The organism is Rhodococcus sp. RS1C4 (genome assembly GCF_002258225.1).
Lineage (GTDB): Bacteria > Actinomycetota > Actinomycetes > Mycobacteriales > Mycobacteriaceae > Rhodococcoides > Rhodococcoides fascians_E.
The window spans coordinates 1-115,343 of sequence record NZ_NOXZ01000011.1 but is presented as its reverse complement, the minus strand read 5'-3'; the positions used below and the strand labels follow the sequence as shown (position 1 = coordinate 115,343).

The window sequence follows — 115,343 nt, the reverse complement described above, 5'->3', positions numbered from 1 at the left end:
CCCGGCCACGGCTTCTCGCCAGGAAGACCCCCACTTGATCGAGGATGTGAAATCTTTTCCATGAAATTTTGGTTCAACCAGTCCCACCTGACTTCTCGATCCGCCAGACGACGCAACATCAGGCAGATCGCGGGCGCAGGCGTCGCGACCATCGGACTGCTGGCCACCGCGGCATGCGGCGGTGCCGAGCAACAGGAGTCTGCGTCGTCCACTGCGTCGCCGACAATCGCGTCGGGAACCACCCCCGACGGGACCGGCGACCTCTCCCGTGGTGCCGACAACTTCTACACCAGTGACCGCGTCGAGGTTCAGCAGGTCACGTTCCGCAACCAGTTCCAGATGGAGGTCGCGGGAACGCTGTTCATACCCAACGACATCGACCGCAACGTCGGCAATCCCGCCATGGTGGTCGGCCACCCGATGGGCGCCGTACGCGAACAGAGCGCTAACCTCTACGCGACCCGTATGGCCGAAGAAGGCTTCGTCGCCCTCACGCTCGACCTGTCCTACTGGGGTGAAAGCGAAGGCGAACCACGCGAGATCGTCGCACCGGAGGTCTTCTCGGAAGATTTCAGCGCCGGTGTCGACTTCCTCCGCTCGCAGTCCTTCGTCGACGATCAGCGCATCGGCGCGATCGGCGTCTGCGGCAGCGGCAGCTTCGTCATCAGTGCCGCCAAGCTCGATCCTCGAATCAGGGCTGTCGCGACCGTCAGCATGTACGACATGGGCGCAGCGGCCCGTAACGGCCTGCGGAACGCCGTGACCCCCGAGCAGCGTCAGCAGATGATCGCCATGGCGGCCGAGCAGCGCGACGCCGAATTCGCCGGCGGTGAGGTTGTCCACGGCGGTGGAACACCCGAACAGTTGACCGAGGACTCGACCGATATCGACCGGGAGTTCTACGACTTCTACCGGACCGAGCGCGGCTACAGCCCCGACACCAACACCCAGCCGTCGCTGAGCAGTATGACGAAGTTCATGAACTTCTACCCGTTCAACGACATTGAGACGATCTCGCCGCGACCGATGCTGTTCATCACCGGTGATCAGGCTCATTCGCGTGAATTCAGCGAGGACGCCTACCAGCGTGCATCGGAGCCCAAGACGCTGACAGTCATTCCCGGAGCCGGACATGTGGACCTCTACGATCGCACCGACCTGATCCCCTTCGACCAGCTCGCGACGTTCTTCGAGACGAACTTGCGATAGATCCCGTGACGTCCGCGGGCAGGCACCGTCCTACCCGCGGACTTCGCGTTTGCGGCGGCCAGCCGCGTCGAAAGTCTCGAGAGTGGCGGAGACCGAGTCATTCGTACAGTGCGCGGCAGTTGTGAGTAATTGGAAGCGGTACGCTGCAAGGCCAATTGAGGCCGGGTTATCAGAGAATCTTCGCGGCTGTAGATTGTTCACACCCTAGTCGTTGGCCACAGCCTGGTAGTTGGATGGGGAAGTGGGCATCAAATTCACTGCTTCACAACGAGGTTCGTTGGGATTGCTCCGCAAGACGCGCTCCACGTGGTGTGGCTTGCACGTTATCTGCTCGCAGCTCAGCTGCTGGGGCCCGGCAAGCTCACGCGTAGTCGACTGCGTGAGCTTGCCGGTGGTAACGGTGCGAGAATCACTGCCCATGCGGATTGGTACTGCCCGCATGCATACTGCTTCATCCGTCCGATATCGCGGCAGACCACCGCTCGCAGTCCACGCTGCGACACGAGACGATCGGAGCCGAGCAATGGGAGTCAGGAGTCAGCGGTACGCCGTCGGCCTGTCCCCGTCCGTGCCCGGCTGCGTAATTCCCAGGTTCTCGCCGACGTGGGAATCGGGTTCGGCGACGATGCCCGCGATGAACTTTCCGAGGCTCGCGCGCGAGGTCTCCGTGCCATTGTAGATTTCGCCTTTTCGGGTGAGTTCAACATCCGTCACCGTCTCGTCCGTCAGCCAGACCGGGCGGAGGATGGTGTGGGCCAGCGATGACTGCTCGACGACATCCGCGGACTTCCGGTTCCTGGGGCGGGTCGCCCCGGCACGCTGGTAGTCCCAGGTGTTGAAGGGCTCCGGCAGCTCGTCGTAGATGCCTCCCGCGTTGATAGTGACGATTCTTCGAACGCCGGCCTCCTCCGCAGCGTCGACCACTGCGGCCGTGGTGGTATCAAGGTCTTCGCCGCCGAGGGCGACGATCACGATGTCCTGGTCGATCATCGCCGCACGGAGCGCGTCCCGGTCGTGTGCGTCACCTTCCACCAGCGTCATGGTGTCCGTCGCGATGCCGTCGAGGCGATGCGGCCGGCGCAGGAACAGCGTGAGGGCAACGTCTTTCTGCTGGGCCAGGCGAGAGATGATCTCTCGTGCAGACCGGCCGTTCGCTCCGATGATGACGACGTTCTTCATGGGTTACTCCTTCTGAACGGGCGAGGTCGATGCGTGACTGGCAAGCCACACCTTGTAGCAGTTCACAGTCGGACCGACCGGCGGATTCTGGTGCTAGCTGATGCCGATGGTCTGGCCACCGTCCACGACCAGGGAATGGCCGATCGTGAATCCCCCGAGATCTGAGCAGAGCCACAGGACGGCTGAGGCGATCTCTTCGGGGGAGCCCATGCGCCCGATCGGCTCCTGGGCGATGACCCGCGCTCGCCCCTCCGGTGTGTCACCGGAGAACCGGCCCATCATCGGCGTCTCGATGATTCCGGGGCAGATCGCGTTGATCTGGATGCCTTGCGTGGCGTAATCGAGGGCCGCTGATTTTGTCATACCGAGGATGCCGTGCTTCGCAGCTGCGTAGGCGGACTGGCCTTTGATGCCGATGACCCCGGCACCTGAGGAGATGTTGACGATCGAGCCGCCTCGTTCTGTCATGGCGAGGATTTCGTGCTTCATCGAGACGAACACCCCGCGCAGGTCGACCGCAATGAGACGGTCCCATTCCTCATCGCTGATCTCGGCAAGGGGCTTGGGCGGCTGTTCGATGCCGGCATTGTTCACCCCGATGTCGATCGGACCTAGAGCTTCGACCGCGGACTTCACCGCGTCCTCGACATTCTTGCCGTCGGTGACATCGCAGATGGCGATGTGCACGCGCCGGCCGTACGCTTCGACGAGCTCAGCGGTCTCCTGTAGAGGCTTTTCTGTGGTGTCGGTGACGGCGACGTCGGCACCCGCGGCCGCGAAGGCTTCCGCCGTGGCTCGACCGATGCCGCTGCCGGCCCCGGTGATGAATACGCTTTTGTTGGTGAAGTCGAAAGTGACTGACATGGTCGACCTTTCGTGTTTCGGGGGTGGACCTGCGCACCGGCTTTATCCGAGTGAGATGACCACAGGTGCCCGTGGCTGCTCGGACTGGGGGTTCACGCTGGGTGTTCAGGGCACGTTGTGGCCGGCAGCCTGAATCAGTCCGTACCACTCTCCGCGGGTCAGCGCGATGTCCGACCCCGCCGCGGCGTCGGACACCCGTTTCGGCGTGGTCGTTCCAAGGACGACCTGGATCCCGGCGGGATGGCGGGTGATCCAGGCGGTCGCGATCGCAATCGGGGTGACACCGTACTTCTCTGCGAGCCGGACGAGTTCGATGTTCAGCTCGGGGTAGTCCTCGGAGCCGAGGAACACACCATCTTGAAAGCCCTTTTGGAACGGTGACCACGCCTGAAGGGTGATTTTTTTGATCCGGCAGTAGTCGACGATGCCGCCGCCGTCACGGGTCACAGAGTCCGCTTGCCCGGCCATATTCGCAGACAGGCCCTGAGCAATGATTGTGGAGTGCGTCAAAGACAGCTGCACCTGGTTTGCGACGAGTCGCTGCGTTACCGCAGTCTCGAGCAGGTCGATTTGCCGTGGTGTGTGGTTGGAGACTCCGAACGCGCGAACCTTCCCGGTGGATTCCAAGTGATCGAACGCACGGGCAACCTCCTCCGGCTCCACGAGTGCGTCGGGACGGTGCAACAGCAACACGTCGAGGTAGTCGGTGCCTAAAGCCTTCAGGGATTTTTCAGCCGAGGTCACGATGTGCTCGAACGACTGGTCGTAACCCCACGGATCGGCGACGATGCTGGTCTTGGTTTGCAAAATGATGTGCTCCCGCTCCGACGGGCTCAGCTGTAAAGCCTCGGCGAACCGGCGCTCGCACAGGTGCGGACCACCGCCGGGGTGGTTGAACCCATAAAGATCAGCGTGGTCGAAGAAGTCGATCCCTGCTTCGCGAGCTGTCTTGTAGAGCTGCCGGATCTCCTCATCGGTGCTACCAGCAATCCGCATCATGCCAGCCACGATGTTGGACACCTTGGTATCCGTCGATCCGAACCGGACGGTACGCATAAATCCTCCGAAGGTCTCGTCAAGGGTGATCCGCCGCGTCGCCTCGCACGGGCACGATCTGCACGGGTGAGCCTGCCGACATGCCATCTCGTGCACGCGAACGCGCCCGCGACGAGAAGCACGTCCGCTTATGCCAGCTTCGCTTTCCACCGTATGACGACCGGCCGGAGAATTGGAATACCCTGACAGGGCACCCTGGGCTGTCGGTGCGGTCAGCTGCCGGCGGAGAGCCATAGATTTGGGAATCCAGTTACAGTTCGACGTCCCGCGCCCACATATGTCTCGCTGGATTGGGGCTGAGCGCGGTACCACGGCCTCACCCACCTAACTCACCGTCGCACGAGTTCACGGATCGGTCGATGGTCAGTTCTGATACTCGATAGTCCGGTGCTGCTCATTGCGCCCAGGTGAATCGACGGAGTCCGTCGAGTGTGGCCAGGCGGCCGAATGCGAGTCCAGGAAAATGTGCGGGAGCGAATGGATCTCCGGTGGAGGCGAGCTCGTCGGCGATGCGGTTGCGCATGATTCCCGCTGCGATGGGGTCGACATCCCACATTCCGATCCATTCGGGCTCGGTGAGTTCGCCGACAGTGTGGAGGGTGTCGCCGAGGAGAAGAGCACGTTCTTTGCCGTCGTGAATGATGTAAACGGTGCTGCCCGGTGTATGCCCCGGTGCCGGCCTGGCGATCAGGCCGGGAATGATCTCGTGTTCGACGGAGAAAGGTTCGACGTGATCCTCGATGGGTGCGATGATTTCGCGTATACGGGGGTCCGAAGTCGCACCGGTCATGAAGTACGTCCAATCGTCCTGGTGCAGGCGAAAGGTCGCATTTGGGAATGTGATTCTACCGTCGACGGTAGACCAGCCGATGTGATCCCAGTGCATGTGCGTGAAACAGACGTCCGTCACGTCGGACGGTTCGACTCCAGCGTCTCGAAGATTGTCGAGCATGCCCCCAGTTGTAGTGTCCGCGCCGGAGTGAACGCCACCGCCTGCGTCGATCAGGACGACACGGTCTCTAATTCGAATCAGGAACGAGCCGATGTCCAGACGGATGCGACCGTTCTCGTCGGTGGGATGCTCGACGCAATCCCAGATTTTGCCGTCGGGATGGGTGACCGCGTTACCGATCGGTTCGTGTGCGGTGCCATCGATGATTGGCACGATGTCGAGGGTGCCGACTTTCATAACGGTCTCTTTCGCTCGGGCCTGACGCTGGACTACACCTGCGCGACGGGTCTCCCGGACGCGAACACGGCCGGCGGCCGCGCCCATGGGAGACCCGCTACGCGTCGGTCTGAACCTATGAAGGCTGTTTGGATCGAGACTTGCGTCCGGACTTCGAAATGGACTGTGACAGAACAACACCAACTACCAGTGCTGCACCTTGGAAAACCGGTTGGAACCAGAACGGCGCCCCGAGCAGGCTCAGTCCGGAGAATCCGACGGCCAGAAGAACGACGGCCAACATAGTTCCAGCGACATTGAAGAATCCGGGACGAACGGTGGTGGCACCCAGGAATGTTGCCGCGAAGGCAGGTAGGAGCAGGTTCGCGCCGAAACTGGGGTTCGCTGCGCCCGCCAATCCTAGCTGCATGATTCCGGCGAGGGCTGCCAATGCACCTGCTGCACTGAACATCACGCACTTGATCACTCGAACGCGGATACCGACCATGCGAGCGACTTGCTCGGAACCGCCAACCGCGTAAACCTTGCTGCCAAAGGGTGTCTTCGTCAAAATTATGTACATTACCAGTGCGATAAGCGCGACAATCCACACTGCAGAACCAACTCCGAGTATTTCTGTCTGAACAAAGGTCCGGAAAACGGAGGGAATGTTCTGTGAGAGTGTCATTCCCCCACTGACTCCCACCGTGACTCCGCTGACAGCCAACCCGACGCCCAGCGTCGCAATGAGCGAGACGACGCGCAAGCGAGCCACCAGCAGTCCAGAAGCCAATCCGACGAATGCACCTGCGAGCAATGCGATCGTCACGGTCAACGGCACCGGAAGCCCTGACTCACCGGCGAGCTTCGCCGTGAGTACCGCTGACAGGCCCAAAGTGTATCCGACGGACAGATCGAATTCACCGACGACGAGAACCAGCAGAACCGACAGCGCCAGAAGTGCACTCACGGCCTGGCCCAACGCGAGCCCCTGCAGATTGGCAGTGGTGGGAAAGGTCCTGGGAAGCAGAATCGAGAACAACGCTGTGAGTCCGATGATCAGGGCCAAGATGCTGTGGTTCTGAAACAGCGTTGCGACTTTCGAGGTTCGCGGCGACCCCGAGCCGGGGGTGTGAACGGCCGCGTCCTCGGATTTCTCCGCCACGGCGTTGTCACTATGCGTAGGTTGCACGACTGATGTCCTCCAGATTGAGATCAGTGAGTTCTTCGACGATGCGCCCGCCGTTGACGACAATGACGCGGTCGCACAGACGAACGAGATGTTCCGGCTCACTCGAGCGGATGATGACGGTGGTCCCGCGGCCGGCCAGTTCGCGCAAGGTGTCGAAAATGATCTCGCGAGTATTTGGGTCGACGCCCACCGCGGGATCGTCGAGAAGCAATATCCGCGGCTCCAAAAGGAGCCACCTGGCAAGGAGTACCTTCTGCTGGTTGCCACCGCTCAGGCTTGCGTACGGAACGGTTGGGTCGGCCGGACGGATGTCGAGTTCGCGAATCATCCGGTCGACATCGGACGCGGCTCGGCGCCGATTGGCACCGTATCTTTCCACCCGGGGGAGTACGACGTTGTCGTGCACCGGCATCAGCGCGATCCCGCCCTCGTTGAGTCGATCGAGAGAAAGGTAGAAAATCCCGGCTCTGATGGCGTCCCGTGCACCGGAAATCGGCGCGTCATTGCCGTCGATCTTTGCTGTTCCCGCCTGTGTGGACTCGATCCCGCCTATGAGACGCAACAGCTCGGAGGCTCCTTCGCCCGATCGCCCCGTCACACCCAAGATTTCTCCGGTGCCCACTGTCACGGACAGCTCGCGGCTGACGTTTCCGGACAGATTCTCCACGACTAGCGCGGGACGATCGGTACGACCGCGATTGCGGTCGCGGTTGTGCGAAGAGGCGCTGTGGCCCGCGCCGCCGACCATCGCGTGGATTACGTCGGCCTCGCAGAATTCGTCGGCACCGATGTTGCCGACAACCCGGCCGTCTCGGAGCACGATTGTCCTGTCGCTGTATTCCCGTACCTCGGGCAGGCGATGGGTGACCATCAAGACTGACAATCCCCGGTCTGCGACGCCTCTGACTCGGTCGAGCAACCGCGCGGCCTCGCGAGTGGACAACGGAGCAGTCGTTTCGTCCAGTACCAATAGTGCGCGTTCGGGAGAGATCCCGGCCATCGAAATCACGAGAGAAACCAGTGCCCGTTCGCCAGCCGTCAAGTCCGCGCAGAGCGTGTTCGGATGGACCGCGACGTCGAACTCGCGGAGTATGTCTTCGGTCTTCCGCGCCAATGCCCTCCTCTGTACAAACGTTGCGCCGACGAGGGGAAACCCCGTGTGCAGCGCGGTCATCTCGGCGACCGTCATGTTTGCGATGAGTGGAGACTCTTGATGAACAACCCTGATGCCGATTTTCCGTGCGGCGACCGGTGTGAGGTCTTTCGCGCGAATCGGGCTGTCGTTGAACGTGATCTGCGACTTCGAATGCAGCGGATTGACGCCGGTCAGTGCCTTGACCGTAGTGGATTTACCCGATCCGTTCGCGCCGAGCAGAGACACGATCGAACCGCGCTCCACATCGAAGTCGATGCCGTGTACTACCTCGTGTTGACCATAGGAGACAGTGAGGTTTCGTACGGCCAATCGCACGGGGGTCGTCACGGCGCGACACCCCACAGTTCGAGGTAGCGGTCGACATAGCCGTTCTCGGCGACCCAGTACTGGTCGGTGATTTCGCCGACATTGTCGATCGTCAGTAGGCGCGAGGGCGCGCCCTGGCTGTATCGCAAACGATCGTCGGTGACACCGGGTGACTCCCAGAGGGGCTGACCCGACAGGACCCGAATCATCTGATCCACAGCACCGTAACCGAGGAAGACGTCGTCCTGAACGACATCGGCGGCCTGGATGTTGCCGTCGCGAATGAACCCGAGGTTCTGCGGTGCGCCGACGCAAGACACGAGTGTCACCCGATCGGAGAGACCCGAGTTACCCATTGCGGGCACCATGTCGGCTGCGGCCGAGTCGAACGCTCCGCTGACGTAGTCGACGCTCGGCTCTGCCTGCAGTGCGCTGGCAATTCGCTGGCCGAGACCATTCCCGATGTCGGTCACGACGAACTGTTGCGTGTCTTGGACTACGCACTCGTCACAGCGGTCTACTGCTGTGACCATCGCATCGGCGATCGCCGGTGAACTCGGAAACTCTCGGTCGACGGTCGGCAAGAAGTTCGCCGTACCACCGGAGTCCGTGACAATCCACGATCCGAGCTGGTCACCCCACAGCGTGTAGTCCGGAGCGACGTCGAACAACACGCCATCGGTCGCGGCAATGCCGAGACCTGCGGCTCCGACCGGAATTCCCCGAGAAGCAGCGAGTTCGATTGCGCCACTGAGCGGAACGGGATCTGTCGCGGCGAGGATGATGGCGTCGACGCCACTATTGATAGCTTGGGTCATCGCTTGGTTCTGTCCGACCGGATCGCCCTTGCCGTCGAACCGAGTAACTGTCCACCCCAGGGCTTCACCGGCTTGTGTGACCCCGTCTGCCTGCCGCACACACCCCGATACGGACCCGGAACAGACCACTACTGCTATCGAGATGTCGGTCGGTGGTGTCGGTGTTTCGGTCGGGCCTGCCCAGTCGGTCACCGGTGCCATCGCGTCGTCGACGACCGTTTGAAAGGACGTCAAGTCCTGCGTCGAGGTCCGGTCCTCGGACGCTGCCTGGGAGTCGCACGCGGTGGGCAACAAAAGTAGGCCGACGATAGGCGCGATCCATTTGATTTTCACAGAGGCTTCTTTCGTAAAATGGGTCCGGAGAGAAACACCGGAGACGAAAAAATGGTGGAGACGGCAGGTGCCGTGAAGAGCAAGGAATGCCCCCGCATGTGAAACAGTCCAGAAGCGCGTGCCGTGACGGCTGCCTGGGTGACGCATCGAATGCTGCCTGATTGCCGACTCAGCAACATCGATAGTGTTGCATGTGTCACATCGATGCACAACTGGTAATTCGCTCTGAGGTCCTTGCATCCATTACCGATCTTGAATCACGCTTATAGATACCGGCTATCGGCCAAGCGGGCGAAAGTGTGTGGACAAAGGGCGAGGTATTGCCGCCCGGCAACGCTACTGTTGACAGTCGGATGTGGAGGTGCGACGATGACTGTCGATGCCGTGGAGGCATTTTCGCGTTGCCTGGCGAGCGAGAGCCGGCGTGTGATCAGTTGACAGGTACGGGGTGTGGTTGCCATCGGCAATGTCGGACAGCTGTCACATTGGCTTTATGAGGTGATCTGTAATAGAGGAGAGCAATGAAATTCCAGACGCTCGATTGGTCCGTCGACGAAGTCGGTATTCTTGTTCTTACCCTGTCGCGGCCTGAGTATCTCAATGCATTCTCGGTGACGATGGCCGGGGAATTGGAACGCGCATTCCAGCAGGTGCGCATCGACCCAGCGGTGCGCGCGGTCGTGGTGACCGGTGCCGGTCGCGCGTTCTGTGCGGGCATGGACCTAGCTGTAGAAGGAAATGTCTTCGGGTTGGACGAGACGCTGAGTCCGACGGTGTCCGACATGCGCGAGCGGTTGGCCGAAGAGCCGTTTCAGTCCGGTGTTCGGGACACCGGCGGAAAAGTCACACTGGCCATCCATTCCTGCGACAAGCCCGTCATTGCTGCGATCAACGGTGCGGCGGTCGGTATCGGCGCGACGATGACTCTTGCGATGGACATTCGCATGGCGTCGACCGATGCAAAGATTGGCTTCGTGTTCGGCCGTCTCGGCATCGTTCCCGAAGCCACGTCTTCGTATTTCCTGCCGAGAATTGTCGGCCTGCAAACAGCGCTCGAATGGGTTTACTCGGCAGATATTCTCGATGCCGAACAGGCACTGGCGGGTCGGCTCCTCAGGTCGGTGCATGCTCCCGAGGAATTGCTCTCTGCGGCAATCGAGCTGGCCCGAAAATTCGTCGTCGGGCGTTCGTCTTCAGCCATTGCACTGTCTCGTCGACTGATCTATTCCGGTGTCGGATCAGCACATCCCCTGGAGGCGCATCGACGGGACAGTCTGGCGATGTGGCACGCCTCGGTGGGTGACGGAAAGGAAGGGGTTGCCGCATTCCTGGAAAAACGAGAGCCGAGGTTCTCGGGTACGGCCGCGGACATACCCGATCTCGGGTGAACGGACTATCGCGCACTCGCTGCTTCATCAGTCCTCGGCTGCACCTTCTGCCATGATTCCGTCGAAGAATATAGCCGAGAACACGCGTGAAAGATCCTCTGCCGAGTAACGACTCTGGCCGGGCACGAACCACCTATGCGTCCACTGCGTCATGCCGAAAATACTGTTTGCTATCAATGTGTTCGACAGATCGGGTCTGAACGTACCATCTGCAACCCCTAGGGCGATGGCGTCCAAGAAATACTTCTCGATCTTGTGGGTGTTGTCCACCATCTCCTGGGCCCACTTGGAGTCGAGCGATGACACGCGACCCCAGTCCTCCTGCATGTAGACGTACATGTAGGGGTAGTGCTCCACCTGAGATGCAAGCAGCATTGTAATCAAAGCTTCTAGCGTTTCCCGCGGTCGTAGCTTCTTGGCCACGATCTCGTCAGCTCGTGACAAGTTGGTCACCACGGTGCTTGTGATGCACTCCTGGAACAGTTCTTCTTTGCTGCCGACATAGTAGTAGAGCGATGCCCGGTCGGTGCCGAATGCCGCCGCAACGTCGTTCAATGTCGCGGCGGCATAGCCCTTTTCGCGAAAGACTTCTGCAGCGACCCGGAGAAGCCCAGCTCGCTTTGCGGAATAGTCGGCCGAATTTTCGGTCAGCGCGCTCTTTCGTCGTTTTGCAATTCCGCTGACTGGTGACTTCGCCACAGCCCTGCCTCGCCTTCGTGACCGTCGCTTCTCGGATAGTTCAGTCAGTATAGGTTCGGCAAATTCCTCTGCGAGAGGCCACCGCTGACCGGCCTCGCTCGCGCTGTGGCTGCGAGCGGCTCACGGCGTCACTTACCCGCCCACTGCGGCTTACGCCTCTCCTCGAACGCTTTCCGGCCTTCGAGGACGTCGGACGATGCGGCGTAGGCCTCGATCAGTTCGAACTTGGTCGACAGTGCCACTTCCAACGGGTACGAGGCTCGGGAGAGGACGGCGTGTTTGGCTGCCTGTTGAGCCAACGGCGACGCGGTGGTGAGCTTCTTCGCCCATCTCACACCGGCCGCGTCAAGGTCCTCGAACGGGACCACTTCGTTGACCAAACCGTACGTCAGGGCGTCTTGCGCCCCCATCCGATCGCCGGTGAGGATCAACGCCATGGCGATACGATGCGGGAGATGGCGAATTGCCCGATGCACGACGCCGGATTCGCCGATTATTCCGGCTTTGACCTCCGGAAGGCCGAATTGTGTGTTGTCTGCAGCGACGATGATGTCGGCGCACATGGCAAGCTCGAACCCGCCGCCGAGGACGTAGCCCTGGACAGTCGCAATCAGGGGCTTGTTCAGTACTCGAAGCGGTCCACCGATACCGGTCAGACCGCCTCCCAGCGCACGCCGGGATGGGCTCGCCGCGGTACCGCCGCTGATGTCGGCACCTGCGCAGAATGCTCGTTCGCCGGTTGCTCCGAGCACGGCAGCCCAAATATCGGGGTCGTTGTCGATTTCGTCCCACCTACCGGCCAACTGCTCGTCGACGTCGGCAGAAATGGCGTTGAGGACTTTCGGGCGGTTCAAGGTCAGATACGCAACATGCTCTCGGACCTCGTAGAGGAGTTCGTCGGACACGATCAGCCCTTCTTCTGCAGGCGTGGCGTCGGAACGAGCGCGTCGGCCTTCGCGTGGTAGTTCTCGGTGCCAGCGGTCTTCTGTTCGCGACGTGAAATCTTCCAGCCATCGTCGGTTCGGGTGAACTCGTCGTGATACTGGGCGTAGACGATTCCGTCCGGACGATCTCGGTAGTACTTGTGCCATGCGTACAGAACCGAGCGCACGTTCGCGGTGTCCTTGTCCACGAAGTCGATCACGATGTTGCTGACGTGGTGACTGGTGCCCGCGAAGAATGCTGCGATTCCGGTCTTGTCGTTCGAGAGAACGTGCAGATACTTGTCCGCGCCGGTCGCGCCGTGGGAGGGACCGTACGCAACGTACAGGTCCTCGACGAAGAGGGGGAGCATCGACTGCGGGTCGGCTGCATCGAGATGAAACGCGTACTGGAAGAGGACTCGTTCGATATCCCTTTCGTCGGTAAGACGCTGTACGACTTCCATAATGTTGTCTTCGTTGACCGAAGTCATGACGCTCCATTCATTTCAGGTGTCGATCCGGATCCATGGTTCACGCCAGTCTACGGTCATGTTGACGGAACCGTCAACGGTTTCGTTGCCTGCCGAAGGAATGGTCGGAGTCGGTGCCGAGAGATCGGAAGTCGGTGCGACGCGGAAAGATTCGATTACCGACTTCAGGCCTTCTTCGGCGATTCGGGCACGCAAGGCTGCCACCTCTGGGGTCATGTGGGCCAGTGCGTCCGCATCGGCTACGGCTCCCAGCGCATTACGGGTTCCCATTGCCTCCATCGCGCGATTGATCGAAACCTTCTTGATGGTCAACAGGTTGGGCGGCACCTGAGCGATTCTTCGTGCGAGCGAGGCCACGCGCGCTACCAGTTCGCTTTCCGGGACGGCGTGATTCGCCCAACCCCACTCGACTGCGGTTCGTCCATCGATGCTGTTGCCCGGAACGAATGCAAATTCCTTGGCCCGTTTCGGTCCGACGAGAGTCGCCCAGACGGGCGAGACATAACCGGCCCCGATCGGAATGGTGACTTCGGCGATTTTCGCGTTCTCGGTCACGATAGTGATATCGGTGAAGGTGGCAAGCTGCGTTGCTCCGGCGACGCAGTATCCGTGAATTGCCGCGATGACCGGCTTGGGGTGGTCCCAGATGGCGAGATACCGATCGATGTTCCTCTGCAATCGGGTGCGATCGGCCACGGGGTCCGCTGCCCTGGTCGGCGCGACCTGTCCGAGGTCGTATCCGGCGCTGAAACCCTTGCCCTCTCCCCGGATGGCGATCACCGGTTCGCCTGTATGTTTCAGCCGCGCAAGTGCGTCGGAGAACTCGTCGAGCAGTTCGTTGGACAGCGCATTGGCCTTGTCCGGTCGATTCAGCACGATCCAGGACACGGGTGTGTCGTGCTCGACCCGGATGTTGACGTAGTCGGGCATAGCTGGGTGTTCGGGCATGTGGCTCCTTGATTCGATACGCGTCCAGTCGAGGCGAAGCTTCCGTACTCGTCACAGTAGGCAGCCTGAATCATTCCCGTCAACACTAGTGTTGCCAACTTGGCGACGCGGTCGATAAGCTTGGCTGTACCAGCATTCTTTGATCCACGAGGAGAGTCGTGACAGTCAGTCAGCAACAGATCGACACGCAAGCCGCACGCCTGTTGGAAAACGTGTCCGTCGGTGACGATCTCACCGAACTCCAGGTCGCGCTGATCCAATTCGCACTCCGCACCACCTCCTCGTCCCTCGACACCGCCGGAAGCCGGCGGTGGGCGGAACGTGCCGTTGCGGCCGGAGCGACATTCGACCAGTTGCACGAGATCGTCACGCTGCAATCCAGTGTCGGAGTCCACGCATTCTTCGAAAGTTCGCGTGCCCTGGCATCGGCGGCGTGCCCGGAAGGTGGGTGGCCGCCCCTGGACGAGCAGCGACAAGATTTGTGGGACAGACATATCGGTGGCACGAAGTACTGGACGACCATGCAGGAGGAGATTCCAGGGTTCTTGGAGTCCCTGCTCCGAATGTCACCGGAAGCATTCGAAGGATTCATTACCTATTGCGGACTACCGTTCCGGGCACAGCTGGTTCCGAACATTACGAAAGAACTCATCAGCATGGCGTCGGATGCAGCGACAGCGCACAGATACCTACCGGGTATGCGGATGCATCTACGAAATGCCGTCAGAATGGGCGCAGGACGTGCAGCTATTGATCATGCGCTGAGGCTCGGTGCCGAATCTCCGAGCTTCATCGGCGTCGAATAGGGCGGTGCATCGGCCTCACCGCTTGGATGAGACGAGCCCCACCAAGCGGCCGGCGATCAATCTCTCGGCGTCGTCGATGATCTTCTTCACGACATCCGCACACGATGGAACGTCGGTGACCAACGCCTGACTCTGCCCGACCCACCACAGTCCATCATCCATCCGGCCTTCCTCGAGCACGTTCTGCCGCCCCCGAGCACCCGACGCCAGCGCTGCGATGTCCTCGAATGTGGTTCCTTCTCGCTTTTCGACGTCGAGGATCTCATCAGACACTGCGTTCTTGGCAACTCGCGCGGTATTGCGGAACTTACGAAATATCAGATTGGTATCGCGTTCGGTATTGGCCACGATGCGATCTTTGACGTTGGCGTGTACAGGAGCTTCCGCCGTCGCGACGAAGCGGGTTCCCATATTGATTGCATCCGCACCGAGCGCGAGAGCTGCGACGAGGCCTGCTCCGGTAGCGAATCCACCCGAAGCGATGATGGGTAGATCTGTTCGCGCCGCGACGGCCGGAATCAGGACGAGACTGGATATGTCGTCCTCGCCGGGGTGACCTGCACACTCGAACCCGTCCACGGACAACGCGTCGACGCCGAGCTTCTGCGCGGAGACCGAGTGCCGGACGGCCACGGTCTTGTGAATTACTTTGATGCCGGCGGACTTCAGTGACGGTAGATGGTCTTTCGGGCTCGAGCCGGCTGTCTCGACGATCTTTACGTCGTTGTCGATGATGACCTGGCGATACTCATCGTAAGGAACGGGCGCGATCGTGGGGAGAATCGTCAGATTTACGCCGAACGGCCGATCCGTCAGGGCCTTCGTACGTCGAATTTCCTCGTCCAGGGCTGTGGGCGTCGGTTGCGTCAGAGCCGAAAGAAAACCCAACGCACCGGCATTGGCGACGCCGGCGATCAAAACAGCCCGCCCCACTCCGGTCATGCCGCCGCACACTATCGGGTGTTCGATGTCGAACTCTTGCGTGAATCGGGTGGAGATCATCCGGGTTCTTCCTTGCTGAGGTGGGGGGTGAGCTTCCGAGGCGTAAGGTCCGACGCGCCATCTCGGAGGTCCTGCAAGCGCGCCTCGATCTCGGCGTCGGGGTAGCCGTGAGTGAGTACCGCGTTCTGCCTCTTCAGTACGGCTTCGACGGCGAGCTCGCCCAGGGTCGCCGCCCGTATCGGGAGATTGTACGTAAGGGTCGAAGCTCGTTCGGGCTCATAGGCAACAATATTGCGAACCGCTGATCTGTCGGAGTCGGGACGCAGGCGCTCACTGGTCGCGATCGAGGTTGGGATGAGGCCTGGGTACAACACGGTGACGCCAAAGTCGTCGCCGTGGTCCTCGAGTTCGTAACGCAACGCGTCGGACAGCGCGGTGACTGCGGCTTTGGAGGCCGCGTAGGGTGCGTGTCCAGGAGCGATGTCGAGCGCAGTCACCGATGATGTGTTGACCAAGTGTTTGTGGCCGGGCTGCTCGCGCATTCGGGGTACGAAGCTGACTATCCCGTGCACAACGCCGAAATAGTTCACCTCCATGGCCCACGCAAAGTCTCTGATCGACGCGTTCCAGGATGCGCGGTGGGGCCGCATCGACACGCCGGCGTTGTTGCACAGAACATCGACTCGGCCGTGCCGTGAGAAGACTGAATCGGCGAGAAGTTCGACCGACTCTGCATTGCTGACGTCGACTCGCGCAGCGAAGGCGGTGCCGCCGAGCTCGGACACTTCGGTGACGAGTCCGGTCGCAGCCGCTTCGTCGATGTCTGCAACGACAACTCGAGCTCCACGAGCGACGAACGACAACGTCATCGCTCGCCCGATTCCGGTCGCGGCACCGGTGATGACGACGACGGATTCGCTGTTCAACGATGCCCCGGTCATGTTCATGCGTTCCTTACCTTCTACCATGCGGTGTAGCCTCCGTCGACCAAAAGTGTATGGCCGGTGATCAGACTGGCTGCGTCCCCGGCCAGAAAGGCGACGGCACCGACGATATCCTCAGGTTCCCCGAAGCGGCCCAACGGGATTCGAGCGAGTAGTTTATCGCCCCACCCGGGTCGCGACAGGGTGTCGGCGGTGAATTCGGTTCGGACGAAAGTTGGGGCGACGGTGTTGACACGGATGCCGTGTGCGGCCCACTCGATTGCGAGAACTTTGGTGAGTTGATCGAGTCCTCCCTTGGTCGCGCAGTATGCTGCGCGTTCTTCGATGCCTACGGTGCCTGCTTGAGACCCGATGTTGACGATGGCACCCGGGGTACCGGCTGATACCCATTTCTGCGCAACGGCTCGAGTGAGGAAGAACGTGCCTCGCAGATTGGTGTCGACGACGGAATTCCACTGCTCGATCGTCACGTCGAGTGCCCGTGCGGGGTGATTGACTCCCGCGTTGTTGACCAGAATGTCGAGGGAGGCGCCGCGCAGGCGTGCAACGAAACGCTCGACGAAGGGCGCGATCGAGTCCACGTCCTCCAGATCGAGAACGAAACCTTTGGTGCCGAGGTCAAATTCGATCTGCCGAGCACCGGCCTCGGTTCTCGATGTCCCGTAGACCGTCGCGCCGAGGTCGGCGAGCGCTCCTGCGATTGCCTTTCCCAGACCCCTGTTCGCTCCGGTGACCAGAGCGGTCTTTCCTGAAAGTGAGAACGTGAGCACAGTGCCTACCGCGGTCGGACCGAGAGCGTGGCCGGAGCCCATGGCAACGGTGCGCCGCCGTACTTCGCTGCACGCACATCACCTGAACGGGCGTGGCCCTCGAAGTACTCCACCCGTGCAGCTCTGCCGCAGAGGGTTCCGAGTTCGGCGCTCGCGGACTCCGAGGTGATCTCCTGATAGGTGACGGTCTTCAGGTACTTTCCTACCCACAGCCCTCCCGTGTAACGCGCCGCACCGCGTGTGGGCAAGGTGTGATTTGTCCCGATCACTTTGTCCCCGTACGAGACACATGTCTTCTCGCCGAGGAAGAGTGCACCGTAGTTACTCATCGATTCCAATGCGCGACGCGGCGTGTCGGTCAAGATCTGCACATGCTCGGAGGCGAACGTGTCCGCGAGGGCGTAAGCGGCGTCGATGTCGCCGGTGACGATTACCTGTCCGTGGTCTCGCCATGCGACACCTGCGAAGTCGCGCGTGGGCATGTCCGGCAGGATCGCGTCGATATGCTCGATGACGCTGCGAGCGAGGGCCTCGGATTCCGTGATCAGAACGGCAGGCGAATCCGGACCGTGCTCGGCCTGGCTGAGAAGGTCCACTGCGACGATGAACGGGTCCGCATTGGAGTCGGCGACGATCAACACCTCGGTCGGCCCGGCGAACAAGTCGATTCCCACCTGGCCGAACAGTTGCCGCTTGGCCTCGGCGACGAAGGCGTTGCCGGGACCGGCGAGCATGTCGACTTTCCGGATGCTTTCGGTGCCGAGTGCCATGGCCGCGACAGCTTGCACACCACCGAGTAGATAGATGTCATCTGCACCTGCGAGATGGAACGCGGCAACGGTTGCTGCAGGGACTTCGCCTCGGATCGGTGGGGTGCAGGCCGTGACGTGTGGAACGCCTGCCACCTTCGCCGTCACGGTGGTCATGTGCGCGGATGCAACCAACGGGTATCTGCCGCCTGGTGCATAGGCTCCGGCTGCGGACACCGGCAGATTGCGTTGTCCCAGATGGACACCCGGCGACGTCTCGACCTCGAAGTCGTGCAGGGAGTCGCGTTGATGCTGGGCGAAAACTCTGACGTTGCGCTGTACGGTCTCGATGTCCGCGATGACCTCGGCAGGAACCGTCGAGATGATCTCGTCGATCCTCTCTGCGCTGAGTCTGAAGCTTTCCGGGCTCCACTTGTCGAATTTCTCCGAATATGCGCGGACCGCAGCGTCACCGCGGTCGCGGATGTCGGCGATGACCGTGGACACGGTGTCCGCGACCAAGGGGTCACCGGTGGTCGCGGTGTCGACTACCGCGGGTGTCTTCAGATGAAGTGTGTCGGGCATGATTGCCGCCTTTCTATGGTGCTGGTGGGGTCGGGAATATCCGATGCGACGGTGACTGCACTACCGTGCGTGCTGAACCGCACCGTCTTCGAGGATGTCGAAATCGTCGAGGTCGGGGTGTCTGACCATCTCCCAGTATTCGACATTGAGGAAGGGCATGACGAAGATGACTCGGCCCTTGGAATTGCGGTAGTAAGTCGCGAATCCTGGATGGGTCCACACCGTCTTGGAGTGCAGCGTATCGACGAGTTCGTTGTATCGATTCGTCGATTCTTCGGTCGCGCTGATAGCAGTGATGTTCTTGCGGAACATTTCGGCGAGAAGGTCACGGAGGTAACGAGCTTGAAGCTCCATGAAGTACATGAAGCTTCCGCTACCCGGTAGCGAGTGCGGTCCACCGAGCATGAAGAAGTTGGGGAACTGTGGAATGGAGACGCCGAGGTAGGCGCGAGGGTCGTCGTCGTCCCAGGCTTCGCTGAGATCGAGGCCGTCCTCGCCGCGTACCTCGAGCGAACTCAAGAAGCGTGCAGCCTCGAATCCTGTGGCCCAGATGATGACATCGACGTCGAGTTGTTCACCGGTAGACAATGCGAGTCCGGTCCGCGTCACATCGGTGACGCCGCTCGTGAACAGGTCGACGTTCTCGCGCTTGAGAGTTCGATACCACCCGTTGTCGAGGAGCATTCGCTTGCCGAAGGGCGGGTAATCAGGGACGGCTTTTTCGATCAGATCGGGTCGTCCTTCCAAGGCGGACTCGATGTACTTCGTCAGGAATTCGCGCTGTCGGTCGTTTCTTCGGTTTACCGACCGTTCGGGGTGCGGCCACGATGGATCCACCCGAAGCGCGTCGATGATCTTGTCGCCGTGCTGATAGAAGAGCCCTATCCAGTTCCACGCTCTGTACAGCGGAAGATGCTGCAGAAGTGTGCGTTCGGCGGTTGGTACTTCCTCGCGGAACTGGTCGAAGGGCGCAACCCACTGCGGTGACCGCTGCACGATGTCCAGGTGTTCGACGATCGGAGCGATCGATGGTGAGATCTGTTGGCTGCTCGCGCCTGCCCCGACGATCGCGACACGTTTGCCGGTGAGATCGAGGCCGGCCGGCCACCTGTTCGAGTGGAATTGAAGGCCCTCGAACTCCTCGCGCCCCGCGATCGACGGTAGTTTCGGCTGGTTCAGCGAGCCGACCCCACTGATGACCATGTTTGCGACATGGGTGTCCAGATCACCGTTCCGGTTGCGGGTGGTGACGGTCCACAGTGCGGTGTGGTCGTCGTACACGGCGCTCACGACCTCGGTCTCGAACGACACCGAGGTGCGCGCATCCAACGAGTCGAGTACTCCGTTGAAGTATTCGTAGAGCTCGTCACGAAGCTCGAAATGTCGGTCCCAGTCTCGGTAGTCGAACGAGAACGAGTAGAGGTGGCTCGGTGTGTCGACACCCGCGCCGGGGTATCGGTTCTGGTGCCACACGCCGCCGGCATCGGCACCCCGCTCGAAGACGGTGAACTCGATACCGAGTTGCTGCAGGAGGTGAATAGCGGCCAGCCCGGAAATTCCCATTCCGATGACAATGGCGCGCGTACCCGCCGGAGGGGTGATATCCGGTACATCGTCCTGCTCGCCGCTCTCGGCGGAGCGTCGACGCAGCTCCTCGGTCAGAATCGCTGCGTACCGCCGGTCGATCGGTTCACCGAGGAAAAAGCTCGCGGCCTTCTCCATGTCGCGAACGTTGTCAAGATCCAGCACAGGGCGCTGGTGAGCTAGCAACGACACGATCGCGTCGACGGCTGCGTCGCGGACGACGCGTTGATCGGCCTCGGCGATATCGCCGGTCGGGCGGGGTGAAACTCCGCGGAAATGGCTGGGAGCGAACCGCGGTCCGATCCAGGACTCGTCTCCGGTCACCTGATAGAGGACCATCAGCAGCACCGGTACCGAGGCCCCTTCGACTGCCTCGCGAACCTCGTCTTCTGTCAGCGCAGGTGCGCCGTGCGATCCGGCGTTGTGATGCACCGTGGTCGTCGTATTGGTCATCGTTCCTCCGTATCGAGATTCTGCCCCAGTCAACATGATCGTTAACGACTCGTCAACACTTGCGTTGAGGCCCTTGTCGTTGATCCGGCCGATCGTTAACGCGAGCGTTGACGACTGCGTGTGACCGGCCTAGTATTCGGACTCGGCTCGTGAAGCCCCGTCTCCAAAAGAACCGACTTGGGACGATCTAAGAATGCGAGGATCAGGTCCATGTACAACCAGTCCGTGTTCAGCGAATGCATGCCGCTCGGCGATATGCTCATCCGTTCCGGCGAACGTTTTCCCGACCATCCCGCATTCGTATTGCCGGACGAGACTCTGTCGTACCGGGAGATGACGGCGGGCGCAGTCCGTATCGGCCGCCTGCTCGTCGCGCTCGGCCTGAAGGCCGGCGACAAGGTCGGCGTGCTTGCGCCCAACTCACGCGAGTTCGTCGAGGCCGCGTTCGGCACGGCGCTCGCAGGCGCAGTGCTCGTGCCGCTCAACCCGCGTCTTCGCAGTCGCGAACTGAGTTACATCATCGCCCATTCCGAGATTTCGGTCGTGCTCACGACGGACGCACTCGCACCCCGCACGGACTTCCGCGCCGAACTGACTGCGGCGTTTCCAGGAGTGGCGTCGACCGACTCGCTGAGCTTGGCGCTACCCGAAGCGCCACACCTTCGAAACATCGTCATGTTGAAGGGTGACGGGGGCCCCGGAATTGTCGGCGCATCGGCGGTGGACGATCTGGCGCAATCGGTGACGAAGGGCGACATCGAGGTGCGAAGACAGCGGGTGCGACTGCGGGACGATGCCGTGATCATCTACACCTCTGGAACCACTGCTTCACCCAAGGGTTGCGTGTTATCGCACGAGGCTGTGACTCGAGGGCCCATCGGACGCACGGCGCAGGCTGTCCCGTTCCCGGAGCCGCGTGAGAACAGGGTCTTCTGGTCACCGGCACCGCTGTTTCATATCGCAGCATTGCAGGGCCTGATCGCCTGTGTAGCGATGGGATCGACGTATCTGACCGATGTGTATCTCGATGGATCACGCGCACTGACGATGGTGCGCACGTGGCGTCCGACCTCGCTGTGGCCAATGTTCCAGTCGGCTTTCGATACCTTGATGGACGCGGAGGGCTTCCGGGAAGACGACCTGGCGGACGCCACCTCGTTGATTACGGTCGGCAGTGCCGACGAGATGCGCTTCGTCCAATCGCGGTTCCCGAAAGCATTGCTAGTCAACGGATCTGGAATGTCGGAGATGGCGGGCCACTTTTCGTTGTCCACACCGGCGGACGACATCGAGCTGAGGGCGACCACCTCTGGGATGCCCACACATGGGGTCGAGGTCAAGATCGTAGACCCAGTGACGCTGTTTGTTGTGCCGGTCGATGAGCTGGGTGAGCTTTACGTGAAGGGTTACGCGATGATGACCCGCTACTACCGAGACCCGGAGCAGACCGCAGCCGCAATCGACGACGAGGGTTGGCTGCGCACCGGAGATCTGTTCCGCATGTTGAGTAGTGGGCATCTTCGCTACGAGGGCAGGCTCAAGGACATGATCAAGGTCGGTGGCGAGAACGTCCCTGCCATCGAGGTCGAGTCGTATCTGTGTACACACCCCGATGTCGTACTTGCGCAGGTCGTTGCCAAACGCGACCGTCGACTCGACGAGGTGCCCGTCGCGTTCGTCGAATTGCGTGAAGGTGCCACTGCAGGTGCCGATGACCTCATTGCGTTCTGTAGGGGACAGATTGCGAGCTTCAAAGTCCCACGGCAGGTGTACTTTTTGAACGCCGAAGAGTGGCCGAGGTCGGCCACGAAGATGAACAAGAGGGCTCTTCGCGAGGCGGCTGCAACTCGAGTGTGATCAACGGGTTTGTTGCCCGTTAATGTCGGCAACGCTAGTGTTGACAGCAATGGCGGCCGTTCTCGGTCGCATTTTCCCGCCGCGGCCGCTGCCGCTGCCGCTGCCGAAGAATCCCAGAACCGAGGAATCAGATGACATCAAAGCCCCTACCGCGCTCTGATCGAGCCGTGGAGCCGTTCGACGAACCCTCTGCCCGTCGGCGATTGTTCGGCGGAGCGGTCGGAACGTTCGTGGAATGGTTCGATTTTGTGACTTATGCGGTGACAGCACCGACTCTCGCGCTGTTGTTCTTTCCGAAGTCCAATCCCTCTGCGGCCGTTCTGGGTACGCTCGCAATCTTCGCGGTCGGCTTCATTGCCCGGCCATTGGGCGGAGTCGTGTTCGGGTATCTCGGCGACAAGTACGGTCGTATCCGCATCATGGCATCGGTGATCTTGCTGATGGGTGTGGCCACGGGGGCGATCGGATTGTTGCCGACCTATGCCAGTATCGGAATTGCTGCCCCCATCCTTCTGCTGCTCTTCCGTTTGATCCAGGGATTCTCCACTGGTGGTGAGCATTCCGGGGCGCTGAGTTTCGTAGTGGAATCGGCTCCGTCGGACAAGCGCGCATCGTGGATCGCCATCATCTACGCAGTGACCATTTTGCCGAGCCTGGTGCTCGGCTTCGGGATCATCGGGCTGCGTGGAGCGATTGGCGACGACGCGTACACCGACTGGGGTTGGCGCCTACCGTTCTTCCTCGGTGCACTTCTTGCGTGTGGCGGTCTCTGGATCCGCTTGAAGCTCAGCGATCCTCAGGAGTTCGTCGAGGCGAAGAAGGATCGGGTAGCTGCGCGTAAGAACCCGCTCAAGACTGCAGTGGTCGAGGAATGGCCTGCACTGTTGCGGGTGTTCCTGCTCCTCGCGCCTACGCTGATCGCCTATTACCTCGGGATCACGTACCTCTACACCCACATGGTCTCGAACCTCGGCATGAATCCGAACACCGCCTTGCTGGCCAACACGCTCGCCGGGGCATCCATTGCGATTCTAGTTCCCGTCCTGGGGCGCGTGGCAGATCGTGTCGGCCGAAAGCCGTTGATGTGGGCAGGCGCGACTTACATGACAGCTGTCGCGTTCCCTGCGATGTTCCTGGTCAATACCGCTACGTTCTGGGGCGCGTTCGGCGGCAGCTTGCTACTCGCCTCTGCTACGTCCCTATTTGTCTCTGGGTCGATCGTGACGATGCTGGAACTCTTTCGGACGTCTAGCAGGTACTCGGGGCATGGGTTGTCCTACGGAATGGGCACAGTCGTATTCGGAGGCTTTACACCGATCATCGCCGGCAGTCTGATAGACGCTGTCGGTCCGTCTGCTCCTGCAGTAATGGTAGTTGCCGCAGGAGTTTTAGGCATGATCGTCTTGCGATACACGCCTGAAACCAGGGATGTTGCTCTCGCCACCGCAGCCTCGCGGTCCGTCGCAGATTCTGTGTCCGGTGGTGCAGCGAACACAAAGCCCGGCATGCACGCTGAATCTGACAACTATCGAGGTTGAGCCGGTTTGCAAACCAGTCTCAAACGTTCGGACGTCTGGCGCCTGGAACATCTCTTTCTTTGACCGACTACTCGAGAGAGGTGGCCCCAATTCGCCCACAGCAATGGACTCGATGAGTTTGGCATTGTCGAAGAACAGGGACTATCACCGATATTCAACGCGCCGTCAGCACATCTCGAAAGGTTGGCATCGCCGAGAAAACATTCGGCCAGCCGGCGTAGAAAGCAAGGTGGGTAAGTGTCTCGGATGCTTGAGCTGGTGTGAGACCGTTGTCCAAGGCGCGGCCTAAGTGAAATGGAATCTGAGCTATCTGTCCGGCCGTCACGAGCGCCGTGACGGTCACCAGGCTGCGGTCACGTGGAGTGAGATCCGGTCGGAGCCAAAGTTCCCCGAACAGAGTGTCCGTCGTGAAACCGACTACGCCGGGGGCTATTTGACCGTAATCGCTCTGGACCCCCGCCGCGCGCTGCGCTTCTGCCGCCTGATCCTGCTCGAGCAAAGTCACATCGCTGCCAGGCAGATCCGCGGAGTCGATGCCGTGTTGCTCGAACACGGGTCCGGCTACACGAGCTGCGGCCATACCGTTCGGCCAGGAGCTGTAGAACGCAAGATGGGTGAAAGTCTCTGAAATTGCCGAAGGTTCAAGGCCATTGTCCAGCGCCCGGCCGATCTCGGCGGGCAACTCGCCAGTCTGATTCTTGGTGACCATCGCAGCTACCGTCACGAGACTGCGGTCCCGCGGTGCGAGCTCAGTGCGTTGCCAGAGGTTGTTTTCAACGGTGTTTGCAGTGTAATCGGCGAGTGCAGGTGCAGCTGTATCTATCGACCGCACGGAGGCCGTGCTCTCGGAACCGTTTTGCGAATCCCCACTTGTCTGGCTGCATGCAGTCAGAAGTGAAACCGTGGTGATAACCGCAGCGAGAACAGGCAGTTTGAGGCTTTTCATGGTGATCAACTTCTTTCATGCGACTTGCTCTGGTGGTTGTACCCTCGACAAAGCGTCAGGGTGAGGGCAGGCTCGAATTTTCCGGAACCCATGTTGAGAAAACCAGACATTTCGCCCGCAAAGGAGTCACTGCCGAGGAGTGTATTGCCGGGACACCTGTAGGGCTGGCTTTACGGCTACCAGGATTGCGGGCTTGGCAAGTCCCCGAGAGTCGGACCATCGCGTTCTACGGCCCCGGTGTGTTTGATCAAAGTCGATCGGTGGTTGAACGACTCGATGTGTTGGCCGTTCCACGGCGTCCTCGGCGGGATGTAGGAGATTTTGAAGCGGTCGCGGTGTCGGTGATCAACTTCGGTATCTACGTTGAGGTAGCTATCTGTCAGAGCCGCCAACGCGAATTCGACGCAGATTCTACTGGTGTCGACCGCGACGATGTACCGCTTCGCGTTTGCGGCCGGGGAGTCGGTGCTTCAGGTTGTGAGGTCGACGTTGTCTTCCTGCCAGCGCGGTCCGGTCGTGGGTTCCGACGACCGGACCGCGCTGGCCTCCTGTGTACAGGACGGGCGTTATGCCCTAAGCGTCGACTTCGGGGTAGCGGTCGCCTGGACACCTCGACCGCATCGTCTAAACGCCTCGAATTGGTTCAAACGGCGCTGGTTGAGTCGGGGTCATTGTGTACAGGCTGCGCCGCGGAGTTTGGACAGATCAACGGCATCGGCCATTGCTTCGTACCCTCGAGCTGATGGATGTAAATTGTCGCCTCCGGCGTACAGTCCGAACATGACGCTTGGCTTGTTTGGGTCTCGAAGTGCGGCGTCGAAGTCAACGACGCTGTCTGCGCCTGAGCGAGTACGAATCCATTCGTTCAGGCGCATGCGCACGGGTTCTGCATACGGAAGCGTAAGGATCCCATCCAGTAAAGCATTGCTTGACGGCGGTATTGTTCCGAGATGCACAGCGGCACCGGCTCCTCGGATCCGGTCTATCAAGTTCATGTAACCCTGGACGACCTGCTCGAAGGTTGCCCCTATCGGCATACCGATATCGTTGGTGCCGCCGAGAACAATTACATCGCTCAGCGACGGCGCTGACAAGACATCTCGATCCAACCGTGCAACCATGCTGTCCGTGAACTGCGGGATAAGGCCGTTCGCCACAACCCGGTTGCCCGAAACTCCAGCGTTCGCCACCGATACCGGCAGGTTAATGTCATCGATTCTGCGTTGCAGGAAATCTGGGTAGCGCATGTCCGAGTCGACGGCGGCACGCGATGAGGGAAATCCGAGTGGATTGGGGATTCCGAAGAAGTCGCCCGCGCTGTACCCATCTGTGATCGAGTCACCAAAAGTCACCACTGTTGATGCTGGGCCGGTCGATTCTACATCGACTGCCGATGCCAGTGGAACACTTGTCGTGGAAAGATTCAGCGCCGTCCCTGCCATGTCAGCGGTGCGATCGCCGGAACCGGGAGGACTGTAGAAGCTTGTGGCGTTGCCATTGAAGTGCTCCGTGGGCAGAACAACTTGGCCGGGTATGTACACGCTGACGGACAGCGGCTCCCAAGCTTCGAAGGTGATACCGATTGGGTCGCTGACGACGTCGGCGCCGGGGGCTGCGGTCACTGAATTGCGCCCATCGAACGTTACATCTCGAGCAGATTCAGGTGATACCGCGGGACCACCCGATTGTTTCGCCACAGAGACACGCGCAAACTCGATGGGGACGGGCCGGAATCTGTTCGTCAAATGAATTCGAACCGACTCGCCACCTCGATGCGGCGTGATGACAACCCGAAAGGTCTGGTTCGAGGCCGCCAACATCGGCGTAAGAGACTGGTCGACTGCACTCACCGCATCTGTAGGTGCCGCCATCCAAGACCTGACCCATGATGGGCTGACGCACGTTTCCTGCGGATCAGCTTGTCCTGTTGCCGGGAGCACGATACCTGCACTCGCAACCAGGATAGTGGCACAGACACCGACAAAAATCGTTCGGACCATTTGAAATGTCTTCCTTCTGAACGCGTTGTTAAACGAGGAGGGTCCGACCGCCTGCCCGACCGTGCGGAATCGCTGGCGTCCGAGCGTCACAAAGTTTCTATCTCGAAAGCAGTAATTATCGAATCCTAGAGTATGACGATGGAATGAAGGTGTTTACGGCGAAGTCGCCGATTTCGAAAGAATCGTGAGGTCCTGCGCGGCTGTCTCGAGGCGGTTCAGGACTGCAATCGCGGCTGTGGGTTCGCTCGCATGCCATCATTCGTTATCGTCTGTGTTGCGAGCTCATGATCAAACCGTACGACGATGCAGGGTGCTGCACGTAGCCGCCGGACCGTTCAGCTCACAGATGAATCGGTCTGACAGGCAACCTGTGGTGTTTCCTGTGTACGTTGTCGGCAGTTAGGTAGTGACGGGCGTCCTCTGAGATTGAGCGTTGTTGAGAAGAGAGCCCCGCCGAGAATCCGAGGACTGCGGCGTTCGACAGGAAGATCGCCGACACTCCGAACGGTGAGGCAACGGTACTAATTGTCAGTGGAAGAGTCACCTGAGCAGGGCGATTCGCCGTCATATGCAGGCCGAGGGCACTCCCGCGGCTGCCCGCGCCCGCCGATGCTACGACCCAGGCCATGGTCATTGGCTGCGGCAAACCGAGGGTGATGCCGAGGCCGATCATCACTGATCTGCAGCCGAACGCGCCGACGAACGGTAGTGCGGACAGTGCGACCACTCTGACCGCCAGGGCCGCGGCGATCAACAGTCCACGAGCGATCTTCTTCCCGTCTTTGTCCCGATCTGGGCGGTCGAGAACGGCGTCGGCGTCGCAGAGGTGGTCTGGCTGTTGGCATTACGCGTGGTGGTGTCACTATCGAGCCGGTTCGGCCTGCCCACGTTGGTACAGAAGTTCACGCGCGGCCATGACTGCGCCCGATACCGTCAACGCGCGCCACATGCCAGGCGTTGCCAGAACGGTGAGTACACCGTCGGCGCCGTCTGTCTCCTTCTCACGAACGGTGGGTCTCGCGCGGTCAACGGATCTGAAGACGGCGTACAGGGGGAGCGCGGCTGCGGCCGCGACGATAGGAACAACGAACCCTACAGACGAACTCCCACTCGCGACCTCCGTCGCGACGGACGCGACGACCGAGGTGGCGATCTGCGGCTCTATGAGCTGACCCGGCGACGGTGCCGCACTCATGTTTCCGAAGGCGCCGTCCTGGCCGGACCCGTCGCTCCTATGCGCGATGAATGTCTGCTGTCCGATCATCGTGCACATGTGCCCGGCGCCGACGAGCGGCACAACGGTAGAAGCGGCCACAGCGCAGTGACGAACAGCAGACCGGCGCTACCGACCAGAACTGCCGATACGCCGACGGCTGTGACGACGGCCGCGCTCGTATGCCCAGGGCGAAAACCAACTCGATCTCGTGGTGCAAATCGTTGGTCAGCGGGGGATACGGAATCACGCCGTCCGCGTCGACGATTGCGTCGGCGGGTTTGGTGTAGAAGAACGGTGCTTCGCGCTCCGGATCGTGGCCCATCGCCTGTGCATGGGCTGCGTAGTTGCGGCCGATGCAGAAGACCCTGCGCACCGGAAACCGTGCGGGCCGAGCATCCACCGGCCGTGAGGGTTGCGGTGGTGGGGGAATGACGTAGTCGATCATCGGGTGAGTTCCGTTTCGCTGTCGAGTTCGGTGGCGGCCTGGCGCTGTCGTCGCATGTTCCGTGTTTTGAACACTATTGGGATTACAATCGCTGCTGCAAGCACGCAGTACATCACGATGGAGAACGGCGTGGACACCAGGACCGAGGTGTCGCCGTCGCTCAACTGCAGAGCGCGGCGCAGTTGCATTTCGGCGAGCGGGCCGAGGATCACACCGATGATGACGGGAACGATTGGCAAACCGTAGCGGCGCATCAGCACCCCGAGAAGTCCCATCGCGAGCAACATGTACAGACCGATCGGTGTTCCGTCTGCTGCGTACGCTCCTACCGACGCGAACACCAGAATTCCTGCGTACAGGTAGGGACGCGGGATTCGAAGAAGCCGCGCCCACATCGGAGCCAGCGGCAGATTGAGAAGCAGCAGCAAGAAGTTGCCGATGAACAAGCTGGCAATTAGGCCCCAAACCAGGGTCGGTTCGTTCTGGAAGAGCAAGGGGCCAGGCTGAATTCCGTACTGCTGGAACGCAGCAAGAAGCACCGCCGCGGTTGCCGACGTGGGAAGACCGAGGGTCAGGAGAGGCACGAGAACGCCTGCAGCGGAGGAATTGTTGGCAGCTTCCGGCCCTGCAACACCTTCGATGGCACCGTGGCCGAACTCCGCGGAGTTCTTGGCCAACTTCTTCTCGGTGACGTAGGAGAGGTATGTCGGCAGTTCGGCGCCTCCGGCGGGCATCGCCCCGAACGGGAACCCGATCGCCGCGCCGCGAAGCCACGGACGCCACGAACGCGACCAGTCGGATTTGCTCATCCACGGGCGGCCCACCGGGATGACACTTGCCGACTGCCTGCGCAGATGCATCGCCGTCCAGAGCGTCTCGCCGAGGGCGAAGATGCCGACTGCGACGATGATGACGTCGACCCCGTCGAGAAGCTGCGGGATGCCGAAGGTCAGTCGGTCCTGACCCGTCGTCATGTCGATGCCGATGAGGCCGATGAACAGTCCGATGCCGAGGGAGCCGAGTCCACGGATCCGGGACGACCCGAGCACGAGCGTCACTGCACCGAAAGCAACGATCATCAGCGCGAAGTAGTCGGCGGGGGTGATCGCGAGTGCGACCTCGACCATCAAGGGAGCCACCATGACCAGCAGTCCGGTGGCGATGGTGCCCGCGACGAAGGACCCGATGGCTGCCGTGGCGAGGGCCTGCGCCGCTCTGCCGGCCTTCGCCATTTTGTTGCCTTCGATGGCGGTCATGACCGACGAGGCTTCACCTGGCGTGTTGAGCAGAATCGACGTCGTGGACCCGCCGTACATCGCCCCGTAGTAGATCCCGGCGAACATGATGATCGAGGCGGACGCGTCGAAGGAGTACGTCAATGGAAGCAGCAGAGCGACAGTCATTGCCGGGCCGATGCCGGGAAGAACGCCGACTGCGGTTCCGAGTATGACGCCCACGACGGCGAAGAGCAGGTGTTGCGGGGTGAGCGCCGTCGCAAAGCCGTCCAGAAGGAGGTTCCAAGATTCCACGTCAGATCACGCCTTCCAGAATTCCGGCGGGCAGGACGACGCCCAGCACGTGGACGAACAGGAAGTAGGTTCCGAAACCGATCACGGCCGAGACGACGAGGTTACGTACGAGGGCGCGGCTTCCCAATGCCGTTGCCGCGCCCCAGAACAGCGCTGTTCCGGTCAGGGGCCACCCGATCGGCTCGATGAGGACGGCGTTGCCGAGGAAGAGCGCGCCGAGAGCAACGAACGGGACCCACGCAGTGGGGGTGTCGAGATCCAGATCTTCACCGCCTTCCATCTCGCCGCTGCCGCCACGAAGCACGTCGACGGCCAGTGCGATTCCGGTGCAGACGAGGATGAGTCCGACGAAGGTCGGCACGGTCGACGACGTCAACGGCCCTCGGGTGGCAGCGTTGTCGGCCAGCCCTGCGGCATCCACCAGTGCGACCACTCCGAGGGTCAGGAGCAGAGCCGAGACGACGAGTTCGGACTTGCCTTTCAGCGGACTGATCTTCGAGGGAACTGCGGTGCTCATCCGTTGGTTCCCTCAAGCGCGGTCTCGATCTGGGCCGATTGCTCCGCGATGTAGGACGCGAATTCGGCTCCGGGCATGTAAGCGTCGATCCACCCGTTGCGCTCGACGGCATCTTTCCAGGCTTGGGTCTGGTGCATCTGATCGAATTTGTCGACGAGTTGCTGGGTTTGCTCATCGTCGAGGCCGCCCGGGGCAACGACGCCCCGCCAGTTCGCGACGACGACGTCGGTCCCGAGTTCGGTCAGGGTGGCGACGTCGGGGAGGCTGTCGAGTCGCTCGGGGCCGGTGACACCGAGGGCTTTCAGCTTTCCCGCCTCGATCTGTTCGACGGAGTCCGCCGCGCTGGTGATGGCGAAGTCGACCTGACCACCGAGAACAGCGGGGAGCAGTCCACCGCCGAAGCTCACATAGTTGATGTCGGTGCGGTCGATGCCGTTGGCGTCGGCAGCGAGCAGTGTCGCGATGTGGTCCGCGCCGCCGATGGCCGAACCGCCGCCGGCGTTGAGTCGGGGATTGTCCTTCCAAGCCGCGACCAGGTCGTCGAAGGTGTCGAACGGTGAATCGGCCGGTACGACCACGGCGAGATACTCGTCGAGGAGTTTGGCGATCGGGGTGGTCTTCTCGAACTCTCCTGCGGCGTCCTGGGACACGGTGGCGGCCACGAGGCCATAGCCCATCTGCATGACCATCGAGGCGTTGCCCTCATCGGCGACGATGCGGGCGAGTCCGACCGTTCCATTGGCACCTTCGACGTTCAGTACGTCGATTCGCTGGGCGATCTCGTCTTCTTCCATGATCTTCGCGGCGGTGCGCGCGGTGTTGTCCCAACCGCTGCCTGCTGCGTTGGGGACCATGTAACGCAACTGGTCGCTGCCCGAGGCACTGCCGCCGCCTGCGCAGCCGGCTGTGGTCAGGGAGATGGTCAGCGCCGCCGCGATAAGGACTGTCCGCTTGGTGAGCGTGGTCATAGTTCCTGCTTTCTGTGATGAGCCTGACACAGACGGTGACGCAGGCCACGCCGGGAGTCACTCTTGCGCTGACAAAGAATCTTGTGCTCATTGTGACGGCCCAGAACCGGGTCGATCCCGAGCAGAAGTCACTTACGATCGGCGAGTGCGATTCGGTCGGTTGTCCCTTGCACGCCAGCTGTCGGTCTTCCAAGCGGTTATCATCGCCGCGGTGCTCGGCGCCGTCGTGGTCATCACGTTGGCCCAATCGACGAGTGATTTTCGCCGAACGACCGGAAACAGAATCCTCGTTCTCGCAGAGACGTTTGCGACCGACCCTGTGGTAAGAGGTGGTTTGAGCGGCACGATTCCGGTTGATGCCATCCCGCCTGCAGCAGCGCGAGTGCAATCGGTGTCCGGAACGGATTTCGTGGCCGTCGTGGAGGCGGACGGATCGGTGATCGCGAGCCAGGACCCCGACCATTTTCGCGGGCCATGGTTGTTCGGCGAGAGCGATGTTCGCGAGAACAGGGCGTGGATCGGTTCGGTCGACGAACCGAACGGGGGCTTCTCGCTGCAGGCCCATGTGCCGGTGCTCGACCCGGCCAACCGCGAGACCATCGGTTACGTTGCGGTCGGCAGCAACTATCCCAGTCTGCAGGATCGGCTCACATCTGCCGTTCCAGATCTGCTCATCTATCTCGGCGTCGCGAGTTCGCTGGGACTGGCCGGATCGCTGTTGCTCTCGCGCCGCATCAAACGCCAGACATTCGGGTTGGAGCCACGCGACATCGCGGGTCTGGTCGAGCACCGGGAGGCGCTGCTGTATGGGCTGAAGGAGGGCGTACTCGGCATCGACCTTGCCCGTCGTGTCACCATCGCCAACTCGGAGGCCCGTACGCTCCTGCAACTCCCGGAGGACGTCGTGGGAATGCGCATCGACGACCTCGGGCTGTCGTCCGGCGTGGTCGACGCACTCATCGAACCGACGGCATCCAACGACCGAGTGCTCGACACGGATTCGCGCAACATTGTCTTGAACCGGATGCCGGTGTCCATGCGCGGCAAAGAGATCGGCTCGGTGGTCACCCTCCGTGACTTCACCGAGCTGTCCGGACTGCGGCGAGAACTCGACGTCACCAAGCACACGGCCGACTCCCTGCGAGCGCAGACCCATGAATTCTCGAACCGTCTGCACACCATCGGCGGCCTCCTTCGCCTGGGACACGTGGATCGCGCCCGCGACTACGTCCTGCAGCTCCGAACCGAACACACGGAGTTCGTCAGTGGGGTGACCAGCCGTATCGACGATCCGATTCTGGCCGCGTTGGTGGTGGCCAAGGGGAGCGTGGCGTCCGAACGTGGGGTGGGCTTCGAGCTGACCGAGCGCACTCGCGTGGGGGTTCTCCCCCTCGATATCTCGGCTGCAGTCGGAACGATCCTGGGTAACTTGATAGACAATGCACTCGATGCATGTGGTGACGGTCGCGGCGGCGCGGTGAGGCTGGAGATTCGGGAGTCGAACGGCGAGTTGGTGATCGTGGTGTCCGACAACGGCCTCGGTGTTGCCGACGAGCTTCTGGGCAACCTGTTCGAGCGTGGAGTGACGTCGAAGACCGGGGACGGAACTCGCGGGATCGGGTTGGCGCTGGTGCGCCGAACGTGCGAGCAGCGGGGCGGTGGCGTGTCTGTTCGCAACGACGGGGGAGCGGTGTTCACCGTCTCGCTGCCGTTGCCACAATGAGCACAACGGTGTTATCGACCTCAACATTGACTGTGTAACCTACGTCATACGACGGTGGAGTCCCCGACACAAGGAGACCCATTGAACGCGCGTCAAACCCTCAAGAAGCTCTTGGCCGATCCGGAGATCACCCAGGTTCCGTCCGTTTTCGACGGGCTGTCCGCTCGCCTCGCGCAGGACGCCGGCTTCAAGGCAGTCAGTGTGACCGGAAATGGCATTGCCGCTAGCCTTTTGGGCCGACCGGATATCGGCCTGGTGTCGCTGACGGAGAGTGCTCAGGTTGCCCGCAACATCGCCAACGCGATCGATATTCCTGTCATCTTCGACGCCGATACAGGCTACGGCAGCGCGCTGAACGTGACTCGAGCCGTGCAGGAGTTCGAGAACGCGGGTGTTGCCGGAATCAAGCTGGAAGATCAGGTCACCCCCAAGCGATGCGGAGTCCTCGACATTCCCATTCCCGTGCTGACCGAGCGCGAGTATCTGGGGAAGATCGAAGCCGCGTTGTGGGCACGGCAGGACCCTGATTTCGTGATCGTCGCCCGCACGGACGCAGCCAACACCTTGGGTGCGGAAGCCGCGGCGCGTCGTGCGCAGCTGGCAATCGACGCGGGTGCCGATGCTGCGATGGTCGTCGGAATTCGCGAGCAGGCCGACATCGAAACGGTGCTGTCGATCGTGCATGCCCCGCTGCTGACGCTGGTGGAGGAGAAGGGGCCGTTGTCGACGATGAACGTGGCCGAGATCGGGTCGATGGGTTTCTCGGTCGCCCTGTACCCGGGTGTCATCCGTTATTCGATGGTCGGCGCAGCTCGACGCGCCTTGCGCGCTCTGATGGACGAGGGCCACGCCACGTCCGTCCGACCGTTGATGGCGACCGCGAACGAGTGGAACGACCTGATGGATCTGAACACGTACTTCGATATCGAATCGCGATTTGTACGCGGATCCGGTCAGGCCGAGACCGCCGTATCGTGATCGAATGCTACCCGAACATGCTCGTGAACTGACGGTACTCATCGTCGATGACGACTTCATGGTCGCGAGCATCCATTCCGAGCTGATTGCCGAAGTGGACGGCTTTCGCCCGATCGGTACAGCAGGCACCGGTTCGAAGGCGTTGGCGATCGCGGAGGCAGTCGAGCCCGACTTGCTCCTCCTCGATGTCCACCTGCCGGACATGACGGGGCTCGAAGTCCTACAGCGACTTCGAGCCCGCGGCCAGGAGATCGACGCGATCATGGTGACGGCCGAGCGCGACGCGCAGTACGTCAACGCGGCATTGCGCGGCGGGGCGAGCCAGTACTTGGTGAAGCCGTTCGACCTCGACGAGCTCAAGGTGCGGATTGTCCGGTACAGAGCTGCAAGGCTGGAAGGCGGCAATGCCGATCAGCGGTCTATCGACGCTGCATTCTCCTCTCTCGCAGGGCATACCGTAATGCCGTCCTTACCCAAGGGGCTCAGTAGCGAGAGCCTCGATCTGGTTCGGAACACGATGGCGGCCGGCAGGGAAGTGTCCGCCAGCGAGTGCGGAGCGGAGTCGGGCATGGCACGTTCGACCGTACGTCGCTACCTGGAGTTTCTCGTGGATTCGGGGGAAGCCCGAGTCCGCCACAACTACGGAAAGGGCCGGCCCGAGCGGCTCTACAAGCTGCGGCAATAGGCTGGACCGCAACACGATTGACATCGAAAGACCGTACTTTCACTGAACGATTCTGGCTGCGTACGTACCATCGGCCGCAGGCGAGGCGGCGCTCGAGTTCGCCATCAGGGAGGCGTCCGTGCGCAGTGAGGATTTGATCGTCGTCAATTCCTCGCGCGGGGATTCGGCCGTCGACGATCGGATCGCGACCGACTCCGATGTCGCCCGCATTGCCGAGTTCGCCGAGCAGGCCGGCGTGAAGTTCGAGTACAGACAGGTGCAGCATGGACGCGCGGCATCCGCGGACATCGTCGATGTGGCGGACGAAGTGTCGGCGACGCTGATCGTGATTGGAAGTCGGGGCCGATCCCCTCTGGGCAAACTTCTACTCGGCAGCGCAGCCCTTGAAGTGCTCAGCCATGCGCGTCAGCCCGTGGTGACAGTGAAGACTCCGTAGTCCCCGCTGGCACCGGTCGCGCGGTCAATTGTCACCGGTGCGCAGGAGTGCGACGTCCGACACCAGTCGAATGTGTTCTGCCATAGCGCGGCCGGCCTCCATCGCATCCTGTCTGCGCACAGCCTCGGCGATCCGGCGGTGCCCTTCCAGCGAGGCGCGGGGTCGGTCCGACTGCGAGAGCGACTCGATGCGGGTCTCCCGAATGAGTCCGGCGATTTCGCCCATGAGGCGGGCCAGTAGCGGTGAATGGGCAGCGTCGGTGATGGCGTGGTGGAACAGTTCGTCGCCGGATACGCCGCGTTCCCCTTCGGTGATCTCCGATTCCATGACCCTCAAAGCGTTGTCGATGGCCGCCATCTCCTCATCGCTGCGACGGGTCGCGGCGAGTTCGGCGAGCTTCACCTCGAGCGCTTCGCGCGCCTCGATGACTTCCGGAAGCCGATCCGCATGTTCGCGCAAAGCACGAATCGCCATATCCCCGACGGGCCTTCGGACCAGTACCGCCCCGTCGCCGTGCCGAACGGACAGAATCCCCTGGACTTCGAGTGCAACCAGCGCCTGACTGAGAGACGCGCGACTGACTCCGAGATGCCCGGCGAGCTCGCGCTCGGGCGGAAGCCGGTCGCCCGGTTCCATGGCACGGTCGGCGATGTGTTCACACAGCTGTTCGACAATCACTTCGTACAACCGTGGTCTGGTCACGGGACGAATTTGATCAGCCACTGTGTCACTCGCTCTCTGTTCCTCTGAACCTCCAACCATACCGGGCAGCTTTTTACAACGGGGACCACTCCGAAGCTTGACAAGTGATCCATTTCACTGATTGAGTCCAAGGTGACTCAGTGGCCAGTCCAATTAGCCACTGCGATCCTCGGCACCCGCCGGGGTGCACCGATACGAACCGGAGACGTCGATGTCGACCGAGTTGATCCCTATTCTTGCGCTGGTCGTCATGTTCCTGGCCGCGACCGTGTTCCCCGTGAACATGGGCGCGCTGGGCTTCGTGGCGGCATTCTTCGTCGGCACCATCGCGGTGGGCATGGACGCCGACGAGATCATCGGCGGATTTCCGAGCAGCCTGTTTTTGACCCTCGTCGGAATCACCTACCTGTTCGCGATCGCCCAGAACAACGGCACCGTCGACCTGCTGGTACGCGGGGCGGTCCGACTGGTGGGTGGTCGCGTCGCCCTCATCCCGTGGGTGATGTTCGGCATCACCGGCGTGCTGACCTCGATCGGGGCACTCGGGCCCGCCGCGGTGGCAATCGTGGCCCCCATCGCCCTCGGATTCGCGGCTCGATACAAGATCAATGCGCTGCTCATGGGCATGATGGTCATTCACGGTGCCCAAGCAGGCGGCTTCTCGCCGATCAGCATCTACGGCGTCACGGTCAACAACATCGCCTCCGATGCCGGCCTCACCAACAGTCCGCTGACGTTGTTCCTCGGCAGCCTGCTCTTCAACGCTGCCATCGGTGTCCTACTGTTCGTGTTCCTCGGCGGACGCTCGTTGATCGGGCGTAGCGTGCATGACGACGACGGCAGCAGGCCCGACGGCGACACCGGTTCGGTCGGTGGCGGCAAGACGCCCACAACGGTGATGCGCGGTTTCGGAGCCACCACGACCAAGGCGCGGTCGCAGTCGGTCACCGCAGAGAACGCACCCCCGCTCGCCACGGCGGTCAAGGCGATCACCTTCGATCAGATCCTCACTCTGATCGGACTCGCGTCGCTCGCGATCCTGTCGCTCATTCTCGACCTCGACGTCGGCTTCATCTCCATGACCGTCGCTGTCATCCTCGCGTTGGCCTCGCCGAAAGCGCAGAAAGGCGCGATCAACCAGATCAGCTGGTCGACCGTGCTCCTCATCGGAGGCGTCCTCACCTTCGTCGGCGTTCTGCAAGAAGCCGGCACCGTCGAATACGTCGGTAGTGCAGTTGCGAGCATCGGCGTCCCGCTGCTGGTCGCTCTACTGCTTTGCTACATCGGCGCCATCGTCTCCGCGTTCGCCTCGTCCACCGCGATTCTCGGTGTGACCATTCCGCTCGCGGTTCCGTTCCTTTTGGCAGGCGAAGTCGGTGTCGTCGGCGTGATTGTCGCACTGGCCATATCGTCCACGATCGTTGACGTAAGTCCTTTCTCGACCAACGGCGCGCTCGTTCTGGCGAATGCACAGGGCGTGGACCGTGACGTGTTCTACAAGCAGATCCTCAAGTACAGCGCGCTGGTCGTCGTCATCGGCCCGGTGATCGCCTGGGTAATGCTCGTGGTGCCCGGCTGGCTCTGACGATCTCGATCCATGTACTGCTCGGCTGACGGCGGTGTGCGGCGTTCGTATACCGCCGTCGTGTCCTGTGCCCGGGGCTGACGCACGCGTGATGTATTGACAATTGGACTGGTCACTGGTCCAATAAAAATTGGCTAGGCCACTGCTCCAGATAGTGAGTTGGAACCTGCCGGCTCGCCTCCCTGAAACAGCTTCGAATCGAAGGATCGTGATGACCATGACGCTCAATACGACAGGCAGAACCGGACCACTCGCGGGAACGGTCGTCGTCGACCTCACGCGGGCCCTGGCCGGACCGCACGCGGCAATGATGCTTGGTGATCTCGGTGCCGACGTCATCAAGGTCGAGACGCCCAAGGGCGGGGACGACACCCGGGTGTGGGGGCCGCCCTTCGTAACACCACCGGACGCCGAGCGCGAATCGACGTACTTTCTGTCGGCGAACCGCAACAAGCGCTCCATCGCTCTGGACCTGAAGACGGACGACGGTCGAGATGCACTGCGGGAGATGATCGTGCGAGCCGACGTACTTCTCGAGAACTTCCGCACGGGGGTCCTGGACCGTCTCGGGTTCTCGCCGGAGCAGCTGGCGGCCATCAACCCGCGACTCGTCGTGTTGTCGATCACCGGGTTCGGCCACGACGGCCCCGAAGGCGGTCGTTCCGGCTACGACCAGATCGCTCAGGGCGAGGCCGGTTTGATGTCGGTCACCGGTTCAGGACCGGACGACGTGCAACGCGTCGGCGTTCCCATCGCCGACCTCCTCGCCGGCATGTACGGCGCCTTCGGAGTCCTCGCGGCACTCCGCGAACGAGATCGAACCGGGCTGGGTAAAGTCGTGCGGACGTCGCTGCTGGCCAGTGTCATCGGCGTTCACGCCTTCCAGGGCACCAAGTGGACCGTCGCCGGCGAGGTCGGTAAAGCGCAGGGCAATCACCACCCGTCGATCTGCCCGTACGGACTGTTCCCTACGTCTGACGGCGCCGTGCAGATTTCGGTCGGTAGCGAAGGTCTCTGGCACAAGTTCTGCGCTGGGTTCGGAATCGACCCGGACCTCGAAGGTATGGCGACCAATCCGCAACGCGTCGACAGTCGGACGGACGTCATCGACCTCGTGTCGAAGATCTTCCGGACCTACGAGTCGGAACCACTGTTGACGTTGCTCGGGGAGATCGGCGTTCCCGCAGGCAAAGTCCGCAACGTGCAGGAAGTATACGAGTGGGAGCAGACCAAGTCGCAGGGACTGCTCGTCGACGTGGACCACGCAACGCTCGGCACCGTGACGTTGCCCGGACCACCGCTGCGTTTCTTCGAGTCCGACGGCACCGAGGTCACCGAGACTCGTCACCTCGCACCGCCGGTACTCGGCGCCGACGAGGACCTCGTCCGCTCGTGGCTCGCGGAAGCCATCTGATGCCCAGAATGACCGCTCTCGAATTGCTCGGTCTCGTCGTCGACGTCGACAGCTTCGAGTCGTGGGATGCCCCGGCGTCGGACTATGCCGTCGACGAGGAGTACGCAGCAGAACTCGCTGCTGCCCGTGACAAAACGGGGTTGGACGAGTCGGTCCTCACCGGTTCGGCCACCGTACAGGGTCGGCGGGTCGCGATCCTGCTGTGCGAGTTCAGCTTTCTCGCCGGCTCGATCGGAGTGGCGGCAGGGGAGCGCCTAGTCACGGCGGTCCATCGGGCGACCGCCGAGCAGCTTCCGCTGCTGGCATTGCCGACGTCGGGAGGAACGCGGATGCAGGAAGGGACCGTCGCGTTCCTGCAGATGGTCAAGATCACCGCGGCCATCACCGCACACAAGGCCGCGCATCTGCCCTACATCGTGTACCTGCGGCATCCGACCACCGGCGGTGTGTTCGCGTCGTGGGGATCGCTGGGGCACCTCACCGTCGCCGAGCCTGGTGCGCTCGTCGGGTTTCTGGGACCCCGTGTCTACGAGGCGCTGTACGACTCGACATTCCCGGTTGGAGTGCAGACGTCGGAGAACCTCCAGGCTCACGGACTCATCGATGCCGTCCGACCGCCCGATCAGCTGGGCGAGATCGTCGACCGGGCGTTGCGCATCATGACCGACGTCCCGGCTACCCGGGTGAAGGCGCTCGATGCTCCGACATGGGACATCGAGGACGTCCCTGCGTGGACCTCGATCACCGCGTCGCGACGCCCGGATCGGCCGGGAATACGTGAATTGCTGTTCTCGACAGCCGCAGACGTGTTGCCGCTCAACGGCACCGGACAGGGTGAGACCGATCCGGGTCTGATTCTCGCACTGGTTCGGTTCGGTGACATGCCGTGCGTGCTGTTGGGTCAGGACCGCCGTGGTCAAACCACCGAGGCGCCGCTCGGGCCTGCAGCATTACGTGAGGCCAGACGGGGAATGCGGCTCGCCGAGGATCTGCGACTACCGCTCGTCACGGTCATCGACACTGCTGGAGCCGCACTGTCCAAGGAGGCCGAAGAAGGTGGCCTGGCCGGGGAAATCGCCCGGTGCATCGCGGACATGGTCGACCTGAACACCCCCACGGTGTCGCTCCTGCTGGGACAGGGAACCGGAGGCGGAGCCTTGGCGCTCGTACCCGCAGACCGGGTCCTCGCCGCGCAACACGCCTGGCTGTCACCGTTGCCACCCGAAGGCGCCAGCGCCATCGTCTTCCGCGATACCGTCCACGCCGCCGAAATGGCTGTGCGACAGGGAGTACGCTCCCTGGACCTTCGGCAGGCTGGAATCGTCGACGTCATCATCCCCGAACTACCCGACGCCGCAGACGAATCTCAGCAGTTCTGCGACCGGGTGGGTTCCGCACTTCATCGCGAACTGGCTGACCTGATCGGGCAGGATCCGAATATGCGCCGAATCGCACGCGAAAAAAGGTTCAATCGCATTGGCAGCAACACCGCTCAGTTCATTTGAAATGCGACGGCGTGAGTTTGGTACGTGTGGCGGGGCGAATCACGGAGTCTCGACAATTTCAACCTAACTTCGAGGGAATAGCTCCGCACGTACTGGAAACCCCGTCTCTCAGAACTTGCTGTATTGCTTCTCGTGCAGGAAGACCACACGGGTGTGTGGCCGATGCGAATGGGGAGTGGCAGCGTTGCCGATACAAAAGTATAAGCGATAGGGCGAGGAACGTGTCAGCGGCAAATCTGTGTGTATCCAGCATACTGCTGCGCGTTCGGCATCAAATTATGCTGCGCAATAGATGAGTCCGTCTCCCGATCGTGACGGCGAGGCCTCCGCCATCACGTCGATCAGTGAACTACATGTGTAGTTACTTCCTGGCATTTCCTGATTGAAGAGGATGGTCATTCCTTTTCTCGAGCTCGGGGTGAACGGACGCTGTGTAAAACCGTTCACTCTTGACCGGCCACGACAGAGGATGCAGTCGCTCTGGTCGACGGCCGGGGCTTCGACGCTGCGTCTACTCGGTCCAGGACTTCGAACCGGATCGGCCCCGTTGTTTCGAGGACAGTTTCGCGGCTCGTCTGGAAAAGCGATCGAAACGGTAAGGAGTGAGATCGAGCGGCGACGGCCTTCCGGCCAATTCCGCAGCGAGTAGCGAGGCGGAACCGCAGGCCATTGTCCACCCCACATGGCCGTGCCCAGTGTTGATGTGAAGGTTGTTCAGCATTGTCGGGCCGATGATCGGTGGCCCATCGGGGGTCATCGGTCGCAGCCCGGAGCGATATTCGACCAAGTTCCAATCCAGGGCACCCGGGAAAAGCTCGTTCCCCGCTGCGCGGATCTCGGCGAAGTTGGAGGGTGTGTGTGCCTTGTCGTAGCCGGCGAACTCGGCAACCGCCGACATCCGCAGAGTGTCACCGAACGGCGACCACGCAACCAGCGAACGCTCGTCGATTCCACCGGTGCGGGGTGCGAGTGATTGATCGCGGATGGCAACCGACACGCTGTAGCCCTTGGCTGGGTACACCGGAACGTGCAGTCCTGCCGTCCGAGCCAGTCGACTCGATGCGCTTCCCAACGCGAGTACATAGCCGTCGGCGTGGATTTCGACGCCTGCGTCGGTCATGGCCCGGCGAACGACGGTCCCGTCCGACTGGAGCGACTCGATACGGGTGTTCAACTCGAACCGAACACCCAAACGCGCGGCTGCGGCGGCCAACTCTCGGGTGAACTGAGCTGGGTCACCGGTGCCGTCCTCTTCGTCGTGGATAGCTCCCACGAACTCGATTGTGCTGTTTGCGAGAGCCGGATCGACCTTCAGCGTCTCTTCTCGGGTGAGCAAGCGCTGGGACCTACCGTGCTCCCGCATCAAGTCGGCTTTGCGGCTCGCTTCCTCGAGGGCACCTGCGTCACGGTACAAGTACAGGATCCCGCCGTTGGTCTGGCGGTACTCGAGCGATTCATCTCCGGTCAGCTGCTCGAGCAGGTTTTGGCTGAACGAGGCCAGCTCGTACTTCGCGAGGGTGTTGCGCAGGCTGCGGGCCGGAGTGCATTCGCGGATGAACGACAAACCCCACCGGATCAGCGCGGGGTCGAGTCGAGGCTTTACCCGAATGGAGGTTTGACCACCCACCAACGAACGCAGCAACATTCGGGGTGCCTGGGGTGAGGCCCACGCATACGAGTGACCCGGCGCGATCAGCCCCGCCGTGCTGGCGGTGGTGTCGTCGGCGACCGAGTCACGTTCGTCGTACACCGTGACCTCGTGACCATCCCGCGCAAGGTAGAACGCGCTCGTCACACCGATCACACCGCCGCCCAGCACCGCGATTCTCATTCGGTGTCCTTCGGGAACGCGACTGCGATCGCGGTGATCTCGACCAATAGGCGGTTGTCGAGGAGGCCTGCGACAACTGTCGCGCGCGCCGGCCTGTGCTGGCCGAACTTCTCACGCCATACCCGGTTCATCTCGCTACCAAAATCTGCGGAAGTCAGGTAAACGGTGGTCGAGACAACGTGGTCGAGGTCGGAGCCTGCCGCGGCCAGGACCCGCGCGAGCCGGTCGATCGCAACCTCGGTCTGCTTCGCCGGATCGCCCTCGCCCACTATGTTTCCATCGTCGTCGAATGCGACTTGTCCGGAAACGTAGATATTTTGTTGATCTTGCACATACGCGGGGTACGGCGATTGTGCATCTGCAATGCCGGTGACGTTTGCTGATGTAATTTTCATCTTATTCTTCTCTCTTCAGAACTTCTTGGATATAGAACCGCCAGCCCAGAAATCCACACCAAGCGGTTACAGCTATTGCCACAGCGGGCGCGCCATAGAAAAGTAGCTCGACCATGTCAGTTCGCTCCGGTGTTGTCGAGTGATGGTTGTGCCAGCGTTTCGGCGCGGCGGGGATACTTCTTGTTCGTGGCAACTGCTACGACGGTGTAGACGATCAGGTTCGCGGCAACGCCCGGCAGCAGTCCGTCGAGTCCGAACGGGCTCATCAGAATCCACTGCCAGACAACAGTTGCTGCAGCGCCTGCTGCGATACCGGACAATGCGGCGGGTGCCGAACGAACACCGAACAGCACTGCACCGAACAAGGGCACGATCATGGTCGGAGCCCACAGGGTGTAGCTGTACAGCAGCGCGTCGACGATCGAGGGGACCGTCAGTGCGAAGATGGTTGCGCCCGCGCCGACTGCGACGCTGAGGACTCGTTCGATTTTGAGCCGCTTGCGTTGTGACGTCGACTGTTTGGCCAATGGGCGGTACAGATCGTCGGTGAAGACCACCGCGGAGGAGTTGATGTAGCTCGATGCTGTGGACATCACCACTGCGAGAAGGGCTGCGACCAACAGTCCCAGAAGTCCGACAGGCATCAGGTTCGTGACCACCGTCGGCAGCGCGGAGTCGGGCTCGATACCTGGATACAAAACGAACGCGACAGCTCCGATGGACGCTGAGATGAAGAAGAAGAAAAAAAAAATTCCGGCGGTGACGAAGCCCTTCCGTGCGTGGGAAGAGTCAGGAGTGGAGAAGGTGCGTTGCGCGTATGGCGGGACCAGCGTCTCACCGAGCAGCAATGCTGCGAACAATCCGACGAACTTCATGACGCTGTAGTCGCCCATCAGGGTCATGTGATCGGAAGGGAGCGCGTCGACCAGCGCAGATGGTCCACCGACCGCGTGAAGACCGATCAGCAGCGTGACGGGAATGAGAATCCCTAGGAATACGAATTGCAGAAGGTCGGTCTGAATCACCGCCCACGCGCCACCGAAGGTCGAGTAGAGGACGGTCACCCCCATCCCTAGGATGATCGCCAGGGTGGGTGGAACGTCGAGTGTTGCGTTCACGACGGTCCCGATTGCCAATGCCTGTGCTCCGAGAATACCGGTGCATAGCGCGATGGACAGGCCGCCGGTGACTACCCGTGCGGGTTTGCCATAGTGCGCGTGCATCACATCGCCGAGTGTGTGTGCGCCCTTGTATCGCTTCAGCTTGGGTGCGACGAACAGTCCGACCAGAACGGTCTGAATTCCAAAGGCGCAGAACGCGAACATGTAGACATATCCGTCGCGCATGGTCGCACCGGCTACACCTAGCGAAGCACCGCCACCCAAGAATGCGGCAGCGAGGCTGCCGAAGAAGACCGGCCAGACAATACGGTTGCCGGCAACGGCGAAATCGTCTGCATTGGATACCTTTTTCATTGTCTGCACACCGACTGCGATCAACACCACGAAATAGGCTGCGACTGCGATCCAATCCAGGACTTCCATTATTTTCTCCTCGCTCGACGGTGCACAAATCGTATGACGTCTGCCACTTTCAGGTCTTCATCAAAAGGCCCACAATTAGCAACGCCCGGGCGGTATCGTTGGGCATGTTGCACAAATGGTGCGATCTGGTGTTACACCGCTGTAAACGAGGGGTTGCCTGTGCTGAGTACAGAACTTGCCCGGCAGATAGCTGTGGAAATTACCGAGGTAATCGGTCATAACGTGCTCATCACCGACGCAACCGGCATAGTCCTCGGCAGCGGCGATCAAGACCGAGTCGGCCAGTTTCACGAAGCTTCGGTGGTGGTGATCAAGACGAACAGCACTCGCAGTCACACAAGTTCGGATGTCCGCACCCTCGAGGGTAGCTTGCCTGGCACGACCCTTCCGCTCGTCCTGAACGGCGAGGTGGTTGGCACAGTCGGCCTCTCGGGCGCGCCCGAGCTGGTCACACAATTCGGCCAAATCGTCAAGCGTCAAACCGAAATTCTGATGAGCGAAGCCAACCGCATCGGAGTTCGAGTCTCACGTCAACGGGCGGCCGAAGACTTTCTTCGCGACATCTTCGAACTGCACAGAAGTGACATGTCGAAGCAAAGCGTTGAAAATCGAGCAGCAGCACTCGACTACGACATGAATGCGCTGAGGCAAGTGGTCCTCATAGCGGTCGAACCTGTTGCATCACCGTCGGAAGTCAAACGCACGGAGGTCGACCATGCGGTAACCGTCCTGGAGTGGCTCCGGCAGTCTTCGAGGGCATCCCAAGAGATTGTCGGCCGTCTTTCACGCAACGTCGTTGCGGCAATCCCTTTGGTCGATGGCGTGTCGGACCGCGCCCAGCGCTGGGAAGGGCTGGTAGAGCGAGGAAGGGCGCACGGACTGGCTTTGTTTGCTGCGGTAGGACCGGTAGCCTCGGGTGTCGTACAACTGAATAACTCCGCTCGAGATGCCCGAGACGCCCTGGAAATTGGCAGGCGTGCAATTCCGGATAAGCACATCTACGACATCGATCGGTTACGACTGCACCAAGCAGTCCGGGCCATTCCTGACAGCGCACGACGGAGACTCGTGCACACAGTCTTGGGGGAGACGGTTCGAGCACCCGATTGGTCGGTACTGAGAACGACTTTGTTGGTCTGGGGGGAGTGTGGGTTCAATGCCTCGAAAACTGCCGAAAAGCTGCATCTGCACCGGAATACGCTCACCTACAGGTTGGCAAAGCTTGAAAAGCTGACTGGCTACATAACTGGACCGAATGGTGATGCGGTGCTGTTGTACATCGCGGTGCTGATGGCCAATTCATACTGACTTCTTGCGTAGTTCAATCGACGTAATTGTCCACTCGATGCCGTCGTCGTCCGCGACCGATCACGCTCGTCCGATGCCGGAGGTTCGGCAATGGCTCGGTGTCACGAGGGTGTCACAAGTCGGTACGTTCGGACATGGACTGGCCCGGACCGTGATGTACGAAAAGTGTTGCAAATAAACAAAAACCGAGTCCAAGGTAGTTCAGGTGAATCCACTTCTAGGGACTTAAAATCCGCTGCCTCGCGGAATGTTGCGGCGATTACACTTGAATTACCTACACAGGGGTCTGCTCGACGTCAGTTAACCGTCGCAGGTGGTTTCGTAGCATAGACACAAAGTTTGCTAGTCAGTAACTGTATGAACTGGTCATGGGTGGATCGCCCCGGACGGGCATGGGCTGTCATGAACTACTCCGTGTATCGGAGTGAGCAGTCAGCGTCTTCGGAATAGCTGTTGGTGGGGGAGTCAAGTTCAGGTTTCTGTGGGTGTCTGGGTGTCACAAGGGTGTCACAACTGGGTGCGACCGGGTGTGGATTATCTTGGATGGTCGTGGACGATACTGCCTGCTCAAGGCAGTATTCGTGGTTCCACATGAACCCATGTCGACGTACCGCATCTAGCTGGGGGTCAAGTGGTCGCAGGTTCAAATCCTGTCAGCCCGACAATGCAGTTTCAAAGGCGGTCTCGGAGAAATCCGAGGCCGCCTTTTTCAGTTGCGCCTATGTGAAATCGAGAAGACGAGCGCAGGCCGTTGTGGGGGCTGAGTCCATTCGGTGCATCCGCTGCCGAGCATTGTGCAGCCGGTCGAGGCGTCGAGTGTTCGAGCCTCGACCGGAGGTCAGCACTGCGGGAATGTAGGTGAGGCCTGTGTCTCAACGGTTGCTGTTCGAGGTGTGTCCATCGGTCGTGGCTTCGAAGAACATCTGAACGAACGGTGGGCTGTCGGCGAGGGGATGGTGCTTTGTTGGGTTGTTCGCTTCCGCCGGGCAGTGAATCTCGTTGCCGGGAGCGGTCTCCGGAGGGCGACTCATGCGACGACTCTTTCTGTGGGCCCGCTGTCGGGTCGGAGGTTCAGCGCCGACGCAGAGAAGACTGCACGATGGCAGGGGGAAGGTAGCCCGCGTCGCGCTCGGTCATGTTGCGGCCGGGGAAGACGATGTCGTCGATGCGATCGAGTGTCTCGTGTTCGAGCACGAGATCACTGGCCGCGAGCTGACTTTCGAGTTGATCGACGTTCATGGGGCCGATGATGGCTGCGGTCACAGCCGGGTGGGACAGAACGAATCCAAGTGCGAGATGAATGAGCGAGATGCCGAGTTCCTCGGCGAGGAGTGCGAGGGCTTCGGCGGCGTCCAACTTGCCCGCGTTGTGCGGTGCGGTGATGTCGAACAGGCCGGGCATGAGCTTGTTTCGGTCGCTGACGAAGTCGGGGGAGTCCTTTCTGTATGCACCGGAAAGCCAGCCCCCGCCGAGCGGACTCCAGACCAGGACTCCGAGAGCAAGTTGTTGTGCGACGGGGAGAACGTCGGCTTCGATTCCTCGTGCGAACAGTGAGTAGGGAGGCTGCTCGGTGACGAAGCGGCCGAAATTTCGCCGTTCCGAGGTCCATTGTGCAGTGACGAGTTCGTGTGCGGGGTACGTCGTTGTGCCGAAGTACCGGATCTTTCCGGCTCGTTGCAGATCGGTCAGCGCGCCCAATGTCTCTTCGATGTCGGTGTCCGGATCGGGGCGGTGCACTTGGTACAGATCGAGATGGTCGGTCTGTAGTCTGCGGAGACTGTTCTCGACGGCTTGCACGATCCAACGGCGGGAGTTTCCTCGTGCGTTGACGTCGTCGCCCATGGGGTTGTGGAATTTGCTCGCCAGCACCACATTGTCTCTGCGTCCGCCGGCCAGAGCCTTTCCGACGATTGTCTCGGCTTCACCGTGTGAGTACAGATCTGCGGTGTCGATCATGTTGATTCCGGCGTCGAGCGCGCGGTGCACGACTCGGATCGATTCGTCGTGATCCTTGTTGCCCCACGTTCCGAACATCATGGTGCCCAGACAGAGGTTGCTCACTCGTACACCGGTTCGTCCGAGGGTTCGGTACTTCATTGTCCACCTTCTGTGGTGTCGGATGGGTTTGTCAGTGCTGGCAGCAGCAGAGTGTCGATCAGTGTGAGTACGTGCTCGGGATCGAGGGAGCGACCCTCCACGGTCACGCGGTAATAGCACATGGCGGGAATGACTCGGGCCATGAACTCGACGTCCGTGTCGGCGGCGATTTCAGCACGCGCGACGGCACGTTCGATCATGATGCGATTGGCTGCGATCCACGGATTGGTGCCGGATATCGACGCTGCCAATTCTGAATCGTCCTGGGCGGCAAGCATGCTTGCCACCGCACTCATGATCTTCAGCTGTTTGTTGCCGCTGTCGAACGCCTCCGGGCGCATCAAGGCCTTGAGATCGCCCCGAAGGGTTCCCGAGTCCGGCAGCTCGTCGACGTCGACTTCTTGTTTGGACACACGCGCGACGGCGTCGACGATCATGTGCGCCTTCGACGGCCACCGCCGGTACACCGTGGCCTTTCCGGCTTTCGCGCGGGCAGCGACCATATCCATCGTCATTCCGTCGTAGCCGTGCTCGGCGAGAACCTCGACTGTCGCGTCCAGGATGTCGCCGTCGCGGGAGTGATCGCGTTTGCGTCCGCGCGGCGTCGGCGCATCGGGCGTCGTTGTCCTATCTGGCACGGTTCCTCCTTGTTCCGGGTTGGATACTGGCCTGGTAATTACGGTACTGGACAGATCCGATACTAGCAAGTACCGTAATGAGAGTTCGTCTCGTTCGACAGCTCTCCAACAGTCGGCACCCCGACATCCGATCGCTCGCGTATCGCGCGCCGGGTCGCACAGTTCTCACTCGAGAAAGTCCACACAATGTCACGAGATTTTTCGACGCCGAGAGCAAAAAATCTTGCTCTCGCGTTACTTGCCCTGACTCAATTTCTGATCGTCATCGACGCGTCGATCGTGAACGTCGCGCTGCCGTCGATCGGTGAATCACTGGGGATCGGTCAAGACGGCCTGTCCTGGGTGATCAACGCCTACATCCTCGCGTTCGGCGGGTTCCTGCTGTTGGGCGGCAGGCTCGCCGACCTACTCGGACGGCGCAAGATGTTCGTCACCGGATTGCTCATCTTCACGGTCGCCTCGCTCATGGGCGGCTTGGCGCAGAACGACGCATGGCTCAACATTGCCCGAGCAGTGCAGGGACTCGGGGCGGCCATCGTTTCTCCTGCTGCCCTGTCGATCCTCACCACCACCTTCAAAGAAGGCTCCGAACGTAACCGCGCGCTCGGGGTGTGGGGTGCGATGTCCGGTGCGGGCGGGGCGGCCGGCGTGCTGCTCGGCGGTGTGCTCACCGAGTATCTCGGATGGGAATGGGTGCTCTTCGTCAATGTTCCCGTGGGATTGTTCATGGTGTGGCAAGCATTCCGCCTGTTCCCGGCGTCGAGCAGAGTCGACGGGGCCCGCAGCTTCGACCTACCCGGGTCGATCAGCGTGACGGCCGGCCTGGCGCTGTTGGTGTTCACACTCGTCGACGCCGAAAAAGCCGGATGGACATCGACTACGACACTGCTGCGAGCTGCGGCTGCAGTCGCACTTCTGGTGGTCTTCGTGGTGATCGAGCGGCGCAGTGCGGCACCGCTGGTGACACTGTCGATCTTCCGACTACGTACCCTTCGTGGCGCAAACGTCGTCATGCTCCTCGTGGGCGCATCCTTGATCTCAGGCTTCTTCCTCATCACCCTGTACCTACAGCAGGTCCTGGGGTTCACCCCGCTTCAGGCTGGTCTTGCGTACCTGCCTCTGGCTCTGTCGATCATCGCCTCGGCCGGCGGCGCGTCACCGCTGATCACCAAGTTCGGGTTCAAGACTGTCCTTCTCGTCGCCTTGGGCTTCGTGGCTGCAGGCCTGGCCTGGTTCGCGCAGGTCGGTGCCGATGGTCGATTCATCTCCGACGTCTTCGGTCCGTCCGTTCTGACCGGCCTCGGACTGGGTGGCTCCTTGGTGGCCGTGACCGTAGCCGCCCTCACCGGAACGACGGACGAACAGGCCGGCCTCGCTTCAGGTCTCGTCAACGCCGGCAACCAAATCGGTGGGGCAGTGGGGCTGGCGGTCATCTCGGCGGTGGCAACAGCGACGACTGCACGCGCGATGTCCGGCGGGGTCGATCGAACCGTGGCGTTGACTGACGGCTTCCACGACGCGTTTCTCGTCGGGGCGGGTGTCGCGGTGGCAGGCATGGTTTTCGCGGCGTTGTCGATCTCCTCTCGGGACAGTCGTGAGCATGCTGCTGCGGCGCAGCGGGGCGAGGTGGCCGTGACAGCGCTCTGAGCGGCACACCACACACCCGTTTCACCAACCGACTTCAACGGGCGTCGACGGACGCTCATTCTCGAAGGAATCCGAAATGTTCGATGTTCTGACCGATATCAAGTGGCTCGCAGTGCTTGCCGCGTTCGTGGCCTCCGCGGTGAGCGCAGGCGTGTATTTCCCCGTCCTCATCGCCAAGCCGTACATCGTTGCACTCGGCCGCGAGAACGCGCGGGAGCCCGAGTCCTCGCTCGTGCGTAATCTCGGCCCGGTGGTGTGCATCCTTGCCACCACCATCACGAGTGCGGTGTTGATCACCGCGCTGGACATCACCGCGGTCGGCGACGCCGTCGTGTTCGGTCTCCTCGTCGGGATCGGTTATCTCACGGCCATGACGTTTCAGATTGCGCTCAACCCCAACTTCCCCCGTCCGCTGTACTACGGGGTGCTCAATGCCCCGTTCTTCATCATCACCAGCGTGCTCACCAGCGTGATCATCGTCTGGATCGGCTGAGACGTCCGTCGCTCCGGAGTTGCCCAGCAGCTTCGTAGCGGCACCCGACGTGACGAACTCACGTCGTCTGCTGCAATGGTTCTTTCAACAGAAACCCGGTCATCGTTCACTATGCCTGCTCCTCTTCTCGCGCTCGTCGCAATCGTCGCAGTGCTGTCGATCTTCGTGCGCGTCATGTTCGTTTCTCCTCTGCGTCTGTCACGTCCGTTGGCACGCACCGTGGACTGTGTTCTCGCGGTCTTGTTGTGCCTCACGGTGGTCGGCTACGGAAGCGGAAGTATCTTCGATCCGTCCTGGGCGCGCGGCCCGGGGTTCGTCGGAGCTACGTGGGCTGCCGCACTGCTGTATCTGTGCCTCGGCGGTCTTGTGGTCGGTGCAGTGTTGCTTGCGATCCGGATCAAAGGTGTTGCGCAACAACGCGACAGTGCGCCCACCAGGATGCGAGTTGCGCGGGTCGGTGCCGCCGTGGTCGCGCTGACAACAGCCGGTACCGTCGGATACGGTCTCGTCGAAGCGGCCCAGCCTCAGGTCACGCACACCACCATCGCGTCGGATGGCCTCCCACAGCAATTCGACGGTCTACGGATCGCGTTCGTGTCCGACATCCACGCCGGGCCCACGCGAGGTGCAGGTTTCGTCGAGGCGATCGTCGGCGAGATCGATCAGCACGATCCCGACGTGGTGATTCTGGGCGGCGACCTCATCGACGGGACGGTCGAGTTGGTCGGCGATGTGTTGACGCCACTGTCGGAGCTGAACGCCCCCCTCGGAGTGTTCGCGGTCACCGGCAACCACGAGTACTACGCCGACGCCGACGAATGGACCAGGCTGTGGTCGAGCCTGGGTGTGGAAGTTCTGCGCAATGCCACTGCGACACTGGAGCGTGGCGGCGCGTTCATCGATCTTGCGGGAATCAACGATGTCTCCGCTCCGCCGCCACATGCTCCCGACCTCGGCCGCGCCCTCGGCGAGCGAACTTCCGATCGATTCACCCTGTTGGCGGCTCATCAACCAGTTCAGGCGTTGGACGCCGTCGGTGCCGGAATCGATCTCCAGCTCTCCGGACACACTCACGCAGGTCAGTTGTGGCCTCTGCGGTATCTCGTTCCCTTGCAACAACCCTCGATCGAAGGGCTCGTGACCGTTTCGGGCACCCCCGTCTTCACAACGCGCGGCGCCGGTACGTGGGGACCGCCCGTGCGCGTAGGTGCCGAGCCGGAAATATCGATGCTGGAACTACATTCGGTTGGTGCGTGACCTCGAGGCACTTATCGAAGTAGGCACGGGCCCCTCACGCCCCCAACCCCACCACCAACCGCATCACGAGTTCACCGTCCACCACCCGGGTCCGTTGTTCGCAGATGGTGTTCATCAACGCCGTGCCCTCCACGATGTCGCGCCGGTGGGTCAGTAGTCCGTCGATCGCGTCGTCCGCTGAGGTCAGTGCCGTAGCCGCCGCGGTGAGTTGGTCGTTCGTGACGCCTCGATTACCAGTGAATGCCACTCGCTGCGCACCGCGGCTGAACGTGGTGACCGCGGGAGGCGTCGGGCCACCGGTGTTGGCTTGCCTCACCCCGGCGATGTCCACACCTGGTAGCAGGCCCGACGTCGCCTTGGCCGGCACCCCGCCGATAGGGTGCACGGCCACTACCCGATCCCCGAGACGCCGTATCGCCTCGTCGATCGAGGCGACAGTTCCCGCGCGGTGGGTCGCGCCGAGCACCGCAACGGACCCGGTGATGTGACGTTCCCAGTCGTCGCCGGAGGAGAAGTTCTGCACCGAGGGCAGGTAGTTGGCGGTCCACTTCGCACCCAGCTCCGTACGGTGCACCATCGCCACCTCGACGGTCGGGAACATCGCCGAGGGTGCAAGTGTGGCCGCGAGGTTGCCGATCAGACCGTCCCCGAAGATGAGAAGCGTTTGCGGGGTCTCGCGCGCGAGACACGACAGTGCATAGCGAACCACGGCATACGGCTCCACAAGGGTCGCTCGGACACTCGACAAGTCGTCCGGCAGCAACGACACCAGACCGCTGCTGACTGCGGACGCTCCGATCACGACGCGTTCCTGAAACAGACCTTCCACATTGTGGCCGAGTAGGAAGGACGAATCGTGGGGATGGGTCGGGTTGACCACCACGCGGTCACCCACTGCGAATTCCGACACTCCTTCGCCCAGCTCGACGACTCGCGCAGCACCCTCGTGCCCGACGATCGGGGACGGATCGTTCCGGTCTCCCCGCACGATCTGAATGTCGGTTCCACACAGCGACACCGCTTCCGGCGCGAGCAGCAGCTCGCCGGGCCCAGGGGAGGGCGTCGGGCGAATCTCGACGGACGAGTGGCTACCGTGCCGGACGATGGCGCGGTGGGTGAGTTCGATTGTCATCGTTCCTCTTTCAAATCTTAGTCACACGAAGGTAACCGTCGGCGATTGCGTCCGCTCCGGAGAGTGTGTCGATGTCGCCGGGCGCGCACACGTGGATGATCTCGCGAACCCGATCCGACGTGAGCGAGTCGGCATACGAACGCGAGCCGGCAAGTTGCGCAATGAGTTCGCGCTCGTAGAACCCGACCAGTCCCTCCGCTACCCCGCCGCCGATCCCGATGCGGTCGAGTCGCGGATCGAGCGTGATCATGGTGCGGATCAACTCGGCAATGGGTTCGACTACCACGGTCAGCAATCGAGCGAGGTCATCGATACCCTCCGCCAGCGAAGAAGCGAAACTCCGCTCCTCGTAGTCGATTCCGAGGACTTGCGCGACCGCCGCCACTCCGGGACCGGACGACATCGACGAAATGTGCCCGACGCCACCGCACGCGCACGGCAACTGCAGCACGGCCGGAGGCGCGGAACTGACGGCGCGCACGTGCCCGACCTCGCCTTGCAATCCGCGGTGATCGACCGGAACAACCTTCTCGGCCAGGTAGGCCGTGCGCACCGCGATGCCGCTGCTGATCGTGATATACGCCAGGTGCCGATCGGTGGGGCGAGCGAACCCCTGAGCGTACGACGCCAATCCTGCCGTCACGTCGTTGACCAGGGTCCAGCGCACATCGGGGCGTCGAGACGACAGCATGTGCAGTAGCGGAATCTCGCCCGAGGGCGCGCCGCCCCACAGTGGCCCGGAACCGAGTGCCACGCCCTTCTGCTCGTCGAGCGCCGCGCCGCAGGACATGTTCACCCTTGCACCGTGCGGCACGTGGACGTCGAGCGTATCCACCAACTGTTGCAGCAACCTGTCCACGGACAGGCCAGGCTGTTGCAGCACACTGGGCGCCGGGAACCGTTCGATCGCGCTCCCTGCACGAATGCGCAGCCACGTACCACCCAGATCGACGGAGACAGTATCGGTCATCGCACGGGAACCGCGTCGATCACCGGATGCACGTCTTTCGCCGGGTGCAGGTCGATGACCAGCGACCGGTCGCGCATCTCGACCCGCAGGGAGTCGAAGTTGTCGACGCGTGCGATGTTCTGGCCGGGCTCGTCGCCGATGGTGATGCACCGCACGCCGGCATTCGCCGCGGCAGCCATTCCGGCCGACGAGTCCTCGAACACGATGCACGACTCGATGGACGCGCCCAGCTGCGCTGCCGCGGAGAGGAACCCTTCCGGGGCGGGCTTGCCGACGGTCACGTCCTCCGCGGCGACGGCGATCCGCGGCGTCGGTAGCCCGGCGGCGGTGAGGCGTCGGACCATCATCGATCGCGTCGCCGACGTGACCACCGCCCACCTCTCGGGCGGCACCGACGCAAGGAATCTCGCGGCGCCGGCAATCTGCTGAACCGGCACCACGCTCCGGCGCTCGTGCTCCCGTATCCACTGCAGCTCGGATCGTACGTCGGCTGCGGGTCCGAGGACGCGCAGAACGATATCGGCGGCGAGTCGGCCCGGAAGTGCCTCGGCAACAATCGATCTGTCGACGTCGTGTCGCTGGGCGAACTCGAACCACACCGCCTCGATGGATGCGTGCGAGTCGACGAGGGTGCCGTCCATGTCGAACAGGAACGCGCCCGCAGTGATGGACTGCCGAATCGGGCTGGGCTGCAGACTCATACCGTGACCCCCATCCCCAGGCTTTCTCCGGCGAAGCGGACGAGTTCGAGATCGTGCTCGGTGGATCGCCGCAACCGTTGATCGCCCGGATCGGTATCCAGAACCACGGTGCCGGCGCCGAGCCCCGCGAGGAAATGGATGTCCGAGTGGATCTGCTCGACGCTGCCGTACCCGAGGGGACGGTTCGGCGACTGGACCGGAGTCTCGGTGGGCAGGAAGTAGATACGTGGGACGAAGTCCTTGCCGTCGTCGAGGGCGTCGGCGCCGGCCGCGCACAGCTGCCTCGACGGGTGCAGCGGATGCCACCCAGTGCCCACGCGGTTCGTCCGCGCGATCGCAGCGGGGCCGTTGCCGCCGATCCACAGCGGCGGGTGCGGCGTCTGGGCGGGCAGCGGCCCACCGTGCACGCGGCGCGGGGTGCCACTGGCGCCGAGGGCCTCGTAGGTCTCCGACGACCATGCCGCCACCAGGCCGTCGAGGGTGACATCGGTCAGCCGCCCGCGTTGGTGATAGGGGACACCCAGCACGTCGAACGCCTCAGACGTCCACCCGACACCCACGCCGACGATCAACCGCCCACCGCTGAGTGTGTCGATGGTGGCCGTCGCGTGCGCGAGGTGCGCCGGATGGCGGTGGCTGCCGATGAGCACGCCGCTACCCAGACGGATGGTGTGGGTCTGACCCGCCAACCACGACAGCGTCGCCAGGCACTCGTAGAACGGCGCGGGCGAGCGGCGATGGGCGTCGTCGGTCAGCACCACGTGATCCGACAGCAGCACGTTGTCGAAGCCGGCGGCTTCCGCGGTGGTGGCCCACGCAAGGATCCCGTCGGCATCGATCTGCGGCCCGAAGTTCGGGAGGTTGAGTCCGTACCTCACAGCGCACCCGGAAACAGTCGAACGCCGTCGCGCCGACCCTCAGCAGGAAGCGTCAGGAAGTTGCTGCCGTTCGCGGTGAGTGGGCGTGCGGCGTATCGACGGCCGACGTGGTGTTCGAACAGCTCGATGTTCAGCTCTCCCACCGACACCATTGCCATCCGCGACGTACCTTCCACGTCGAGGTCGAACTGCGCGGTCATGAAGCCGCGGTCGGCCTCGATGTCGGTCCGCAGAACTTCCGTCGCTCCATGGTGATTCACGAGGCGGTCGATGGCCGCGTCCAGATCGGCGACGCTGTACCCCGAGTGGTCCAATCCGCGGCACGTGGGCAGAGTGGCCGACGGTAGGTCCTCGCGTCGGTGATGCAGGCGGGCGTCGGTGTCGCCGTAATAGCCCGGCACCTCGGGCCAGTTCTGCAGTTCGAACAATGTCCCCCACGGTGAACGGAAGTAGACCCATCTGTTGCCGGCGATCGGGCCTTCCGGCACGGTGATCACCTCGCCGAGAACGGACACATCGTCCAGCCCGGCAAGGTGATCGGCAGCGCGTTCGATGTCGCCGACGGTGAAGCAGAGGTGATTGGTGCCGATGTCGACCAGGCGCGGCGGGGCCTGATTCGGGCTGTGCGAGGACGTGAATTCGATCGATGTGGAGCCGACCGGAACCGTCGCGCCGTTGCCACTCTCGACGCCGAGCAGAGACGCGACGAAATCGGCTGCCTCGTGCGCGTCGGGAACAGTGATTCCGATCGTGCTGAGCGATGTTCGGGCATTCGTGGTGACGGTCATGGGATCAACAGCACCTTTCCTCGTGTTCCACCGGCAGCGAGCAGGGCGTGAGCCTGCGGGGCTTCGTCGAATCCGAATGTGCGAGCGATCGGCACGGTGATCTCCCCCGAGGAGACGAGTGAGGCGAACTCCGCTAGGCCAGGCCCGTCCTCGTTCACGTAGCTCTTACCCGGGGTGATGCCCCGCTGTGGTTCGGGTTGGTCGCCGTCTTCGATGGAGACGAACGATCCGCCGTCACGCACACCGTCGATGGCCTCGACCACTCCGGCGGTGTCGACCACCGCGTCGTACTTCCGTGGCTCGAGATCGACGGGCTTGGCCAACACCGTCCCCACGCCGAGCGTGAGAAGGTCGTCGGTGTCCGTCTCCCGCGCCAGCGCGTCGACCCGGTGGCCCCGCGACAACAGGATCGCCGACGCTATGCGCCCCACCGCGCCCGCAGCACCGGTCACCACCACGGTGGCGCCTGCCGGAAGCGTGATCTTGTCGAGCTGTTGCACGGCGGTGAGCGCCGCCAACGGGATCGCGGCCGCATGCTCGAGGCCGACGCCGGTGGGGGCGTGGGCGAACAGCGATTCGTCGGCGACGACGCGCTCGGCGTACGTACCGAAACGGTGCGCCGGCTGCGCGATCATCCCGATGACGGTGTCGCCGCGGGCGAATCGAGTGACGGACGAGCCGACTGCTTCGACCGTGCCCGACACGTCCCATCCCAGCACCGCGGGATACGTCAGTTCGATGGGCAGGAAGCCGGACCGGGTCTTGAGGTCTACCGGGTTGACGGCCGCGGCGGCCACCGACACGGTGATGTCGCCGGGCCCCGCGGTGGGCTCCTCGATCTCGCCGACGGTGAGGACGTCGGGGTCACCCTTGCCGTGAACGATGATGGCTCTCATGCAGCTCCCTTCGATGTGGCGGCCTTCGATGTATCGGCCGTGTGCAGTTCACCGGCATAGCGTGCGTTCTCCTCGGCGGCGGTGAGTACGAGTCCGCCGTCGACAGTGATGGTGGTTCCGGTGACATAGCTCGACGCGGAGCTCGCGAGAAACACCGCGGCAGTGGCTACTTCGTGCACACCCGCCGGACGACCGAGCGGGATCGCGGGCCGGTCGATGGCGGCGTAGGAGGACTCGTCGTCGACGCCGTTCATCGCGGTCGCCGTTTCGCCCGGTGCGACGCAATTGACGCGGATACCGTGCTGCGCGAATTCGAGGGCGAGCACCTTGCTCGACGCCGCCAGCGCCGCCTTGCTCGCGCAGTAGATCGATCCCCGGGTGATGGGCACCGAGTCGTGAACCGAGGTGATGTTGACGATGGATCCCGCGATACCGTCGGCGATCATGCGGCGACCCACCGCCGACGCCAACGCCAACGGCGTGACCGTGTTGATCGCCAGCACATCCTCGATGCGGCCGACGTCGAGCGCATCGGCCGGAGAACGGTCGTTGACACCGGCGTTGTTGACCAGGCATCGGATCTCGCCGAGGCGATCTGCTGCGTCGAGAACGGTCTCGACGGCGGTATGGGCGTCGCGCAGATACAGCCGAAGCGGGACGACATCGACGGGATGATCCGCACGAATATCGTTGACCAGGGCGTCGATTCGATCGATTCCGTTGCCGTAGCCGAGGATGAGGTTGTGCCCTTCCGTGGCGAGCGCAAGCGCGATGGCGCGGCCGATGCCGCTGCTCGCGCCGGTGACGACCGTGTAGCCGGGTCTAGTCAATGGAGATCACCACCTTCGGCCGGGTTCGGTGGCTTTCGAGTCGATCGAAGGCGGATTTCGCGTCCGAGAGGGGCACGACGCTGTCGATGAGCGACGCCAGGGCGGGCCGGATGAGGGGGAACAGGGCCGCTGCACGCCGATAGTGATCGACGCCATGGCGCACCCCGATGATCGAGATTCCGGCCAGCGCAACCGCTCCGGGGTCGATGGACTCCGACTGCGCGGCGACCCCGACGAGTATGCACTTTCCGCCCGGTCGGAGTACGCCGATTCCCGTTCCCAGCGCGCCGTCGGCACCCGAGGCTTCCACGACGATGTCGTAGGGTCCTGCCAGGGCCTCGGTACTGGTGAAGCTGTGTGCGGCGGCGCCGGGACCGAGGTGGTCGATGGGTCGTGGTTCGAGCACGTCGACGGTGACGGGGTACTGCGACAGCATGGCGATAGCGAGGCTGCCGATGGTCCCCGCTCCGATGACGAGGACGCGATCGCCCGGGGAGACCGACGCCGAGTCGACGGCTTCGAGCACGGTGACCAGGGGTTCGATGAGAACGTGTTCCGGTTCGGCCGGAGCGCGGCCCAGGGATACCAGGGCGCGACGCGGCATGACGAGGAATTCGGCTGCGGCGCCGCCGTGCTCGTAGAGGCCGACCTCACGGAGGTCGGAACATTGATTGCGTCGACCCGATCCGCAGGCCGTGCACGACTGGCAGAAGATCATCGTGCTGCCGGTGACGGCATCGCCGGCGGCGAGGTCATGGACGTGAGCGCCCGATTCCTGGACGATGCCCACCCACTCGTGTCCGAAGTGATGCGGATACGACGTCTTGCCGTCCATCAGATACGACGACGTGCCGTGCAGTAGTTCGAGATCCGTACCGCACAGGCCGACGTACTTCACCGCGACGACGACGTCGTCAGGACCGCAGACAGGCGCGTCGAGTTCGACGACCGACACCGAGTGAGGCGCGTCGATCACGGCCGCTCTCACACGGCCACCCGGGCGGTACGGCGACTGAGGAACAGCAATCCGACGGCGGCGACGGCGAGAACAGCCCCGATGGCGGGCAGAATCCCGACGCTGTAGCCGCCGGACAACGCAATGGACCCGATCCACGCGCCGGCGGCGTTCGCGAGCTGGAAACCGGCGATGTTGACCGTCGCGGCGAGGTGCGGCGCTTGACTGGCCGCGCCGATCAGTTTGGAGGCCAACGGCGGAATGATGGAGAAGCCTGCGGCGCCCAGGACGAACATCCATGCGAACGCGAACCACGGGGTGCCGCCGAACAGGAACAGCACCAGCAGTGCCGCGGCGAGTGCGGTGAGCGCGACGTAGAGCGTCTTGTCCAGGGCCTTGTCGGCGAAGTGGCCGCCGAGTTGGTTGCCGACCACCGAGCCGACCCCGAACACGAACAGCACGATGGTGACGGTGGACGCCGAGATCCCGGCGTGGTCGGTGAGGTACGGCGCGATGTAGGTGAACACGACGAACAGCGCGGCCTGGCTCAACGCGGTGAGGCCGATGGCCCAGAGCACCGGGCCGCGGGTGAACACGCCCAGTTCCGAGGTGACGCTGCCGGTCTGATGAGACGGCGCTGCGCGTCGGGTCGAGACGATGAGGGCTGCGGTGACGACGAGCTGGAAGATCGCGATGATGGCGAACGACCAGCGCCAGCCGAGTTGGGTGCCGATCAACGTGCCCAGCGGAACACCGAGAACCGTAGCGAGGTTGAGGCCGAGCGTGACGCGGGCGATGACGCGGCCCTGGAACTCGGGGGCCACCAGGGAGGTGGCCAGCACGAGGCACAGCGCGAAGAACGTCGCGTGCGGAAGCGCGGTGATGACCCGGAAGACGACCAGGGTGGCGAAGTTCGGCGCCAATGCGGTGCCGATGTTGCCGACGATGAACAGGGCCATCAGCGCTGCGATGAGCGGTGTTCGCGGGACCCGGGTGGTGACGATGGTGAGCAGCGGGCCGCCGATCACGACGGTGACGGCGTAGATCGTGACGAGCAGGCCGGCCGTCGAATTGCTCACGGCGACGTCGGACGAGATGTCCGGGAGGACACCCGCGACGAGATATTCGACGGTGCCGACGCCGAATACGGCGAGGAGCATCCAGAGGATGGCGACGTTCGCGTTGGTAGGACGCGTGGCTGCGGGCTCGCTCAGACGTGTCTCGGTGACCATGGTCTATCCCTTCGTTGAGTTGTCGTGGCCGGTGTATTCGACGACTGCACATCCCCAGGTGAATCCGACGCCGATGCCGGTGAGCATGATTCGGTCACCCGGGTCCAGCGTCTCGGTACGGCGGAGCAGATCGAGACCGAGCAAAGGATCGGCGGCACCGGTGTGGCCGATCTCGCGGCCGAGTTCGACAAGTGTCTGATCAGGGCGGATCTTCAGCGGCTCGAAGCATTGCTTGCGGAGCAGCACATTGCCGAAGTTCGGGACGATCCACCGGGTGATCTCACCGTGGTGCGTGGCGGCATCACCCAATGCTGTTTCGGCGCAACGCGACAGGGCTGCCGAGTTGCGGGACCAGAATTCGTCGATGGAATGCGTTTCGGTGAATCCGGCTACCCGCTTCCGCAGGTCGAGCGGACCGTCGGTGCTATAGACCTGCATGGCGAGACTGTCGTGGCCGCGGTGCATCTGCTCGAGGTGCGCGTCGCTCACCACGGAGGTGGACAGCAGGCGGAACGGGCCGGGATCCGGACCGATGACGGCGGCCCCCGCGCCGTCGCCGTAGACCAGTCCGCTGTCGGAGGTCCACCGATCGAACAGGGGCTCACGCCACGCGTCGGATGCGGTGACCAGGCCCTTGCCGCGACCGTCGAACCAGCGTCCGATCATCTCCATCCCGACGATCGCGCCGGCGCAGGCGGTCCGGATCTCGATCGGCAAACAGTCCTCGATACCGAGTTCGTTCTGGATGTATGCGCCGCAGTTCCACGCCTCGAGCCCGTTGTGCAGGACTACGGCGTGGACGAGGAGGTCGACGTCCTCGGTGCTGATTCCGCTGTCTTCCAACGCAGCTCGGCCCGCGAGAACGGCCATGTCCGGAGCGGACTCGCCGAGGTCGGGGTTGGACACTGCCGCCGACGTCTGCCCGGTCTTCTGATGCTCGACCTCCTCGAAGCGGCCCGCGGCGACCATGTCGGCAGCCTGGACTCGCGCATCCGGAAGATACGAACCGAAGCCCTCGATGTAGAGGCTGTCCCACTTCATGACGCGACCCTCGTGACCGTCGGTTCTCCGAGTTCGGCGTTCTTTCGGCTCAGCAATTTCAGCGCGGAGGCGATTTCGCCGGGCGTGACGTCGTTCGCGAAGTGGTGACCGCCGATGCCGACGGGGAGCGGCAATCGCTGCCGACCGTCACGGTGACGGACGGTGTCGGCGAGTGCGGCGTCGAGCAGTCCTGTCTTGTCCAACACGTCGTTCCAGACCGGCAGCCCGAGCTGCTTCATGACCGTCAGTATCCGGTCGAGGTCGGCGCTGCCGAGGCTGCCGCGCAGGAAACCCAGTGCCGACGTCAGGGCCATGTCGATGCCGACGGCTTCACCGTGTAGCAACGCGGGCAGCGCTTCCATCTCCAGAGTGGGGGAGAACGTGTGCCCGTAGTCGACGCACCGTTCGAGGCAGGACTCCCACAGATTCGGTTGCAGTTCCTCCAACATCAGGTGGATGGACTCCGCGATGACCTGCGTTGCGGCAGTGTCGAGTTCGCCTGACGTCCCCTGAAAGTTGTCGGCGATCAGACGCGGACCGTACGTTTCGAGCAACTCGAACAGGTCGACCGACTTGATCAGCGCCATCTTCAGAATCTCCGCGAGACCGTTGGACAGGTGCCGGTCGTCGAGGGTGCGGAGAAACGCGCGGTCGACGTAGGTGGCGATCGCCGGCGCATACGTTCCGAGACGGTTCTTGCCCATGGCGTAGTTGACGCCGGTCTTGACGCCGACACCGGCGTCGACCAGGCCGATGAGCGTGGTCGGGATGCGGATGTAGGGGGTTCCACGGCGGTACACGCTGGCGGCGAATCCGACGACGTCGAGCAGTACGCCACCACCGATGGCGATGACCGGCTCACGGCGCCGGTCGATGCCGAAGCCGTTCATGGCGTCGACCACCCGGATTACCGAGCTCCACTCCTTGACTGTCTCGTCGGCTCGCATGGGCACGAAGTGTGCGTCGACGCCGTGGTGTTCGAAGTAACTGCGGATACGGTCGCCGTGGATGCGGTCGACATTGGCATCGATGATGATCAGACGACGGTCGCCGCGGGTCAAGGGTGCCGCGCTGCAACTGTCGAGTAGCTGCGTACTTCTCGGCGCGAACAGGTTTCGCGCGGCGATGACATGGTATTCGACTTGCTTGACGGCCTCGACCTTCCACGCGGAGTCGGCGTCCGCCGTGTGGCTGAGGCCGAGTTTGAATGAAGCGGCACTACGCATTTCGATCCCCCTGGACGATGAACTGCAAGCTCGGGCTGTGACGGTTCCTTTGCGGTGCTTCGGCGAACCAAAGTTCGTAACCGAGGGTAAGGGATTCGCGTAGTGATCGCTACAGGAGTAGACTAGATCACAATTCGGAGCGAGACCAGGAGGTCCTATGGCAGGCGTACCGGGGCAGGGGCGGAAGTTCGACGTGGGCACCGCGTTGGAACAGGCGATGTTTGCCTTCTGGGAGCATGGCTACGAGGGCACATCCGTCTCCAAGCTGACCTCCGCGATGCACATCAACCCGCCGAGCCTCTACGGCGCATTCGGTGGCAAGGAAGGCGTTTTCTTCGCGGCCGTGGAGCATTACCTCGCCACACGCGGTGACTTCATGGACCGCGCCTTCTCGGAGGAACCTCATGCGGCCAAGCTGATCTCCCGGCTGTTGTATGACGCCGCGTCGCACTACACCGACGAGTCGTGTCCGGGTGGGTGTCTCATCATCAGCTCTGCCGTCAGCGTCACCGACGCCAACCAGGGTGTCGCAGATCGATTGCGCGACATGCGCAATGCCAACGTGGCGCTTCTGTCGGAGCGCATCACCGCCGACATTGCCGACGGCGTCCTCCCGACATCCTGGGATCCGATCGAGATCTCCGAATACATCGGCGTGATCATCCAGGGCATGTCGCAACGAGCCCGCGACGGCGCCACGCGTGCGCAGCTCGAGCGGGTGGCTGACCGAACCGTGGCGTCCTTGGGTACAGCGGCTGCGACGCCCCTGCGCACATGATCACTGCCCGCCCTGTCGAAGACTCATGACCTAGTCGGTTGAATTCGGATCGAGTCCGAGCGCATCACGATTCACGTTCCGTTCGGCTCACCGACCGTTTCGGAGCCACCTGGATCATCGACGTCATTGCACCCTGGGGCTGAACTCCGAAGGCTGCGTGAGAATGGGTTGGCGTGGTTCAGGTGTTTCTCACCCCCGGCGTGAGTTCGAGACTCTGCGGCGCCGTTCGCGGAACGAGCATCGGGTTGCGCGTTTCGAAAAACGGGGAGGCTCCCTGAAATGCGCCCTCGATTCGACATTCGAGTACGGCTCGGAACCTACTTCGGAGTGGTTGTCGGTGCTTCGGAGACCGCGGCTGGCACCGCCAGTGCATCTTGTCGAATACGTTGTCGCGGTCGTGAATCACCGCCTATCGTGCAGTGCATGATCATCGTGACTACGAACGAGATTCCTGGCCATCGCATCACAGCGGTACACGGTGAGGTGTTCGGTTTGACCGTGCGCTCGCGCCACATCGGATCGAATATCGGTGCCTCCTTCAAAGCGCTCGCGGGCGGAGAGCTGAAGGGCATCACCACGCTCTTGCAGGAAACTCGCACCGAAGCGCTGTCCCGATTGTCGGCGGAAGCCACGGCGAAGGGTGGCAATGCCGTGGTCGCGTTTCGATTCGAAACCAACGATTACGGCGACACCGGAGGAGTCGAGGTGTGCGCCTACGGCACCGCGGTCACCACCGAACCCAGTTGAGGGTTTCATCCGGACGGGCGCGATAACGGTCGGGTCCAAGTCCGTTGTCGTTTGCGGGGGCTCACTGTGGGTACAACCCTGAAATGACAATCGACGACGACCGTACGGCCGGTATCTCCAGAGTGACCGAGCTCCTGAAGGATTCGAAGCTGTGCATGTTCACCACACACGGCCGTGACGGACACCTGCTGTCCCGTCCAATGGCACTGCAGGAGCACGACTTCGACGGTTCGCTGTGGTTCTTCGCGCGCAACGATTCGCGCAAGGTCGGCGACGTTCGCGCGGACAGTTCGGTGAATGTGTCGTTCCAGTCGGGGACAGCCTGGGTTTCCGTGTCCGGACGAGCAGAGATCGTTCTCGACGGGGCGAAAAAGAAGGAACTATGGAATCAGGCGGCGGCAGCATGGTTCGACGACGGCCCTGAGTCTCCCGAGGTCGTTTTGATCTCTGTCGAAGCGGAGGGCGCGGAATACTGGTCAGCGCCCGGGTCCAAGGTATCGACCCTGCTCGCGTACGCCAAGTCCAGGATCACGGGCGACAAGCCGGATGTCGGCACGAACGACACCGTCGAAATGTAGAAACTGGCGCGCTGGAGGAGGGTAGGGTGGCGGCCTCTGGACGGTGCAGGCACGAATGGTGATCGAGGGTGTGCGTGAAGTATTACGAGATGTTCGCTGGCGGCCCGCGCGCGTCGAGCATCGTTCTCGGCCTGATGCGCATCGAAGCACTCGACAATGCGAGTATCGCGAAGCTCGTCGGGACCGCTCGCGATGCGGGTGTTTCGGTTTTCGACCACGCTGATATCTACGGCACAAGTCGACACGGATGCGAGCGTCGATTCGGAGACGCAGTGACATTCCTGCCCTCCGAACGCGAGCAGGTCGTCATTCAAAGCAAGGTAGGGATCCGGGACGGGTTCTACGACTTCTCCAAGGCGCACATCCTCGACACCGTCGAGAAATCGCTCTCCGCGCTCCGCATGGATCATCTCGACGTGCTGCTGTTGCACAGGCCGGACAGTCTGGTCGAGCCCAGCGAGGTCGCCGCTGCATTCGACGCTCTGCACTCGGCCGGAAAGGTGCGCAGTTTCGGCGTCTCCAACCACACACCCGGTCAAATTCAGTTGCTTGCCACCGAGGTGACGCAGCCGCTGATCATCGATCAGGTGCAACTGAGCCTCACCCATGCGCCGTTGATCGCTGCGGGTTTGGCGTCGAACATCGGTGGTCTCGACCAATCGATCGACCTGAGCAACGGCCTTCTGGATTACGCGCGCATCAACGACGTAGCCTTGCAAGCTTGGTCGCCCTTCCAAAGCGTCTACACAGGAAAGGTTTTCATCGGTGATCGCGACAACTACCCAGAACTGAACGACGCTCTCGACGACCTCGCCCGCGATCACGGTGTGACTCCCACTTCCATTGCGACGGCATGGCTCACCCGTCACCCGGCGAAGATCCAAGTTGTCCTGGGGACGACCACGCCGAGTCGAGTAGCTGAAGCCGTGGCCGGGAGCGATATCAGTCTGAGCCGGGAAGAGTGGTATCGACTCTTCCGTGCTGCCGGATACCGCCTGCCTTGACGGTCAGCGCTTGTTTGCTCGGATTCCTTTCAACCATCCTCGGATAACTGTGAGGTCGTGCAGTCCCAAAAGTGCAGTGGTCGAGAGGCAATGCGTCGATTCACTACTTCTGCACACGTCGTCGCATCTGGGCGATAGGTAATCTGTGGGAATGGCGGCTTACGAGGTTGGAGACGGGGTAACAACGACGGGTGGGCCCATGAGCGGTGTCTACGGCACTGTTGTCTGGTTCTACGAGGAGAAGAACCAGATCCTGGTTCGTTTCGGTGCTACTCAACAGATGTACTTCGCGCCCGACGAATTGAAGCGTTGGGGCGTGTAGCGCCGGCGAGGCTGGAATCGTCGATCTTCGGAGCAGTCCTGGAGTCATTCGGTCGAATGAATGTCTTTGGAGAGCGCCCGACCGCACCGATGAGATAGATGCGTTCTACCGAGATGTGGTGCAACCACTGAAGCCTTGGGTGCCGTCGGCGCCGGAATCGACCACGAGCACGGTCGATTCGGAGTGAGGATGCCAACCTCCGTGCTTCATGGTGGCGCATGGAGTGGAGCGAGATGCAGTTCCCATCGCGCACTGGTAGCCCCAGCGTGATGCTCGAGCCCCACGACAACAGTCACCGTGCAAGCGAATTCGCTCCCGTTGTGCGGCGCCGGAAACTGGGTGTCGGTATCCGGGTGCGGTCAGGGCAGCACTCCGGGTAATCCTGGATGTGCCACCCTCGGGTAATTCGTACCGTTGTTCCATGCGAACACGGGGCACCGAGCGAACGAAGGCTTCGACTGCAGCGTTCGCGGTTGCCGCCGGGGCCGGGGTGGTTCACGCGGTGGCAAGCATGTACTGGGCGCTCGGCGGGCGATGGCAGCTCGAATCGGTCGGGGAGTGGGCCGTCCAGCTTTCGGTTGAACACCCGCTGACGACCGGGCTGGCGCTGGGGACGATCGCTGTCGTCAAGCTGGTTGCGGCGGTCGTGCCGTGGGTCGACGAGCGTCATCAGGGGCGCTTCCACCGCCCGTTGCGGGTGGTCGGTTGGGCGGGCGGATTCGTTCTGGTCGGGTGGGGCGGCATGTCGACCATCGCGGCAGGCGCGGTGCTGGCTGGACTGTTCACACCGAGCGGTGGATACAACGAGACGACAATGATCGGACACGCGATCGTGTGGGATCCGCTGTTCGCGCTGTGGGGAATCGCGTTGTTGACAGCGTTGGGTTTGACGCGCACCGCAGAATCATCGACTGCGGGCCTCGGCCGAGTGCGTCACCGCTGAAGCCCGATCTGCGGACAAACCAATACCTGCAGCGACGGAATCCGAATACCCATCGAGAGGCATTCGACGTCGATGTCGGGGCCTGCTGACTGGAGGAGTGAGTTCATGCGGGGCGACAGGAACCATCTCAGGCTCGTCGACGATGCACCCGAAGTGTCCGCGTCGGTCCCACGAAGCGGTGCGGCCAACGTGATCGCAGTCCGAGCCGACAACGTTCGCCCAGGTCAGGTCTGCGAGGTGTTGCACGCGGGGGTGTTCGCACTGAGTCACCGCGTGGTGGTTCCCGAGGGTCACACGGGCGTCACGATGTCGACCTTCGCGCTGGTGGAGGGCAACTACGAGGTTTCGTTGCGGATCGACGGCGTCGTATACCCGTGCGCCGGTCCAGAGTCGGTTCGTGTGGGCGAACGACGCACCGAGCCGACGACCGCGCCCTCCACGCCGAAGCTGTCGTACCCGAACATCCGTACCGCTGCTGTCGGTCCGCGCAGCCTGACCCGACCGCGGTCGGCACAGGTCACTGCGCACTCGCGCTGAGCACCCGTCGACTCGTCGTGGGTGCGGCGGTCACGTCGTCTTCACGGTGCCCCCATCCACGATCACGTCGTGTCCCGTCATCGATGCAGCCGCGTCGGACACGACGAATCCGATGACGTCGGCTATCTCGGAGGCCGGCGCCAATCGGCCGGCCGGAATCCCACCGAGCGAGTCCATGAGAACAGTCATGCCCTCTTGCTCGTTCACATCGCGAGCCGCGGCTATCCGCCTGGCCAGATCGAGTGCGCCGTCGCTCTGAATCCCGCCGGGTGAGACCGTGTTGACGCGTATTCCACGAGGAGCGAGCTCGTTCGCGAGCCCCTTGCTGTACGTGCGCAACGCGGCTTTGGCAGCGGCATAACCCAGCGTCCCGTCGTACAACGGCATCCTGCCTTGTATCGACCCGACATGCACGATCGCACCCGCGCCGTTCGCGAACAGAATGGCACCAACGCTCTGTCGATGCGGACCGCTGCCAGCAGGTTGAGCGCGAGTTCGTCGTTCCAGTGAGCATCGGTCATCGTCGCGTGACCACCGCCCGGCGAGGAGGACCCGCCGGCAACGTGCACCACGATGTCGACTCCGCCCGCTTGCTTCGTTGCGCGAGCAATCTCGGCCGCCGATGTCGGATCTGTGACGTCGACCTAAATCGTGCCTGCCGCTCTGGTTTCGGGTGCAGCTGTACGGCCAACCGACAGCACAAGTGCCCCGGCGTCTGCGAGGCGATCGACGACCGCCGATCCAAGGCCTCTGGTCCCGCCGACCACAACGGCCCTTCGACCCTTCAGCGACAGGGTGGTCGGGTAGAAGGTATGTGTTTCCGTCGGCGTTGGTTCGTTCATGCTCCTACCATCCAGTCTCCCTGCACGGGAGAGTCAAGCTGGCGGTGCGAGCGAACCATCCGCTTGGTGATTGCTGCAAAGTGGTGTCCGGGTCGATAGTGGGTGCATGGACACCCTGAACCCGGATGTACCCGACGATGTCTTTTCCGATGTGCTGACGCAGATCTCGAAATTCGTGCGGTCACGCGTCGTACCGCGCGAAGTGGAGATCATGAACGCTGATGCCGTACCGGATGATGTGCGGGCGCAGTGCGCGGAGATGGGCCTGTTCGGGTTCGCGATACCGCAGGAATGGGGCGGACTGGGTCTCAACCTGATTCAGGATGTCGAAGTCGCGATGGAGCTCGGTTACACGTCGCTGGCCCTGCGGTCGATGTTCGGTACCAACAACGGGATTGCCGGGCAGGTTCTCGTCGGTTTCGGCACCGAGGAGCAGAAGGCGAAGTGGCTGCCGGGTATGGCAGCAGGCGACATCGTCGCCTCGTTTGCTCTGACCGAGGACGGTGCCGGTTCCAATCCTGCTGGGCTCGCGACCACGGCCAGAGACGACGGTTCGGGCTGGGTGATCAACGGCAACAAGCGGTACATCACCAACGCGCCGATCGCCGATATGTTCGTCGTCTTCGCCAAGTTGGATCCGAAACCGGGGAGCGGTAACGGTATCGCAGTGTTCCTCGTCCCTGCCGACACTCCTGGAATCACCGTCGGGGCCAAGGACGCCAAGATGGGCCAGCAGGGATCGGGAACCGCGGACGTGACGTTCACCGACGTGAGGGCCCCGGCCGATTCGCTTGTCGGCGGAAACGGCGACATCGGGTACAAAGCGGCGATGACGTCGTTGGCGCGCGGGCGAGTGCACATCGCCGCACTCGCCGTCGGTCAGGCACAACGTGCGCTCGACGAGTCGGTGTCTCACGCTGCGGTGTCGAGGCAAGGCGGTGAGCCGATCGGAAACTTTCAACTCGTGCAGGCGATGATCGCCGACCAGCAGGCAGGGGTCATGGCCGGCCGCGCCATGGTCAGGGAAGCAGCGAGGGCTTGGGTCGAGAAAACAGACCGACGCATCGCCCCCTCTGCCGTGAAACTCTTCTGTACCGAAATGGTCGGCAAGGTAGCCGATCTCGCGGTCCAGATCCACGGCGGTGCAGGCTACATGCGCGAGATACCGGTCGAACGGATCTACCGCGACGTGCGGTTGCTACGTCTCTACGAGGGTACGAGCGAGATACAGCGTTTGATCGTCGGCGGCGGGCTGATCCGAGCGGAACAGAAGCGGAACAAGTAGCTCGCAGGACGGACCGGACCCTGGGATGTCGTTCTTCTCGCACTATCCCCAGTTCTCGGCTTTGGTCAGGCAGAAGGGGTGACCGGACGGATCGAGCAGGACCCGCCAGGTTTCGCCGGGCTGGTCGTCGGGGAGGGTGGCGCCCAGGTCGACGGCCGCGCGTGCTGCGTCGTCGAGATCGGCCACGGCTAGATCGAAGTGAAACTGCTTGCTGCCGTGTTCGTTGGGCCACGTGGGCGGGGCATAGTCCTCGACTCGTCCGAACCCCAACGCGCTGCTGGGGCCCGCCAACATCGCGTAGTCCTTCTCGGAGTGGACGACGTCCCATCCGAGCAGAGACGACCAGAAGGTCGCGCTGGCCTCGGGATCAGCGCAGTCCAGTGTGACCATCTTCAGTGTTGCCACGGGCGTGGTGTTCATGTCTCTCTCCTGACGAACGGTGTCGTCACAGCCTCCTAGACTGCTCCACGTGGCGGATAGGAAAAATGCGACAGCAACCACTGCGGGTGTTCTACGACCCGCCGAACTCGCACGCCACGTCGAGCTCACTCGGCTTCCCTGCTCGGCTCCGTTGTCTCCGTGGATCGAGAACTACTGGCTTCTGCGCTGGGATCTGCCGTCCGGATCGACGTACGCCAGCTCGACGCTTCCGCACCCGGCATGCACCTTGAGCGTCGAACGCGGGCACCTTCGTGAAGGGGTGACCGATCCGGTGGTCGTGACGGGCGTACTCACTCGACGGTTCGACGTCCGACTGGCGCACTCCGGATGGGTGTTCGGGGCCAAGTTTCGTCCGGGAGGATTCGCGTCGTTCACCGGCACTCACGCCCGCACGTTGCGCGACGTGTTCGTCGCACCTCCCGTCGCGTTCTCGACGGAGACCGTCGGGTCGCTGGCAACTCTGGGTTCGCATCTCACGCCGGACGAGTGTCGATTGCACATGGACGCCGCACTCCGCCCGTACGTGCGGGGCGTCGAGCCGGACTACTCCACAGTTCTGGACATCATCGAGGTGATGCTGCACGACCGCTCCCTCGTCCGAGTCCAGCAGGTCGAGGACCGGTGCGGGATCGCGACGAGGCGGCTGCAGCGACTTTTCGAAAAGCTCGTCGGCGCCACACCCAAGTGGGTACTGGCGCGCTATCGCATTCACGACGCGGTGACGGATCTGGACAACGGCTACTCCGGATCGCTTGCGGACCTCGCGGCTCGCTACGGCTGGTTCGACCAAGCTCACTTCACGCGGGAGTTCACCGAACTCGTCGGCGTTCCGCCGGGAACCTATGCACAGGCACGACCGACTGAAACCTGACCGTCGGCGGTAGGGCGTCGAGCGCGTCGGGTGCGCAGATGCAAGCCTCGTTCTGGCGGCGTGATGGAATGGAGTCATGGTGACCGAAGTCGAACGTGCGCCTCGTGTGATCGTCGTGACCGGAGCGGGATCCGGGCTGGGGCGCGCCATGGCGACAGGCCTGCTGAACGTCGGCCATCGTGTTGTGTTGGTGGGCAGGACCCGGTCGAGTCTCGACGAGGTTGCCGAAGGACACGATCGAGCAGACGTCCGTGAATGTGATGTGTCCGTGCCCGATTCGGTCAAACGACTGTTCGAAGGAGTGGTCGCGGACTTCGGGAGACTCGACGTGCTCGTCAACAACGCGGGCACGTTCGGGCCGTCGGGAAGCATCGACGAGGTCGATCCCGCCGACTGGTCGCAGACCGTTGCCACGAATTTCACCGGGGTGTTCCTCTGCGCGCGCGAGGCGGTGCGCATCATGAAGGCCCAGGACCCACGAGGCGGCCGGATCATCAACAACGGTTCGATCTCCGCGCACACGCCGCGTCCCGGGAGTGTCGCCTACACCGCAACCAAGCACGGAGTGTCCGGGCTGACCAAGTCCATCGCCCTCGACGGCCGCGATTTCGACATCTGTTGCAGCCAGATCGACATCGGCAACGCCGCGACCGACATGACCGCGGGCATCGCACACGCCGCTCGGCAGGCAGACGGGTCCAGCCGCCCGGAACCTACGTTCGATCCGGTGCACGTGGCGAACACTGTCGTGCAGCTGGTGGACCTGCCGCTGGACGTGAACGTCCCGACCATGGCGATCATGGCGAACCGGATGCCGTACATGGGACGGGGCTGACTCGTCCGAGTCGACTCAGCCCGGGTCGACTCTGCCCGAATTTACTCTGCCCGAATAGACTCTGGGAACTACATCATTCCTGTTCGCGGGAACACCACCACGTCGTACGGCCGCCGACGGTTCCGCGAGACATCGGTGCGCCGCAGCGAGGACACGTCGCATCCTTCTTGCGGAACGGGATGATCTCACCGGTGTGGACTCCGCCTTTCTTTATGGCGGACCTGATCGCGCGCCGCAGAATCACTCGGAGTTCGTCGAGTTCGTCGACCGTCAGGGTCTTCGCACGGCGTGACGGTGACAGTTCGCTCTGCCACAGAACCTCGTCGGCGAGGAGGTTTCCGATCCCGGACACCGCGGCCTGATCGAGCAAGCGTGCTTTCAGGGGAGCACCGCTGATGCCGACACGGTGCCGGAAATCGTCGCGGGTTATCTCGGCGGCATCCGGGCCGAGCGCGTCGATATCGGGTTCGAGCCGTACACGGCCGAGCCGCCGCTTGTCGAACAGACGGAGCTGTCCGCCGTCGTCGAACGTGATCGCGAACCGAGTCCACTCGGGTTTGTCCGTGTCCCGTTCGCCGACATGCGGATCGCCGCCGCCGTACCGGGACGTCTGCTCGCCGTCCGGTGCGGTGACGATGATGCGTCCACCCATACCGAGGTGAATTCCAAGAGTCGGGCCGTCGGAGCCGTCGACGAGCCTGGTCTCGCACCACATCGTTTTGCCGCGGCGGCGCGCTTCGACCAGCATGCCGCCGGTGAGTGCCCGGGCAATGTCGCCCGGACGATGGGGTCTGCATTCGAAGGTGTCGGCGTCGTCGATCTCGACGATGACGCGATCGAGCGCCTTCTCGACGACTTGTCTGGCGTTCTCGACTTCGGGGAGTTCGGGCACCGATGGTCCTTACCCCGTCGGGCGATCGTCTATGCCTGCACCGGTGCGCCCAGCTACGGGGACGTGGTCCGACGCGCCAGGATTCGTCGAGCATGGGTGAGCACCGGCGCGTCGACCATCTTGCCGTCCAGGCTGAACACGCCGCGGTTCGACTGCACGGCGTCCAGAACGCGCTCGGCCCAATCGATCTCGTCGTCCGTCGGCGCGAAGGCGCGGCGGATCACCGGGATGTGACTGGGATGGATCGCGACCTTGCCGTCGAAGCCTACGGCCACGGCGTCGTCGGCCTCCTCGCGTACACCGTCGAGATCGGGAATGTCGAGATAGACCGAGTCGAGGGCGAACAAACCCCGCGCTTTCGCGGCGAGCAGAACCTGAGACCGGACATGGTGCGCGACAGTTCGATACGAGCCGTCCGGCAATCGGCTGGAGCTACCGCCCAAGGCGGCGATGAGATCCTCGGCGCCCCACATCGCGCCGACAGCGTTGTCGGCGCCCAGAGCACGGTGGCACTCGACGGCCCCGGCCGGTGACTCGAACAACGCGATCACATCGCGGGGCGCCAGGGCGGACACGTCTTGGGGGCTCTCGCACTTGGGAAGCATGACGACGGTGTAGTCGGTTCTGTTCAGTGCGGTGAGATCCGCCGAGCAGTCGTCGGTGCCGTGCGCGTTGACTCTGACGATGGTTCTGGTCGGGTCGAGTGGGGTGGCAACCAGTGCTTCGCGCGCAGCAGCCTTGTCCGCCGGTGCAACGCCGTCCTCGAGGTCCAGGATGACGACGTCTGCGCGCGCGGCCGCTTTCTCGAACCGTTCCGGTCGATCCGCCGGGCAGAACAACCAGGCCGGACCGGGCGGCACCCAGTTCATGAACGATCCTCCGACAGTGGGTCCGTGGCCGGCTTCATCCGAACCAGTGTCTTGCGGACAGCGACCACGACAACGTCGCCGTGCTGGTTACGCCCGGTATGCGTGAACGTGACGATGCCCTCGCCGGGCCGGCTCTTGGACTCACGCTTGTCCGAGATCGAAGTCTCTGCGTACAGCGTGTCGCCGTGGAACAGCGGCTTGGGGAACGTCACCTCGGAGAAACCGAGATTCGCCACGATGGTGCCCTGAGTCAGCTGTGCGACGGACAGGCCAACGACGGTGGACACCGTGAACATCGAATTGACCAACCGCTCACCGAACGATGTGCTCTCGCTGTACGCCGCGTCGAGATGTAGTGCCTGAGTGTTCATCGTCTGGGTCGTGAACAGCGTGTTGTCCGCTTCGGTGACGGTTCGGCCGGGCCGATGCTCGTAGGTGACGCCGACCTCCATTTCCTCGAACCACAGGCCTCGCTGCCGAATAGTCCTCCCGCTCACAGCCCCAACCCCCGCGCAATCAACATCAATTGGACCTCGGTCGTTCCTTCGCCGATCTCGAGGATCTTGCTGTCCCGATAATGCCGAGCCACCACGTACTCGTTCATGAATCCGTATCCACCGTGGATCTGCGTCGCGTCTCGGGCATTGTCCATCGCAGCCTCGGAGGCGACGAGCTTGGCGATCGACGCTGCTTTCTTGAACGGTTTACCTGCCAGCATCAGCGCGGCGGCGTCGTAGTACGCGGTACGGGCGGTGTGCGCACGCGCTTCCATCCGCGCGATCTTGAACGAAATCGCCTGATTGCGTCCGATCGGTGCGCCGAACGCCTCGCGCTCCTTCGCATACTTGACGCTCTCGTCGACGCATCCTTGTGCCGCACCGACGGACACGGCAGCGATGGCGATACGGCCTTCATCGAGGATCTGCAGGAAGTTGGCGTACCCGCGCCCCTCGTCCCCGAGCAGGTTCTCCACGGGTACGCGGACGTCGGTGAAGCTCAACGGATGTGTGTCCGATGCGTTCCACCCGACCTTGTTGTAGGCGGGTTCGGCGACGAATCCCGGTGTGTCGGTCGGCACGAGGATCGACGAGATGCGTTTCTTGCCTGTCGCCTCGTCGACCCCGGTCACTGCGGTCACCGTCACCAGCTCGGAGATCTCGGTTCCCGAATTGGTGATGAATTGCTTGCTGCCGTTGATGATCCAGTCACCGCCGTCGCGCTTCGCGGTGGTCTTGGTGCCGCCGGCATCGCTGCCCGCTCCCGGCTCGGTGAGACCGAAGGCCGCCAGCGCCCTACCCGTGGTCAATTTCGGTAGCCACTGTTGTTTCTGCGCGTCGTTGCCGAATCGGAACACGGGCATCGCGCCGAGGGACACCCCTGCTTCGAGTGTCATCGCGACGCTTTGATCCACCTTGCCGAGCTCCTCGAGGGCAAGGCAGAGCGCGAAGTAGTCGCCGCCCATCCCGCCGTACTCCTCGGGAAACGGGAGTCCGAACAAGCCCATGTCGCCCATCTTCGCCACGACGTCGTAGGGGAAGAAGTGCTCCTCGTCGTGTTTCGCCGATACCGGCGCGACCACCGTTTTCGCGAAATCGGCTACCGAGTCCTTGAGTTGGCGATACTCGTCCGGCAGGGAGGACGATGACAGGTAGTCGGTCACGATTGCACCTCTGAATCTTCGTTGGGAATGATGCGGGCGAGAACTTGGTCCACCTGAACCTGGTCTCCGACCGACACTGCGAGTTCGACGGTTCCGTCGACAGGTGTGGTCAGGGCATGCTCCATCTTCATCGCTTCGACGACGACGACGGCGGTTCCCGCACTCACAGCGTCGCCGGTAGCGACCTCGACAGCGATGACCGAACCGGGCATCGGGCTGACGATCTCGGCGTTACCCGAGTGGGCTTCCTCGGCGCGAACACTCGGCTCGGACACCGTCGACATCGACCAGGTTCCGCGTGAACTGGAAATCCACGTCACATTCTCGGCGTGGGCGAATCGCGCAGTCTCACGGTGACCGTCGACGACGGTCACGATGGTGTCCGTTCGTACTTCTGCGTGCAGGGGCTTGGTCGGCCCATCGCCGACGGCAACCGTCGCAGATCCAGGAACACCGGTGATCGAGACGTGCACTGCCGCTTCGCCCGTGGACAATCGCACAGTGAACGGCGCGTGCTCGCCCACCCGCCATCCGGTCGGGGATGACCAGATGTCGGCCCCGGCGCCGGTCCACATCTCGAGCCAAGAGACGGCTGCAGCTGCGATCAGCGCTTGATCCGGCACCGACTCAGGAGTGAAATCTTCCAGTCGGCGGTCCAACAGACCTGTGTCGAGCGTGCCCGCTCGGACGTCGTCGTCGTCGAGCAGGAATCGGGCGAACTCGATGTTGGTGACGACGCCCAGTACGGCCGTCTCCGACAACGCGCGATCGAGTGTGCGCAGGGCGGTGGGTCGATCGGGCCCGTACGCAATCACTTTCGACAACATCGGGTCGTAGTTGCTTCCCACCTCGGTACCGACGGAAAGCGAGGAATCGATCCGAACCCCGTCACCGCCGGGTTCGCGGAGCCCGACGACGGTGCCACCGGTGGGTAGGAAGCCGCGGCCAGGATCCTCCGCGTACACGCGGGTCTCGATGGCGTGACCGGTGAGAACGATGTCGTTCTGCTGCAGACTCAGTACCTCACCTGCAGCGATACGAACTTGCCATTCGACGAGATCGAGTCCGGTCACCATCTCCGTGACCGGGTGCTCGACCTGCAAGCGGGTGTTCATCTCCATGAAGAAGAACTCGTCGGGGCTGTTTGCGGAGACGATGAATTCGACAGTTCCTGCGCCGGTGTAGTCGACGCTGCGGGCCGTGTTGCACGCCGCTTCGCCGATGCGGGCGCGGGTCTGCGCGTCGAGCAAGGGCGACGGCGCTTCCTCGATCACCTTCTGGTGCCGGCGTTGCAGGCTGCACTCGCGTTCACCGAGATGAATGACGTTGCCGTGCTGGTCCGCCAGGATTTGCACTTCGATGTGTCTGGGCCGGAGGACGAACCGTTCGAGGAAGAGCGTGTCGTCGCCGAACGACGACGCAGCCTCACGGCGGGCACTGGCCAGAGCGGCCGGCAGGTCCTCTGCTCGCTCCACCAGCCGCATTCCTTTTCCGCCGCCGCCTGCCGACGGTTTGACCAGTACCGGGAAGCCGACCTCGTCGGCGCCGGAAATCAAGTCGGCGTCGGTCAACCCGGGCCTCGAGATGCCCGGAACGACCGGGACCCCGAACTGGGTCACGGCGTCCTTCGCCGTGATCTTGTCGCCCATCGCGGCGATGGCCGTGGCCGACGGTCCGAGGAATGCGATGTCGGCCTGCGCGCACGCGGCCGCGAACTCTGCGTTCTCGGAGAGAAATCCGTACCCCGGGTGAATTGCCTGGGCGCCTGTGCGTTCGGCAGCCTCGATCACGTTGCGGATCGACAGATAGCTGTCCTTCGCTGCAGCCGGTCCGATGCGTACGGCGGTATCTGCCTCGGTGACGTGCCGAGCTCCTGCGTCCGCATCGCTGTAGACAGCAACGGAGGTGATCCCCATCGTGCGCAGGGTTCGAGCCACGCGGACTGCGATCTCACCGCGGTTGGCGATCAGAACGGTATCGATTCTTTCGACCATTTGTCTCACATCCTGAAAACGCCGTAGGAGACCGGTTCGAGCGGTGCGTTGGCGCACGCCGACAATGCCAGTCCAAGAACAGTTCTGGTATCGGCCGGGTCGATTATGCCGTCGTCCCACAGCCTGGCCGTCGAGTAGTACGGGTTGCCCTGTGTCTCGTACTGGGCGCGAATCGGCGCTTTGAACGACTCCTGATCTTCTTCCGACCAGGGCTTGCCCGCGGCATCGAGTTGGTCGCTGCGCACGGTCGCCAACACCGACGCGGCCTGCTCGCCGCCCATGACGGAAATGCGCGCGTTGGGCCACATGAACAGGAAGCGGGGGGAGTAGGCGCGCCCGCACATCGAGTAGTTGCCTGCGCCGTACGATCCGCCGATCACGACGGTCAACTTCGGAACGCGGGCACACGCGACGGCAGTCACCATCTTGGCACCGTGTTTGGCGATTCCGCCCGCCTCGTAGTCGCGCCCGACCATGAAGCCGGAGAGGTTCTGCAGGAACACGAGTGGGATGCTGCGCTTGTCGCAGAGCTCGACGAAGTGGGCGCCCTTCATCGCCGATTCGGAGAAGAGAACACCGTTGTTGGCGACGATACCGACGGGATGACCGTGGATGTGCGCGAAGCCGGTGACGAGAGTCTTACCGTATTCGGCCTTGAACTCGTCGAACTCACCTGCGTCGACGACTCGGGTGATCACTTCGCGCACGTCGTACGGAGTTCGTGGGTCCGTGGGGACCACGTCGTACAACTCGTGCTGGTCTGCGATCGGTTCACGGGGCGTCACGATGTCCCACGGGCGCGGGGTGCGAGGTCCGAGCGTCGAGACGATCTTGCGCACTCGGTCCAGTGCGTCGCGATCGTCCTCGGCCAGATGGTCGGTGACACCGGAGACCTTGGAGTGCACGTCACCGCCGCCGAGCTCCTCGGCCGTGACGATCTCCCCGGTGGCCGCCTTGACCAAGGGCGGACCACCGAGAAAAATGGTTCCCTGATTCCTGACGATGACGGCCTCGTCGCTCATGGCCGGAACGTACGCGCCGCCGGCGGTGCACGACCCCATCACCGCAGCGATCTGCGCAATTCCCTTGGCGCTCATGGTGGCCTGATTGAAGAAGATGCGGCCGAAGTGGTCGCGGTCAGGAAACACCTCGTCCTGGCGGGGGAGAAACGCACCGCCGGAATCGACCAGATATATGCACGGCAGGGTGTTCTGCAGCGCGATCTCCTGGGCACGCAAGTGCTTCTTGACCGTCATCGGGTAGTACGTGCCGCCCTTGACCGTTGCGTCGTTGGCGATCACGACACACTCGCGCCCCGACACCCTGCCGATTCCCGCAATGACCCCTGCGCCCGGGCACTCGTCGTCGTACAGGCCGTTGGCTGCGAGCGGAGCGATCTCGAGGAAGGGGCTTCCCGGGTCGAGCAGTTCGTTCACGCGATCGCGGGGGAGCAGCTTGCCTCGAGCAACGTGACGTTCTCTCGACTTCTCGCTACCGCCGAGCGCGGCGCCGGCGAGGCGTTCGGAGAGTTCGGCGGTGAGGAGCTGGTGTTCTGCCCTGCTGGCGTTGGGTTCATGTGCCATGTGGTGCGCGCCTTCGGTCCGATCCTGCGAAACGAATAGTTTCAGTTAACTAGAAATAACTGAACTTATAGTAAACTAGAATTAACCGAGTTGTCCAGGATGGGGAGGGGAATCGATGGCCGAACAGACCGTGGAAGGCGAGCCCAAGCCGGAAACGCTGCGCGAGCGCCGCAAGGCGGAACGGCGTGCGCAGCTACTCTCCGCGGCGGCCGAACTGTTCGCCGACCGCGGTTTCGCATCCGTGCGGCTCGAAGATCTGGGCGCTGCAGTGGGTGTCAGTGGGCCGGCCGTCTACCGGCACTTTCCCAACAAGGAGTCCGTTCTCGTGGAACTTCTCGTCGGAATTTCGGAGTACCTACTCGACGGTGGACGGCGAGTAGCAGAGCGCGAGCCTGCAGGTCGTACCGTGCTGGACGACCTGATCGAGTTCCACCTCGACTTCGCCTTCGAATCCCCGGCGCTCATTCGAATCCAGGACCGCGACCTGCAGAATTTGCCGGACGCAGCCCGGCGAAAGGTGCGCCGGATGCAGCGCGAATACGTTGAGCTATGGGTTGCCCAACTGAGGGCTCACGACACGAACCTCAGCGAAAGCGATGCTCGCACAAAAGCGCACGCGGTGTTCGGTTTGATCAACTCGACTCCCTACAGCGCCGGGCGCACTAGGTCCAAGAATGTCCGCCCGTTGCTGCGGGAGATGACCACCGGTGCGCTGGGGATCGATGCATGATGCTCGCCAGAATGCGGGCCGCTTCTCCGGTTCGGATGTGTCGGACCGTAGCGGCATATCGGGATACATTTGAGTCGTGAGCACGGACAACTCTTCGGGATCCAAGCAGCAGCCCTTGCTCGTTCTGGGCAAGATCACCGAGATCCTCGACGCCTTCTCCTTCGATCGTCCGTCGTTGACACTGGGTGAAATCCAGCACTCCACCGGTCTTCCGACGTCGACGGTTCAGCGGCTGGTCACCAACCTGGTGCAACAGGGTTTTCTCGATCGAAGCGGCGACCGGATTCGGATCGGCGTGCGAATGTCCTACTGGGCCGCGACTGCCGCCAAGGACCTCGACGTGTTGTCCATCGTGACCCCGATCCTGAAGAACTTGCGGGACGAGACCACCGAGACGACGTGCTTTTTTCGAGCGGAACAGAACTATCGAGTGTGTGTCGCGTTGGCGGAGACGCGGCATCCCCTCCGGCGCGACATGTACGTGGGCAAGATCGCTCCGTTGAACGCGGGTTCTGCGGGGCGAGTGCTGCTTGCGTACGACGACGACTTGGCGGAAGAGATTCTGGCACAGGAACTTCAGCCGGTGACGGACCGAACGGTGACCGATACCGACATTCTTCGGGAACTGCTGCGGAAAACCAGATCCGACGGTTACGCCATCACGACGGGCGAGCGGGACACAGGAGCATCCGGATTGTCGGCCCCGGTGTTCAATTCCGCGGCCGACGTCATCGGCGCCGTGTTGATCAGTGGCCCGACGCTCCGGATGCCTCTCTCGAAATGCGAGGAGTGGGTGGATCTGCTGGTCTCGCACGCCGAGCAGATCACCCGAACTCTCGGTGGTCGCTACCCGGCGTGAGTCCACGCTTCGGGGTTGACCGGGTGCGGAGGAAGGGAACCTCCGAACATTGCGGCGGCGTTCTCGGCGCACAATCTGGCCATCTCCGACCGCACCGACACCGTCGCGCTGCCCACATGCGGGAGTAGCACAGCGTTCGGGAGCTCCGCGAGACCCGGCGCAAGTGCAGGCTCGCGTTCGAACACGTCCAGTCCTGCAGCGGCGATCGTTCGGTGTCCGAGTGCCTCCACGAGCGCGGCCTCGTCCACGACGGGTCCGCGCGCTGTGTTGATCAGAATCGCCGAGTCCTTCATCGCCTTCATCACGTCGGCGTCGACGAGGTGATGCGTCGCGTCGTTCAGCGGAACGTGAAGGGACAGAAAGTCACTTGTCGTCACCAGCTCGTCCCACGTCACGTGCTCGACGCGCCCGGCGAATTCACCGAGTTCGGCGTCGCTGACGTCTCGATCCGACGGTGGACGCGGGCAGAACTTGACCTGCATACCGAAACCGAGTGCACGCCGCGCCGTCGCGCGCGCAATCCGGCCGAAACCGGCGAGGCCGAGAACCCGCCCGGACACGTCCGTGCCGAGCATGAACTCGGGTGCCCAGCCGGTGAAGCCTCCGGATCGCACGAGGCTGTCCGCCTCCACCGCGCGGCGTGCCGTCGACAGCATGAGCAGCAACGCGATGTCTGCCGTCGAGTCTGTCAGCACACCAGGGGTGTTTCCGACGGTGATGCCGCGCGCGGTTGCCGCTGCCACGTCGATGTTGTCGAATCCGACTGCGTAATTGGATATTCCGGTGAGCTTGGCCGATTCCAGCAACTCGGCGTCGAATTTGTCGCGAAGTTGGGACACGACGACCGAATACTCACCCGACGCACATCGTTCGACGAGGCCCGCGTGATCGAGCGCGAGCACCTCGACCTCACCGGCTGCAGCCAGGATGTCCATGCCGGGAGCCGGGATGGGGGTCGTGACCAGAATCTTGCTCATATGACCCACTCGAATGCGTTGGCGGATCCGGTGCCCTCGGTGCGGGTGCCGCGACTCGAGCGTGCACCCTGAACGGTCTTGGACCGCATGGGTTCACCGAGCTCGGCAAGCAGTTTCTCCGATAGTTCGACCATGGTGGCGAGTTTATCGGGGTCGAACCAGTCCGGACGAGTGGCGAAGAGGATGTCCTCGGTCGAGGTGTTTCCGCTCGCACCGGGAGCGAACGGGCAACCCCCGAGACCGCCGAGGGACCCGTCGACCAGAGTGGCACCTGCAGTGATCGCGGCGAGCGTGTTCGCAACCCCGAGGCCCCACGTGTCGTGACCGTGATAGACGATGCGTCGCTGCGGGGACTCGGCAGCAACTCGCTGAACGAGCGATGTCACCTGAGCGGGAACGGCCTGTCCGAGAGTGTCACAGATGACGATGTCGACCGATCCGGCCGTTCTGTCGTCGTTGGCGATGGACAGTACGCGATCCTCGGGAACGTGGCCGTCGAACGGGCAGGTGAACGACGTGGCGATGCACAGTTCGATCTTGCCCCCGACCGACTCGGCGATCGCGGTGGCGTCGGGCATCGCGGCGATCGAGGTCTCCGTCGAACGGCCGATGTTGGCCTGATTGTGTGCATCCGACGCCGACAGACAGTACTGAAAATTACGTGCACCGGCCGCTGCGGCCTTCTCGACGTGGCGCGGCGTGGCGACCCACACCCAGCACCGCTCGAGCTCTTCCGGTGTCAGTTCGCCGATCAGCTCGAGTGTTCCCGCCATCGGGGGAACCTTGTCCGGTCTGGCGAGCGAGCCCAACTCGATCTCGGGCACACCGAGAGCGATGAGCTGTCGGGTGATGTCGAGCTTGCGTTCGACGGAGAGCAACTTGCCCGTCAGCTGGAGTCCGTCGCGCAACGTGACGTCGCGCAAGTGCGCTGTGGGAGTGAACGTGTACATCAGGCGCCTATCTCTTCGGATTCTCTACCCAGGAGGTTCTTCAGTACTTCTGCTGTGTGTTCGCCCAGCTCGGGGCCGACGGATCGGATCGGTAGCGACGTGTCGCCGATGACGGGAACGATGCCCACGAAACCGACGTCCGCCGGTTCACTGTCACCGGTGTCGACCTGAAAGTTCTGAATCATGTCGCGCGCGTTGTACTGCGCGTCTGCCACCACGTCGGCGGCAGTGTAGATCGGGCCGGACGGAACACCGGCAGCATCGAGGAGCTTCAGGGCGTCGTCACGAGAATGCAACCCGGTCCACGCACTGATCGCGGCGTCGAGCTCGTCGCGACGCTTCCATCTGCCGGCATTGGACTGGAGGTCGGGATCTGCGCCCAGGTCGGGTCGCTCGATGGTCTCCATGTAGCGCTGGAAGATCGCATCGCCGTTACCCGCGATGATGATGGAGTGACCGTCGTTGCACGGGTAGGCGTTCGACGGTGCGATGCCCTCCATGCGGCCTCCGACGCGTTCGCGTTCGACGCCGTAGGCAAGATAGTCCGGAATCAGGGATTCCATCATCGACAGGATGGATTCGTTCAGGGCCACGTCGATGGACCGTTGTGTCAGAGACAGAGTGGATTTCGCGGTCTGCCGTTGGAACAGGGCCATGACGCATCCGAACGCCGCGTAGAGACCTGCGATCGAATCGCCGATCGAGACTCCGACGCGCACCGGTGGTCGGTCGGGATCGCCGACGAGGTTGCGGAAACCCCCGTATGCCTCGGCAACTGCGGCGAATCCGGGACGCTCGGACATGGGTCCGGTCTGTCCGAATGCGGAGATCCTGGTGATGATGAGGTCGGGATTCTTGCGGCTGAGAACTTCCGGCGAGATTCCCCATTTTTCGAGCGTCCCTGGGCGGAAGTTCTCCAGAACGATGTCGCATTTCTCGGCGAGGTCGATGACGTCCTGCCGGCCCTGGTCGGTTCGAAGATCGAGAACGATGGACTTCTTGTTGCGATTGATCGTGCGGTAGAGCATCGAGGTGGTGCCGGAGTACAGACGCCAGTTGCGGAGTTCGTCGCCGGTGCCCGGTCGCTCGACCTTGATCACCTCGGCGCCGAAATCGGCCAGCATACGGGCAGCAGTCGGTGCGGCGATGTAGTTACCGAGCTCGAGTACCCGTACTCCGCTCAGTGGTAGGGCTTGGTCGGTCATGGTGTTCCTTTCGGTACTCGGCACTGCATTCTGGTCGTGTGCACGGTCCGTGCGGCTCGAGTCGGGTGTCACAGGACGAGGCTCATCGGCATGATCAGCAGGATGGCGATCACGGAGGCGACGGACACGCCGACCGAGCACGTCTTGAGCGTTCCGCGGGTGGTCTGGCCCATCAGTGACTGCAGTAGCCAGAAGGTGTTGCTCGTGACGTGAACCGCGAACAGTGAACCGGCGCCTGCCGCAAGAGCGATGAAGACGGGGTCCAGTCCGATCAGCGGCGCGACAGGGGCCAGGATTCCGGCCGAGGTGATGGCGGAGATCGTGACGGAGCCGACGGCGATGTGCAGTGCGGCAGCGATGACCCACACCATCAACAACGGCGCTGCGGTGCTCGCGGTGAAGTACTGCCCCAGAATCTCACCGAGTCCTGCCTCGTTGATGACTGCCGCCAACGATCCGCCGACACCGGTGAGGATGAGGATCTGCCCACTCTCGGCGAATCCTCGTGCCAACGCCTTCTCGACGCGCTTCTGTCCGACGTGGTACCGGCCGATCAGGCATGTACCGACGAGACCGAACAGCAGAGCGATGACCGGGCTCGCCACGAACTCCACGATAGGCTGGGAAAGTTCGGCGACCTCGAAGACCGCGCCGGTGGCGATCAGGAAGAGCGAGAGCAGCAGGGGGGAGAGCAACACGATGAGGCGGGTCTGCTTCTCCTCACGCACCTTCTCGGCGACACCGACCGCGCCCGAGCCACCGTTTCCGGACGCACCGTCGTTCGACGTACCGCTGACGGAACGTCCTGCAGCGGGCGTTCCGCCCAGCTCTTCGTTCGTGTCCGCACCGTCGATGGGCCCGACCGTCTCGTCGATGACCGCGACCTGCTCCTCGTCCTTCTCCTCGTTCCACCAACCGTGACGGAAGACGAACGACATGATCGCGACCGAGAGCACGACGACGGGGACGATGAGGATGAGTCCGTAGATCATCATCTTGCCGAGCGGCACACCGAGTAGGCCCGCAAGAGCCAGGGCGGCAACACCGGGAACCATGAACACGATGCCGCACTCGAGTGCGATGGCCAGCGCCGTGGCCATGCGGGCGGTGCCGTACTTACCGATCTTGGGTCCGAGGTTCCGGGCGAGTGGTGCAGAGATGACGAGCAGAACGTCCAGGAAGATGGATTGAAGTACGGTCGCGATCGTCAGCGACAACGCGTACGGCATCCGTTTCGGGCCGAAGGTGCGCAGCAGTGTGCCCACCAGCCGTTGAATGGCGTTCATCTCCTGGAGCACGGAGCCCATGAGAACGCCGAATGCAATGAGCAGGCCGACTTCGGCCATGATTTCGCCGAAACCGCCGGCAATGGTGTCGACCGTCTTCTCGACGCCCAGCTTGGTGGCGAGGCCGAGGTAGGCGGCACCGAGGACGAGCGAAACGACGGGGTTGAAACGTAAGCGCACGATGAAGATAACGACCGCCAGCACTGCTATGGCGGTGTTGATCACGATCCACATGTCGGACATCGGTTGGTCTTCCCACGAGTTGTGAGTGGCGTCATGGAGGAAACTTGGCTGTGACGCGCCACACTGTCACCCACATTATGGGCATATATTTACTTCGTGAGCAAGCTTGGATTCGGCGGAGTTTGCAACACTCCCGGGGTGCGCTGGTAAGAGTCCAGAAGTGGTGCAGATATCGGCCGTGTGGGAGGAGCCCGCCATCGCTCGCAGGCGCCTTCGATGTGAGGGGGTTGCCGGCTCACCCGTTCGGTGCCCGTTGTAGCTGTTTCAGGGGGTCGACGTGGTGCTCGATTCGGTTGAAACGTCTGCACGCTCGCGTTGCCGAACGAGAACGATGACCGCACCGACGATGCCGAGCGCACCGGCGGTCGCGAAGGCGCTGCCGTAGTGGTCGCCCGCGACGATGATGCCGGTGACGGTCGGGACGGCGGTGAACAAAGACATGTCACGGAGGCTGACGCCTTGCGCGTCGACGAGATGGTCGGGGAACCACGTCATGAAGAAGAACAGGATGTAGTTGTAGCAGAACAGGGACAACGCGATTGCGAGCACGGAGGGCTGAACCACTGCCCGCCAGGCCGAGTGGCTCGCACCGGCAATTTCCTGCGCAGTGCGCTGCTCGGTGCCGGCGTCCTTCGTGATCAATGCGAGCTCGGCGGCGTCGACCTGTGAACTGTCGCGCGGAACGTCCGTCGATGCGAGTTTCCATGCGATCGCCCACGTGAGACCGACGAAGGCGATGACCAAGACGAAATTCGTCGAGCTCAGCTACGGGTGCACCTGCTGCACACTGCGGGAGGATCTCGTCGAGACCGTCGGAGCGCCGGCCCTCGAGCGCAAGTGGAGGTCCTGCCGCATCGGTGAATCCCAGGGCAACGAACTTCCCGTTTTCGGGCGGTCCGATGTAGTGGTCATCCAAGTACGACGCTGTCGTACTTGCCCTTCAGGCGTCCCTTGACGAGCTTGCCCGTCGGTGTGCGCGGGAGGTCCGAAGTGAATACGATGTGACGCGGAACTTTGTAGCTTGCCAACGATTTTCGTGCTTCACTCAGGATCGACTCGGCCAGATCGTCGGAAGATTCGACACCCGGCAGCAACTGCACGACGGCGAGCACCTGCTCGCCCATTTCCGGATCGGGTACGCCGATCACAGCAACATCGAGGATGCTCGGATGCGAGGCCAGGACGTTCTCGATCTCCTGCGGATAGATGTTCACCCCACCGGAGATGATCATGAACGTTGCACGATCGGTGAGGAACAGATAGCGATCCTCGTCGAGGTAGCCGACATCCCCTGTTGTGGACCAGTTCTCGTGCAGTGGGTGCTGTGCGCTCTTCGTCTTGGCCGGGTCGTTGTGATAGGCGAACGGCATGACGTCTCGTTCGAAATAGACGTCGCCGATTTCACCGGGAGGCACGACCTCGCCGTCAGGACCACAGATGCGCACTGTGCCCAGAAACCCGTCCTTACCGACCGAACCCGGCTTCTTCAGCCACTCCGCGGATGTGATGCTCGTCAATCCGGCCAGTTCGGTGGAGGAGTAGTACTCGACGAGAATCGGCCCCCACCACTCGATCATGGCGCGTTTGACGTCGACTGGGCACGGCGCCGCTGCATGGATCGCCACCCGCAGCGTCGACAAGTCGTACTTCGCTCGGACCTCGTCGGGGAGTTTCAGCATACGAACGAACATCGTCGGCACCCACTGACTGTGCGTGACAGCGAACTTCTCGATGTAGGACAGTGCGCGCTCGGCATCGAACTTCCCCATCACGACGACCGTTCCGCCGAGAGCCTGTACCGCCGCGGCGGTGCGAAGGGGAGCAGCGTGGTAGAGAGGGGCCGGCGAGAGATAGACCGTCGACGAATCCACACTCCAGATCGTCGACGCCAACGCAGCCATCGTGTCTCCGGGTTCTTCGATCTGCCGATTCGGAAGTGACGGCTCGATCCCCTTGGGCTTGCCCGTGGTTCCGGAGGAGTACAGCATGTCCGCGCCGCGCGGCTGATCGGCCAAGGGTTCGTCCGACAGGTCGCCGATCGCGTCGTCGAGGTCGTCGAACCCCGGAACCGGACCCCCGAAGGCCAAGCGGATGTCCACGCCGTCGACCAAGTCGGCAACCTTCGTGGCAGTGTCCCCGAGCGCAGCGGAGGTGATGACAGCGCGGGCTCCGCAGTCGTCGACTATGTACGCCATCTCGGCGGGGGTGAGATGACGGTTGACGGCAGTGATGTACAGACCTGACCGGAGCGCAGCCCAATACACTTCGAACACCCTGACCGTGTTGTCGCTGACGAGCGCAATGTGGTCGCCTACGCGAAGTCCGGCGTCGCGCAGATAGCGAGCAATGCGGACGGACTGGGATTCCAGTTCGGCAAACGTCACTGTCTCACCGGTTTCGGCCATGACTACAGCAGCTTTGCTCGGGTGGGTCGCAACGTGGGCCCCGGGATACATGGCATGCCTTTCGCTGAACAGAGAACGTTCGATCGATGCAACCGTATCAACGATCGGGGTCGCACTCCGCGAGTATCAAGGTCGAGGTTTGGAATTCAGACGTTGACACATAAATGCACCGCTGACAAACTAAACAAAAGTCGAACGATTGAACGGTCTGTCGTACCGTTGTAGTCGTGTGCAAGTCACTTCCGAGAGGTTCGTCAGATGGGCATTCGCACAGCACGCCAGTACCGAGAGGGGCTGCGAGACGGCCGTAACGTCGTGTACCAGGGCCAGAAGGTCGACGACGTCACGGCGTTCTCCGAGTTCGACACGGCGATCTCTCACTCGGGGCTTGCGTACGACATCGCGGAACTCGAACCCGATCTGGCCATCGCCGACGATGGACAGGGTCCGTACACCGCGTTCTATCGAGTACCACGTACCGCCGAGGACATCGAGCGTCGCGGGCGGCTGATCGAAAGTGTGTGCAAACTCGGCACTGGCACGATCGTCTTGAAGGAGGTCGGTAGCGACGCACTGTTCGGTCTCCTGCGGGCTCTGTCCGGGGAGGGATTGGAGAACGCCAAGGCGTTCTACGAGCATTGCTGCGCGAACGACGTCGCGATCGCGGTCGCACAGACCGACGTCAAGGGCGACCGGATGCTCGCACCACATCAGCAGGCCGATCCCGATCTGTACCTGCACATCGTCGACGAGGACGCCGAGACGATCACGGTTCGTGGCGCGAAGGTGCACACCTCCTTCTCCGCGAACGCAGACGAAATCCTGGTCCTGCCCACGCGCGCAATGGGTCCCGCGGACGCGGACTATGCACTCAGCTTCGCTGTGCCGGTGGACACACCCGGGCTCACCCTGTACGTCTCGCCCTACCTGCACGGAGACAGGGACGAGTTCACCCACCCGCTCTCCTCCAAGCACAAGCTCCTGGAGAGCCTGACCGTCTTCGACGACGTTCGGGTCCCGAAGAACCGCGTGTTCCTCGCTCGGCAACCCGAACTGGCAGGTCCGCTTGCGATCGCATTCGTCGACTACCACCGGTACACCGCCATCAATTACAAGTTGCCTCTGCTCGACCTGCTCGTCGGATCGGCGACGATGGTCGCCGAGGCCAACGGAATCTCCAAGGCCGGTCACGTGAAAAGCAAGTTGACCGAGCTGATTTCGTACACAGAAACCGTTCGTGGCTTCGGCCAACTCGCCGCGATCCGGTCGACACAGGGCGACAACGGCGTTCAGCTGCCCGACCCTCTCGCTGTGAACATGGCCAAGTATCACTTCGCACATGGATTCCATGCGGCGACCGCAGCGGTTCTCGACCTCGCAGGCGGACTGGTGGCCACCGGTCCCGGCGCGGGCGATTGGGCGGACCCCGACACCCGTAAGGTCCTCGAGAAGTACTTTGCGGCAGCGGTTCCGGCCGAGCAAAGACTTCGGCTGATCAATCTGATCGGCGATCTCTGCACCGGCAGCTGGGGTGGGTACCAGTCGGTGCTCGCTACCCATGCAGAAGGTTCGGCCGAGGCCGAAAAGATGCAGATTGCACGGTCCTTCGACGCATCCAGAGCTCGGGGCTACGTGTCCGAGCTTCTCGGCTTCTGATATTCGATCAACTCCAGCGAGGAATTCCCATGAGCACAGCAGTCATCGTCGATGTCATCCGCACACCGTCGGGCAAGGGCAAGCCCGGCGGTTCGCTGTCATCGGTACACCCGGCCACCCTTCTCGCCGATCTGTTGGCGGAGCTGGTTCGCAAGCACGATCTCGACCCGGCTCTCGTCGACGACGTCATCGCCGGCTGCGTCACCCAGTCCGGCGAGCAGGCCGTGAACATCGCTCGTACCGCTGTTCTTGCTGCCGGATTTCCCGAATCCGTACCGGCCACCACCATCGATCGCCAGTGCGGTTCCAGCCAGCAGGCCGCAGCATTCGCAGCTCAAGGCGTCGCCGCGGGTGCGTACGACATCGTCATCGCCTGCGGTGTGGAGTCGATGAGCCGAGCTCCGATGTTCTCGAACGTCGGGGGCGCCGATCCCAACGTGGGACCGTTGAAGGCGCGATTCCCCGAGGGGCTCGTGTCACAGGGCATCGGAGCCGAACTGATCGCAGCACGGTGGAAGTTCGGTCGTGAGGAACTGGACGCGTACGCAGCCCGCTCGCATCGGCTCGCGTCGCAGGCAGCCGAGCGCCTGCAGGCAGACCAGATCGTGCCTGTCAGGACCACGGACGCATCAGGAAACGACGTATTGGTGAGCGTCGACGAGACCGTCCGATCGTCCACTACCGCAGAGTCGTTGGCATCGCTTCGTCCGGTGTTCCGCACCGACGAGATGTCCGCCCGGTTCCCGGAGATCGACTGGTCGATCACCGCCGGAAACTCCTCGCCACTGACCGACGGCGCGTCGGCGGCCCTCATCATGAGCGAGGAGAAGGCGTCGGCGCTCGGGTTGACCCCCCGCGCTCGGTTCCACAGCTTCAGCGTCGCAGGTAGTGATCCGCTCCTGATGCTGACCGGTCCGATTCCGGCAACCGAGAAGATTCTCGCCAAGTCGGGTCTGACGCTCGACCGGATCGACGCGTACGAGGTCAACGAAGCGTTCGCGCCGGTTCCGTTGCTGTGGCAGAGCCACTTCGACACCGACCCCGAGCGCTTGAACCCCGCAGGCGGCGCGATCGCGCTCGGGCATCCCCTCGGAGCGTCCGGCGGTCGACTTCTGGCCTCGATGCTGACCTACCTGGAGCACACGGGCGGTCGGTACGGCCTGCAGACCATGTGCGAAGGCGGCGGCATGGCCAACGCGACGATCATCGAACGAATCTGACGGAGGAACATCATGAGCGACCTACGCTTCGACGGACTCACCGCGGTGATGTCCGGTGGCAGCCGAGGAATCGGCTTGGCCATCGCCACACAGCTGGCGAAGGGTGGTGCCAACCTGGTCCTGCTGGCCAAGACCGACAACCCGGACCCCCGGCTTCCCGGGACCATTCACTCCGCCGTCGAACAGATCGAGGCCGCAGGCGGGAAGGCCGTCGGAGTCGTCGGAGACGTGCGCATCGACGCCGACGTTCAGCGAGCTGCCCAGACCGCGATGGACACGTTCGGCGGAATCGATTTCTGCATCAACAATGCGAGCGTGCTGAATCTCGCGAAGACAGAGGACCTGCCGCTCAAACGGTTCGACCTCATTCAGCAGGTCAACGTGCGCGGGACGTTTGCGCTGACGCAGGCGTGCCTTCCGCACCTGAAGAAGTCCGATTCCGCGCAGGTTCTGACGCTGTCTCCACCGATGAACATGTCGAACGAATGGTTGGGCAAACATCCCGGGTACATGCTCGGAAAATACGGAATGACCCTGCTTGCACTCGGTTTCGCCGCCGAGTTCGCCGAGTTCGGTATTGCAAGCAACTGCCTGTGGCCCGAGACCACGATCGCAACCGCTGCCGTCAAGAACCTGCTGGGCGGAGAAGAAGGCACTTCGCACGCGCGCGATCCGCAGATCATGGCGGATGCAGCGGCGCTGCTGCTGGCCCACCGCCCGAGCCGCCGAACGGGACGAACGACCATCGATGTCGACGTGCTGGCCGAGGCCGGAGTCACGGACCTGCAGCAGTACGGGGGAGTCGAACCACTCGACTACGACATCTTCGTCGATCCACGCTGACATCGCCGCGGTCCGACCGGACTGCTTCCCCCGCCCGTGCACGATCCGAACCAGTACTCATGACGGAACACACTCGTCGTGGACACAGAACAGGAGCTTTTCGTTGAAGACCGACAACATCACCGCATTGGTCACGGGAGGTGCGTCCGGTCTCGGACTGGCCACCACCGAGGCGCTCGTGGCTGCAGGAGCTCAAGTGGGCATCCTCGACCTGCCGGGATCACCCGGTGAGGCCGTCGCGCAAGCACACGCGGGTTCCGTCACGTTCCTTCCCGGAGACGTGACTTCGACCGAGGACGTGTCGCAGGCACTGGACGTACTGTCGGAGCAGGGACCGCTCCGAGTCGTGGTGAACTGCGCAGGCGTCGGCCCTCCCGGAAAGGTCCTCGGCAAGAACGGCCCGCTTCCCCTCGAGGACTTCGAACGTATCGTTCGGATCAACCTGTTCGGCACGTTCAACGTCATTCGCCTTGCAGCAGAGAGGATTGCGGCCACCGACAGTGTCGACGGCGAGCGCGGCGTCATCGTGAACACTGCGTCCGTGGCGGCGTTCGACGGCCAGATCGGTCAGCCTGCCTACGCGGCATCCAAGGGCGGCATCGTGTCGATGGCTCTCCCCATCGCCCGTGAGCTCGCGCGTCACCAGATCCGTGTCGCGACCATCGCACCGGGAATCTTCGACACACCTCTGCTGAAGACGCTGCCGGAAGACGCACGGGCATCTCTCGGCGCGCAGGTGCCACACCCGTCGCGGTTGGGTGACCCGGACGAGTTCGGCGCGCTCGTACGGCACATCGTCGAGAACCCGATGCTGAACGGTGAGGTCATCCGATTGGACGGCGCCATCCGTATGGCACCACGATGACCGACGCGATCGTCGACGAGCCGGTGATTTACTCGACAGACGGCGCGCTTGCTCGCATCCGTCTCTCGCGCGGCGCCGCGTCCAACTCCATCGATACGGATCTGGCCGAGGCGTTCGAACGAGCAGTCGAGAATGTCGCCGCGGACCCGTCGGTCCGCGTGGTCCTGCTGAGCGGAGACGGCAAGAACTTCTGCGCCGGTGGCGACGTACGGCAGATGGCGGCGGCGGAGGACACTCCCGGATTTCTACGCGATCTGGCCGGTGTGGTTCACCGGGCACTGGCGAAGCTCGACACGCTGCCGGTCATCGTCGTTGCTGCCGTGCAGGGTTCGGCCGCGGGTGCAGGGCTCGGCCTCGTTCTCGCTTCCGATTTCGTCGTCGCCGGGCCGTCGAGCAAGTTCGCCGCGGCGTACTCGGGCGTGGGTCTGTCTCCGGATTGCGGAGTGTCCGCGCTGCTGCCGGCGGTCGTGGGCGCACGCAATGCCGCTCGGATGTTGCTGACATCCCGCGTCGTCTCCGCCCAGGAAGCGCTCGACACGGGCCTGATCACCGACCTCGTGGACGATTCCGACATCACCACCCGCGCAGAAGAACTGGCGGCAACCCTCGTTGCCGGCGCCCATCCGGCACTCGGTGAAACACGGCGGCTGATGCGCAAGGCAATGACGTCGTCGTATCAGGAGCATCTGGACGACGAAGCCGAGACGATCGCCAGGGTCGGTACGTCCGACGATGCCCAAGGCCGTATCGGCCGTTTCGCCGGCAGATGATCGATCCGGCACGGTGCGGGGTGCCAGAACGAGGGGATCAACCGCAGAACAGGTGGACCCGGCACCGCTGTTCAGTGCTGGTGAACGGCAGTCGGTTGGTAGGCTGAACGCATGACCAGTGCAGAATCGTCGACCAGTCCCGGCGCGTATGTCGGTGCCCGGGTCAGGGACATGCGTACTCAGCAGGGGATATCCCTCCGGGAGCTGGCGCGCCGGCTGGACCTGAGCCCGGCTACCATCACGGCTCTCGAGACCGGTCGAACCACGATGAGCATCGATCGTTTGCACGCTATCGCGACTGTCCTCGACATCGCGCCCGGCGATCTGTTCACGGGCGCCCCAGCAGCGTCCGGCAGCGCGAACTCGAACGCTGCTGGAGATCGGCCCCCGAACTGGCGTGAGTACGGTGAGCTCGACATGGACGTCGTGCTGCGAGCTGCGGTGGCGTGCATCGTGCGGAAGGGATACGAGGGCTCTTCCATTCGCGACATAGCCGAGGAAGCGAGCTCGAGTGTATCCGCTCTCTACCACTATTACCCGAGTAAACAGGCAATGCTCGTAGCCATCTTCGAGCTCACGATGACCGACCTCCTACGTCGTGTTACCGCCGCCCGTGACGAGGTGGAAGGAGATTCTCCGATCAGTCGATTCGCCCGGCTGATCGAGAGCCTGACGCTCTATCACAGTTACCGCAAGGAGCTCGGATTCATCGGGTCCAGTGAAATGCGTAGTCTCGAGGACTCCAATTACTCGCGCATCGCAGCCAAACGCGTCGAGGTCCAGCGCATGGTGGATGCCGAGGTCTACGCGGGGGTGGAGCAGGGGTTGTTCGGCACCACAAGGCCGCGTGAGGCCGCACGCGCCGTCGTGGCGATGTGCGTCGCCGTGGCCCAGTGGTTCGACACCGCGCGCAACGAGCGACCGGAGGACGTCGCAGCCGCATACATCGAGTTCGCATTGGACCTGGTCAAGCACTGATCGAAAGGTCTTAGTCTCACCAACCATAGGACAGAAAGATGACTTCGCAGACATCCCGCAGTTCGGTGCTCGTCAGCGTCGAGGAACTCGGTCGTGCCGCGTCTGCGGACGGACTCGTCGTGGTTCTCGACGTGCGGTGGGCACTCGGACGAAGCGACGGCCACGAGCTGTACCGGCAGTCGCACATACCGGGCGCAGTCTACGTGGACCTGGACACCGAACTCGCCGGGAACGCGGGGCCGGAAGCAGGGCGGCACCCGTTGCCGGACATCGCCGATCTTCAGGCGTCCGCCCGTCGGTGGGGATTGGACAACGGAGACGACGTCGTCGTGTACGACGCGGGTCCGAGTACGTCGGCGGCGCGGGCGTGGTGGCTACTGAGGTGGGCCGGAATCGCGAACGTGCGGATCCTCGACGGCGGTTTCGCTGCGTGGACCCGATCGCATCGTCCAGTCGAATCGGGCGAGGCATCGGTCGAATCCGGCAACGTGACGCTGAGTGCAGGCGGCCTCACAACGGTGGACGCCGATGGCGCGGCACGGTTCGCCGAGTCGGGCCGACTTGTGGACGCACGCGCAGCCGAACGCTTTCGAGGCGAGGTCGAACCGGTGGATCCGAAGGCCGGTCACATTCCAGGCGCGAAGAATTTCCCGACCAGCGCTCTGCTGGCGGAGGACGGGACATTTCTTGCCGACGACGAGCTTCGATCGGCGCTGACCGACCACGTGGGGGACGGCACCGACGTTGCCGCTGTGTACTGCGGATCTGGAGTCACCGCCGCTCATGTGATCGCGGGCTTGAACATTCTGGGCATGGAGGCGGCCCTGTACCCGGGTTCGTGGTCCCAGTGGTCGAACGACTCGACCCGATCTGTCGCGATCGGACCGGCGTCGGCCGCCGAATTGCGTCGCGAGTGAGTGCACCGCCGACGCGCATTTTCATCTGAACGTTTGTACATTTGAACTTCCGTACGAACGAAGAAGGTAGATGAACACACGTTTCGGACATCGCTGCGCCGCGGGAGCGGTCTGCATCCTCGCGCTCGCGTCCTGCGGTGCGCCCACCGGTTCGACAAATGTGTCGTCCGAGGGGGGCATCGTCCTCGCCGACGGGCATCAACTCGGTGGCTACAACCCGATCGCGGGTTACGGCTCCGCAGGCGAGGCCAAGATGTACGACGGGCTCCTACGCCTGGATGGCACACCAGGTCTCCCTGGGTTCACACCTGCTCTCGCCACCGAGATCCCTACAGCCAACGCGGATGCGACGGTGTGGACGGTGCCGCTGCGCGGCGGCGTCACGTTCTCCGACGGCTCGGAATTCGATGCCGCCGACGTGGTGGCAACCTACCGTGCGATCCTCGACCCGGCATCGGCTTCGGAAGCGCGGTCGTCGTTCGACATGATCAGCGACGTCGTTGCGGTGGACGACAGTACGGTCGAGTTCCGTCTCGCCTATCCGTACTCGGCGCTGCCCACGAAACTGCTGATCGGCATAGTTCCCTCGGAATCGGTGGCCACGCCGGGGCTTGCTGCGGAATCGAGCCTCAACACCGCGCCGATCGGCACCGGACCCTACACTCTCGTCGGCCTGACACCGGACCGCGCGATATTCGAGGCGAACGAGAAGTACTTCGGTGGCGCGCCCGAGGTGAAGAAATTGACCCTGCTGTACGTGCCGGACGACAACACGCGCGCCCAACGCATGGCGGCCGGGGAGATCGACGGTACGAACCTTCCTCCGCTGCTCGCCGAGTCGATCGGCGTGCGCGACGGAATGTCGCTGGCGTCCAACACTTCCGCGGACTGGCGCGGGGTGTCCCTCCCGACGGACAACCCGGTGGCGGGGGACGAGGCCGTGCGGATGGCGTTGAACCTCGCGGTGAATCGGCAATCGATGGTCGACGGCATCCTGGGTGGGTTCGGGCGGCCGGCGGCTACGCCGATCCCGGAGGTCTACGGTGACGCGTACGAACCGTCGGCGGTGTTCTCGTACGACCCCGGGAGTGCGGCGCGTGTCCTCGACGGCGCGGGGTGGCGGCTCGGCGCGGACGGGGTGCGCGCCAGGAACGGCACCCGCGCGGCGTTCACCGTCATGTACAACTCGACGGACACAGTACGTCGAGACCTTGCTCAGGCCTTCGCGTCCGACGCATCGGCGGTCGGTATCGACGTGAGTCTGGAGGCGTTGTCCTGGGACCGGATCGATACCAGGATTTCGTACGACGGGACACTCCTCGGCGGTGGTTCCGAACCGTACGACCCGGACACGCAGGCATACAACGCGTTGAACTCCGTGTTTCTTCGCCCCGATGTCGGCAGCGTGTACGACAACGCGAGCGATTACTCGAACGCGAACGTCGATGCTGCGTTGGAGCGGGGGCGTCGAAGTCTGGACACCGCGGAGCGTGACCGTGCCTACCGCGACATGCAGCGAGCCTACGTCGAGGATCCGGGGTACGTGTACTTGGTGTTTCTCGATCACACCTACGTCGCGAAGGACTCGGACTGGACAGTGTCGGGCCCGATTCTGGAGCCGCACTCTCACGGCGTCACGTGGGGACCATGGTGGTCCTTGCAGACCTGGACGACAACACCGTGACCTCCACACTGCTTCGGCGACGGGTGACGGCTCGGCGGGATCGCCACGCCCGACGGCGTTCGATCGTCGCCATGGTGCGTAGGCGACTGCTGTTCGTGGTGCCGGTCTGCGTGGCCGTCTCGGTCGGGCTGTTCGCGGCTGCGGCGGCGTCGCCGTTCGATCCTCTCGTGGCATACCTGGGTGTGCGGTACACCACGACATCGGAGGCGGACAAGGCTGTTCTCACCGAACAACTCGGTCTGGACCGTTCGTGGTACGACGCGTACGGACAATGGGTACAGGGCGTGTTGACCGGCGATCTGGGAACGTCGAGATCGTTCGGACAACCAGTGACTCAGGTGGTGGTGGAGCGCGTCCCGTGGACTCTGCTGCTCGCAGGACTCGGTCTGCTGCTTGCCGCGACCCTTGCGCTGGTGCTCGGGGTCCTTGCCGGTAGTCGTCGCGGAGGATGGCTCGACCGCGTGACGACCGGAGTCTGCCTAGCTGTGCAAGGAGTGCCGCCGTACGTGCTGTCTCTCGGCGCGATCGCGCTGTTCGCGCTCGGACTGGGATGGCTACCGGTAGCAGGACTCACCGAGGCGGGTGCCGACCCGACTCCTGTCGGAGTGCTCGAACACCTCGCGCTTCCGGTGTCGGTGCTCGCCCTGTCACAGCTACCGTGGTTGCTGCTGGCGGTGCGCGAATCGGTATCGACCTCTCGTGGTGAGGACTTCGTGGCGGGCGCTGTCGCGCGAGGAATTCCGGGCCGGACGGTCACGACTCGACATATCGTCCCGGCCTCGCTCGCCCCGTTCGTCAACGTCGTGGGAGCCCGATTACCGGAGCTCGTCGTCGGAGCCGTACTCGTCGAGGAAGTGTTCTCGTGGCCCGGCATCGCAGGCGCCCTCGTTCAGTCCGCGCGGGATCTCGACATGGCGTTGCTGGCCGTTCTGACGGTCGGTACGACCGTTGCGGTCATGCTCGGCTCCCTGATCGCCGACGTGTCCGCAGCCGTGTTGGATCCCCGGGTGAACACCGATGGCTAGGCGACGCTCGGTCGTCGCTGTCGCCGTTCTCTCGCTCCTCGCGCTGTACGCCGTCGGCGTTCCCTGGTTGTCCGGCGTCGACGATCGCATCACCGATTTCGAGCAAGCAAGGTTGGCGCCATCGTTCTCGCACTGGTTCGGTACCGATTCGGCAGGCCGAGATCTGTTCGTACGCAGCGCAAGCGCGATACGGACGTCCCTCCTGATCGCCGCGTCGTGCGCGGTGCTCGCCACGCTGATCGGGACCGCCGTCGGTGCAGCGGCCGGACTCCGTGGTGGCTGGTTCGACCGGGTCGTCATGCGGGGCACCGACGCCGTCAATGCGCTCCCGCATCTGCTGCTCGGTATCGTCATCGTCGCGATGTTCCGAGGCAGTGCGACCGCGGTGATGCTGTCGATCGCACTCACACATTGGACGCAGGTCGCTCGCATCGTTCGATCGGAGATACTCGGACTGAGGGGCAGGCCCTACATCGACGCCGCCATCCTCGCCGGCGCGAGTCGACGTCACGTCACAGTGCGGCATCTGCTGCCTGCGGTGATGCCGCAAGCCCTGATCGCTGTCGTACTCCTGTTGCCTCACGCGATCTGGCACGAGTCGACGTTGTCGTTCCTGGGCTTCGGACTTCCACCGCACCAGCCGAGCCTCGGAACTCTGTTGTCCGAAGCGAGAAGCTCGTTGCTCCTCGGAGGATGGTGGACACTGGTGTTTCCGGCGGGAATTCTCGTGCTCGCAACGGTGTCCGTGGCGCTGGCGGGCTCGGCCTTGCGCTCGTCGATCGCACCACCCGTGCCATCGGAGCTGCGGTTGTGAGCGCTCTGACGATCGAGAATCTGACCGTCAGGATTCCGGTGCGCGGCGGTGGCGTCGTGCACGCAGCCAGCAACGTGGACCTCTCGGTCGAACGGGGTACCATCACGGCGCTTGTCGGCGAATCCGGCTGTGGCAAATCGATTCTCGCGTCTGCCGTGATGTCGATGCTCCCGAGGGAATCGTCGGTGACGGGCTCGATTTCGGTCAGGACCGACACCCGGACGGTCGACGTGTTCACCGACAAGTCCTTCCGCGGACGGGACGTGGCACTGATTCCGCAGTCGGCTTCGTCCTACCTGACCCCGGTACGGACAGCGCGCTCACAACTGAACGAAACGATTCGGGTGCTCGGGTCCACCCACACCGCGGACGACTTGGCCCTTCGAGTCGGGTTGGACCCGGCGGCGCTGGACTGCCATCCACACGAGTTGTCCGGGGGCATGGCGCAACGGGTCGCGATTGCCGGGGCGCTCGTCGGGGATCCCTCGGTGATCGTCGCCGACGAACCGACGGCCAACCTCGACACCGAACTCGCCGATCGCGTGCTGGCACTGCTGCGTCGGTCGGCGGACAACGGTGCCGCCGTCCTGCTCATCACCCACGACCTGTCGTCCCTCCTCAGATCGTCCGTCGCCGATCGAGTCGCCGTCATGTACGCGTCGCGCATCATGGAAACGGGTCCAGCTCGGTTCGTGCTCGACGATCCGTTGCACGACTACACCCGCGACCTCCTGAACGCCCTGCCGTCCCGTGGCCTGAACCCGATGCCGGGAATACCGCCGCAGCTGACCGACCTGCCCGACGAGTGCGTGTACCACCTCCGACGACCGGACACGATGTTCTCGGGTGGACCGACGAAGCTGATCACCGTCGGGGCAAGGTCCTACAGAACGAAGGCGACATCATGAGCCTCGACGCATCGGATATCACAGCCGCGTACCCAGGCACGAACGATGTACTCGTCCGGCAGTCCTTGTCGGTGCCTGCCGGCGAACTCGTCGGTCTCGCGGGACCTTCCGGTTCCGGCAAATCCACCATGGCGCGAGTCCTCGCGTTACTTCTCGCGCCGCGCGAAGGTGTCGTCCGCATCGACGGCGTGGACGTGAGCGGGGTGGGGTTCTCCGTCCCACCCGATGTGCGGCGGAAGGTTGCGCTGCTCTTCCAATCTCCGCGATCGGCGACCGATCCACGCATGACGTTGCGGTCGATCATCGAGCAACCCGCTGTGATCGCGCGTCGTGCCGCGGATGTCGACGAGCTCGCCGACAGTGTCGGATTGACCACCGACCTCCTGGCCAGGAAGCCTCACCAGGTCAGCGACGGTCAACTTCAACGTGCTTGCGTGGCACGAGCTCTCGCGCAGAAACCGAAGTATCTGATCTGCGACGAGGCCACGGCCATGCTCGATGCAGCGACGACCGCTGCGATCGTCCGTTTGATCCAAGGGAATGCGGACGCGGCCGGCATGGGTGTGTTGATGATCAGTCACGACGTCGAACTCCTGTCTGCGATCGGCGCCGACACCACGTTCATCGGGAGCTGAAGACGAAGTGGCCCGAGGATTGTGATTCGCCGGCAACCAGAGCTGCCGGGAAGGTGGTAGCGCTTTAGAGCACTCTCGGACGCCACGTGGTTGACCGTCGACCGGTGTAGCCCTACTCTGCACTGGAACGTACTACTAGTACGTACTAGTCGTCAGAACGGAAGAACGATGTCCACGAAGAATCCAGTTCGACTGGCCCTGATCGGTGCCGGACGAATCGGCTCCAGCCACGCCGAACTCATCGCCCGCCACGTCCCCGGAGCCGAGCTCGTCGCCATTGCGGACCCGACGCCGAGCGGTGAACGGCTGGCCGATCTACTCGGCGTCGACATCGCGGAGACATCCGCAGCGGCGATCCTCGCGCGCGCCGACGTCGACGCAGTTGTCATCACCACGCCGGCCAGGACGCATACAGAGCTCGTGGTCGCGGCCGCCGAAGCCGGCAAACACGTCTTCGTCGAGAAGCCGATGGCCATCACGCTGGCCGACGCCGATCGAGCGATCGCCGCTGCCGGCGCTGCGAACGTGGTGCTGCAGGTCGGGTTCAATCGCCGCTTCGCGGCCGGCTGGATCGCTGCTCGCGCCGCAATCGACTCCGGACGAGTCGGCACCCCTCAGCTTCTGAGGTCGGTCACCCGCGATCCAGGTCCGTTCACAGCCGATCCGGCACGAATACCGCCCGGAACGATCTTCCTCGAGACACTCATTCACGATTTCGACGCACTGGCGTTCCTCAATCCGGGCGCGAGCCCCACGCGCGTGACCGCAATCGCCGATGCGCTGATCCGTCCCGACGCGAAAGCCGACGGCCACCTCGACACTGCCGTCGTCACCGTCGAATTCGACAACGGCGCAATTGCCGTTGCCGAGGCCAACTTCAGTGCGCTGTACGGGTACGACGTACGCGCCGAAGTGTTCGGATCGGGCGGCATGGTCACCGCAGGCAACGCACGGTCGAGCGACATGACCTACTACGGTCCGGGCGGAATCGGAGTCGACACTGCCCGTCGCGACACCGATCTGCTGCGCGACGCGTACCTGGGTGAGTTCGTCGCATTCGTGAATGCGATCCGTGAGGGAACCGATGCGCCGGTGACCGGTCAGGACGCGCGCACAGCACTGACCGTCGCACTCGCGGCCATGGAGAGCGCAGCCACCGCACGCTCCGTGGACATCGACGCAACCGGGTTCGACGCATGATCGGCGGGGTCGACCTTGCCGCGTGCGCGGAGATGCTCTATCTCGATCTGCCGATGCTCGAACGAGTTCGGCGCATATCCGACCGTGGCCTGCTGGTGGAAATCTGGGACTGGTCGAACAAGGACATCGATGCTCTCGCCTCGTCCGGGGCCGAATTCTCTTCCATGACAGGCTATCTCGCCGGGAACCTGACCGAACCCGACGGTATCGCGGAGATACTCGCGTCCGCCGCGCGGTCCCTGGACGTTGCCGACCGTCTCGCATGCCCTCGGCTGAATCTGCACGGTACCGGCCTCGGCGAGGGCGGTCTGCCACTACGGCCCGTACAGGTGGTCACACCGACGATGTGGCTCACGGCTGCCGACACGTTGCGCACGCTCGCGGAGTTGGGGGAGAAGGCAGGCCGCACGTTCGTGCTCGAAAATCTCAACGTCGCCGTCGATCATCCCGGCACACCGTTCGCATCCGCCGCGGACACCCTGTCCCTGGTGCGCGCTGTCGACCATCCCCACCTTCGTCTGAATCTCGACCTCTACCACGCTCAGATCGGGGAGGGGAATCTGATCGAGTCGGTCACGGAAGCTCTGCCGTACATCGGTGAGATCCAAGTCGCGGACGTGCCCGGCAGGTGTGAGCCCGGTACCGGAGAGATCAACTACGCCGCAATTGCGTCCGCGCTGAAACGCATCGGCTACACCGGGGTCGTGGGGCTCGAGGCATGGGCGTCCGCAGACTCCGACGATGCTCTCGACGCGTTCGAGACAGCCTTTGCCGCAGCCAGGCGTTGACCTGGGACGACACAGACACGGACAAGGCCCGGGGACACGGTCGGTGGCGTCCCCGGGCAGTCGACCCGCTACGTGGGGGTCAGGTCATGTCCACAGCCTTCGTCTCTACGAGGGCCTTGGTGCAGGCGAGGCTGAGAACGGACAGCAGTGCAAGCATCACGCCGACGGCGATACTGCCGAACTGCGCGGTCAACGGGGCCGCAAGCAGAGGAGGAATCGCGCCACCCAGTACACCCGCCAGGTTGTACCCGAGTCCCGCTCCGGTGTACCTGAACCTGGTCTGAAACAGCTCGGGAAGCAGGGCGCCCGTGGGACCGTACGCAATACCGAAAATGGACAGAGTCACACACATCGCAAACACGTACGCACCGGGGTTGCCGGTATCGAGCAGCGGAAACAGGACGAGTGTCCACGGAATCGCCACCGAGCAGGACGCCATGATGACGCGGCGACGGCCGACACGGTCGGAGTACACCGCGGACAGCCCGATTGCGATGCCGAACACCACGGCCCCGAGGATTCCGGTCCACAGTACGAACGGCCGGTCGAATCCCAGAGTCTTGGTCCCGTAACTGGTCAGATATGCGGTGCCCATGTAGAAGAGGGAGAACAGCGATGCCAGTGCACCTGCGGCGAGCAGGACCTCGCGCTTCTGCACGTGCCACGCGTCGAGCACGGGGAGCTTCGTCGCGCGGGCCTGTACCTTCTCTTCCTCTGCCTGGTTCGCACGGAAGATCGGTGTCTCCTCGATCGCCAGCCTCATGTAGAGACCGATCAACACCAGCACCGCGCTGAGAAGGAACGGAATTCGCCAGCCGTAGTCGAGGAAGACCTCGTTGGTGTCACCGAACACCGCCCCGGTGATGAGGAACGTCCCACTCGAGAGAATGAACGCCGCCGACGGGCCGAGCTGCGGAAACATACCGTAGAAGCCACGTTTCTTCGCAGGCGCGTACTCGGCGGTCAACAGCGTTGCGCCCGCCCATTCACCACCCACTGCGAACCCCTGTCCGAACCGAAGAACGACCAGGATGATCGGCGCCGCAACACCGATCGTGGCAGCACCGGGCAGAAGTCCGATCACGAAGGTGGAGATTCCCATGAGGAGGAGCGTGGAGATCAACGTCTTCTTACGGCCGATCCGGTCACCGAAGTGGCCGAAGAGCACTGCGCCCGCCGGACGCGCGATGAAGGCGACCGCGAACGTCGCGAACGATGCGACCGTTCCTGCCGTCGAGCCGAGAGCAGGAAAGAACACCGTCGGAAAGACAAGTGCGGCGGCGGTTCCGTAGATGAAGAAGTCGTAGAACTCGATGGTCGTGCCGATGCCGCTCGCGACCGCGACCTTGCGAACACTGGTCGTCGGTACCGGATGCGGTGCGGACGACGGTGTCGCGTCGGGGGTTCGACGGGTGACCGCGTCGTCGGGTGTCAGTGATGTCATGTCTCTCCAGGAATCGGCGCCGAAAGGGTGGTCGGTTCAGGATCGAGACGTTATGTGACGCGCGCCATAGTCGACTACCCCCGCATGGGGGTATCCGGTCCACCGAGAAGATCGCACGCGAGGGACCCCTGGCGGTACGGTGATCCCCTGGCCACCTGAACGGCGCGAGGGGAGCAGGCGATGAAGATCGACTTCAAGAAGACGATCCCGACCTACTCCGCGCGGCAGGGGCGCTTCGACGTCGTGGAGGTCCCGCCCCTGCAGTACATCGCGATCGACGGTTCCGGTGATCCCAACACCGCCCCGGAGTACCGAGAGGCGCTCCAAGCGTTGTTCCCCGTCGCCTACGCCATCAAATTCGCGAGCAAGAACGAGCTCGGGCGCGACTACGTCGTCATGCCGCTCGAAGCGCTCTGGTGGGCACCGAACATGAACTCCTTCACCACCGCCCGAGACAAGGCGCAGTGGAAGTGGACGGCGATGATCTTGATCCCCGACTGGATCGACGACGAAAAAGTTTCTGCCGCACAAGATTCCGTCGAGCGAACAGGTAACCCAGTGGGTCTTCGGCGAATCCGAACCATGACGCTGGACGAAGGCCGGTGCGTGCAGACACTGCACGTCGGCCCGTACGACGACGAGGCAGCAATCCTGGCGACGATGCACGACGACGTCATCCCACGAACCGGTGCGTCGATGACGGGGAAGCATCACGAGATATACCTGAGCGATGCACGACGGGTCGAACCGTCCAGGCTCAGAACGATTCTGCGTCAGCCCATCTCTCCCTGACCGGCACCGAGTACGGCGTCGGCCGGTTCGGCATCACCCTCGTCCAGGCCTCGTGCGATGGCGGTTCGCGAGGCGAGCCACAAAGCGACGCCCGCGACGAGCACGAGACCTTCACTGACGGTCAGCGCCCAGATGATGCCGTTCAGCCCGAACCAGAGGTTGCCGAGAACGACGATGGGGACGAACGCCAGACCCTGCGTCATCGACATGATCGTCGCCGGAAGTACGCGACCGGTTGCCTGGAACAGTGTAGTGACCAGTCCCGCGGCACCGTTGAAGATCATCGACACCAACTGAGCCGTGATCACGACACCGCCGAGGGCGAGCAGCGAGGTGTCTGCGACGAACGCTGCGAACACCTGCTCGCGGAACACGAACGCCGCAGCGGAGAAGACCAGCGCGATGACGCCGACGGCCACACCGGCACCCCGCACCGATGCATACAGTCGCCGCGCATCACCCTTGCCGTAGGCGTAGGCGAGCAGCGGCAGGCAACCGAGCGTGACACCCATGATGAGAAATTCAGGCACCTGCGCAATGCGTACCGCTACACCCATGGCCGCGAGCGGTCCGTCACCGTACGCAGCGGCGAGGTTGTTCAGAACCAACGAGGTGACCACCAGGAAACCTGCCTGAGTCAGCTCACCGACGCCGATTCCGAACACCGGCCCGGTGATCGACCGCGTCAGCCTCACATGCCTCGGCGCGAGGCTGACGTGTTCACTGTGCCGTGACAGCCACGTCACGAAGTACACGGCGGTGACAACGTTCGCGAGGCCGACCGACAGTGCTGCACCGGCAACACCGAAGTGCAGTACGAGAATGAACAGTACGTCGAACACCACGTTCGCGACGGTCGACAGGATCAGGCCGATCATCACCTGCCGCGTCGCGCCCTCTGCTCGCACCAGCTGCTCGAGGCAGAAGGACGTCGTCAGCACCGGAACGAACACCAGCATCACCACCACGAACGCCGTCGTGGCATGGACCTCGTTGCTCTGCGCGCCGAGCAACGCAACGAGTGGATCGACGAAAACGACTCCGACGGCACCGATCACGACACCCACCGCGGCAGCTCCCCACACCGAGAACGAGGCCACGTGCTTGATCTCTCCGGCCTTCGACGGATCGGCCTCGGACCCTCCGAGCAGCCGTGAGATCAACGCGCTACCGCCGGTGCCGAACACTCCGCCCACGGCCATCACGATTCCCAGAACCGGTGAACCGAGGGTGACGGCAGCGAGGAGTGTGGCGTCGTGGAGCGAACCGATGAACCCTGCGTTGACCACGTTGTAGACCGCGGTCACGATCAGCGCGGCGGCCATCGGAATACACAAGTGCACGAGCGCACGAAAAATCGGTGCGGACGACAGATACCACCGGTTCGAACCTTCGGTCTCGGTGACGTTCTCGGTAGAGGCGGTGGAGGTATTCATGGCAACTCCTCGTGTGCAGCGGTGGGATCCGGGCATGGTTGGGATCCGGGCATGGGTGCGAAAGCCCTGTCCGACAACGCGGTACGCGGGCACGGTCGGTCGACGCATCGGCGTCGTCGATGCGTCGGAGGTGGGGCGAGGTCGGTCAGTCGCGGGACGGGGGCGCGAGCTCTGCGGTAACCTTGCTCAGAAGCGTGTGCAGAGTGGTTCGTTCGTCGTCGTCGAGCGGCCCGAGGAGCTTGTCCTCGATCGCCCTCATCGCGTCGTCGAATCCGGCGATCAGTGCGCTGCCGGATTCTGTGGCGTAGACCCGTTTGATGCGTTCGTTCGTCGGATCGGGACGCCGCTCGATCAACCCTCGTGCCTCGAGTCCCTGCAGAAGACTCGACACACTGGCGGGCGTGGTCCGTGTCATGTTCGCGATGTCCCGCTGGATCGCCCCGGGCGACCTGGTCAGGTAACCGAGGACGAAACTTTGCTGGTGACCGAGGTCGCGTTCACGAATCCAGTCGAGGCCGGCCTGCTGCTGAGCCCATCCGATCCACCTCAGTAGGTCGAGAGTGCTGGTGAGATTGACGTCAGGTCCGGTCATAGTTAGAAATCTAACCGTTAGAGTTCAAACTGTCAACGCGTGCTCGATCCCTGCCTCAGTCCGATGTCTGACACGATGTCGGTCATGACGTTCGCGTTGCGGGGGACTTCGTTCACGGTCGGCACTCTCACGCTGCTCACCGCGCTCTATTTCGCCCAGGGTCTTCCCTACGGATTCTTCACCACTGCGCTGCCGGTCGTCCTGCGCGAGTCCGGATACTCCCTCGTCAAGATCAGCGCGACCGGGTTCCTGTTCCTGCCCTGGGCACTGAAGTTCCTGTGGGCACCGTACGTGGATCGCTACGGCACCCGGCGACGGTGGTTGCTCGGCCTGCAACTGGGCGCAGCTGCCGTGGCCCTGGGAATGGCCTTCCTCGAACTGTCCACGAGCCTGCGCTGGCTGTTCGTCGGAATCTTCCTCGTCAACGTTCTGTCCGCGACTCAGGACATCGTCACCGACGGCCTCGCCGTCCGACTCCTCGGTGTCCGACAACGCGGCGTGGGCAACGGAATTCAAGTCGGTGCATACCGGATCGGAATGATGTGCGGGGGAGGTTTGCTGCTGTGGCTCTTCTCGCTCGCTGGATGGCGCGCGCTGTTCGTCACGATGTCCGTGCTGCTGATCGCCACGACGATTCCGGTCCTGTTCGCCCGTCGACCACTGGCCGAAGCCGACGTGGACACCACCGACGAATCCGAAGCGGGCCCGCTCGTGCGGGCTTCGCTCCTGACCATCGGATGGTTGGCCAGGCTGCGACGCCCGGGGATGGTGGCGTTCATCGGGCTCGTCGCGCTGTTCAAGTTCGGTAACTCGATGGGCTCGGCGCTCGTCGGCCCCTTCATGTCCGACAGCGGCCTGACTCTCGCCCAGATCGCGTTCGTCGACGGGGGACTGTCCTCGGTGGCGGCGCTCGGCGGCGCTGCACTCGGCGCGTGGCTGTCTGTGCGCTATGGACGACGGCGGTCACTGCTCGTCGGTGGTGTCACTCAAACCGCAAGTCTGGCACTCTATGTGGTCGCATCGTTGGGCGTCGGCGGATTTCCACTCCTCGTCACTGCGAGCGTGGCAGAGCACGTACTCGGAGGCGCAGCGACCGTCGCGATCTTCGCACTGATGATGGATGCAGCCGACAAGCGTTTCGCAGGAGCCGACTACACACTGGTCGCATGTGCGGTGGTGTTCTCGCAGGGTGCTGCAGGGCTCGCTGCCGGCGTGGTCGGCGACGCATTCGGGTTCACGGCAGTCTTCGGCGTTGCACTGATTCTGTCCGGAATCGGATGCCTGGTCCTTCTCGTCGCGCTCGACCGAGGCATCGGGCCCAGCGGGCTGAAGGAGACCTTTCCGCCGCGTGTCACGCGCGCGTGAGCGCAGGGCCCGACAACGGCCCGGCCCCAACGGAAGTGGGGCCGGGCCGCAGTATCAGTCGACGGCGATGATGGAACCGGCGATCGCGGCCAGTCTCGTCTGCGTCGCGGAGACCACACCGTGGCGGTTCTTGTGTGCTTCCTCGAACGCGAGAATCGTCCGAAGCTCCTTCGGATCACTCGAGTCCTTGATCGCTGCCACGGCTTCCGCGACGTTCAAGGATTCGTAGTCGTCGATCGGTAGCTCGTCGGCGTCCAGAACGCCTGCGGCGGAACGTGCAGAGTGGATGGCGTCGGCGACGCCGTCGACACCTTCCTCGCGCACGACGTCCTCCGCAGCCTCCAATGCCGCGTCGCGGCTCGCCGACAGCGTTCGAGCGGCGATGTCGCCCGCATGCGCGCCGCGGCCCAACAGCTCGGACAAACGATTCGGTGTGGATCGGGCGACATCCAGTGCGCGGTCGATGCCCCGAGCAGACCACGTCGCGGGCGCGTTCACGATCTTAACGGCCCCACCGGCAGCCGCTTGAAGCGGTGTCCTGCGCAGGGCGACGGGGCCTCCGAGTGCTTCCTCGGCGAGAACTGTCTCCAGCCACTCGACCGTGGCCGAGTGCGCACGAACGAGACGGTCTGCCAGTTGGACGACGCTCCGCTCGGAATCCGCCGTCGCAAGCGCCTTGATGTACTTGGAGCGACTGACCAGCTGGTGTTCCAGAGCGAGGTCGCCCAGAAGCGCCTCGTCGAACGGCTGGGCCTGCTCGGCGAGCGTCTTGAACAATGCAAGCGTCCGACCCACGAGAGGTCCGACGATGTCGGGAAGCCCGCCGAGATCACGCAACTCCGACTCGATGGCGGCCGCACGTTCGCGCCCGTTCGCGGCGTTCTGTGTGAGTTCGGTACGGACGGCATCCGTGCGGGCCTGCGCCACACGGGTTTCCGCGACCTGAATTTCGGTGTTGGTCAGCTGAAGTACGGCTCGCAACTGCGCGAGCAGGGTGGGTGTAGCCATCGTGCGCTCCTGTTGGTCGAGTGGGTGGTTCCGATCGGTGCCAACTGTCGTGCCAGGCACTGTGTCGTCGGGTAGCCCACGCACGACCACGGCAAACCGTGGAGCGGATGTGTGACCAAACTCTCAGGCGCCGCGGTAGTCGGCGGTACCGTCGGATCCCTCGCTCCTGGGCGGACCCGTCGTCGATCGAACGACCAGCTCGGGTTCGATGACGCACTCGAAGCCTTCGGTCCGATCGTCGTCCAGCCGGGTGACGGTGAACTCGAGTGCCCTCCTGGCCAATTCCTCGCCGTCCTGGCGCACCGTGGTCAGGTCGATACGCGCCAGCCGCGACAACGGCGAATCGTCGTAGCCGACGATGGACACGTCGCCCGGAATGGACACCCCCGCCCGGGTGAGTTCGTCCATGATGCCCAGCGCCGATCGGTCGTTGCCTGCCATGACCGCCGTCGGAAGCTGTGCCTCGGACAGAAACGATCGCGCAGCAGCGGCGCCTGCTTCTTCGTCGTGCGCACCGCCCACGACGCGGGCGAACGTATCGAGTCCGTGCCTTCGCATGGACGCGACGTAGGCGCGTCTGCGCGCATCCGACACAGCGTGATCACCGCCGTCGACATGGACGATGCGAGAGTGCCCCAGTTCGACGAGATGATCGACCGACGCACGGATGCCTTTGCTGTCCGCAGAACGAACCGTGTTGACCGGGGGAGAATCGGGCCCACGGGCAGGAATCTTGCGGCCCACGATCGTCAGGACGGCTCTGGCCGCGACGGACCGCAGGTACTCGGAATCGGAGAGCGGATTGAACAGAATCAGCCCCTCGCACCGGTGGCTGAGCAAGGCCTCGATCGCTTTGCGTTCGTCGCGAGTCGGGCCGCTGGCCGACAACAACACGTCGTATCCGGCGGTTTCGGCGGCGTCGTAGACGGTCCCGAGCATCTCGGCCTGGAACGTCTGCTTCACGTCGGTCAACACTCCGAGAGTGCGGCTCCGGCCACGAGCGAGCAGTTGTGCCGCCCGATCCGGTTGATAACTGAGCTCGTCGGCCGCGGCGAGGACTCGGTCGCGTGTCTCCTGGGAAGCACCCGGTTTGTCGCTGAAGATCAGCGACACAAGTGTCCGCGACACACCCGCACGCTCGGCGACATCGGCCATCGTCGGACGTCGATGCGGCGTTGATGCCGGCGATGGATGCACGGTGTCCCCCTGGAAAGTGACCGCGTACGAAGCGGCATTCAGAATGTCTTGACAATCACACAGTGGATCATCATAGTAAACGACTGAAGCGCGTCAGTAACGCGCGTCAGATCCAGATCTTCCTCGTAAGCGCGTCGAGGCGCGCACCGAGACTTCTCGAAAGGACAACCATGAGCGTGATCCGCGTTGGATCTGCACCGGATTCGTGGGGCGTGTGGTTCCCGGAAGACCCGCAGCAGACGCCGTACACCCGATTCCTCGACGAGGTTTCGGCATCCGGTTACGAGTGGATCGAGCTCGGTCCTTTCGGATACCTGCCCACCGACCCCAAGCAGCTTTCCGACGAGTTGGCGGCACACAACCTCAAGCTCTCGGCGGGAACCGTGTTCGAACACCTGCACCAGGACGACTCCTGGGATGCGGTCTGGACCCAGATCGAGGACGTCGCCAAGCTGACCGCTGCGGTCGGTGGCAAACACGTCGTCGTCATCCCAGAGATGTGGCGTGACCCGGGCACGGGCGCCGTTCTCGAGGACCGCAACCTCACCGCAGACCAGTGGCGCAAGAAGACCGAGGGAATGAACGAGCTCGGCAAGCGCATGTTCGAGCAGTACGGCGTCAAGGCGCAGTACCACCCGCATGCCGACAGCCACGTCGACACCGAGGAGAACGTCTACCGATTCCTCGACGGAACGTCGAGCGAGTTCGTGAACCTGTGCCTCGACACCGGCCACATCAGCTACTGCGGCGGCGACAACATCGCCATCATCGAGCGCGCTCCCGAGCGCATCGGATACCTCCACCTCAAGCAGGTCAACGTCGAGGTCCGGGCCAAGGTCGAAGCCGAGGATCTTCCGTTCGGTGAGGCGTGCAAGCTCGGCGCGATGACCGAGCCGCCGCTGGGAATCCCGGACATGCCGCCGCTGCTCGGAACCATCGAGCGCCTTGCCGACGAGGGCAAGCTGACCGCGGACATCTTCGCAATCGTCGAGCAGGACATGTACCCGTGCGCTCCCGATGTGCCGCTGCCCATCGCGCAGAGGACCCAGAAGTACCTGAGCTCCTGCGGAATTCCCTCCGTCACCTTCAAGTAACGCGCCCGCCGCACCCTGACGAAAGAGATCTTCAATGTCGAACGAACTCCGCATCGCCGTACTCGGTGTCGGAATGATGGGCGCCGACCACGTCGCTCGAATCACCAACAAGATCGCCGGCGCGCGTGTGGCCGTGGTCAACGATTACTTCACCGAGAAGGCCGAGGAACTGGCAGCCACGATCCCTGGTGCTCGTGCCGTGGCCGACCCGTTCGAAGCCATTGCCGACCCCGAGGTGGACGCCGTCCTGCTCGCGACGCCGGGACCCACCCACGAGAAGCAGCTCCTCGCATGCCTCGAGCACGGCAAGCCGGTCCTCTGCGAGAAGCCGCTGACCACCGAGGTCGAAACCTCACTCGCCGTCGTGAAAGCCGAAGCAGCCCTGGGTAAGACCCTCATCCAGGTCGGCTTCATGCGTCGATTCGACAACGAGTACGCAGAGCTGAAAGCGCTCATCGACTCCGGTGACATCGGCCGCCCGCTCGTCGTTCACTGCGCGCACCGCAACCCCGCCGTGCCGCCGAACTTCGACAGCGCGATGATCGTCAAGGACTCACTGGTGCACGAGGTCGACGTCACCCGCTTCCTCCTCGACGAGGAGATCACGTCGGTCCAGATCATCAAGCCGTCGGCGAACGCGAATGCACCCGAAGGCCTACAGGATCCGCAGATCGCCATCTTCGCGACCGAGTCCGGACGCCACGTCGACGCCGAGGTGTTCGTCACCACCGGCGTTGCGTACGAGGTTCGCACCGAGGTCGTCGCAGAACTGGGCAGCGCGCAGATCGGCCTCGACGTCGGCCTCGTGCGCAAGACGAAGCCCGGCAACTGGGGTGGCACGATCACTCCGTCGTTCAAGGAGCGTTTCGGACAGGCGTACGACACCGAGATCCAGCGGTGGGTCAACGCCGTCAAGGCAGGCGCCGAGACCGGCAACTACATCGACGGACCCGGCGCATGGGACGGCTACGCGGCTGCAGCCGTCTGTGCAGCAGGCGTGAAGTCGCTCGAGTCCGGTGAGCGTGTCGCCGTCGGCATGGTCGACCGCTCCAGCATCTGACACACCCGCTTCACCCGAGTCCGAGGGTGGACCACTCCGCGAGGGAGATATCCGTCGTGATGTGGTCCACTCCTCGGTGCACGGCCCCGTACAGCGGGCCGTCGTCGCCGTGTACCCCGTCGAGAACCTCGGGGGGAGCGGCTTTTCTGAAGGACATGAGGCCCTCGACGTACGCGCGGCGAAAACTGTCCTGCGCTGCGCCTCGAAGGGCAGGAGCGAGGCCGCCGAGCGTGACGACCTCCGGGTCGTGCAAGTTCACCAAGCCGGCGATCCCGCGCCCGAGGGACTCGGCGACCCAGTCGAACGCAGGGGCGAGTCCGCTGTCTCCGGCGTCCAGCTTCGCCACGAGGTCGCGGGCGTAGCCAACCGGATCCGCCGGGGGAGCGTCGCCGATCGACGACGCCAGTGCGCGCCCGTCGATCGACAGATCCCAGCAACCCCGCGCGCCGCACGGGCACTGCACGGCAGGGTCTCCGAACGGTATGTGGCCGTACTCGCCCGCCGCGCCGCGGGCACCGGTGGTCGGCGTGCCGTCGACGACGAGCGTCCCGCCGATTCCGACGGCGATGATCAGATGCAGAGCCGTCGACGCTCCCCTGGCCGCACCTGTTCTCGCCTCTGCCAACCCGGCCAACGTTGCATCGTTCCCGACAAGGAACGCCACATCCGACGGAAGCCCCGCCGTCATCGGTGTGAGGTCTGCATCCGTCCAGCCACGCGGCGTGAACTGAACGAGTGTGTTGTCACTGACCGTGCCTGCCACGGAAAGGGATACCGCGCGGACCCTGCCGTCGGATTCGAGGTGGATGCGCTCGATCTCCTCGGCCATACCCGCCAGCACCTCGTCGGGATCCGGCCGCGAGCGAGGAGCGCGCGACACGATGACCGGATCTCCGAAGATGTCGGAGACAGCCAGCCGCCAATCGCTCGAGCGGAGTTCCGCAGCAAGTACCAGCGGACCTTGGGGGTGCGGTCCGAGGACCGTCGTCGGACGACCGCGGCCGCGTGTCTTCGCCGGTGTTTCGTCGAGGATGCGCGCATGCTTCAGTCGGGCGACGAGCTCGGTTGCCCCTCCGCTCCCGATGCCCAGACGCTGAGCAGCTTCGACCCTGGTGATGCCGGGGTTCGCGCGTACGACGGCCGTCAACTGGGCCGCGCCGAGCCATCGAGCGCGCGCGGACGTATCGGAAGTAGTTGCCATCGCGGATCATCTTCTCACTTGATTAAACTCAACAATTGAGTATATTACGTCCGATGTCGACCGGAGACACGAGCACGCGAACCGACGGGGGCCTGCGCACCAATACGAAGGGGCTGCTGTCCCTGTCGCTGGCGTCGTGCTTGGCGGTGACCACCGAGATGCTGCCGGTGGGGCTGCTCCCGGTGATGGGCCGATCGTTCGGCGTCGCGGAATCGTCGATAGGCCTTCTGGTGAGCCTGTACGCGGGTCTTGTGGCGCTTCTCGCCGTGCCGATGACCATCTGGACACGCCGGTTGCCACGTAAACCGATTCTCGTGGCGACGCTCGGCGGATACGTCGTCAGCAACCTCGTCGTCGCCCTGTCGCACTCACTCGAATGGCTTGCGTTCGGTCGCGGCATCGGCGGCGTCGCGCACGCACTGTTCTTTTCTCTGTGCATCGGGTACGTGCCCCGACTCGTCGGACCGGCGAACCTCGGCAGGGGATTGGCGATCGCTGCAGCTGGTGCCACGGCCGGTTATGTACTGGGAGTGCCGATCTCGACATCGATGGGCAATGCCATCGGATGGCGATCGTCCTTCGTGGTACTTGCCGTGCTGTCCGCCGCCACCGTAGTCGCCGTGACAATCCTTCTCCCTGCAGTCCCCGGCGACGCGGGCCGACGCGAAAAGTCTCGCGGCCACTGCAGTCTCTCGGTCGTGGTGACTTCCAACGCGCTCACCTTCCTCGGCCACTACACCGTCTACACCTACATCAGCATCCTGCTTCTGAATGCCGGAGTCGTCGAATCTGCGCTCGGACCGGTGCTTTTGATCCTCGGAGCATGCGGCGTGCTCGGATTGTGGCTCACCGGACGTACGCTCGACCGCAGTCCGCGCCGAACGATGCTCGTGGTGCTCGGTCTCGTCGCGACATCGATCGTGGCAGTCGGGAGCACACACCTGTGGTTGTTGCCGCTTCTCGTGTGCACCGCTGTGTGGTCCGGTGCGTTCGGGGGAGTTCCGTCGATGTACCAGTCCGCCGCAGTCCGAACAGAACCGACGTCACCGGAGACCGCAGGCGCGTGGATCAACGCGACGGCGAACGTGGGGATCGCGGGCGGTGCCGGGGTGGGAGGCATCGTTCTGCCGTGGCTCGGCCTCGGTGGCCTCGCACTCACGGGAGCAGCGTTGGTCGCCGCTGGTTTGCTCGTCGCATCCTTCGCCCGAACCAGCGTTTCGGCCTCCGCCACCTCGTCGTGACCGTGTCCCTCGTGGTAGACACAGGCCGGACCGCGCAGCACCTACCGAGCGACGCGGACGACACGAAGCGAAGGCGGGGTCGAGAATGTCTCGCATGTGGGGGCGCGCCGCCGACTGGTATCGCCCGAACCCGGCGGTCACGTGCGCGCTGGTGGTCGTCCTGGTGTCGCTGTGGACGGCCGTGTATTCGGTCAGCATCCTCGGCGCTCTCTGGCGATTGCGCGATCCGAACGCACCGATGCCGATCTTGAGCGTCCGAGATCAAGCCGCCGACCTCGCGGTGCTGGTTGTACAGCTCGCACTCGGCACGATCGCGATCACCGCGGTCGCCTACCTACGGCGATCGGACATCGGGGAACTTCTACCGCGCAGGCAAGGAACGGCCGTCGACGCAGCAGTCGCCTGGTGTGCCGCGATCGCCGCCGCGTCGGCCCTCGCTCTCGTGCTGGACCGACTCTCGGTGGCGCGGTTCGATTTCTCGGTGCCGGCAGTGGTCGAATCTCCGGCGTTGGCAGTGCTCACCGCCCTGTCCGCTGGACTACGTGAAGAACCACTGCTGGCAGCACTTCCTGTGTTGCTCTTGGTCGGTCGAATACCCATCGGGTGGGTCATGATCCTCGCCGGGTGCATGAGAGGGCTCCTGTACCTGTTCTTCGGCGGCGGCGGCTTCGTGTGGGCCGCACTGTGGGGAGCGGCCGCAGTATGGGTGTACTTCAAGTACCGGCGACTGTGGGTGCTCGTCGTCGTTCACGGAATCGCCATGAACATTCAGGTGCTGGACCGAGTGATTCCGCTCGACAGCGCCGCCACGCTTCTTCAGTGGGCGAACATATTGATCATGTTCGGTGCGTTGACGATGTGGTTGGTGCCACGCGCCCTCGGAGGGATTCCGTCCACCCCTGTGTCCGACGAGGTCCCGCGGCCGACAACGCCGCCCGTCGAACGGTAGGCGTCACTCCCGAATGGACGTGACCGGTTCAGCGACCGTACCCGCGGTAACCGACACCGTGAGTGTGATGCGCAGCATGTGGCCCTCGTGCAGGTGATGCAGGTAACCGTCGCCGCGTAGTGGGCGTTACCGCCGGTTACATTAAGCTCCGAACAATGATCGAATCCACCTCCGCGGTGAAGCGCAGGCTGCTGGGACTGCTGCTGTTTCTCATGATCATCGTGTTCGTGACGTGGTCGGTCACCTCGTACAGCAAGACTTTCAAGAAAGTCGTCAGTATCGACCTGGTGACCGATTCGGTGGGTAATGCGTTGCCCAGCAACGCGGATGTGAAGGTTCGCGGTTTGATCGTCGGTGAA

Annotated in this window: 109 protein-coding genes and 2 pseudogenes; 50 read left to right on the top strand and 61 right to left on the bottom strand. The window is 63.1% G+C overall.

Annotation, left to right across the window (positions count from 1 at the left end; all coding sequences use genetic code 11):
* Positions 1-60 precede the first annotated feature (60 nt).
* Positions 61-1,209: an alpha/beta hydrolase gene (locus tag CH289_RS04100; RefSeq protein WP_094727338.1), complete on the top strand. Its 1,149-nt coding sequence runs from the start codon at positions 61-63 to the stop codon at positions 1,207-1,209.
* Between the two features lie 537 nt (positions 1,210-1,746).
* Here CH289_RS04100 and CH289_RS04095 read toward each other — a convergent pair.
* The 7 genes from CH289_RS04095 to CH289_RS04065 all read right to left on the bottom strand — a co-directional run bounded on the left by CH289_RS04095 (position 1,747) and on the right by CH289_RS04065 (position 9,281).
* Positions 1,747-2,388 carry an NAD(P)H-binding protein gene (locus tag CH289_RS04095; RefSeq protein WP_094727337.1) on the bottom strand — a complete coding sequence of 214 codons (642 nt, stop codon included), beginning with the start codon at positions 2,386-2,388 and terminating at the stop codon, positions 1,747-1,749.
* 93 nt (positions 2,389-2,481) lie between these two features.
* Positions 2,482-3,252 carry an SDR family NAD(P)-dependent oxidoreductase gene (locus tag CH289_RS04090; protein ID WP_094727336.1) on the bottom strand — a complete coding sequence of 257 codons (771 nt, stop codon included), beginning with the start codon at positions 3,250-3,252 and terminating at the stop codon, positions 2,482-2,484.
* A gap of 105 nt (positions 3,253-3,357) precedes the next feature.
* Complete coding sequence (locus tag CH289_RS04085; protein WP_094727335.1) at positions 3,358-4,308, bottom strand: aldo/keto reductase; 951 nt, start codon at positions 4,306-4,308, stop codon at positions 3,358-3,360.
* Between the two features lie 394 nt (positions 4,309-4,702).
* Complete coding sequence (locus CH289_RS04080) at positions 4,703-5,473, bottom strand: MBL fold metallo-hydrolase (protein ID WP_218828443.1); 771 nt, start codon at positions 5,471-5,473, stop codon at positions 4,703-4,705.
* 139 nt (positions 5,474-5,612) lie between these two features.
* Entirely contained in the window at positions 5,613-6,641 is a 1,029-nt protein-coding gene (locus CH289_RS04075; protein WP_218828442.1) for an ABC transporter permease, read from the bottom strand.
* A 10-nt stretch (positions 6,642-6,651) separates the two neighbouring features.
* On the bottom strand, positions 6,652-8,151 hold the full coding sequence (locus tag CH289_RS04070) for an ATP-binding cassette domain-containing protein (RefSeq protein WP_179276716.1): 1,500 nt from the start codon (positions 8,149-8,151) through the stop codon (positions 6,652-6,654).
* Positions 8,148-9,281 (bottom strand): sugar ABC transporter substrate-binding protein, encoded by a 1,134-nt coding sequence (locus CH289_RS04065; protein ID WP_179276715.1) that lies wholly within the window; start codon positions 9,279-9,281, stop codon positions 8,148-8,150. The genes CH289_RS04070 and CH289_RS04065 overlap by 4 nt, the downstream gene beginning before the upstream one ends.
* Positions 9,282-9,802: 521 nt before the next feature.
* Between CH289_RS04065 and CH289_RS04060 the strand changes: the two genes are divergently transcribed.
* A complete protein-coding gene (locus CH289_RS04060) occupies positions 9,803-10,669 on the top strand; it encodes a crotonase/enoyl-CoA hydratase family protein (protein WP_094727330.1) in 867 nt (288 codons plus the stop codon).
* 27 nt (positions 10,670-10,696) lie between these two features.
* Here the strand turns inward: CH289_RS04060 and CH289_RS04055 are convergent, their stop codons facing one another.
* From CH289_RS04055 to CH289_RS04040, 4 genes are all read right to left on the bottom strand, one after another.
* Positions 10,697-11,368: a TetR/AcrR family transcriptional regulator gene (locus CH289_RS04055; RefSeq protein ID WP_179276714.1), complete on the bottom strand. Its 672-nt coding sequence runs from the start codon at positions 11,366-11,368 to the stop codon at positions 10,697-10,699.
* Between the two features lie 128 nt (positions 11,369-11,496).
* Complete coding sequence (locus CH289_RS04050) at positions 11,497-12,273, bottom strand: enoyl-CoA hydratase-related protein (protein ID WP_094727328.1); 777 nt, start codon at positions 12,271-12,273, stop codon at positions 11,497-11,499.
* Positions 12,274-12,275: 2 nt separating this feature from the next.
* On the bottom strand, positions 12,276-12,782 hold the full coding sequence (locus CH289_RS04045) for a nuclear transport factor 2 family protein (protein ID WP_094727327.1): 507 nt from the start codon (positions 12,780-12,782) through the stop codon (positions 12,276-12,278).
* Between the two features lie 15 nt (positions 12,783-12,797).
* Entirely contained in the window at positions 12,798-13,730 is a 933-nt protein-coding gene (locus CH289_RS04040) for an enoyl-CoA hydratase-related protein (protein WP_256976999.1), read from the bottom strand.
* Between the two features lie 158 nt (positions 13,731-13,888).
* On the opposite strand from CH289_RS04040, the gene CH289_RS04035 reads away from it, so the two are divergent.
* Positions 13,889-14,536: a carboxymuconolactone decarboxylase family protein gene (locus CH289_RS04035; RefSeq protein WP_094727326.1), complete on the top strand. Its 648-nt coding sequence runs from the start codon at positions 13,889-13,891 to the stop codon at positions 14,534-14,536.
* Between the two features lie 15 nt (positions 14,537-14,551).
* Here CH289_RS04035 and CH289_RS04030 read toward each other — a convergent pair whose 3' ends face one another.
* Genes CH289_RS04030 through CH289_RS04010 form a run of 5 tightly spaced genes read right to left on the bottom strand, consistent with a single transcriptional unit; the run spans position 14,552 to position 20,563 of the window.
* Positions 14,552-15,538: an NAD(P)H-dependent flavin oxidoreductase gene (locus CH289_RS04030; RefSeq protein WP_094727325.1), complete on the bottom strand. Its 987-nt coding sequence runs from the start codon at positions 15,536-15,538 to the stop codon at positions 14,552-14,554.
* Positions 15,535-16,446, bottom strand: a complete 912-nt coding sequence (locus CH289_RS04025) for an SDR family NAD(P)-dependent oxidoreductase (protein ID WP_094727324.1) — start codon at positions 16,444-16,446, stop codon at positions 15,535-15,537. Before CH289_RS04025 ends, CH289_RS04030 begins: the two co-directional genes overlap by 4 nt.
* Positions 16,440-17,192, bottom strand: a complete 753-nt coding sequence (locus CH289_RS04020; RefSeq protein WP_094727430.1) for an SDR family NAD(P)-dependent oxidoreductase — start codon at positions 17,190-17,192, stop codon at positions 16,440-16,442. Before CH289_RS04020 ends, CH289_RS04025 begins: the two co-directional genes overlap by 7 nt.
* Positions 17,193-17,197: 5 nt before the next feature.
* Positions 17,198-18,526 (bottom strand): histidinol dehydrogenase, encoded by a 1,329-nt coding sequence (gene hisD, locus CH289_RS04015; RefSeq protein ID WP_094727323.1) that lies wholly within the window; start codon positions 18,524-18,526, stop codon positions 17,198-17,200.
* A 60-nt stretch (positions 18,527-18,586) separates the two neighbouring features.
* Entirely contained in the window at positions 18,587-20,563 is a 1,977-nt protein-coding gene (locus CH289_RS04010) for a flavin-containing monooxygenase (RefSeq protein ID WP_094727322.1), read from the bottom strand.
* A 210-nt stretch (positions 20,564-20,773) separates the two neighbouring features.
* Between CH289_RS04010 and CH289_RS04005 the strand changes: the two genes are divergently transcribed.
* Both CH289_RS04005 and CH289_RS04000 read left to right on the top strand, forming a co-directional pair.
* On the top strand, positions 20,774-22,420 hold the full coding sequence (locus tag CH289_RS04005) for a class I adenylate-forming enzyme family protein (RefSeq protein ID WP_094727321.1): 1,647 nt from the start codon (positions 20,774-20,776) through the stop codon (positions 22,418-22,420).
* A 131-nt stretch (positions 22,421-22,551) separates the two neighbouring features.
* The gene (locus tag CH289_RS04000; protein WP_094727320.1) at positions 22,552-23,958 is read left to right on the top strand and encodes an MFS transporter; all 1,407 of its coding nucleotides are present in this window, start codon (positions 22,552-22,554) and stop codon (positions 23,956-23,958) included.
* A 154-nt stretch (positions 23,959-24,112) separates the two neighbouring features.
* Here CH289_RS04000 and CH289_RS03995 read toward each other — a convergent pair whose 3' ends face one another.
* From CH289_RS03995 to CH289_RS03960, 7 genes are all read right to left on the bottom strand, one after another.
* The gene (locus tag CH289_RS03995; protein WP_094727429.1) at positions 24,113-24,904 is read right to left on the bottom strand and encodes a carboxymuconolactone decarboxylase family protein; all 792 of its coding nucleotides are present in this window, start codon (positions 24,902-24,904) and stop codon (positions 24,113-24,115) included.
* Between the two features lie 668 nt (positions 24,905-25,572).
* Complete coding sequence (locus tag CH289_RS03990) at positions 25,573-26,526, bottom strand: GDSL-type esterase/lipase family protein (protein ID WP_256976998.1); 954 nt, start codon at positions 26,524-26,526, stop codon at positions 25,573-25,575.
* Between the two features lie 1,240 nt (positions 26,527-27,766).
* Entirely contained in the window at positions 27,767-28,099 is a 333-nt protein-coding gene (locus CH289_RS03980; protein ID WP_094727317.1) for a hypothetical protein, read from the bottom strand.
* A 37-nt stretch (positions 28,100-28,136) separates the two neighbouring features.
* Positions 28,137-28,565, bottom strand: a complete 429-nt coding sequence (locus CH289_RS03975) for a fumarylacetoacetate hydrolase family protein (protein ID WP_094727316.1) — start codon at positions 28,563-28,565, stop codon at positions 28,137-28,139.
* Positions 28,562-30,094: a tripartite tricarboxylate transporter permease gene (locus tag CH289_RS03970; protein ID WP_094727315.1), complete on the bottom strand. Its 1,533-nt coding sequence runs from the start codon at positions 30,092-30,094 to the stop codon at positions 28,562-28,564. The genes CH289_RS03975 and CH289_RS03970 overlap by 4 nt, the downstream gene beginning before the upstream one ends.
* Before the next feature lies 1 nt (position 30,095).
* Entirely contained in the window at positions 30,096-30,611 is a 516-nt protein-coding gene (locus tag CH289_RS03965) for a tripartite tricarboxylate transporter TctB family protein (protein ID WP_094727314.1), read from the bottom strand.
* A complete protein-coding gene (locus tag CH289_RS03960) occupies positions 30,608-31,579 on the bottom strand; it encodes a Bug family tripartite tricarboxylate transporter substrate binding protein (protein WP_094727313.1) in 972 nt (323 codons plus the stop codon). Before CH289_RS03960 ends, CH289_RS03965 begins: the two co-directional genes overlap by 4 nt.
* A 145-nt stretch (positions 31,580-31,724) precedes the next feature.
* Between CH289_RS03960 and CH289_RS03955 the strand changes: the two genes are divergently transcribed.
* From CH289_RS03955 to CH289_RS03940, 4 genes are all read left to right on the top strand, one after another.
* Positions 31,725-33,302 carry an ATP-binding protein gene (locus CH289_RS03955; RefSeq protein WP_179276713.1) on the top strand — a complete coding sequence of 526 codons (1,578 nt, stop codon included), beginning with the start codon at positions 31,725-31,727 and terminating at the stop codon, positions 33,300-33,302.
* 81 nt (positions 33,303-33,383) lie between these two features.
* Entirely contained in the window at positions 33,384-34,280 is an 897-nt protein-coding gene (locus tag CH289_RS03950) for an isocitrate lyase/PEP mutase family protein (RefSeq protein WP_179276712.1), read from the top strand.
* A gap of 4 nt (positions 34,281-34,284) precedes the next feature.
* Complete coding sequence (locus CH289_RS03945) at positions 34,285-34,965, top strand: response regulator (RefSeq protein WP_094727309.1); 681 nt, start codon at positions 34,285-34,287, stop codon at positions 34,963-34,965.
* 49 nt (positions 34,966-35,014) lie between these two features.
* Positions 35,015-35,401 carry a universal stress protein gene (locus CH289_RS03940; RefSeq protein ID WP_094727307.1) on the top strand — a complete coding sequence of 129 codons (387 nt, stop codon included), beginning with the start codon at positions 35,015-35,017 and terminating at the stop codon, positions 35,399-35,401.
* A 24-nt stretch (positions 35,402-35,425) separates the two neighbouring features.
* Here the strand turns inward: CH289_RS03940 and CH289_RS03935 are convergent, their stop codons facing one another.
* On the bottom strand, positions 35,426-36,124 hold the full coding sequence (locus CH289_RS03935; protein ID WP_094727428.1) for a FadR/GntR family transcriptional regulator: 699 nt from the start codon (positions 36,122-36,124) through the stop codon (positions 35,426-35,428).
* Between the two features lie 190 nt (positions 36,125-36,314).
* On the opposite strand from CH289_RS03935, the gene CH289_RS03930 reads away from it, so the two are divergent.
* The 3 genes from CH289_RS03930 (at position 36,315) to CH289_RS03920 (ending at position 40,607) form a co-directional block, all read left to right on the top strand.
* On the top strand, positions 36,315-37,688 hold the full coding sequence (locus CH289_RS03930) for an SLC13 family permease (RefSeq protein ID WP_094727427.1): 1,374 nt from the start codon (positions 36,315-36,317) through the stop codon (positions 37,686-37,688).
* 217 nt (positions 37,689-37,905) lie between these two features.
* Entirely contained in the window at positions 37,906-39,102 is a 1,197-nt protein-coding gene (locus CH289_RS03925; protein WP_094727425.1) for a CaiB/BaiF CoA transferase family protein, read from the top strand.
* Entirely contained in the window at positions 39,102-40,607 is a 1,506-nt protein-coding gene (locus CH289_RS03920) for a carboxyl transferase domain-containing protein (RefSeq protein WP_094727426.1), read from the top strand. Before CH289_RS03925 ends, CH289_RS03920 begins: the two co-directional genes overlap by 1 nt.
* A 511-nt stretch (positions 40,608-41,118) precedes the next feature.
* Here the strand turns inward: CH289_RS03920 and CH289_RS03915 are convergent.
* The 3 genes from CH289_RS03915 to CH289_RS03905 form a co-directional block, all read right to left on the bottom strand.
* A complete protein-coding gene (locus CH289_RS03915) occupies positions 41,119-42,438 on the bottom strand; it encodes a D-amino acid dehydrogenase (RefSeq protein WP_094727305.1) in 1,320 nt (439 codons plus the stop codon).
* Complete coding sequence (locus CH289_RS03910; protein ID WP_094727302.1) at positions 42,435-42,833, bottom strand: RidA family protein; 399 nt, start codon at positions 42,831-42,833, stop codon at positions 42,435-42,437. Before CH289_RS03910 ends, CH289_RS03915 begins: the two co-directional genes overlap by 4 nt.
* A 116-nt stretch (positions 42,834-42,949) precedes the next feature.
* Entirely contained in the window at positions 42,950-44,377 is a 1,428-nt protein-coding gene (locus CH289_RS03905) for a sodium:solute symporter family protein (RefSeq protein WP_094727300.1), read from the bottom strand.
* A 159-nt stretch (positions 44,378-44,536) separates the two neighbouring features.
* Here CH289_RS03905 and CH289_RS03900 point away from each other — a divergent pair, with 159 nt between their 5' ends.
* Complete coding sequence (locus CH289_RS03900) at positions 44,537-45,685, top strand: sugar diacid recognition domain-containing protein (RefSeq protein ID WP_179276711.1); 1,149 nt, start codon at positions 44,537-44,539, stop codon at positions 45,683-45,685.
* 1,071 nt (positions 45,686-46,756) lie between these two features.
* On the opposite strand, the gene CH289_RS03895 is transcribed toward CH289_RS03900, so the two are convergent.
* Together CH289_RS03895 and CH289_RS03890 are read right to left on the bottom strand one after the other, a co-directional pair.
* Entirely contained in the window at positions 46,757-47,782 is a 1,026-nt protein-coding gene (locus CH289_RS03895) for an aldo/keto reductase (protein WP_020113242.1), read from the bottom strand.
* Positions 47,779-48,420 carry a TetR/AcrR family transcriptional regulator gene (locus tag CH289_RS03890; protein ID WP_020113243.1) on the bottom strand — a complete coding sequence of 214 codons (642 nt, stop codon included), beginning with the start codon at positions 48,418-48,420 and terminating at the stop codon, positions 47,779-47,781. Before CH289_RS03890 ends, CH289_RS03895 begins: the two co-directional genes overlap by 4 nt.
* Positions 48,421-48,606: 186 nt before the next feature.
* On the opposite strand from CH289_RS03890, the gene CH289_RS03885 reads away from it, so the two are divergent.
* From CH289_RS03885 to CH289_RS03875, 3 genes are all read left to right on the top strand, one after another.
* Entirely contained in the window at positions 48,607-50,067 is a 1,461-nt protein-coding gene (locus CH289_RS03885; RefSeq protein WP_094727296.1) for an MFS transporter, read from the top strand.
* Positions 50,068-50,143: 76 nt separating this feature from the next.
* Positions 50,144-50,560, top strand: coding sequence for a DUF1761 domain-containing protein (locus CH289_RS03880; protein WP_020113245.1), 417 nt, complete (start codon positions 50,144-50,146; stop codon positions 50,558-50,560).
* Positions 50,561-50,671: 111 nt separating this feature from the next.
* Complete coding sequence (locus CH289_RS03875; protein ID WP_020113246.1) at positions 50,672-51,817, top strand: metallophosphoesterase; 1,146 nt, start codon at positions 50,672-50,674, stop codon at positions 51,815-51,817.
* A 34-nt stretch (positions 51,818-51,851) separates the two neighbouring features.
* Here CH289_RS03875 and CH289_RS03870 read toward each other — a convergent pair whose 3' ends face one another.
* Genes CH289_RS03870 through CH289_RS03820 form a run of 11 tightly spaced genes read right to left on the bottom strand, consistent with a single transcriptional unit; the run spans position 51,852 to position 62,466 of the window.
* Positions 51,852-52,949, bottom strand: a complete 1,098-nt coding sequence (locus CH289_RS03870) for an alcohol dehydrogenase catalytic domain-containing protein (RefSeq protein ID WP_020113247.1) — start codon at positions 52,947-52,949, stop codon at positions 51,852-51,854.
* A 10-nt stretch (positions 52,950-52,959) separates the two neighbouring features.
* Positions 52,960-53,919: an ROK family protein gene (locus tag CH289_RS03865; protein ID WP_020113248.1), complete on the bottom strand. Its 960-nt coding sequence runs from the start codon at positions 53,917-53,919 to the stop codon at positions 52,960-52,962.
* Positions 53,916-54,620 carry an HAD-IA family hydrolase gene (locus tag CH289_RS03860; protein WP_019667785.1) on the bottom strand — a complete coding sequence of 235 codons (705 nt, stop codon included), beginning with the start codon at positions 54,618-54,620 and terminating at the stop codon, positions 53,916-53,918. The genes CH289_RS03865 and CH289_RS03860 overlap by 4 nt, the downstream gene beginning before the upstream one ends.
* Positions 54,617-55,498 (bottom strand): TIGR03619 family F420-dependent LLM class oxidoreductase, encoded by an 882-nt coding sequence (locus CH289_RS03855; protein ID WP_020113249.1) that lies wholly within the window; start codon positions 55,496-55,498, stop codon positions 54,617-54,619. The genes CH289_RS03860 and CH289_RS03855 overlap by 4 nt, the downstream gene beginning before the upstream one ends.
* A complete protein-coding gene (locus CH289_RS03850) occupies positions 55,495-56,286 on the bottom strand; it encodes a VOC family protein (protein ID WP_020113250.1) in 792 nt (263 codons plus the stop codon). Before CH289_RS03850 ends, CH289_RS03855 begins: the two co-directional genes overlap by 4 nt.
* The gene (locus CH289_RS03845) at positions 56,283-57,182 is read right to left on the bottom strand and encodes an NADP-dependent oxidoreductase (protein WP_020113251.1); all 900 of its coding nucleotides are present in this window, start codon (positions 57,180-57,182) and stop codon (positions 56,283-56,285) included. Before CH289_RS03845 ends, CH289_RS03850 begins: the two co-directional genes overlap by 4 nt.
* On the bottom strand, positions 57,179-58,012 hold the full coding sequence (locus CH289_RS03840) for an SDR family oxidoreductase (protein WP_020113252.1): 834 nt from the start codon (positions 58,010-58,012) through the stop codon (positions 57,179-57,181). The genes CH289_RS03845 and CH289_RS03840 overlap by 4 nt, the downstream gene beginning before the upstream one ends.
* A complete protein-coding gene (locus CH289_RS03835) occupies positions 58,005-58,988 on the bottom strand; it encodes a zinc-dependent alcohol dehydrogenase (RefSeq protein WP_256976988.1) in 984 nt (327 codons plus the stop codon). The genes CH289_RS03840 and CH289_RS03835 overlap by 8 nt, the downstream gene beginning before the upstream one ends.
* 8 nt (positions 58,989-58,996) lie before the next feature.
* Complete coding sequence (locus tag CH289_RS03830; protein WP_020113254.1) at positions 58,997-60,199, bottom strand: MFS transporter; 1,203 nt, start codon at positions 60,197-60,199, stop codon at positions 58,997-58,999.
* Positions 60,200-60,202: 3 nt separating this feature from the next.
* Entirely contained in the window at positions 60,203-61,240 is a 1,038-nt protein-coding gene (locus CH289_RS03825; protein ID WP_033188763.1) for a 3-oxoacyl-ACP synthase III family protein, read from the bottom strand.
* On the bottom strand, positions 61,237-62,466 hold the full coding sequence (locus CH289_RS03820; protein WP_020113256.1) for a sedoheptulose 7-phosphate cyclase: 1,230 nt from the start codon (positions 62,464-62,466) through the stop codon (positions 61,237-61,239). The genes CH289_RS03825 and CH289_RS03820 overlap by 4 nt, the downstream gene beginning before the upstream one ends.
* A 157-nt stretch (positions 62,467-62,623) precedes the next feature.
* Here CH289_RS03820 and CH289_RS03815 point away from each other — a divergent pair, with 157 nt between their 5' ends.
* The 7 genes from CH289_RS03815 to CH289_RS03785 all read left to right on the top strand — a co-directional run bounded on the left by CH289_RS03815 (position 62,624) and on the right by CH289_RS03785 (position 67,375).
* Positions 62,624-63,244: a TetR/AcrR family transcriptional regulator gene (locus CH289_RS03815; RefSeq protein ID WP_020113257.1), complete on the top strand. Its 621-nt coding sequence runs from the start codon at positions 62,624-62,626 to the stop codon at positions 63,242-63,244.
* Between the two features lie 423 nt (positions 63,245-63,667).
* Positions 63,668-63,991, top strand: coding sequence for a YbjQ family protein (locus CH289_RS03805; RefSeq protein ID WP_026348243.1), 324 nt, complete (start codon positions 63,668-63,670; stop codon positions 63,989-63,991).
* 83 nt (positions 63,992-64,074) lie between these two features.
* Positions 64,075-64,569 carry a pyridoxamine 5'-phosphate oxidase family protein gene (locus tag CH289_RS03800; RefSeq protein WP_094727294.1) on the top strand — a complete coding sequence of 165 codons (495 nt, stop codon included), beginning with the start codon at positions 64,075-64,077 and terminating at the stop codon, positions 64,567-64,569.
* 74 nt (positions 64,570-64,643) lie between these two features.
* A complete protein-coding gene (locus CH289_RS03795; RefSeq protein ID WP_094710942.1) occupies positions 64,644-65,573 on the top strand; it encodes an aldo/keto reductase in 930 nt (309 codons plus the stop codon).
* 199 nt (positions 65,574-65,772) lie between these two features.
* Complete coding sequence (locus CH289_RS28630; RefSeq protein WP_256976987.1) at positions 65,773-65,895, top strand: hypothetical protein; 123 nt, start codon at positions 65,773-65,775, stop codon at positions 65,893-65,895.
* Between the two features lie 421 nt (positions 65,896-66,316).
* Positions 66,317-66,838: a DUF3995 domain-containing protein gene (locus tag CH289_RS03790; RefSeq protein ID WP_019667769.1), complete on the top strand. Its 522-nt coding sequence runs from the start codon at positions 66,317-66,319 to the stop codon at positions 66,836-66,838.
* Between the two features lie 105 nt (positions 66,839-66,943).
* Complete coding sequence (locus tag CH289_RS03785; RefSeq protein ID WP_094710944.1) at positions 66,944-67,375, top strand: hypothetical protein; 432 nt, start codon at positions 66,944-66,946, stop codon at positions 67,373-67,375.
* Positions 67,376-67,405: 30 nt separating this feature from the next.
* On the opposite strand, the gene CH289_RS28625 is transcribed toward CH289_RS03785, so the two are convergent.
* Both CH289_RS28625 and CH289_RS28940 read right to left on the bottom strand, forming a co-directional pair.
* Positions 67,406-67,762: an SDR family oxidoreductase gene (locus CH289_RS28625; protein WP_256976986.1), complete on the bottom strand. Its 357-nt coding sequence runs from the start codon at positions 67,760-67,762 to the stop codon at positions 67,406-67,408.
* Positions 67,763-67,878: 116 nt separating this feature from the next.
* Positions 67,879-67,986: pseudogene (locus tag CH289_RS28940) on the bottom strand (short-chain dehydrogenase); the annotation flags it as partial.
* Between the two features lie 337 nt (positions 67,987-68,323).
* Between CH289_RS28940 and CH289_RS03775 the strand changes: the two are divergent.
* The gene (locus CH289_RS03775; protein WP_094710946.1) at positions 68,324-69,502 is read left to right on the top strand and encodes an acyl-CoA dehydrogenase family protein; all 1,179 of its coding nucleotides are present in this window, start codon (positions 68,324-68,326) and stop codon (positions 69,500-69,502) included.
* 42 nt (positions 69,503-69,544) lie between these two features.
* On the opposite strand, the gene CH289_RS03770 is transcribed toward CH289_RS03775, so the two are convergent.
* A complete protein-coding gene (locus CH289_RS03770) occupies positions 69,545-69,922 on the bottom strand; it encodes a VOC family protein (RefSeq protein WP_019667765.1) in 378 nt (125 codons plus the stop codon).
* Positions 69,923-69,971: 49 nt separating this feature from the next.
* Between CH289_RS03770 and CH289_RS03765 the strand changes: the two genes are divergently transcribed.
* Positions 69,972-70,814 carry a helix-turn-helix transcriptional regulator gene (locus CH289_RS03765; RefSeq protein ID WP_230594056.1) on the top strand — a complete coding sequence of 281 codons (843 nt, stop codon included), beginning with the start codon at positions 69,972-69,974 and terminating at the stop codon, positions 70,812-70,814.
* 76 nt (positions 70,815-70,890) lie between these two features.
* The gene (locus CH289_RS03760; RefSeq protein ID WP_094727292.1) at positions 70,891-71,649 is read left to right on the top strand and encodes an SDR family oxidoreductase; all 759 of its coding nucleotides are present in this window, start codon (positions 70,891-70,893) and stop codon (positions 71,647-71,649) included.
* 73 nt (positions 71,650-71,722) lie between these two features.
* On the opposite strand, the gene CH289_RS03755 is transcribed toward CH289_RS03760, so the two are convergent.
* From CH289_RS03755 to CH289_RS03730, 6 genes are read right to left on the bottom strand one after another with little or no spacing between them, the layout of a single operon-like run.
* Positions 71,723-72,541, bottom strand: a complete 819-nt coding sequence (locus CH289_RS03755; RefSeq protein ID WP_094727290.1) for an Fpg/Nei family DNA glycosylase — start codon at positions 72,539-72,541, stop codon at positions 71,723-71,725.
* Between the two features lie 53 nt (positions 72,542-72,594).
* Entirely contained in the window at positions 72,595-73,410 is an 816-nt protein-coding gene (locus tag CH289_RS03750) for an HpcH/HpaI aldolase/citrate lyase family protein (RefSeq protein WP_020113269.1), read from the bottom strand.
* Positions 73,407-73,907: a MaoC family dehydratase gene (locus CH289_RS03745; RefSeq protein ID WP_026348240.1), complete on the bottom strand. Its 501-nt coding sequence runs from the start codon at positions 73,905-73,907 to the stop codon at positions 73,407-73,409. The genes CH289_RS03750 and CH289_RS03745 overlap by 4 nt, the downstream gene beginning before the upstream one ends.
* Positions 73,904-75,070 carry an acyl-CoA dehydrogenase family protein gene (locus tag CH289_RS03740; RefSeq protein ID WP_094727288.1) on the bottom strand — a complete coding sequence of 389 codons (1,167 nt, stop codon included), beginning with the start codon at positions 75,068-75,070 and terminating at the stop codon, positions 73,904-73,906. The genes CH289_RS03745 and CH289_RS03740 overlap by 4 nt, the downstream gene beginning before the upstream one ends.
* Complete coding sequence (locus CH289_RS03735; protein ID WP_094727286.1) at positions 75,067-77,064, bottom strand: acetyl/propionyl/methylcrotonyl-CoA carboxylase subunit alpha; 1,998 nt, start codon at positions 77,062-77,064, stop codon at positions 75,067-75,069. Before CH289_RS03735 ends, CH289_RS03740 begins: the two co-directional genes overlap by 4 nt.
* A gap of 5 nt (positions 77,065-77,069) precedes the next feature.
* Entirely contained in the window at positions 77,070-78,647 is a 1,578-nt protein-coding gene (locus CH289_RS03730) for a carboxyl transferase domain-containing protein (protein ID WP_033188751.1), read from the bottom strand.
* 115 nt (positions 78,648-78,762) lie between these two features.
* On the opposite strand from CH289_RS03730, the gene CH289_RS03725 reads away from it, so the two are divergent.
* Together CH289_RS03725 and CH289_RS03720 are read left to right on the top strand one after the other, a co-directional pair.
* The gene (locus CH289_RS03725; protein WP_020113273.1) at positions 78,763-79,377 is read left to right on the top strand and encodes an SACE_7040 family transcriptional regulator; all 615 of its coding nucleotides are present in this window, start codon (positions 78,763-78,765) and stop codon (positions 79,375-79,377) included.
* A gap of 76 nt (positions 79,378-79,453) precedes the next feature.
* Positions 79,454-80,236 (top strand): IclR family transcriptional regulator, encoded by a 783-nt coding sequence (locus CH289_RS03720; RefSeq protein WP_020113274.1) that lies wholly within the window; start codon positions 79,454-79,456, stop codon positions 80,234-80,236.
* Here the strand turns inward: CH289_RS03720 and CH289_RS03715 are convergent.
* The 5 genes from CH289_RS03715 to CH289_RS03695 all read right to left on the bottom strand — a co-directional run bounded on the left by CH289_RS03715 (position 80,224) and on the right by CH289_RS03695 (position 85,641).
* Positions 80,224-81,213, bottom strand: coding sequence for a 2-hydroxyacid dehydrogenase (locus CH289_RS03715; RefSeq protein ID WP_019667754.1), 990 nt, complete (start codon positions 81,211-81,213; stop codon positions 80,224-80,226). The genes CH289_RS03720 and CH289_RS03715 overlap by 13 nt on opposite strands.
* Entirely contained in the window at positions 81,210-82,163 is a 954-nt protein-coding gene (locus tag CH289_RS03710; protein WP_019667753.1) for a beta/alpha barrel domain-containing protein, read from the bottom strand. Before CH289_RS03710 ends, CH289_RS03715 begins: the two co-directional genes overlap by 4 nt.
* Entirely contained in the window at positions 82,163-83,368 is a 1,206-nt protein-coding gene (locus tag CH289_RS03705; RefSeq protein WP_094727424.1) for a CaiB/BaiF CoA transferase family protein, read from the bottom strand. The genes CH289_RS03710 and CH289_RS03705 overlap by 1 nt, the downstream gene beginning before the upstream one ends.
* Positions 83,369-83,436: 68 nt before the next feature.
* A complete protein-coding gene (locus CH289_RS03700) occupies positions 83,437-84,897 on the bottom strand; it encodes a GntP family permease (protein ID WP_094727284.1) in 1,461 nt (486 codons plus the stop codon).
* Positions 84,898-85,161: 264 nt separating this feature from the next.
* Positions 85,162-85,641: a hypothetical protein gene (locus CH289_RS03695; RefSeq protein WP_094727282.1), complete on the bottom strand. Its 480-nt coding sequence runs from the start codon at positions 85,639-85,641 to the stop codon at positions 85,162-85,164.
* Between CH289_RS03695 and CH289_RS27930 the strand changes: the two genes are divergently transcribed.
* Complete coding sequence (locus tag CH289_RS27930) at positions 85,634-85,852, top strand: GTP-binding protein (RefSeq protein ID WP_143545034.1); 219 nt, start codon at positions 85,634-85,636, stop codon at positions 85,850-85,852. The genes CH289_RS03695 and CH289_RS27930 overlap by 8 nt on opposite strands.
* On the opposite strand, the gene CH289_RS03690 is transcribed toward CH289_RS27930, so the two are convergent.
* Positions 85,806-87,353, bottom strand: a complete 1,548-nt coding sequence (locus CH289_RS03690) for an acyl-CoA synthetase (protein WP_037139147.1) — start codon at positions 87,351-87,353, stop codon at positions 85,806-85,808. The two genes, CH289_RS27930 and CH289_RS03690, sit on opposite strands and share 47 nt — an antisense overlap.
* 207 nt (positions 87,354-87,560) lie before the next feature.
* Between CH289_RS03690 and CH289_RS03685 the strand changes: the two genes are divergently transcribed.
* The 14 genes from CH289_RS03685 to CH289_RS03620 all read left to right on the top strand — a co-directional run bounded on the left by CH289_RS03685 (position 87,561) and on the right by CH289_RS03620 (position 101,605).
* Positions 87,561-88,958: a 4-hydroxyphenylacetate 3-hydroxylase N-terminal domain-containing protein gene (locus CH289_RS03685; RefSeq protein WP_019667747.1), complete on the top strand. Its 1,398-nt coding sequence runs from the start codon at positions 87,561-87,563 to the stop codon at positions 88,956-88,958.
* 29 nt (positions 88,959-88,987) lie between these two features.
* Positions 88,988-90,178: a thiolase family protein gene (locus tag CH289_RS03680; RefSeq protein WP_020113278.1), complete on the top strand. Its 1,191-nt coding sequence runs from the start codon at positions 88,988-88,990 to the stop codon at positions 90,176-90,178.
* A 12-nt stretch (positions 90,179-90,190) separates the two neighbouring features.
* Positions 90,191-91,021, top strand: coding sequence for an SDR family oxidoreductase (locus CH289_RS03675; protein ID WP_033188746.1), 831 nt, complete (start codon positions 90,191-90,193; stop codon positions 91,019-91,021).
* A 103-nt stretch (positions 91,022-91,124) separates the two neighbouring features.
* Positions 91,125-91,886, top strand: a complete 762-nt coding sequence (locus CH289_RS03670) for a 3-hydroxyacyl-CoA dehydrogenase (protein WP_037181196.1) — start codon at positions 91,125-91,127, stop codon at positions 91,884-91,886.
* The gene (locus CH289_RS03665) at positions 91,883-92,656 is read left to right on the top strand and encodes an enoyl-CoA hydratase/isomerase family protein (RefSeq protein ID WP_033188745.1); all 774 of its coding nucleotides are present in this window, start codon (positions 91,883-91,885) and stop codon (positions 92,654-92,656) included. Before CH289_RS03670 ends, CH289_RS03665 begins: the two co-directional genes overlap by 4 nt.
* Positions 92,657-92,767: 111 nt before the next feature.
* Positions 92,768-93,634 (top strand): TetR family transcriptional regulator, encoded by an 867-nt coding sequence (locus CH289_RS03660; protein ID WP_037181198.1) that lies wholly within the window; start codon positions 92,768-92,770, stop codon positions 93,632-93,634.
* Between the two features lie 38 nt (positions 93,635-93,672).
* A complete protein-coding gene (locus CH289_RS03655) occupies positions 93,673-94,551 on the top strand; it encodes a sulfurtransferase (protein WP_037181199.1) in 879 nt (292 codons plus the stop codon).
* Positions 94,552-94,621: 70 nt separating this feature from the next.
* Positions 94,622-96,235, top strand: a complete 1,614-nt coding sequence (locus CH289_RS03650; protein WP_037181202.1) for an ABC transporter substrate-binding protein — start codon at positions 94,622-94,624, stop codon at positions 96,233-96,235.
* On the top strand, positions 96,190-97,260 hold the full coding sequence (locus tag CH289_RS03645; protein WP_094727279.1) for an ABC transporter permease: 1,071 nt from the start codon (positions 96,190-96,192) through the stop codon (positions 97,258-97,260). Before CH289_RS03650 ends, CH289_RS03645 begins: the two co-directional genes overlap by 46 nt.
* On the top strand, positions 97,253-98,074 hold the full coding sequence (locus tag CH289_RS03640; RefSeq protein WP_019667738.1) for an ABC transporter permease: 822 nt from the start codon (positions 97,253-97,255) through the stop codon (positions 98,072-98,074). The genes CH289_RS03645 and CH289_RS03640 overlap by 8 nt, the downstream gene beginning before the upstream one ends.
* Positions 98,071-98,982 (top strand): ABC transporter ATP-binding protein, encoded by a 912-nt coding sequence (locus CH289_RS03635; RefSeq protein ID WP_019667737.1) that lies wholly within the window; start codon positions 98,071-98,073, stop codon positions 98,980-98,982. The genes CH289_RS03640 and CH289_RS03635 overlap by 4 nt, the downstream gene beginning before the upstream one ends.
* Positions 98,979-99,617 carry an ABC transporter ATP-binding protein gene (locus tag CH289_RS03630; protein WP_019667736.1) on the top strand — a complete coding sequence of 213 codons (639 nt, stop codon included), beginning with the start codon at positions 98,979-98,981 and terminating at the stop codon, positions 99,615-99,617. Before CH289_RS03635 ends, CH289_RS03630 begins: the two co-directional genes overlap by 4 nt.
* Positions 99,618-99,785: 168 nt before the next feature.
* Positions 99,786-100,817, top strand: a complete 1,032-nt coding sequence (locus CH289_RS03625; RefSeq protein WP_020113288.1) for a Gfo/Idh/MocA family oxidoreductase — start codon at positions 99,786-99,788, stop codon at positions 100,815-100,817.
* A complete protein-coding gene (locus CH289_RS03620) occupies positions 100,814-101,605 on the top strand; it encodes a TIM barrel protein (protein WP_019667734.1) in 792 nt (263 codons plus the stop codon). The genes CH289_RS03625 and CH289_RS03620 overlap by 4 nt, the downstream gene beginning before the upstream one ends.
* A gap of 79 nt (positions 101,606-101,684) precedes the next feature.
* On the opposite strand, the gene CH289_RS03615 is transcribed toward CH289_RS03620, so the two are convergent.
* Positions 101,685-103,049 (bottom strand): MFS transporter, encoded by a 1,365-nt coding sequence (locus CH289_RS03615; protein WP_037139123.1) that lies wholly within the window; start codon positions 103,047-103,049, stop codon positions 101,685-101,687.
* A 180-nt stretch (positions 103,050-103,229) separates the two neighbouring features.
* Here CH289_RS03615 and CH289_RS03610 point away from each other — a divergent pair, with 180 nt between their 5' ends.
* Positions 103,230-103,841, top strand: coding sequence for a GyrI-like domain-containing protein (locus tag CH289_RS03610; protein ID WP_019667732.1), 612 nt, complete (start codon positions 103,230-103,232; stop codon positions 103,839-103,841).
* Here the strand turns inward: CH289_RS03610 and CH289_RS03605 are convergent.
* Both CH289_RS03605 and CH289_RS03600 read right to left on the bottom strand, forming a co-directional pair.
* Positions 103,823-105,277 (bottom strand): MATE family efflux transporter, encoded by a 1,455-nt coding sequence (locus CH289_RS03605; RefSeq protein WP_094727277.1) that lies wholly within the window; start codon positions 105,275-105,277, stop codon positions 103,823-103,825. The two genes, CH289_RS03610 and CH289_RS03605, sit on opposite strands and share 19 nt — an antisense overlap.
* Before the next feature lie 145 nt (positions 105,278-105,422).
* Positions 105,423-105,869, bottom strand: coding sequence for a MarR family winged helix-turn-helix transcriptional regulator (locus CH289_RS03600; RefSeq protein ID WP_019667730.1), 447 nt, complete (start codon positions 105,867-105,869; stop codon positions 105,423-105,425).
* A 63-nt stretch (positions 105,870-105,932) separates the two neighbouring features.
* Between CH289_RS03600 and CH289_RS03595 the strand changes: the two genes are divergently transcribed.
* The gene (locus tag CH289_RS03595; protein ID WP_094727275.1) at positions 105,933-107,234 is read left to right on the top strand and encodes an MFS transporter; all 1,302 of its coding nucleotides are present in this window, start codon (positions 105,933-105,935) and stop codon (positions 107,232-107,234) included.
* 54 nt (positions 107,235-107,288) lie between these two features.
* Here CH289_RS03595 and CH289_RS03590 read toward each other — a convergent pair whose 3' ends face one another.
* Both CH289_RS03590 and CH289_RS03585 read right to left on the bottom strand, forming a co-directional pair.
* Positions 107,289-108,242, bottom strand: coding sequence for a hypothetical protein (locus CH289_RS03590; RefSeq protein WP_019667728.1), 954 nt, complete (start codon positions 108,240-108,242; stop codon positions 107,289-107,291).
* Positions 108,243-108,365: 123 nt separating this feature from the next.
* Entirely contained in the window at positions 108,366-109,397 is a 1,032-nt protein-coding gene (locus tag CH289_RS03585; RefSeq protein ID WP_019667727.1) for a LacI family DNA-binding transcriptional regulator, read from the bottom strand.
* Positions 109,398-109,609: 212 nt separating this feature from the next.
* On the opposite strand from CH289_RS03585, the gene CH289_RS03580 reads away from it, so the two are divergent.
* Positions 109,610-110,533, top strand: a complete 924-nt coding sequence (locus CH289_RS03580; RefSeq protein ID WP_019667726.1) for a sugar phosphate isomerase/epimerase family protein — start codon at positions 109,610-109,612, stop codon at positions 110,531-110,533.
* A 34-nt stretch (positions 110,534-110,567) separates the two neighbouring features.
* The gene (locus CH289_RS03575; protein ID WP_094727273.1) at positions 110,568-111,593 is read left to right on the top strand and encodes a Gfo/Idh/MocA family protein; all 1,026 of its coding nucleotides are present in this window, start codon (positions 110,568-110,570) and stop codon (positions 111,591-111,593) included.
* Positions 111,594-111,603: 10 nt separating this feature from the next.
* Here CH289_RS03575 and CH289_RS03570 read toward each other — a convergent pair whose 3' ends face one another.
* On the bottom strand, positions 111,604-112,794 hold the full coding sequence (locus CH289_RS03570; protein ID WP_026348236.1) for an ROK family protein: 1,191 nt from the start codon (positions 112,792-112,794) through the stop codon (positions 111,604-111,606).
* Between the two features lie 53 nt (positions 112,795-112,847).
* On the opposite strand from CH289_RS03570, the gene CH289_RS03565 reads away from it, so the two are divergent.
* From CH289_RS03565 to CH289_RS03555, 3 genes and pseudogenes are all read left to right on the top strand, one after another.
* The gene (locus CH289_RS03565) at positions 112,848-114,035 is read left to right on the top strand and encodes an MFS transporter (protein WP_094727271.1); all 1,188 of its coding nucleotides are present in this window, start codon (positions 112,848-112,850) and stop codon (positions 114,033-114,035) included.
* 94 nt (positions 114,036-114,129) lie between these two features.
* Positions 114,130-114,984: a CPBP family intramembrane glutamic endopeptidase gene (locus tag CH289_RS03560; RefSeq protein WP_019667722.1), complete on the top strand. Its 855-nt coding sequence runs from the start codon at positions 114,130-114,132 to the stop codon at positions 114,982-114,984.
* Between the two features lie 155 nt (positions 114,985-115,139).
* A pseudogene (locus tag CH289_RS03555) lies at positions 115,140-115,343 on the top strand (MCE family protein); the annotation flags it as partial.

Bases quoted from the DNA above. Each gene is read 5' to 3' on its own strand.
- CH289_RS03860 (WP_019667785.1), bottom strand. From the start codon at position 54,620: ATGAGTCTGCAGCCCAGCCCGATTCGGCAGTCCATCACTGCGGGCGCG.
- CH289_RS28625 (WP_256976986.1), bottom strand. From the start codon at position 67,762: ATGCCGTTGTACGACGGGACGCTGGGTTATGCCGCTGCCAAAGCCGCG.
- CH289_RS03565 (WP_094727271.1), top strand. From the start codon at position 112,848: ATGTCGACCGGAGACACGAGCACGCGAACCGACGGGGGCCTGCGCACC.
- CH289_RS04010 (WP_094727322.1), bottom strand. From the start codon at position 20,563: ATGACCAATACGACGACCACGGTGCATCACAACGCCGGATCGCACGGC.
- CH289_RS03965 (WP_094727314.1), bottom strand. From the start codon at position 30,611: ATGAGCACCGCAGTTCCCTCGAAGATCAGTCCGCTGAAAGGCAAGTCC.
- CH289_RS03685 (WP_019667747.1), top strand. From the start codon at position 87,561: ATGGGCATTCGCACAGCACGCCAGTACCGAGAGGGGCTGCGAGACGGC.
- CH289_RS03575 (WP_094727273.1), top strand. From the start codon at position 110,568: ATGTCGAACGAACTCCGCATCGCCGTACTCGGTGTCGGAATGATGGGC.
- CH289_RS03925 (WP_094727425.1), top strand. From the start codon at position 37,906: ATGACGCTCAATACGACAGGCAGAACCGGACCACTCGCGGGAACGGTC.
- CH289_RS04005 (WP_094727321.1), top strand. From the start codon at position 20,774: ATGTACAACCAGTCCGTGTTCAGCGAATGCATGCCGCTCGGCGATATG.
- CH289_RS03610 (WP_019667732.1), top strand. From the start codon at position 103,230: ATGAAGATCGACTTCAAGAAGACGATCCCGACCTACTCCGCGCGGCAG.
- CH289_RS03865 (WP_020113248.1), bottom strand. From the start codon at position 53,919: ATGACCGATACTGTCTCCGTCGATCTGGGTGGTACGTGGCTGCGCATT.
- CH289_RS03920 (WP_094727426.1), top strand. From the start codon at position 39,102: ATGCCCAGAATGACCGCTCTCGAATTGCTCGGTCTCGTCGTCGACGTC.
- CH289_RS03750 (WP_020113269.1), bottom strand. From the start codon at position 73,410: ATGAACTGGGTGCCGCCCGGTCCGGCCTGGTTGTTCTGCCCGGCGGAT.
- hisD (WP_094727323.1), bottom strand. From the start codon at position 18,526: ATGCCCGACACACTTCATCTGAAGACACCCGCGGTAGTCGACACCGCG.
- CH289_RS03600 (WP_019667730.1), bottom strand. From the start codon at position 105,869: ATGACCGGACCTGACGTCAATCTCACCAGCACTCTCGACCTACTGAGG.
- CH289_RS03760 (WP_094727292.1), top strand. From the start codon at position 70,891: ATGGTGACCGAAGTCGAACGTGCGCCTCGTGTGATCGTCGTGACCGGA.
- CH289_RS03625 (WP_020113288.1), top strand. From the start codon at position 99,786: ATGTCCACGAAGAATCCAGTTCGACTGGCCCTGATCGGTGCCGGACGA.
- CH289_RS03655 (WP_037181199.1), top strand. From the start codon at position 93,673: ATGACTTCGCAGACATCCCGCAGTTCGGTGCTCGTCAGCGTCGAGGAA.
- CH289_RS03825 (WP_033188763.1), bottom strand. From the start codon at position 61,240: ATGAAGTGGGACAGCCTCTACATCGAGGGCTTCGGTTCGTATCTTCCG.
- CH289_RS03880 (WP_020113245.1), top strand. From the start codon at position 50,144: ATGTTCGATGTTCTGACCGATATCAAGTGGCTCGCAGTGCTTGCCGCG.
- CH289_RS03815 (WP_020113257.1), top strand. From the start codon at position 62,624: ATGGCAGGCGTACCGGGGCAGGGGCGGAAGTTCGACGTGGGCACCGCG.
- CH289_RS03850 (WP_020113250.1), bottom strand. From the start codon at position 56,286: ATGACCGTCACCACGAATGCCCGAACATCGCTCAGCACGATCGGAATC.
- CH289_RS03725 (WP_020113273.1), top strand. From the start codon at position 78,763: ATGGCCGAACAGACCGTGGAAGGCGAGCCCAAGCCGGAAACGCTGCGC.
- CH289_RS03710 (WP_019667753.1), bottom strand. From the start codon at position 82,163: ATGTACACGTTCACTCCCACAGCGCACTTGCGCGACGTCACGTTGCGC.
- CH289_RS03885 (WP_094727296.1), top strand. From the start codon at position 48,607: ATGTCACGAGATTTTTCGACGCCGAGAGCAAAAAATCTTGCTCTCGCG.
- CH289_RS03700 (WP_094727284.1), bottom strand. From the start codon at position 84,897: ATGTCCGACATGTGGATCGTGATCAACACCGCCATAGCAGTGCTGGCG.
- CH289_RS03660 (WP_037181198.1), top strand. From the start codon at position 92,768: ATGACCAGTGCAGAATCGTCGACCAGTCCCGGCGCGTATGTCGGTGCC.
- CH289_RS03595 (WP_094727275.1), top strand. From the start codon at position 105,933: ATGTCTGACACGATGTCGGTCATGACGTTCGCGTTGCGGGGGACTTCG.
- CH289_RS04045 (WP_094727327.1), bottom strand. From the start codon at position 12,782: ATGACTTCGGTCAACGAAGACAACATTATGGAAGTCGTACAGCGTCTT.
- CH289_RS04040 (WP_256976999.1), bottom strand. From the start codon at position 13,730: ATGCCCGAACACCCAGCTATGCCCGACTACGTCAACATCCGGGTCGAG.
- CH289_RS03975 (WP_094727316.1), bottom strand. From the start codon at position 28,565: ATGATCGACTACGTCATTCCCCCACCACCGCAACCCTCACGGCCGGTG.
- CH289_RS03650 (WP_037181202.1), top strand. From the start codon at position 94,622: ATGAACACACGTTTCGGACATCGCTGCGCCGCGGGAGCGGTCTGCATC.
- CH289_RS03570 (WP_026348236.1), bottom strand. From the start codon at position 112,794: ATGGCAACTACTTCCGATACGTCCGCGCGCGCTCGATGGCTCGGCGCG.
- CH289_RS03730 (WP_033188751.1), bottom strand. From the start codon at position 78,647: ATGGCACATGAACCCAACGCCAGCAGGGCAGAACACCAGCTCCTCACC.
- CH289_RS03895 (WP_020113242.1), bottom strand. From the start codon at position 47,782: ATGAAGTACCGAACCCTCGGACGAACCGGTGTACGAGTGAGCAACCTC.
- CH289_RS03680 (WP_020113278.1), top strand. From the start codon at position 88,988: ATGAGCACAGCAGTCATCGTCGATGTCATCCGCACACCGTCGGGCAAG.
- CH289_RS03805 (WP_026348243.1), top strand. From the start codon at position 63,668: ATGATCATCGTGACTACGAACGAGATTCCTGGCCATCGCATCACAGCG.
- CH289_RS03640 (WP_019667738.1), top strand. From the start codon at position 97,253: ATGGCTAGGCGACGCTCGGTCGTCGCTGTCGCCGTTCTCTCGCTCCTC.
- CH289_RS03770 (WP_019667765.1), bottom strand. From the start codon at position 69,922: ATGAACACCACGCCCGTGGCAACACTGAAGATGGTCACACTGGACTGC.
- CH289_RS04085 (WP_094727335.1), bottom strand. From the start codon at position 4,308: ATGCGTACCGTCCGGTTCGGATCGACGGATACCAAGGTGTCCAACATC.
- CH289_RS03800 (WP_094727294.1), top strand. From the start codon at position 64,075: ATGACAATCGACGACGACCGTACGGCCGGTATCTCCAGAGTGACCGAG.
- CH289_RS28630 (WP_256976987.1), top strand. From the start codon at position 65,773: ATGAGCGGTGTCTACGGCACTGTTGTCTGGTTCTACGAGGAGAAGAAC.
- CH289_RS04090 (WP_094727336.1), bottom strand. From the start codon at position 3,252: ATGTCAGTCACTTTCGACTTCACCAACAAAAGCGTATTCATCACCGGG.
- CH289_RS04100 (WP_094727338.1), top strand. From the start codon at position 61: ATGAAATTTTGGTTCAACCAGTCCCACCTGACTTCTCGATCCGCCAGA.
- CH289_RS03875 (WP_020113246.1), top strand. From the start codon at position 50,672: ATGCCTGCTCCTCTTCTCGCGCTCGTCGCAATCGTCGCAGTGCTGTCG.
- CH289_RS03675 (WP_033188746.1), top strand. From the start codon at position 90,191: ATGAGCGACCTACGCTTCGACGGACTCACCGCGGTGATGTCCGGTGGC.
- CH289_RS03930 (WP_094727427.1), top strand. From the start codon at position 36,315: ATGTCGACCGAGTTGATCCCTATTCTTGCGCTGGTCGTCATGTTCCTG.
- CH289_RS03870 (WP_020113247.1), bottom strand. From the start codon at position 52,949: ATGACAATCGAACTCACCCACCGCGCCATCGTCCGGCACGGTAGCCAC.
- CH289_RS03960 (WP_094727313.1), bottom strand. From the start codon at position 31,579: ATGACCACGCTCACCAAGCGGACAGTCCTTATCGCGGCGGCGCTGACC.
- CH289_RS03585 (WP_019667727.1), bottom strand. From the start codon at position 109,397: ATGGCCGATGTCGCCGAGCGTGCGGGTGTGTCGCGGACACTTGTGTCG.
- CH289_RS03910 (WP_094727302.1), bottom strand. From the start codon at position 42,833: ATGAAAATTACATCAGCAAACGTCACCGGCATTGCAGATGCACAATCG.
- CH289_RS03560 (WP_019667722.1), top strand. From the start codon at position 114,130: ATGTGGGGGCGCGCCGCCGACTGGTATCGCCCGAACCCGGCGGTCACG.
- CH289_RS27930 (WP_143545034.1), top strand. From the start codon at position 85,634: ATGACCAAGACGAAATTCGTCGAGCTCAGCTACGGGTGCACCTGCTGC.
- CH289_RS03580 (WP_019667726.1), top strand. From the start codon at position 109,610: ATGAGCGTGATCCGCGTTGGATCTGCACCGGATTCGTGGGGCGTGTGG.
- CH289_RS03980 (WP_094727317.1), bottom strand. From the start codon at position 28,099: ATGAGTGCGGCACCGTCGCCGGGTCAGCTCATAGAGCCGCAGATCGCC.
- CH289_RS03775 (WP_094710946.1), top strand. From the start codon at position 68,324: ATGGACACCCTGAACCCGGATGTACCCGACGATGTCTTTTCCGATGTG.
- CH289_RS03905 (WP_094727300.1), bottom strand. From the start codon at position 44,377: ATGGAAGTCCTGGATTGGATCGCAGTCGCAGCCTATTTCGTGGTGTTG.
- CH289_RS03790 (WP_019667769.1), top strand. From the start codon at position 66,317: ATGCGAACACGGGGCACCGAGCGAACGAAGGCTTCGACTGCAGCGTTC.
- CH289_RS03590 (WP_019667728.1), bottom strand. From the start codon at position 108,242: ATGGCTACACCCACCCTGCTCGCGCAGTTGCGAGCCGTACTTCAGCTG.
- CH289_RS03615 (WP_037139123.1), bottom strand. From the start codon at position 103,049: ATGACATCACTGACACCCGACGACGCGGTCACCCGTCGAACCCCCGAC.
- CH289_RS03620 (WP_019667734.1), top strand. From the start codon at position 100,814: ATGATCGGCGGGGTCGACCTTGCCGCGTGCGCGGAGATGCTCTATCTC.
- CH289_RS03690 (WP_037139147.1), bottom strand. From the start codon at position 87,353: ATGTATCCCGGGGCCCACGTTGCGACCCACCCGAGCAAAGCTGCTGTA.
- CH289_RS03715 (WP_019667754.1), bottom strand. From the start codon at position 81,213: ATGAGCAAGATTCTGGTCACGACCCCCATCCCGGCTCCCGGCATGGAC.
- CH289_RS03845 (WP_020113251.1), bottom strand. From the start codon at position 57,182: ATGAGAGCCATCATCGTTCACGGCAAGGGTGACCCCGACGTCCTCACC.
- CH289_RS04025 (WP_094727324.1), bottom strand. From the start codon at position 16,446: ATGGTAGAAGGTAAGGAACGCATGAACATGACCGGGGCATCGTTGAAC.
- CH289_RS03785 (WP_094710944.1), top strand. From the start codon at position 66,944: ATGCGGGGCGACAGGAACCATCTCAGGCTCGTCGACGATGCACCCGAA.
- CH289_RS03830 (WP_020113254.1), bottom strand. From the start codon at position 60,199: ATGGTCACCGAGACACGTCTGAGCGAGCCCGCAGCCACGCGTCCTACC.
- CH289_RS03605 (WP_094727277.1), bottom strand. From the start codon at position 105,277: ATGAATACCTCCACCGCCTCTACCGAGAACGTCACCGAGACCGAAGGT.
- CH289_RS03630 (WP_019667736.1), top strand. From the start codon at position 98,979: ATGAGCCTCGACGCATCGGATATCACAGCCGCGTACCCAGGCACGAAC.
- CH289_RS03995 (WP_094727429.1), bottom strand. From the start codon at position 24,904: ATGAAAAGCCTCAAACTGCCTGTTCTCGCTGCGGTTATCACCACGGTT.
- CH289_RS03820 (WP_020113256.1), bottom strand. From the start codon at position 62,466: ATGCGTAGTGCCGCTTCATTCAAACTCGGCCTCAGCCACACGGCGGAC.
- CH289_RS04095 (WP_094727337.1), bottom strand. From the start codon at position 2,388: ATGAAGAACGTCGTCATCATCGGAGCGAACGGCCGGTCTGCACGAGAG.
- CH289_RS03945 (WP_094727309.1), top strand. From the start codon at position 34,285: ATGCTACCCGAACATGCTCGTGAACTGACGGTACTCATCGTCGATGAC.
- CH289_RS04060 (WP_094727330.1), top strand. From the start codon at position 9,803: ATGAAATTCCAGACGCTCGATTGGTCCGTCGACGAAGTCGGTATTCTT.
- CH289_RS03665 (WP_033188745.1), top strand. From the start codon at position 91,883: ATGACCGACGCGATCGTCGACGAGCCGGTGATTTACTCGACAGACGGC.
- CH289_RS04000 (WP_094727320.1), top strand. From the start codon at position 22,552: ATGACATCAAAGCCCCTACCGCGCTCTGATCGAGCCGTGGAGCCGTTC.
- CH289_RS03915 (WP_094727305.1), bottom strand. From the start codon at position 42,438: ATGAGAATCGCGGTGCTGGGCGGCGGTGTGATCGGTGTGACGAGCGCG.
- CH289_RS03705 (WP_094727424.1), bottom strand. From the start codon at position 83,368: ATGACCGACCAAGCCCTACCACTGAGCGGAGTACGGGTACTCGAGCTC.
- CH289_RS03735 (WP_094727286.1), bottom strand. From the start codon at position 77,064: ATGGTCGAAAGAATCGATACCGTTCTGATCGCCAACCGCGGTGAGATC.
- CH289_RS04030 (WP_094727325.1), bottom strand. From the start codon at position 15,538: ATGATCTCCACCCGATTCACGCAAGAGTTCGACATCGAACACCCGATA.